Raw genomic sequence first — 115,343 nt, 5'->3', positions numbered from 1 at the left:
ACAAGGCGAGGCAACAACCATAACTTCTGCAAAGTTAACAGGATTGCCAGAGTGAATCCAGGCAGCAATTCCGATTACCAAGGAAATAATAGTAAAAGGCACAGCGTAACGGTCAGCCATTTTAACAAATTTTGCTGGTTGTGCTTGTGAAGATTCAACTAGTGAAACAATTGTTTGATATTCTGAATCACTGGCTTTTTTAGTAACGGTCATTTCTACGGCAACACTACCATTAATTGAGCCGGACATTAGCTCATCACCAATTTTTTTATTAACAGGTACTGATTCTCCTGTTAATGATGACTGGTCAAAACTTGATTCTCCGCTAACTACTTTACCATCAACTGGAACTTGTTCACCCGGCTTAATCAGAACGTGATCACCAATTGTTAACTGGTCAACATCAACAGAAACCAATTCTTTATTAACTATTTTATTGGCAATTGTTGGAGAATTGCTTAAAAGGGAGCGCAATTCTTTATCTGCTTGACCAGTGGCATAATCTTCCAGTGTTTGACCACCCGTCATCATGACCAAGATCATCCATTCGGCCCAAATATCTCCAATTAGTATTGTAGAAACGACAGCAATCACGGCTAAAATGTCAACACCATAACGCCCTGACTTAAAGTCGCTAGCAATTTCACATAATAAAGAAATTGCCATCATAATACCGATAATATCAATCAAAATTGCTTGAATGGGGAACTGTAAACTGCCTAACTGAAACAGGCTTTTTGCTTTCAAACCAAATTGGCAAAACAAACCAATAATTCCAACGACTAACACCAGGATAAATTTCCATTGACGTTTTAAACTCATTAATTGCTTCCTCCTAAAATAGTATAATTTTTATTTTAACACTAATTTAGAATAAGTCTAAATTAGAATATAATTTTTAGCATAAAAAAAAGAAGGTGGAGAACTAAACACCTTCATTAATTTAATAATCTTTAAGTTTAATAATCTTATTGAATTGCTTACTTTGTTTATTTTGTTTTGAGTTAGTTTCAAGATGAAGATTTTTTGAAGATTTCTTATCGTCATCATTTATTGGGGTGATTTGAAAGATTTTCGTTCTGCCGATAGAATCAATTATGTCAGAAGAAGACATGGTAATAAAGTTGTCATTATCACCGTAATCATCAGTTTCAGCAAAGTAGTGGTTAATTTTCTCTATTCCTTTTTCCGAAAAGTGTTCTTCACGTGCCAAGTCTAGCAAAAGGGCATGCAACCGGGTAGCTGATACTAATTCATGTTGCAAGATCATAAAGATCCAAGAAAAGTTTGAATCCACTGATTTGAATCTTTTACTTACCTTATCTCTATAAAAAGCCTCAGTAATTTTTGTTACTTCATCCATATTTTTTGAATTTGCGGTCAGTTCTTTTAGCTGAGCAACCAATTCAGACCGCTCTTTTAACGATAATTCTTGACCATTAGGATAAGTCCAGTTTTTAATAATTGCGCTTACCAAAAAAGTTAGTTGCTCAGAAATCATTTTACTTGCCATATTAGTGTTCTTCTTTTCCAAATACTTTAGGATTACCAATAAAACCTATTAACTAATTTAGCAAAGTGTTATTTATTTCCTAATTAAAATTCAGAATATCTGTAACTGTGTATATATTTAAAAATACATACTAAAAATGATTGAAATTTTAATATCATATCAACCAAATAGCCATATAAGGAAATAACAACACGTTGTTCCCTACTACTTTTTATTATAGCCTAGTTTAGAATAAAGTACACTAAAAAGTAATAAATAATCATAAATTAACAGTATATTTCATAATTGTTTGCTTTTATTAATAGGAGTAACTTGATACTTGCTTTCAAAATTGTGGGCAATGTAATTAAAAGCCTTAATCCATTCTCTTCGAGTTAGCAGCCCCTGAAAAACGCCATAATCATCAACAACGGGTAGAAAGGCGTTGTTAACAAGTAAGTGCAATTGTGTTTCTAAAGTCGTTTGCACGAAGTTAATTTTGTCAAATTTTGTCTGCATGACATCGCGCACTTGCAATTTATTTAGTGGTTCAAGTGAGATGCTGTCTGTTTCCATCATTTTATCTGTAATCATTGCCAAACTTAAAAGTCCAACAACACGGCTTTGACGGTCAAGAACCGGAATTTTTGAATATTTGACACGCGTCAGAATCATAAATGCGTGATATAAGGGATTGTCGTCTTCAACAAAAGCGATGCGAGAGGCAGGGATAATGAAAGAACCTGATTTTTCTTCCAATAAGTGTTTGATTGTGGGTGAAAACATTAAATATAAACCTTTCATCATGAAAAATAATAATTGTTCAAATTTAATCCTATAACAAAGAAAAAAGGCCCGCAAGATCTGCGAGCCTGTTAGTTTTCATCTACTTTGAAGGAGTAAGAATGAATGAAATAAAAAAGTGGGAGTATGTAGTAAGTTTTGCTTTCGCTTACTACATAAAAAATAATATCTCTAAAATATGAAGTTAAGTTAGAAAATCTCTTATAAAAGAGTAAAGAATTTCTTTAGAACTGTTTAAGACCATAGAAAAACTCACGTAACGCACGTGAGTCGAAAGGGATAGATATGAAAATGACCTGTAAAGTCATTTCGGTTTTTTCATTATTATACTTGGAGGAGTATGAATGAAAAACAAAAAGTTGAGTGTGATATAAGAAAAAAGCAAATGTTTCCTATATCACATTTTCAGTATAACTATAAAATGTGAAAAAAGTATGACGAAAGTAGGAAAAATGCAAATTTTAGATTACTGCAAAATTGTTTGTTACAAGTCTCATTGCTATAATTGGACTTACTTTATTTCAAATAATAGAATTAAAGCCTAAGGAGAAATATGAAAAAGCAAGATTACCGTAAAAAAATTACTTTCTGGTTACGTTTTTCAGGTTGGTTTTGTTTACTACCAGCATCCAACTTGTTATTGTTCTACCAGCGAATTGGTCAAAGTCCCTTGAGATATCTCTTTTTAGCGGAACTGGTTTTCACAATTTTGTTTGCGGTCTATATTCTGACTACTGCGTTAAGTGAGCGCTGGCTCAAAGAAAAAAATATTTTTATTCTGATAATTATCGCATTGTTATTTGGACCGGTTATTGTGGCAATTCCGCTAGGTTTTGCATATCACGCTTGCCGTAAACTGAATAGCGAATAGTATTAGGAAAATATTTAAATTTGGTAAAAGTTGATGACGATTTTTTTAGTTGGAAATCTTTAGTAGTACTATATTCGATAGTACATTTTATTGATATTTGAAAGAGATCTGAAATTATGGCTAAAAAAGAAAAAACTGATTCACGTGGTAAACGTGTGGGTAAGTTTATTTTGACGACAATTATCTATTGCGTCATTTTACTGGTACTAATTTATTTGTATCAATACAGCGGCCTTACTTCCGTTCACTTTATTTATAATGAATTTTAAGATGGTACGTTAATATGATTAAAAATGTAATTGCAAAAATTGATGAAGTTGCCCAAAAAGAACCTGAGCGTATAGCCTATGATTATTTGGGTAAAACCAATACCTATGGTGATTTAAAAAAGCGTTCAGATGAGTGGGCACATAAAATTGCCAATTTAGGTCTTTCGCCTCAAAGCCCAGTTATGATCTGGGGCGGCCAAGACTTCGAAATTGTTGCCAGTTTTTTGGGTTGTGTCAAGTCGGGGCATGCTTATATTCCCATTGCCAGTTACTCTAATGCTGAACGGATAGTTATGATCCAAGATGTTTCCCGCGCTGAAGCGCTTCTAGCGATTGACGATCTGCCTGAAATTGATTTACCACCTATTAAAGTAGTGCATCCTGCTGATGTAGAAAAAGGAGACTTTGAATCTGCCCCTGCGAACTTTGTTCAAGGTGATGACAACTTCTATATCATTTTTACTTCAGGCACCAGTGGCAAGCCTAAAGGGGTGCAAATTAGTCATAATAATCTGCTTAGCTTTATCAATTGGGAAATGACGGATTTTGATCTGCCCGAGCATCCAGCATTTTTATCCCAAGCGCCATATTCATTTGATCTTTCAGTGATGAGTCTTTATCCCGCTTTAGTTGGAGCAGGAAAGTTAGTGGCTCTGCCACATGAAGTCACGCAAAATTTTGCCCAGCTGTTTCAGACGCTGCCCAATTTGCAATTTAACGTCTGGGTTTCGACACCTTCATTTGCGCAAATGTGTTTTCTGGATAAAACTTTTGACGAAAAGCACCATCCAAACCTGACTCATTTCATGTTTTGCGGTGAAGAATTGCCACATAACGAAGTGGTAATGTTAAAAAAGAAATTTCCCCAGACGCGTATTTTTAACACTTACGGGCCAACTGAAACTACGGTCGCAGTCACTCAAGTAGAAATTACTGATGCTGTTTTAAAAAAATATGACCGTCTGCCTATAGGCAAAGTTAAAGCTGATACCAAAATTACTATTGATAAAACTAAGGGCGATCAACCGGATGAAGGCGAGATTATCATTACCGGGCCGAGTACTTCGAAGGGTTATATGAATAATCCTGCAAAAACTGCTAAGGCTTTCTTTAAAAAACCGGGTGATCAATATCTGAGTCACCGTTCAGGTGATGAAGGCTTCTTTGACCACGGCATGCTCTTTTATCGGGGCAGGATTGATTTTCAGATCAAGTTTAACGGCTACCGTATTGAACTGGAAGAAATTAACCATTATATCGGGATGAATGAGTTGGTTGATCACGGGGTAGCCGCACCTAAATACAACCAAGATCATACGGTTAAGCAAATTGTTGCCGAAATTAAACTCAAAGATGGTGTGAAAGACCGCTATTCTGAAGCAGAAATCACTAAGATGATTAGAGCAGATTTAGCTAAAGAACTGATGCCATATATGATTCCGCAGCGCTATGTTTACCGTGAAACATTACCTTTCTCCCAAAATGGTAAGGTTGATATTAAAGCGGTTATCAAGGAGGTTAACGAGTAGTGAATTTTAATTTCATTAACTTGCAGCCATACTCTAATCCGCATTACTTTGTGTATTTGTTGATTGGTTTAATTCCAATCATTATTGGGCTGTATTGGGGACGCCGCTTAAAAATCTATGAAGTTGTGTTCTCATTAGTTTTTCTTTTTCTTATTTTTGATGCGGAAAAGTGGCAACAGGGTGTTAGTTTGATTATCTACGTTCTGTTTCAGTTGCTAGTCACCTACGGCTACCTTTATTATCGGAGGCGCAAAAATAGTCAAAATAAAACCTGGGTTTTCTATCTGGCCGTCATTTTAGCAATTGTGCCTCTGATTTTAGTTAAAGTGCAAACTGCTTTTCTGCAAGCTAAGATACCCGGCGTTTTGGCATTTTTGGGCATCTCTTACCTAACTTTTAAGACTGTGCAAGTTGTAATGGAGGTCCGCGATGGTGCCATTAAAGAGCTTAATCTCGGAACGTATCTACGCTTTCTCTTGTTCTTTCCCACTATTTCATCGGGCCCAATTGATCGCTACCGTAGGTTTGCTAAGGAATGTGATACGGCCCCTAAACGCAGCGAATATCTGACTGATTTAGAACTAGCGACACGTTATTTGTTTCAAGGCTTCTTATATAAATTTGTCTTGGGCTGGTTCTTTGGTACCCACTGGCTACCTAGAATTACGCGAGCAGCAATGATAACAGGTACGGCTAATGGCGGCTTGAAACTGTCGTGGTGGGTAGTCGCCTACATGTACTGCTACAGCATGTATTTATTCTTTGACTTTGCGGGCTATTCCTTGTTTGCAGTGTCGATTTCCTATTTTATGGGCATTCACACTCCAATGAACTTTAATAAGCCGTTTATTGCGCAAAACATCAAAGAATTCTGGAATCGTTGGCACATGACCTTATCCTTCTGGTTCCGCGACTACATCTATATGCGGTTTACCTTCTTTGCAATGAAGAAGAAGCTGTTCAAGAATCCCGTTAGACTATCTCAAGCAGCTTATCTGTTATTATTCTTAGTAATGGGCTTCTGGCATGGATTAACCTGGTACTACATTGTTTACGGCTTATTCCATGCTTTCGCTATCATCATCAATGATTGTTGGTTGCGGTTTAAAAAGAAGCACAAAGATAAATTGCCATCGAACAAATATACGAAATGGCTGGCAATTTTTGTTACTTTTAATGTTGTTTGCTTCAGTTTCCTGATTTTTTCAGGGTTCCTCAGCCAATTATGGTTTGGCTGGAAATAAGCAGTGAATTATTAAGGAGTTTTTATCATGGATACCAAAAAAGAAGTTTTAGCAATTTTACAAGATTTAACTGGTGAAGATTTAACAGACAGAATGGATGAAAATATTTTTGCCAACGGTTTAATGGATTCAATGGCCAGTGTGCAAATGTTGTTAAATTTGCAGGAAAAATTCCAAATTGATGTACCTGTTTCTGAATTTGACAGAAATGAATGGGACACGCCTAATAAAATTGTGGCAAAGGTGGAAAATTTAGAAAATGAGTAACAAACGCCGGCTGTGGCAGATTTTTGGCCCGGTACTTTGCGCTGCAGTCCTGTTACTGGTCATCTTTTTATTGCCGTGGGAGCGGACTTTTTCGCAAGGTGCGATCTATCAAGCTGCGAATTCGCAAACAACTACCATTTTTAAGGGCTCCTTAATGAAACAAGATGCTTATAAAGAGGGTTATGTGCCTTTTTATGGTTCAAGTGAATTGTCACGGCTTGATCCGTTGCATCCGAGTGTAATCGCGCAAAAATATCACCGCGATTACCGGCCATTTTTGTTAGGTGGGCCAGGTAGCCAATCCTTAGCGCACTTTTTGGAAATGCAGAGCACGCCCGAGCAGCTTAAGGGCAAAAAGGCCGTGGTCATTGTTTCACCGCAATGGTTTACCAAGATGGGGCAAAATCCCGATGCCTTCGCGCTGTATTATTCACCACTACAAGCCTGTAATTTTCTGTTAGAGATTAAAAAAGATACACCGACAAACCGCTATGCAGCTAAGCGTTTCTTGCAAATGCCAGAAGTGAATAGTTTTGTCAGGCAGGGGATGAAAAGAGTTGCTCACGGGCAAAAGCTAACCGGTTTTCAACGTTTTTATCTCGAAAACCAGCGGCGCATACTTAACAATGAAGATAAGTTTTTCAGTACCTTTCAGTTGCGTGACCGTATCAAAAAAATTAACGATCGGGCCAAGCTGCTACCAGCTACCTATTCAGTTAAAGCTTTAAATGAAGTGGCAAGTGAGCAGGCTGCTATAAACACCAATTCTAATAACTTTGGTATTAATAATCGTTTTTATAAGAAGCGCTTAAATAAGAGAGTACTAGCTAAATTAAAAAATAGTCAGCGTCATTTTAATTACACCAAATCGGTGGAATACAGCGATTTCGAGTTGATGTTGCACCAGTTTGCCAAGCAGCATACCAATGTGTTGTTCATTATCCCGCCGATTAATGAAAAATGGTCTAATTATACGGGCTTATCCCAGAAGATGTACCAAAAGGCCGTTTCTAAAATTAAATACCAGCTGGCGAGCCAAGGTTTTGATAACGTCACTGACTTATCCAAACGTGGTGGTGAACAGTATTTCATGGAGGATACTATTCATATAGGTTGGCGCGGCTGGGTAGCTGTTGACCAGGCAGTAAAGCCGTTTATGGCGCAAGCCGATATTCCACGTAATTATAATATTCATAATTATTTTTACAGTCGCAAATGGCAAAAGAAGCCATATCAGATTAGTTTAACTAATGAAAATCCATTAAAAAGCAATTCAAAAGAATCTTTAAAAGGCAAGTAGTGCGCCAGCAAGTTGATGCCCTGGGAATTAAAGGCTCAATTCTAGTCATTAAAAATGGCAAAATTATGCTTAACTATGCTTTAGGCAATAATACTGACACTAGTTATTTAATCAATTCTGTGCAGAAGTCTATGACTGCTGCAATCGTTATGCGTTTGGTACAAGAAGGCAAGTTAAGCTTGCAGGATAAGCTTAGTCAATTTTATCCGCAAATTCCGGGCGCGAATAAGGTTAAAATAAAAAACCTGCTGGCAATGACAGCAGGACTGGATCTTAAGCCGGGAACAAAGTTAGGGCGTAAGCATTTTATCTCAGATAGCGATAATATTCGTTGTGATGCGGCTAAAACTATTTTTGAGCCACGTCTATTGAATAAATGGCACTATAGTTCACTCAACTATGTGTATCTCTGCGGAATTGCCAGTCAGATTACTAAAAAAAGTTATGAACGGCTATTTCGTCAAACTTATGTTAGGCCTTTAAGGCTGAGACAGACTGAGTTTTTATGGTCTAAACCGGGGAAAATAATTGCCAGTCACCTAGTACCGGGAATGATTTACCGCAAGGGTCGTTATGATGTGGTTAAGCATAAGGCTGCTTTAAAAGACGCCCATAATGAATTGGGTGCAGGATCGGTAGTGATGTCTAATCATGATTTGGCCAAAGTAATTCATTATCTCCTGGTGGGCAAATTACTGACTAAAAAGAGTCGTATGCTGCTATATCGGGCCGGACCACCTGCTTATTATAATGGCGGTTTTTATAATAATAATAAGCTGCAAACTAAAACAGCTAACGGTGCTGGGCAGGGATATTATACTTTTATGCGCAGCACCAATAATGCTCAAACAATATTAATTATTCAGTCAAATAAAACCCGTGAAGGCGAGTTTGACCAGCTAAAAGGGCAAATCAATCAAATTATGCTAGAACTGCTTGGCCGTAAGGCTAGAAGTGCAAATATGTTTGGTTAAAACTTGTTTTTTATATAATTGCATGCTAAAATTCTGTTGTGTCGCCATAGGAAGTAATCATTTTCTCCGGTAGCGAAAATGTAAATTTCTTTAATGTGGTCAGTAATGACGGCACAAACACTGTGTGAGCTTAGTTCCGATGTTGGTGGAACTAGGCTTTTTGTATGCCTCAAAATATTGATAAAAATTCATAATAGTTTTTTAAAGTAAAGATGCAGTTTTAGCAGCATTCTGTGACGTGAAGTGTGCAGCTATACCAGCCGTAAATACTGGGAGCTGTGAAGATTGGCTCCCAAGCCAAAACAAACTGCAGATATTAATCATGCAGGTAAAAAACTCGTTAGCTTAAAGCAACCAGCATAAAAAGCATATAGATAAAGATAATGAATAAAAATCAGTTTTTATAATGTGGGTATTAAATCAATACAGGCATAGTATTAGCATAGATTAAATACTGATAAATCTATGCTTTTTGGTATATTTTTTGCTAAATATTACTAATGAAGTGTAAAATAAAATTAATATATATTAGGTAAGGAGATAGGTTATGACTAGAGCAGAATTAAAAGCAGAAGCCAAAAACCAGTTACGGCATAATTGGGGCTGGGCAATTTCTGTTGGTATAGTAATGACTGTGTTCGTTGGTATCTTTTTTGGTAAACCCGTGTTTGATACCACTGTAAGAACTATGAATAATATGAATGACGCTATGGGTAGCGGTTCGCTTGATTCAGTATTTAAGCCCGGAGTTTGGGCTGGACAATTAGGTATTAACACAGGAGTAAACTTTCTCGGCAGCTTTTTCCTATTGAGTTTAGTGGTGACGTTCTTGCACTTTACCCGTGGGGAAAGGATGGGCTTTTTCAAGAGCATTTTTTCTGTTTTTATGGATAGTCGTTTTGTGCCCGAGTTTCTGAACTTTCTGTTAAGCTATATTTTTCAATTTTTATGGTCCTTGTTGCTGGTAATTCCTGGTCTGATAAAATCTTATTCCTACGCCATGACACCGTATATAGTTAATGATTTAGTGGAAAGTGGACAAAAAGTGCATGCAACCACTGCCATAACAGCAAGTCGGCAATTGATGGATGGGCATAAATGGGAATTATTTGTGTTGAACTTAAGCTTTATTGGCTGGTACATTCTTTCCGTTATTACTTTCGGCATTGGTTATATCTGGCTATTGCCATATGAACAGACGACAAAAGCCAACTTTTACCGTAATTTAGCTGGTGATCAGTTTTTGAAAAAGTAATCAGCAATAATAAATAAAAAGAGTGAGATTATTAAAAAAATCTCACTCTTTTTATTTGCATAGTAGTATTTATTCAAAGCGATTTAAGTCGTCAATACGCTCTCTAAATAATCTGCCGGTATATTCAGAACTTGTATCATCAGACTTTTTAAGTGCATCTTTAATCTGGCTGGAATTCAAGCGATCAAAAAGATACATTTTAAGTGCCTCGTTAATCAGATCATTAAAATCAGTATCGGTGACTTCCATATACTTTGCCGTCAATTTTGCTACTTTTTCATTTAGTTCGATTTTTTTTCTGCTCATTTTATCGCCTTCTAGAATTCAATTTCATTATAACATTTTTACAACATTAAATATTTAAAAACGAAAAAGGACTGTATAAAAATAGCTAGTACTAAAAAATTAGAGTATTATTTTCTTTTAAATAAAATAATCAAGATAAGGTTCTGCAAAATGAAAGAATTTACTTTTAATATCTTAGTGCGCATACAAGAATACTCTTTTTTCCGTGCGGCACGACACACGATGGCGATGCTAATGCCAATTGCTGTGGTTGGTTCATACTTTAAAGTCCTCAATGATCTAGTCTTTACACCTAATGGGTTAATTTATAACATTTTTAGCTTAGATAAAATATTGTCAGACCATATATGGTATGCTGGTTCTTTTGTTTGTCGGGGCATGGTCGAGATTACCTTTGGTGTTTTTGGCGTTTACGCCAGCTATTTTATGGCACGATATACTGCCCGCCTTTATCATAAAGACTCTACAATGGCTGGTTTAACTGCTGTATCAATTATGCTTTTTTGTTCCTATGCTTCTAGTAGCGGTCGTGACGCCCGCATGCCGTTTACAGCAAGTTTATTACAAGTTAATGCGCTATTTATTGCATTAATTGTGGGTTACTGTGTGGGGCAAGTTTTTCATTTGTTAGGCAAAAATTATTCTTATGTAAAAGATGAGGGCACAAAAGTTTTACAAAAAAGGGCGGGGGCTGCAGCTCTACCGAGTTTTGTTTCACTTTTGGCGGGCATTTTATTAGGTATTATTATTTATGAATTACAATTGAAATTACTTAATTCTGCCAGCTTTAACGAAATTGTCAGTCGCATGCAAACTACTAATAATTTTGCTGAAGTTTTAGTCCTTTCGGTTGCAATTACATTCTTAGATTGGCTGGGTATAGGCTTCCCGTTGCATTCTTTGTCAGGAACAGTCAATAATGCTTATACTGCTGAAAACCTGACTTACACGTTAAGGCATGGTAATTCTTGGAATGTTCCTTACAAATTTTTGGGCAGTTCTCTTATTAATACTTACGGCACTATGGGTGGAGCCAGCGTAGTTTTAGCCATCATAGTACTAATGCTGCTAATAAGGAGTAATAGAGAAAATGAAGTCAATGCCAAAGTTAATTTGTTGCCTGCAACTTTTGGTTCTACTTTAGGCTTTAATATTGGTTTACCACTGATTTTAAATCCTGTGTTCCTGATTCCTAGCATAGTGATTCCGCTTATTAACATGACGCTAGCTGCAGCAGCAATTAGCTTACATGTTATTCCAGTATGCGTTTACCAGATTTTAAAGGGAACTCCAGGATTATTAGTTTCATTTTTCGGTACAAACGGCAATTGGGCAGCGCTAATTTTTACAATACTATTATTTTTGCTGGATATAGTTTTATTGTTACCTGTGGTTATTTTTAATGAAAAAATGGTAACAAGGATAAATAACCAAAAGAAAGGGTAGGCAAAATGAACAAAAAGACCAATTATAAATGGCTGGTATTGGTAGTAATTATGTTAACTGTGTTGTCTATTCCCAGTTTCTTTTGGATGAGAAAAGATAATAATGCAAGAGCAGAACGTAGTAAATCCCTTCTTTCGCCAGTAATCATGGTACCGGGTTCCAGTGCTACAACTGAGCGCTTTAACCAGTTAATTGATGAGCTGAATAAAACCACTTTTAAAAGACACAGCGTAATCAAAATTACAGTTTCACGTGAAGCAAAATTGACATATAGCGGTGCTATTGGTAAAAATGACTTGGAGCCATTAATTATTATCGGATTTGACAATAATAGGGATGGTTATACTAATATTAAGAAGCAGGCGAAATGGTTAAATGCAGCATTTAAGTCACTAGCGCAAAATTATAAATTTAACAATTTCAAGGCATTTGGCCATTCTAATGGCGGATTAATTTGGACATATTGGCTGGAACACTATTATGCTGAATATTCCGGCGATATCAAAATAAAAAAATTAATGACGCTTGGTACGCCGTATAATTTTAACGAAAGTAATATTAATAACCGTACCCAAATGCTGGCAGATTTTATTAAAAACCGGTCTAAATTGCCTACGTATTTGAAAGTCTATTCTCTTTCAGGAGGAAAAAATTATGAATCAGACGGCATTGTCCCTGAAACGAGTGTGGCAGCAGGAAAATTCATTTTTCAAAATCAAGTTAAGAATTATACAGCCATAACAGTAACTGGTGAAAAAGCAGATCACTCAGATCTGCCTCAAAACAAACAAGTTATTCAGGCTATTCGCCAGTATCTATTAAAGAAACCAGAAAGACCTTTAAAACCAAATAAAAGAAAGGAAAATCATTGATGAAGTATCACAAACAGCCCACACATATTGAAGTAATTGGTGGCAGAGTTAATAATCTGAAAAATATTAACGTTGATATTCCCTTACATAAATTTGTAGCTATATCGGGCTTAAGTGGTTCTGGTAAATCAAGCTTAGCGATGGGCATTTTGTATTCTGAAGGAGCAAGACGCTACCTTGATTCTTTAGCAGCATACACTAAGAGACGTATCAGTCAAGTTGGACGTGCACAAGTTGATGAAGTAAAACACATTCCCTCGGCTTTGGCTTTGCGCCAACGCCCGGCCATTCCAGGTGTACGTTCAACGGTAGGTACTGTCACCGAAGTCTTTAATATTTTACGTCTAATTTTTTCGCGTTTAGGTTCACCGGTTTGTCCCAACGGCCACAGGGTTCCACCGACTATTAAAATTGCTGAGGCAATGGATTTAACCGGAGATGCAATGGGCCGGCTGACTTGCCCAACATGTGGCGTGCAATTTTATGCTTATAGTGCAGAGGATTTCGCCTTTAATTCGGATGGTGCCTGTCAAAAGTGTCAGGGACTGGGAACTGTTGAGCAAATTGACGACAGTAAAATTATTGCTGATGAAAATTTGTCTCTTGAAAAAGGGGCAGTTGCTACTTGGCAAATACCAGGTCGTAATTGGATGTGGCGGATTGCGCGGGAATTGGGAGTGCGCACAGATATACCGTATAAAAAATTGAACGCCCAAGAAAAAGAAATTGTGCTGCATGGAAAAGAGCGCAAGGTACCGATTGACCTGCCGACTTCAACGGGTAGGGTCTATCACTTAGATGCACTATACGAAAATGCTTATAATGCTGTAGCAAACTCACGCAAAACCACCAAGTCGGAGCGAGGATTGCAAAGAATAAACTCTTTTTATAAATTTAGCACTTGTCCACGTTGTCATGGCTATCGTATTGATCCTAACAGGTGGCAACAACTGGTTGCCGGTAAAAATATTGTAGCAGCTGAACAATTGACTCTGGGTCAATTAGGTCATTATATGAAAGAAATTTTAGCAGCGCTGCCGCAAAATATGTATGATCTAGCTAAAAATTTAATTGACGAGTTAATGCACCAAGTGAGGCCGCTATTAAAATTAGGACTGGACTACTTGAGTTTAGATCGTCAAGCCAGCAGTTTGTCCACAGGTGAGCTTCAAAGAATCCAGCTGGGGCGAACTTTGCGCACAGAAACAACAGGTGTGTTGTATGTTTTAGATGAACCATCGGTGGGACTACATCCTGACAATGTGGCGGGACTAATTGAAGTTTTTCATGAATTGGTTAATCAAGGAAATTCTCTGGTTGTGGTTGACCATGAAACTGCCATTATCAATGCAGCTGACTGGGTAATTGAAATTGGTCCAGGGTCTGGAAGTCAAGGTGGAGAAATTATTACCCAGGGAATACCTCAAGATATAAAGCATAATGATAAATCACTAATTGGTCCATATTTAACAGGAAAAGCAGCCCTACTTGTTCGTCAAAGAGCGGATGCAGATCATATTTTTGATCAGGGTAAAGTAGAATTTACTGTAACGGATCGATTTAATTTACAAAATATTCATGCTCAGATTCCTATTAACCGCTTAACGTCAGTAACCGGTTTTTCTGGTGCTGGTAAAACAACTTTGATACTTGATTCTCTTATCCCTGCCCTTAAGGCACAAAATAATCATGGACCAGAATGGGTAAAAAATTTAGTAAATCCTGGTATTAAAAATATTGTTAGTGTTGATTCTTCACCTGTGGGCAAAAATCAACGATCAACTGTTGCAACTTATACTGACATTATGGATAATTTGCGCAGACTGTTTGCTAAACAACCATTAGCAAAAAAATTAAGATATACTGCTGCTCATTTTTCCTACAATAATAAAGAAGGTGCATGTCCGGCATGTAATGGTACGGGAGTGATTTCACTTGATATACAATATTTGCCAGATATGGTTGAAACTTGTTCAGTATGTGGAGGGCATCGTTTTAACAAAGAAGTTTTAAAAGTAAAATGGCATAATCTAAATATTGCGGATGTATTGGATTATTCAGTTGATGATGCATTAAAAGAAGGACTTTTTGAAGAAGAACCTAAAATTAACAAAACTATTCGTACCTTGCATGACATGGGCTTGGGCTATCTTCATTTAGGAGAATCAACTCCAGCTTTATCGGGTGGAGAGGCGCAGCGCTTGAAATTAACTAGTCATATTCATCAAAGACAAAAGGGCACTCTGTTTGTTTTTGATGAGCCTACAGTTGGGTTACATCCACAGGATGTCAGAACGCTGTTAAAAGTATTTCAGAAATTACTTGATCAAAAAGGAACGATTATCACTATTACCCACGATTTAGATATTATGGCTAACAGTGATTATATGATTGATATGGGACCAAGAGGTGGACTTCAAGGAGGAAAAATTGTAGCAAGCGGTACTCCTGTGGATATCTCACAAAAATCTGCTAGTTTAACCGGTAAATATCTAAGAAAACAATTTAAATTATATCAAAAATAATCTTAACCAGAGCCTGATAGTACAAATTAAGTGCTGCTATATCAGGCTTTTTTGGTTGCTGTGGAAAAATAAGCAATAATTGTGGAAAAAACGAGTAAAAAAGTTGCTTTCTGTGGATAACCTGCTATAATATAATATGTAAGCAGTTAGCAGTCGAACTTACCGAGTGCTAATTACAAATTTATAACCTATCAAAGGGGTGTTTACATATGGCATATTTTGATAACGATTTTGACGATTTATTTAATGAATTAAACAATTCTTTCTTTAACAATACTAATGATAACGGCGGGGCTATTCCTATTCACTATTCTAGTAGCATGAACATTTCTCCCCAGGATTTTCAACAAAATGCACAAGGCGGACAAAAGCAAGGTCAAAAACCAATTGGCGTTGACCTAGTTGAACAGGCTAAAAAGAATAAATACGATCCTGTTATTGGTCGTGACGAACAGATTCAGGAAGTAATTGAAATTTTGAGTCGGCGTAAAAAGAACAACCCGGTCTTAGTGGGACCGGCTGGTGTTGGTAAAACTGCTATAGTTGAAGGCTTGGCACAAAAAATTGCTGCAGGCGATGTGCCAGATAAAATGAAGGATAAGCATATTATTGCAATCAACATTAATGATATGGTTGCCGGATCTAGTCTCCGTGGTAGTTTTGAGGAACGTCTTAAAAAAGTAATTGATGAAGCTAAGAAGAACCCCAATATTATCTTATTCATTGATGAATTGCACAATATAGTTGGGGCAGGTTCTACGGATTCTGAAAACAATAACGGTGATGCCGCTAATATTTTGAAGCCGGCTTTAGCTAGTGGTGATTTGAACTTAATAGGCGCAACGACCACGAGTGAATACCGGAGAATTGAAAATGATGCGGCACTGGCACGTAGATTCCAACCAGTGCAAGTTCCTGAGCCATCTGCTGCAGTGACTGTCAAAATTTTGGAGGGTTTAAAAGATAAGTATGAAGCTTTCCATCATGTAAAATACAATGACAGTGCTTTAAAGCTGGCGGTTGAATTATCACAGCGCTACATTCAGGGACGTTATTTACCTGATAAAGCCATTGATTTAATGGATGAAGCAGGTGCCAAAAAGGGTCTCGACACTATTCCTGATGATGAAGCAACTTTAAAGAAGCGGATTAAAAAGCTGGAAAGTGAAAAAGAAGCTGCTGCCAAAAAAGAAGATTACAGTAGAGCAAGCGAGCTGAAGAAGCAGATTGAAGACTTACGCGACAAAGCTAATCATGTAGATGAGAAAGCAACGCCGCATGTCACCGATGAGGATATCTATGCTTTGATTGAAGCCAAGACCAAAATTCCAATGAGTGAACTGCACGCAAGTGAAGGACAAAAGAACCTTGATTTGGCTCAGAAATTAAAGAAAGTGGTTATTGATCAGGATAATGCGGTTGATGTCATTACTGATGCAATTGCCCGTAAACAAGTTTTCAAAGACAATGATCGTCCTACTGGCACATTCTTATTAACTGGTCCTACCGGTGTAGGTAAGACAGAATTAGCTAAACAATTGGCCATCCAACTATTTGGTGGTGAAAATCATCTTATTAGACTTGATATGTCTGAATATCAAGATCAGATGGCTGTTAATAAACTGATTGGCTCTGCCCCAGGTTACGTTGGCTATGGTGAGGGCGGTCAATTGACTGAAAAAGTTCGTCACCAACCATACAGCTTAATTTTGTTCGATGAAATTGAAAAAGCCAATCCACAAGTATTTAATGCCTTGCTTCAGATTATGGACGATGGTCGTTTGACTGATGCTCAAGGTAGGACTGTTTCCTTTAAGGATACAATTTTAATCATGACTTCTAATGCTGGTTATTCTGACCAATTATTAAAAGACGGCAAAGTTGATCATGATAAGCTGATTAAAGCTCTGGAAGCATACTTCAGACCTGAATTTTTGAATAGGCTTGATGCGATCGTGCCGTTTAATTCATTAACTAAAGATGATATGAATAAGATCATTGATATTTACTTAAAGAAGATGGCACATGTTTTAGCTAAAAAGAATGTGAAAGTTGAAGTATCTGATGAGGCTAAAGCTTATCTGGCTGAAAAAGGTTATGATAAGAAATTTGGTGCAAGACCTTTACGCAGAGTAGTTGAGCAAGACTTGGAGACACCGATTGCTAAATTATTAATGAAGGAGCCTGACACTAAAGAAGTTAAGTTTACAGCTGATAACAAGCATGTTTACTTAAATGATGCTGCTATTTTGGATATTGCCGAAAAACCAGAACCAAAAACTGAAACTAAAGCTAAAGTAAAACAAGACTAATTTTAAAAAGGGATCATCTCGTAAAGGGATGACCCTTTTTTTTGGTTGATATTATTTCACGTGAAACAGCAGTTAATCAATATAAAAATAGAATAATGGTAATATAAAAAAAGAACGGGTAAAGCTATTGACAGCAGTGAAAATTTGGTTTAAATTAGTTAGCAATTAAATTAATATTAAAAAGCTGAAAGATTTTCAGCTTTGTGTTTTTTGTATATAGGGGACAATTCAAATGAAACAACGATTAGAAGACCTGGATTGGAAGAATCTGGGATTTAAATATCGTGATCTGCCTTATCGTTATGAGGCTAAGTATCAAAATGGTGAATGGCAGGAAGGTAAACTGACTGAAGATTCAACCATGACTTTTTCTGAGGGTGCGGAAATACTGCACTATGGTCAAGAAATTTTTGAAGGATTAAAAGCGTATCGGCGAAAAGACGGTAAGATTAATCTTTTCAGACCTGATGAAAATGCCCATCGTTTTGCTCTTTCAGCAAAGCGTTTAGCCATGCCGCCATTTCCAGAAGATAGGTTTGTTGACGCAGTGAAACAAGTGGTTTTAGCAAATAAAGAATTTGTGCCGCCTTATGATAGCGGCGCAACTCTGTATGTAAGACCACTTATGGTGGGAACTTCTAAAGTTTTGGGCGTTGAAAAAGCCGATGAATATACTTTCCGCATTTTTGCGGTTCCCGTTGGTGCATATATTAAAGGATTGAACCCTGCAGATTACATTGTTAGTGATTATGATCGTGCCGCTTATGCCGGTACGGGTCGAGCAAAGACATCAGGTAACTACGCCAGCAGCCTGCTTCCAGCTGTTGATGCGCATCAAAATGGTTATGCCGATTGCTTGTACCTTGATCCACGTGAACATAAATATGTTGATGAATTTGGTGGTGCCAATTTTTATGGTATTACCCAAGAAGGTCAATTTGTCACACCGAAGTCAAAATCAATTTTGGTTTCGATTACTAAGCGCTCACTTTTGGAAGTCGCTAAGTGGCAAGGACTAGACCCGGTTGAACGGCAAATTACTTTAGAAGAAGCCTTTAACATGAAAGAAGCTGGTGCGATGGGGACAGCTGCGGTAATTTCTCCTGTGGGCTCAATTACTTATAAAGGTAAAAAGCACGTTATTTACAGTGAAACAGAAACGGGTCCGATTACTACTAAGCTTTATAATGAACTAGTTGATATTCAATATGGTAATAAGAAAGGGCCAGATGGCTGGGTCCAAACATTAGAATAAGTTGGAAATTCGGGAACAAAAAACGAGGCTGAGGTCTCGTTTTTTTCTGTTAAAAACCTAATTGCGAGTTAGGTTGAATAGTGAGAAAATGATAAAAAGTTGATTAATAATTTTAACCATTGCTATTAGGAGATAACTATGGAATTAGGATTAACCACGTATAAACAACATGAACAAGTTGATGATAATGTAACTTTAGGACGTATATCGCTGAATTCCGCAGGGATGTATAAAGTTATGCATTTAAACGGCGCTGAAATAAATGCTATTCCTAAAAATAGAACCGAACAATTTTTAGTAGGCGACTGGGTAGCCTTAGAACCCCAAGCTGATTTTGACTTAATTAATCAGCGTTTGCCACGATACAGTACATTAGGCAGGTTAACGGGTGAAGGGTATCATGTTCAGGAAAAAGATGCTGCCAGCAATATAGACCAATTATTTATTTGTATTTCCATGAATAAGAATTTTAAAAGTAGCCGTATTAAGCGTTATTTGTATGCTTTTCAAAAAGATGATGAGTATCAAACTTCCCTAGTTTTAACAAAATCAGATCTCAACCCGGAAAGCGCAGAGATAGCTGCACAACTTGCAGATGAGTTTGATATTGCTGTCTTTGCTACTTCGAGTGTGACAACAGAGGGAATCGAAGGATTGAGAGCCAGTATTTTACCAGGACAAACAGTTTCTTTTTATGGCAATTCTGGAGTGGGCAAATCAACCCTAGTAAATGCTGTTGCTCAAAAAGAGGTAATGGCAACTAGTCATATTAGTGGCAAAACAGATAAGGGACGTCATACCACATCTAGTTCGCGGCTAATTTTGATTGAACAGGGTGACTTTGTTTTGATTGATACCCCGGGGATAAAAAGTGTTGGTGTGGGCGCTAGTGATTTGGCGCAGGTCTTCCCTGAGATTGTACAATTGGCCCAAAATTGTCATTTTCGTAATTGTAAGCACATTGACGAACCGGGTTGTGCAGTTAAAGCTGCCGTCAAAAATGGTACGCTAGAGCGCAAGTCTTATGACCAATTTCTTCAGCTGCAGGAAGAAAGTCAATCTACGCAGAGTTATCTTGATGCCAAAACCGCCAAAAAATTGAGCCGCAAAGCAGAAGGCAAGAGAGAAGCAATGAGTAAGCGTAATTACCGCAAGCCGCCAATGTAGTTTTTTACAGGGCAAAAATATAAATAAAAATACGTGTTTTTAAACTGGTGTTAAAAACGCGTATTTAGTTGTTATTACTTTAAATTATTTCTAAATCCTAATCTATTTTGGAAAAGAATTTAAGTACAATTGCGCTGCGTGTTGGGGAGTGAAATCAATCATCTTAATAATGTCAGAAGCTGGAGCTGATTCACCGAAATGATCGTAACCCATGCGAACGCCGTTCAGACCAACATATTGTTGCCAGCCCAATGTAGCTCCCAATTCAATAGACATCCTATTTTTAATATTAACGGGCAAAATCTTAGTTTGATATTCTGGAGTTTGCTCGCTAAATAATTCCCATGATGGCATTGAAATAACTCTCACATAAACCCCTTGATCTGCCAAAATAGTTTGGGCGGCAATTGCTAAACTTACTTCTGAACCTGTTGCAATGATAATCCCAGTAGGATTGTTATTAGCAGCTTCGGAAATAATATAGGCACCTTTTTCAGCTTTAATACTGTCACTTCCAGCAAGTTGTGGTACCGGCTGACGGTTTAAAATAATTGCAGTTGGGGTTGTGGTAGACTTTAGGGCTAATTGCCAAGCAGTTTTAACCTCATTATTATCTGCAGGTCGAAAAACTGTAATATTAGGCATGGCTCTTAGCGACATTAATTGTTCAACTGGTTGATGAGTAGGTCCATCTTGCCCTACATAAAGGCTATCATGTGTAAAAACAAAAATTGTAGGTGTATTCATAATTGCTGCTTGCCTGATAGCACTTCTCATATAATCTGAAAAGACTAAGAATGTTCCAGTATAGCCCCGTAACCCACCATGCAGTGTTATTCCGTTAGCAATTGCAGCCATAGAAAATTCCCTAATGCCAAAGTAAATGTTTGGACCTTGATAACGATGCTTAGACATAAAAAACTTATTGTTAATTGTGGTTTTATTTGATGTGCCTAAATCACCACTTCCACCTACTAGAATAGGGTATTGCTGATAAATGTCATTAAGAACTTTACCAGAAGCAGCTCTCGTAGCTAATTCTCCTGTGATTTTAATATTAGTAAAATCAGGTAGGGCAAGCTCATTAGTCATAATTTGTTCTAATTGTTGACCCAGTTGCGGAAACTGCTCTAAATAATTTTGTTTTAAACTAAGCCAATTTTGTTCGGCTTTAGCTCCTCTTTCTTTAACAGCGGAAAACCACTGTTTTATTTCTTCGGGCACATAAAAATCTTCTTTATCAGTAAAGCCAAATTGCTCTTTCATATGTTCTGCTTCTTGCTCTGAAACAGGATCGCTATGGATAGCATTAGTACCTTGAAGGGTCGAACCATAACCAATGATTGTATTAACCTTGATCAAAGTTGGTTTGTCTGAACAGCGCTTAGCTGTGCTAAGAGCATTATAAATTTCACGGCAATTATTGCCGTCAGCAACTTCCAGTGTATTCCAGCCCATAGCAGCAAATTTTTGTAATTCATTTTCGGTATTCGAAGCTGTTAAATCGGCGTCCGATGTTACTTTATTAGCATCCCATAAGACTATTAGTTTATTTAAACCTAAATTACCGGCAAGAGATGCTGCCTCTTGGCAAACGCCTTCTTCAAAATCACCATCGCCTGAAATTACATACGTATAGTGATTAATAACAGGGAAATTAGGTCTGTTAAATCTGTCCGCCAGATGAGCTTCCGCAATCGCCATTCCCACTCCCATAGCAAATCCTTGTCCTAGTGGACCAGTGCTGGCATCGACTCCTGCTGTTTTGCCATATTCAGGATGGCCTGGGGTCAGGCTGTGTAATTGACGAAACTGCTTAATATCTGCTATAGAAAGCGGGAAGCCTGCTAAATGCAGTAGTGAATATAAAAGCATTGATCCGTGACCAGCGCTCAAGACAAAGCGGTCACGATCAAACCACTCTGTGTTTGCCGGATTAATCTTAAGAAAATACCGCCATAAAGTATAGCCTAAGGGAGCTGCTCCTAAAGGCATTCCTAAATGACCATGATGAGCTTTTTGAACCGCATCAAGAGTTAGATTTCTAATTGTATCAACTGATAATTGGTCTAATTCTGAATTCATTTATATTGACTCCTTTAATAATGCTAAAAAATACTGTGTACTATTTGACCAATAAATTTAATAATTAAGGCAACGACGTTGAAATCTGTTTCCGGAAAAGCAGTTCCTTTTAAGCCAATTGACGATAATACTGGATATACTAGGGATGGACCTACTGCGATTAAAATTCCTACGATAAAAGAACCAATAACGCAGCCTTTCCAGCCGCCCGTGGCATTGCCAAAAACGCCGGCTGTAGCACCAATGAAAAAGTAAGGCACTGCAACGGGAATGATTACGGGCATATGTAGAGCCGCAAATACCAGCATCATCAACAATCCCGCTGCATAAGCAGATACGAAGCCAATAACTGTTGCTGTTGGGGCATAAGGGAAAACAACGGGAACATCTAAAGCTGGTTTTGCATTAGGAATCAGTTTTTCCGAGATACCAACGAAGGCATTAACAATTTCGCCTAAAAGTAATCTCACCCCAGTAATAATTACGTATAAAGCCGCAGCAAATTGTAGTCCTTGTAATAAAGGATAAATTAGCCAATTAACTCCTTTTGATAATTGCTCAACTTGTGCCTTGCCGGCGAATAAAGCAGCAATGTAATAGAAAATGACCATCGTAATTGAAACTCCAATGACATAATCTTTGAAAATACTAAGCCATCCTGGTAACTTCAATTTTTCTGTACTTTCTTTCGGACTGCCCACTTTCCCCCCGATCCAACTGGAAAGGGCATAACCAATTGATACATAGTGAGCTAATGCAATATCATCACCGCCAGTAACTTTACGCATTCCTGGCTGGGCGATTGCAGGCATTGCTGCGGACATAAAGCCGACTATTATTCCTCCAATTACTACTATATAGGGATTACTCAAACCTACTGATTTAAGCATGATGGTAGATAGTGCTGCCAAATACAAATTGTGTTGTCCGGTAAGGAAGATATATTTCATTGGCGTTAATCTAGCAACAATTAAGTTGACTACAAAGCCTAAAGTCATCACCAATGCAACCACAGTGCCAAAACGCTGTTGAGCTAGAGCGGTAACGGCTTCTGCTAATGGTAAAACCCCTTGAAGGTGAAATCCTTTAGCAAATAGTGCCTGAAAATCGTTTAAAGCAACTGTTGCAGCAGAACTACCAATAGTAAAAACTAGAAAACCAACAATAGTTTTCAAAGTACCATTGATAATTTTAGTGGGACTTTCTTTTTGTAAGACCAGACCAATAAAAGATATCAGTCCAATCATAATTGAAGCTGTACTTAATAAATCTACCAATAGAGATAGAATGGCATTCATTATTATTCACTCTCCTTTTTAAGATGCAGGATTTTGTTGATCGAGAAAATTTTGCAACTTCGTTTTTATTTCATTCTTGTCCATTATGTCTTTTATCCCAATAATATTTCTGACGTCATCTTTAACATCAGGTACTAAATCCTCCATCGTTACCAATAGGTCAGGATCAAGCCCCTTTGCTGCGTCGATTACGTCATGAGAGACTTCGAAGGGAAATTTATTCTCTCGTACAACCTGATTAATTTTGATTTTGAGCATCATTGAGGATCCCATTCCTGTTCGACAAGCTACCAAAATAGAATATTTTTTACTCATTTTCGCTATACCTCGATTCAAACTTCTTTATTAATGTATAGACATTAGCAGGCCTAGTTTCTTTAACTAGGCTTTTTAAAAAGTTTTGATCACTAATAAAATTTACTAACTCAGACATCGCTTTTAAATGTGACTTATTATCAACTGCGCACAGAGCAAAGATGAACTGAACGGGATCATTGCTTTTATTGCCAAATTTAATTGGCGTCTTTAAAGTAGTAACCGTTATCCCAATTTTTTTAGCACCTAATTCGGGACGGGCATGTGGCAATGCCACACCTTTACTGATAACGATATATGGTCCTGATTCTTCTGTGGTTTTGATCATACCGTTAACGTAATTCTCAGTCGCATAACCATTTTTTACTAATGGATTAGCACTCTTTCTAATTGCATCTTTCCAATTTACAGCTTCAATATTGAGCCTAATTAACGATTCATTAGTAACTTCACTTAACATCTTTTCACTTCCCTGAAAATGATAATTTCGCTTAATACTGTCTTCTATTCTTTTTTTATCTTGATTGGTTAATAATGCCCCTACGACAACTACTGGAATTTCAAACGTATTATTGAGTGGAATCGTTGAAATAATTAATTCAATGGGAGCGTATTTGTGAATTTGCTGTTGAACATTGCTGCTGGCAGCATCAGCAACAACAATGATATTGTTAAAGTAACTTTGAATTTTAACCTTTATCAGTTGTGCAGTAGCTACGCCAGTTGTACAAACAACAAGAGCTCTAATATATTGACGATTTTGTTCTAAATAACGAGCAAAATAAATCGTAATGAATCCACTTTCGTCTGCAGAAATGGGAGGCAACCCCAATTCTTTAGTTAATTTATCCGAAGTATGTTCAATCACTTTAAACAATTTTAAATACACACGTTTTATTTCGGGCAGCAGTGCATTATTCAAACTTATTTTGTTATATAAGCGATTTATCATTGGTCGAATATGATTTGCTAGGTCAGCTTTAAAATCATTATTAATTGTTCCTAAATTTAACTTGGCAACCACATTAGAGATATAAAAATTAGTCACTTTTTGGACGAGATTAGACTGAAAAGCAGAATTTTCAATTTTATCCATTACATCTAGACGTGAAGAAATTAAATATTGTAATAAAAAATAAATTTCATTAGGTTCTAAAGTCATGTCCAAGTAATTTTCAATATGCTTAATTACTTCTGCCGCTATGGAGTATAGTTGCTTATTCTCTTTAATAATCATTTGATCATAGCTATTTAATTTGGTTAAGACACTTTTGGCCACTGCATGTGTTTGGTATCTGGTAATCAAAATATAAATGTGAGAAATAATGTTTACGTTGTATGGATAAGTAATTTCACTGTCTAGTTTTTCATTAATAAAATTTAGTTGCTTAATGCAGAACTGCAGCGAATAGAAATTTAAACCGCCTTTTTTGGATAAAGAAGTATTGGAGACATTTTGCTTAATCAATATATCCTGTAACGCATGACGAATATTCGTTTCACTTCCAGTTATTTTTAATTGATGATTTTTTCTTACTAAATTTAGAGAATATGATGCTAATTGGGATCTAATTGATTTCAAGTCTTCATTGATATTGGTTTCACTTAAATAATATTGGCTGAATAATGAAGATAATTTTAGTGATCTGGGTGCAATCATCAACAATTTAGTCAAAGTAGCTTGTTGACGATCTTTTGCTGTAAAAGTGTTGGAATCTTGTTGATAGTTCATTTCCTTTAAATAGTTATCGTAGTTAATTTTGAACCCCCTTCCTTTTTTACTGTTAATCAATTCGCCTGAGGGGGTCAGGGAATTAAGATGTTTAATTGTGCGGTAAACGGTTTTAGTTGACATCAAAAACTGGTTTGCAATTTCTTTAGCTGTCACAAAAGAGTTGCTGTTTAATAAAAAATTGATAATGTTGTCTTCATTGTCTGTTAGCATTTGCTTACTACCCCCTAGAACTGATTATAATTTTGAACTTGAGAAAGCCTTTCCAAGAATGTGTCCGTTGTACTAGACATTTTTAAGAATAACCCTGCTAGTTTTTTCTGCTTAGAGTTAAAAGGATGCCAATCCCATAAAAGGCATATTTGAAAAGCAAATACATTGATGTGCAAAAAAAGGGTGTCCGTTGACATCCTCATGTGCAAGTAATATTTTGTATATAAATTTTATTAATCACTTTGAAGAAAAGTATTTTAAAATTATTAATGAATACTAAAACTGGTATAACTATTTGTAATTAAAAGACCTAATAAAATAGTATTTTAAGTTGCAGTCAATTCAGTGGATAATTGATAGAAAAAGAAGCTTTAATTTTAATAGTTGACCGCTATTAGCAAAAAACAGTGTTTGGTTTAAAAGAAAAGAGATCAGAATGAAAATTATCAAAGATCATTTTTTTGAAGGCGAAAGAATTCTTTTTGGACTAAAAGATTCGCAGCTGGTAGGGATTACTTTTGGCGAAGGTGAATCGCCACTTAAGGAAGCCAGTAAAATCAATATTAAAGACTCTGTTTTCAAATGGAAATATCCATTATGGTATGACAATGACGTTACTGTAGAGAGTACTGTTTTTGAAACTATGGCTCGTAGCGGTATTTGGTATACCAAAAACATTGCTATCAAAAATTCGGCTCTGCAGGCACCGAAGCTATTTAGAAGATCAGAAAAGATAAGCTTGGATCATGTTCACTTTGCTAACGCTGCAGAAACAATGTGGAGCTGTAAAGATATTAGAATTACGAACAGTCAAGTTAATGGTGATTATTTTGGTAAAGATAGCCAGAATATCTACCTTGATCATGTTAGCGTGGTTGGTAATTACGTCTTTGATGGCGCTAAAAATGTTGAAGTTCATCATTCTACTTTTATTTCTAAAGATGCCTTTTGGAACTGTCAAAATGTTACTGTGTATGATTCGCTAATAGATGGTGAATATTTGGCCTGGAACGGGCAAAATATCAAGTTTATCAACTGTAAAATTGAAAGCAATCAGGGACTTAATTATATTGATCATCTGGAACTGAAAAATACCAGTTTAATTCACACCGATTTAGCGTTTGAATATGTTTCTAATATTGATGCTACTGTTTCAACTAAAATTGACAGTGTAAAAAATCCAATTTCCGGTAAGATTTCTGCTCCAGCAATTGGCAAGTTGATTTTAGATCCGCAAAAAATTACCCCCGCTAAAACTGAAATTATCTGTGCTAAAATTGACAAGAAAGTTAATAGTTCAGATCAAAATCAGAAAGCGAAGGATTAAAGATAATGGCTAAATATGATTTTGTTAATGCACCAGATAGAAGCGGCACGGACTCAGTCAAATGGCACGTTAAAAAAGGCGAATTGCCAATGTCAATCGCTGATATGGATTTTAAAACAGCCCCGGAAATAATTACGGCAATGAAGGAAAAGGTTAATTTAGGTGTTTTTGGTTACGAATGGCCTGAAGACGATTATTTTAAAGCCGTGGCTGATTGGTTTGAAAAGGAACATGGTCATCGGCCGCAGCAAGAATGGGAGATTTTCACCACAGGTGTGGTACCAGCAATTTCTGCAATTGTGCGGCGAATTTCGCATATTGGTGACAATGTTTTAGTGCAAGCGCCGGTTTATAATGTCTTTTACAATTCAATTGAAAATAATGGTCGGCATGTTTTGTCCAACGACTTGCAATTTAATGGTTCAAATTATACAGTCGACTGGGAAGATCTTGAACAGAAATTAGCTCTGCCGTTAACAACACTCATGATTTTTTGCAATCCGCATAATCCTATCGGCAAAGTATGGACTCAAGAAGAAGTTCAAAGGATTGCTGATTTGTGTTATCAACATCATGTAATACTTTTGTCTGATGAAATTCATGGTGACTTAGTGCGGCAGGGCCCAAGTTATACTCCAAGCTTTTCGGTTAGCGGTTCTGCACGTGAAAATATCATTTCGTTAGTTTCACCAAGTAAAACTTTTAACGTTGCTGCTTTACATGCAGCGACTGCGATTGTGCCAAATTGTAATTTGCGTGCTATGGTTAATCGTGGTCTTAATAGTGATGAGGTGGCTGAACCAAATTTGCTCGCCATTCCGGGAACAATTGCTGCTTATGAACATGGTCATGACTGGCTGCAAGCATTGATTAAACAGTTAAATGTTAATTTTGCTTATGCTCAAGAATTTATCAGTAAAAATCTACCGCAAGTTAAAGTGGTTGCAGGGAATGCCACATACTTAATTTGGCTTGATGTGGAACGGATTAGTACAGATTCACAAAGATTAGCAGAGTTTTTAGAAAAGGAAACAGGTCTGGTTTTATCACCGGGAAGTATTTATCGCGGCAATGGTAATAAGTTCTTGCGGATGAATCTTGCCTGTCCGTTAACAACTGTTAAAGATGGTTTAGAACGGTTAAGAGCAGGACTAACAAAATATTCTGCTTAAGCATAATAAAAAATTGTATTGTTTCATGTGAAAATGGAAAAGTAATGAGCCAAATAGTTAGAGTAGAAGATTATATGATATTTCCCGGGAAATAATAACGTATAGACTGATACGTGAATTAAAGCTATTAAAAGTATTTGCTTTTTTGGCAATAAATTTATCCTATTTATAACATGCAATACAAAAAAGCCGCTTAAACTAATTAAAGTTAGCGCGACTTTTAGCTCTTTAAAACTACTTTTAATGAAGATTGAGAGCAATTTGTGAGATTAAGGTATCCATAAAGTACATACCAAAGAAAACAAAAATTGCTACTATTAAAATCTTCCAAGATATTTTAGTCAGTTCTTTCAAACGGTGGGTAACTGATATTCCAGCAAATGCTAGAACTGAGGTTGTTAGTGAGAGAAAGTCTACAGCATTAATAACACGAACACAGTAGGGACTAAGCAAACAAAAAATTAGAGAAACAATTGAAACCCAGCCTAGAATAGGGAAGCCCTGAATGATTTTCCAAGGTACTTTTTTCATCAGCATACTAATAACTATGCCTAGTAGTGAAAAAAGCCATAACATACCTAAACCAATGAATGTGTCAATAGTAATTGGTGTGCTTTTGGGATTTCTAATTAATTTAACCCACTGAACAAATAATACTAAGCTGATACTGAGTAGAAGAATGACAGCATCTTTAAATAATTCATATAAATTGTTTTCTTTAGTCATGATCTGGATAAACTTCTTTCTTTTTGTCTAGCAGGCTGGTAATGTGTGTGTACATGAATCTTTGCAGAGGCACTGCCAAGAAGTACATGATATAAGTACCAATAAAACTAGTTAGTAACTGACTGGCCGCGGCAAAGGACAAAATAGTGTCACTGTGTTTTGGTACCAAAGCTGCTAAAGACGATGAAGCTGCAGTCATCATTGAACTAGAACCAACACCAGCACTCATTGCAACAGCTTTATAGTTAAAGCCCATCCCTAGAAGAAGTGGAGCAAGGATTGAAAAGATAATTGAACCAAAAATGGTACCAATTAAATAAATTCCGAGTACGCCACGACCCTCAGGGGAATTTAGCGTGTATTTTTCACTAATATATGCTAGTTCACCTTCACGGCCTAAGCCTAACGTTGAACCTATAGCTTCTTCTCTTAAACCAAGTAATAGTGCCACAGGTAAACCGAAGATAATCGTGCCTAAATTACCTAATTCGTGGACTAGAAAAACCCAACCAACAGAAATAATTTCATTGATTTTAGGGGCCACATTCGCTCCATAACTTGCCATTAAAGGCAACATGATAAGAATCATATATTTACCGGCAAATTTTACCCGTTTATCATTGTAAAGTTTTTTAATAGGCTTTGCTGGGATTAAATAAACTAAAATAGCAATAATTACCGCAAACACTAGAGGTAAGATAGAGATTTCAATTTTGCCTATTTTAAATACTTGGGTACTAATCATTTCAGAAACTGTATCTATTAACAACACTAAGATGATTAGCGGGCCGTATGCTTTTAAATATTTCATTTTATTTTGCCATCTTTTCTAATTCAGTTAAATATTCTTCTTTTGTCTTCTTATAGGTTTTTACCTGATCCAAGTTATTTGAAATCTTAAGAATACTGTTAAAGACAAATTCAGGAAAAATTGCTAGAACAAACTCAGGATCAACTAGGGTAAAGTCATCACCATGAATAGTTCCGTTCCAACCACCATAACCGATTTGGATGGTTGGTATTAAAAAACTGACATCCCCAATATCACCTGCCGCCATTGTATAACCCCGATTTTCGATTAAACCGGTAATTTTTTCATCTGCAGAGAAGACATCTTTTACAAGAGCGCTCATACTTTTACTGGAGATCAAAGGTAGGTAGCCAACTTGCCTTTCGGACCTAACTGAGCCACCAAGTGCTGCTGCACAGCCTTCTGCTGCCTGTTTAAAACGGTTCATTAATTTTTGAGCATTGTCTATGTCGAAAAATCTTAAATCTGTCCCCATTTTGATGTGATCAGGAATTACGTTAATTGATTCATGATTTTCACCAACAATTACCGGATTAAATCTTATACGATTGGGATCCTTAATTTGCTGACGCTGCAGGGCTAAAGCGGTATTAAATAATGTTGCTATGCTTTGAGCATTAATACCTGCATCTGGGGCGAAAGCCGCATGACTGGCCTTGCCATAAAAATCAAAATATTCAAAATTAAAGCCTGCAAGATCACAATTAATTTCGATAGTTCGTTCATCAAAGTCTTCACCTATTGCATGAACTGAAACACAATAGTCAATATCGTCAAAAATGCCGAGTTTAATAGCCTCTTGTTTGCCACCAAAGTAATCTATTTTTCCTACTTCTTTTTGCTGTTTTCTCCAAGCAAGATCAACAAATTCTTCGGATGGAGTGAAAATAAATGCTAGATTAGCACCAAAATCTTTAAGTCGGTGATTGGTAATTATTTCGTTCATAATTGCTAGTGCGGTAGTGACTTGTGTGTAATGGCCACAAGCTTGAGCGGCACCAGTATTCGTATCTGCAAATTTGTGATTAGGCTGATAGAGTGAATCCATTTCGGCAATAATTCCAATGGTTTTTTGGCTACCATTAGTTAACGTTACTTTTAAACCTGTATTGAGATAATGTTCGACTTTTAACTCGGGACTAATTTTGTTAATTTCAGCTTCAATCTTGCTAGATGTTTTAAATTCTTTATAACCAAGTTCTGGATTATGAAGTAAAAAATCAGCAATTTCAGATAGTTTAGCGTAATATTTTTGAAAACTTGACATTAGATCCTCACTTTTTGCTTTCTTATTATCGAATGTGACAATAATAAGAATAAAATAAAATTAAGAACTATGCAAGAACAAGAAGATTGGGTTGTATTATTAAAGTTCGTATTTTATATTTTTTCTAGCAAAATATGTTACTAGAAGGCAAATAGCGATGTTTAAACGAAAAGATGAAGCAACTACAAAATGATGTGATCTCCAAATTTAAGACAAATTTGGGGGGTATTTTATCGTTAAATAAGATAAAATTGAAATCTATCAGCTTTAGCATGATTATTAAATTGGTTCTGGTGAATTAGGTCCGCGTTAACAGGTTGGGTTACCTAATACTAATTACATCCTAGCCTTGCTTACACCTCATTATTTGGTTTGGCTTTTAAAAATTTCGACAAGAGATAGTTGAATTTATTGAATACGTGATAAACTACATTTTTTGTAATTTTGAAAAAGTAGATCAATGAAATCACAAAAAAAGCAGATAAATCACAATTTAATGACTTATCTGCACCCGAAATTATAGTTTAATTATTGTTTTTAGAATAGAAATAGTCGAGAGGTTTATCTGCACTCGTAATTATAGTTTAGTTATTATTTTTAGAACAGAAATAGTCAAGGATTTTATCCGTAAAAGTAAAAAATATAAAATATAAAATATATTGCAAGACTAATTAAAAACATCAGAAGATTTCTGCTACTAGACCAAAATGGCCAACAGTTTGGGAAAAACTTTTCAGTCAAAATGCTGCTTATCATTATGGAGAAAAAGTATGCAAAAAACTGATAAAGTTTAAAGTGTTTGGGCTTACTTCTAGATCTTTTTTGACTTACCGTTAATTTTTGTTTATTTGTTTCCATAATAACACTCTATTTTTTAAAAGATAAAAGTTGCAATTGGACTTAAAGCTAAATTAGTCACTCCTGAACTTGCTAGTTTTGAATTTTAAATTAATCATCCCTTTGCTGTTAAATTTTTAGTACCGGTACATTTTTAAATTATATGAAAATTTTAATCATAGGGAAGTGATTAATTTCATACAAATATCATTAACTCTGTGACAATTATATCAATATTTTATATACATTTAAAAAATTGTATATTATAAGTATTGCTAATGCTGCTACTACATCAAGCTAATATCCAATTTAAAGCAAATAATTAAAACACTTTTATAATGAAAACTGTTACTAAATTAACTAGTATCATTCAACTAATTTTTTCAGTAGATATTGGTAAAAGTTTGGTTTATAAATGCAGTTTTTAGTTGATAATTTAGCCATAAAAATATCCCCAAATTTAGGTTAAATTTGGGGATCATATCACTTTTATGCTTATTTAAAAGGCTATAATCATTCATTTTGATTGAGGTCTTTAGACGTTTTCATCTGTTTAGTTAGAAGCTTGAACGCAGCGTCACGACTAGGTAAGTTTTGAATTTTTATTAAACTAGAAATTTGCTTTACATCGGCATTTTCCTGGGCAGCAATCATTTCCTCATTCTTGCGTGGATAATCAATTACTTGCCCATGATTAGCTGTATAAGCAAGTAAAAATACCTTGCAACTTCGACCATTCCCTTCTCTAAATGGGTGCATAAAATTTATTTCATCCAGTAATTTAGCATAGTCTGTTGCCGCTAAGCCTGCTTGTTTGGGTTGTCCATGAATAATATCGTTGATATTTTTCTCAGCGTAACCAAAGCGTGAATGATCAAAAAATTCATAGCCATTTTTTTGAAAATTACCCGGACGATATTTACCTGCCCAATCATATAATTTGCCAATCATAATTTTGTGTATTTTTTTAAGTCGCGAATATCAGAAATTTTTAGGTTTATAACTCAAAAAAACAAAAGCCCTTCTTGAAGACTGGAGGTATTCTAAATCTTCTAGCTTTTGTTGATTTTTGATGTTTTGCTTATTTTTCATTACACCATTGTCATATAGTGTATCTTTAATCCAGTCACTCATCGCTGCCTTCCCAAATTTCCATAATTTCTTTAACTTCTTCTGGGTCTGGATTAAGAACTCCATCTAATACGCTCTCAACATCTTTTTTAGTTGGGTTCCAACCTTCTAAATGACTAGCTTCAATAACTCCTCTTAGCTCAAGATACATAGCTTTATCAGACACATAAACGCCCTGAATAGTTTGATTTTTATCGTTAATATCAAGTTTATATTCTTTGGGTTGTAACATATTTAGTAAATCGCCTGCTCTTTCATTTAAACCAGTTGCAAAAGCATTAAGCACTCTTACCGACCAGCTTTCAAGTGGCTTAGCTGCTGCTTTTCTCAAAGTACTAGCAGAAACTGCACTTTTTTCTGCAACTTCCACAATACTAATATTTTTACTCTTTAATAGTCTGTTAATCGTTGTCGCCATAGTGTTTTCACTTCTAAAACTCTCAGATCTATTTTATCATTAAAGGACATGATGTTTACCGAATATGGTAAAAACTGACGTTTTTTGAATTAAAGTCCTAAACTTTCATCTGACTTTTCCGTATTTTGTTTTGCAATCATGCTAGCAAATTTTGGTTGACGATTTACTGGAGCAGAAACACTAAGGTTCTTTTCTACTTTAAAACCTATTTTCTCAGCAGATTCTTCCAGTTTCTGGTCTAGTTTTTTATGGTTACTGAGTTTAATTATATTAAAATCTATGTGGCGATTGACTATAATTCAGGATTGCGTATGATTTTTAAAATTGCATCTGCATTGCTTTTGCGTGAACTTTAAACGCCAATATAACGTTCATTATGAGTAGTAATAGAATATTTGATTTCATTACGATCATTGAGCCGAGGGTAAACATAAAGTAGTATAATGCAAGCCGTATCCAATCTTGCTGAAGTTGCTAGCGAAAATATTGGCTACGAAAGAAAAAGTGCAATAATTGCACTAAAAGTACATTATTGCACGTGATTTATATTAGAAAAGGAATTACATTTTAATCGTAATTATTTGCCCTGGATGGTAACAGCATTAAAATGACAAACCAAATGTCGCCAATGATTGGGATTATCATAATCAGTATCCACCAAGCAGAGTGATTACTATCATGTAAGCGGCGAAAACGCAAAGATAACATTGCAATCCAGACAACGAAGGAAATAATAAGAGAACTTGTCTTGATGCTCCAGTCGCCCCAATTATAAATATCATTAATTGAATGGCCTAAAAGGCTCTCAACTAAATGTATTAAGATAAAAGCCAGAACCCAATTAATAATCACCGGCCACCAGTATTCTGAACGACTAGCAGTACCTGAAAAATTAAAGATATTCTGCCAGAATTTTTTGTATGATTTAAACATTAAGTACATCCTCCTATTACACCTAATAAATTCATCATATAGCATCGTATTTAATTGGGCAAAGATAATGACTTTTTGTTAATTAATAAGCAATATTTTTGTTTTATTATTATAAAAGCGGTATCTTGAAATTGAATTTATTGAAGGGAGAAAGTAGAAATGGACAATAATTTATCAGACCCGTTAAAACGTTATCATCATGATGATTTTCCTAAGCAATCACAGGAATATCCAGGCGTGCAAAGTAAAATGGATCCAGTACCTACTGGCGATATGGCCGACTATGAAGGACATGGATTGTTAAAGGGACGCAATGCCCTTGTCACAGGTGGTGATTCTGGTATTGGTCGTGCTGTCGCAATTGGCTTTGCCAAAGAAGGAGCCGATGTCGCCATTCAATATCTACCGGAAGAAGAATCCGATGCTAAAGATACAGCTGAACTCATTAAAAAGGCTGGACGTAAGGCAGTTTTGTTGCCAGCTGATTTCCGTAAACGCGGCGAAGCAGCAAAAGTTGTTGAAAAAGCTGTCAAAGAATTGGGCAGCTTAGAATTACTGGTCATGAACGCAGCTATCCAACAAAATGCTGATGGTTTAGAGAATTTGTCAATGGACCAAGTTCACGATACCTTTGAAGTTAACATCATCTCCATGTTTGAAATGGCTAAAGCGGCTGTACCGCATATGAAACCAGGTAGTGTAATTTTGACCTCGACTTCTTTAGAAGGATTTAGTCCATCACCAATATTGCTTGATTATGCCGCAACTAAAGCGGCAATCGTCAGCTTCTCTATTAATTTGGCTCAAAGCCTTGCTCCAAAGGGTATTAGGGTTAATAGTGTTGCTCCTGGCCCAGTTTGGACACCTTTACAAGTTTGCGGCGGTCAACCAACTGAGGCTCTTTCTACTTTCGGTCAAGAAGTTCTTTTGAAACGTGCAGGACAACCAGATGAAATAGCTCATGTTTATATTTTCTTAGCTTCAAACTTAGCAAGTTATGTCACAGGTCAAGTCTATGGTGCTACAGGTGGACCAGCTATTAATTAAAGGATAACAAATAAAATTTAGTTTCCGTTTTTACTTAGTGTAATAAGTAAAAGCGGTTTTTTTGTTGTAAATTTGCTTTTTGAATGGGGTTTCAGTATATTAAATAATTAATTAGTCTTTAATATTTAAAAGAATAGAGATGAAGAAATGAGTAAAAGTATTTTTCAAAAAATAGCAATGCTGTCGCAAAAAAATGCCCTGATTATTGCGGATAAGTGGCATTACAACGGACAATACGCTTTTTATGATATGAAAAATGATCAAGAAGATTACGATGAAATAATTTCTCCCCAGTTACGTAAAAATAATTACTTTCAGGTTTTGGATGAAGATGACAACTTAGTCGCTTTCTTTTGTCTTGACCCAGATAAGAAGAAAAAAGAACAAGTTGAAGTTGGTTTGGGACTGGCTCCTAATCTAACTGGTCATGGTCGGGGCAGAGAATTTATGACGGTTATTGAAAACTACATTAAAAATAACTACGATTATCAAGTAATTGTTTTAGCGGTAGCTGAATTCAACGTGCGTGCAATTAAAGTCTACCAAAAGGCAGGTTATGTCATCACTGGGACAGAAATGGTTCATTCAAATGGTGGCATCTATAAATTTAATATTATGACTAAAAAACTTTGAACGTAATCTATAGACAATTTATGAAAAATGAGGGGAAAAAGATGGATAAAAAATGGCAAAAAATGTATGAAGCAGCTAAAAAAGTACAAGAATTCACCGCGATTGGTCCTCATATGGAAGCTGGTGGCAGTTATGACAGAGTCAGGAAATATTTATACGGGAGTTTGTGTTGACACTGCTTGCGGATTAGGTGTTTGCGCGGAACGAAATGCTCTTTTTAATATGATTACTAACGGTGAAACAAGGATTAGCAGAGTTTTAGCATTAATGGCAGATGGCAAAAATGGTGCGCCGTGTGGAGCCTGTCGCGAATTTATTGTTCAACTAATGGAAAAAGATTATCGCCATGTTGAAGTGATGCTGGATTATGAAAGTGGTAAGGTCGCTACAATGGGTGAACTGACTCCAGAATGGTGGTTATAATGGACAAAAAAGTAAAACAATTCTGGTATAACTTTTGTCTTAAACACAATTTGGCTATTGATACTAAAGTTGATGCCTGGGCTTTTGGTTCTAATAAAGATGATGCAGATGAATTGGCTGAACTAGTTGACAAGGGAATCAAAACTGCAACAACTTCGGAATATGTACCTGGCTATGAAGACATGCCAGATATTGGTGGTTGGAACATAATTCTTGATGGCCAGGGTGAACCTGTCTGCGTTGTTCAAGATAAAGTTGTAGAGATTATCCCTTATAATCAAATTTCTGCAGAACATGCTTATCATGAAGGTGAAGGTGACCGTAGTTATCAGTACTGGCGCAAAATTCATGATCAATTCTTTGAAGAAGAATTTAAAGCCAATGGTCAAAAATTTTATCCGCAGGCACCAATGGTATGTGAAATTTTTGAAAAAGTTGAGTAATTAGGCTGTTGAAAAATTAAATAAATATGATATAGTTGAAACAATTCAGGAAAAGAAGGTATTGCAAAAAATGGAGAATTAATTTCTGGTTTTATTAGTAAGCAAAAAAGTTTGATAACCAATGCTTTTTATCATGCATTTTTGCCGATAATCAGAAATTAGTACTGTTCTCTATGCAAGGTGGCACTTTAATTTCACCGCTTTTTGTGCACTGCTAATCAAATTATGGGCAATTTGGTTATCAGTGCTTTTTATTTAGCAAAAAGCAGGTGCTAGTATGGAATATATTAGAATAACTAACCTCACCGTTGAGAATCGAGACGGAACTTTGTTTTATGCCCCACATTTGAATATTCAGGACCATCAAATAATTGGTTTAATAGGTGATAATGGTGTAGGTAAGACCACATTGGTTAATATTATTGCCCAAGTGTCTACAATTTTCAGAGTAACGGGACAAATTCAGTGCCACTGCCGCATTGTTTTGGTGCCACAACTTTTAAATAATGATGAGCAAAGTGGTGGGGAAAAAGAAAAAGAAGCCATTACTCAGGCAATAATCAGATTGGGTCAAGCCAGAAATTCTTTGCTAATTCTGGATGAACCTACTTCTAATTTGGATATTGCACAACAAAAATGGTTAATTAAAACCCTAAGCACTTTAAGCCAGCCAATTTTGATAATTAGTCATGATCAGTCTTTTTTAAAGAAACTTGTTACTGTTATTTGGCACATTAAAGATCATCAAGTTCATGAATTTAAGGGTTCATATAGTGAATATTGTCGATTTCTCACAGCTGAAGAAAAAAGAACAAACATAGAATACCATGAAAAACTAACTAAAATTAAAAAACTAAAGAAAGATCAAAGAGACGCTGAAATAAAGTCTCAAAAGGCTACCAAGAAAAAGAAAGGCATGTCTTGGTCGGATTGGAAAATAAAAGATAGCAGCAAGATAGAGAAAAGGCTTAGCCGAATTAGTATTCAATTAAAAAAACGTATAACTAGCGAAGAAGCTGCGCTGGAAAAACCACAAGTCCATCATACAATTACATTAAGTAACGTTAAGACCACAAACTTAGATCTATCACAAAAAAGTAGTTTAGTCAGATTAGGCATTCAAGAAGTTGTCTTACACGGAAATAATTTGTTTAGTATAACAAAAGAATTGCAAATAAAAGGAAGAGAAAAAATTGCATTAACTGGCAAAAATGGTGTCGGAAAATCAATTTTTTTGGCAAAGTTATTTCATCAGGAACTTAACGCTTGGTTTAATCCGCGTTTAAAAATCGGTTATGTTAAACAGAATATTGCTCAAGAAGCTGCAGAAAAAGAGACAGTGATAGAAACAATTTCTAAAATTAGTGTTTTTGATAAAACAACTAACATGCAACTTTTAGGTGATTTACATTTAAGAAGATTTCTGAATAACCAAGTCTGTGATTTAAGTGGAGGCCAGCTAGTTTGTTATAAATTGGCAAAGGTGCTATTAGGTGAGCATAACTTATTGATACTTGATGAGCCAGATAATTTTTTAGATATTTCAGCTATTAATGCTCTTGAGACATTTCTAAAAAATTATCCGTTTGCTATCATCCTGGTATCTCATGATCAGAACCTGCTGAAAAATTTGAATTTTGCAATCTGGGAAATAAAAAATCATAAATTAATTACGGCTAGTGATTTTTCCAGTCATAAGAATACCAATATTGATAATCAGATTAATTTACTTCAATTTAAATTAGATAAACTAATTACCGACCCCAATGCTTCATTTAAAGAGATAGAAAATATTTCCCGGGAAATAAATAATCTCAAACATAAAATCTCTAAAGAGAACTAAGTTTTATTAATTGTGGTAGCAGTAGCATAACTATCCCGCCCAGCAGGATTAATAAAATAAAATTGATTGCCAAAAAGCCTAATAATACTCGCCCGCTGTGAACATGCGCTTGCTTTAAAGCTAATAAATTGGCAAATGAAGCTAACGGAGTCCCTAGTCCACCGACATTTACGCCCAGAAATATTGCGATTATATCTGTACTGAAACGAGTCATGAGAAAAGTAGCTGGAACATTACTAATTATTTGGCTCAGTAAAATACCTGTCAGATAAGTAATTAGAGAGCTTTGTTGCAACAACTGCGTAACTAAATTAATGACGAATTTTTGCCTTCCTAAAATTCCCACTATTAAGAAAAAGCCTATGAAAGTCACTAAAGTACCATAATCAACTTTTGTAAATAAAAGGTGGTTGATAAGCAAAACGGCTAGAGCGATTGCTATTGTAGCATAAATTAACGGTATAAAATGAAGCACGCCGGCAAGTGTCACTATGAGTAGGGCAAAAGCAGTGATTAAAGATAGCGGCTTAATATTATAGTTTGTTTGCTTTAAGGTAGGTAGTGGAGTTGCAGGGATGGTAAAAGTGGTTAACAAAAGTAAAGCAAAGCTGATTAGAAATAAAGGGAATGAAATTTTAAAAAAATTAGGAGTGGAAAGTTGATAATGATTATAAATATAGAGATTTTGCGGGTTACCAAAAGGTGTTAACGCACTTCCAAGATTTGCTGCAATTGTGATTAACGATAAAGGAAAAACGAAAGGGCCATGAACTTGCTTGTGAATAACTAGAAATAGCGGAATAAGGCTCAGGATAGCGACATCATTAGTTAAAAACATCGCTAAAAATCCCGCTAATAAAACTAACAATTGGGCAACCTGTCGATGAGTACGTGCCAAATTAATGATTTTTTGACTCAAATAGTCTAAAGCCTTAATGTGAATAAAATACTGTGTAACAAGCATTAAACTGAATAATGATAAGATTGTTTGCCAATTAACATCGGAGATTTTAGGCAAAGAATGGCAAAGTAAGCTTGCTAAAAGCAAAATTAGCAAAGTAATCCACATTATTTTCTGTTGTTTAATAGTTCTGCTTAAGTTTTTCATGAAATTTACTCTTTGTAAGATGACCAATAATAATTTTTAACTCAAATATTTTACTACACCAATAGTTTGGTAGCTAATCCTTAAGCCTAATGCAAGCTAAACATTTAAAGTGTTAATGCCTAACTGCAGTAAATTGCAATAAAGCTGACATTAAGCAAAAGGCACACATAAATCGCTCATAACTATTATAATATTAATAAATAATAATATAAGCTTAAATGAGGAGGAAAAATGACAAAACCAATTATTGGTATTGCGGGATCGGAAATGATTGATTCTGGCGGAATGTTTCCCGGTTATCGGCGTAGTTATGTGAATGAAGACTATGTGGATTCTGTTGTTAAAAACGGCGGCGTTCCCTTTATTATCCCTTTTACTGCTGATGATGAAGTTATAAAAAGCCAAATGGCTCATGTTCAAGGACTGATTTTATCTGGTGGTCATGATGTTGATCCCCATTTATATGGTGAGGAACTAATGCCTAAAATTGGTCCAATTTGGCCCGAGCGGGATCATTTTGACATGCTTTTATTAAAAATTGCAGAAGAAACTAATAAACCAGTTTTGGGAGTTTGCCGAGGAGCGCAAATTATTAATGTGGCGCACGGCGGCAGTCTTTACCAAGATGTTAGCTATCGCACTCAGCAGACATTAAAGCATGAGCAGGGGCATACACCAGATTTACCTACGCATAAAATAACTATCAAAGAAAATAGTTTATTAGCTAAAACATTGGGTGTAACCGAATGTATGGTTAATACTTTTCACCATCAGTTAATTAAGAAGGTTGCTCCTGATTTACTTGAAGTTGCAGATGCCAGTGATGGTGTGCCGGAAGGACTTGAAAATAAGCAAGGTAATGTTTTGGCAGTGCAATGGCATCCAGAAATGCTGCATAATAATCCCAATACAGCAAATATGAATAATTTATTCAAATTTGTGATTGAAAGAGCAAAGTAGGGAGTAATAATGGATCAGAGTAAAAATACAGGAGATAAACTAGGTTTTTGGTCGATTGTTTTTTTGGCAATCAACTCAATTATTGGTTCCGGTATCTTTTTAACGCCGGGTAGTGTAGTCAGTCAAGCAGGTAGTAAGGCACTAATTGTTTATTTCATTGCTGCACTTTTTGCTTCAGTTTTAGCCATTTCATTTTCTGCAGCGGCTAAATATGTCACTAAATCTGGGGCTTCTTATGCTTATTCTAAGGCTGCCTTTGGCAATAATATGGGTTTTTACGTCGGCATTTTGCGCTATTTTTCCGCTAGTGTTGCTTGGGGTGTGATGGCTGTCGGTGTTATCAAATCAACTATTTCTATTTTCGGCGGCAATCCAGATAATTTTTTAAATGTTACTATCGGCTTCTTAATACTAATGCTGCTCGTTACAGTAATTAATTTATTCGGGCAAAAATTTGTGAAATTTGTGATGAATATGGCAACAGTAGGGAAATTAGCAGCCTTAATTTTGATTATTGTAGCTGGCGTTGTTTTATTAATTACAACGGGAGCTACACACAGCCTATCATCTGTTGATCAAATTACACAAAACGGCCACAAAATCGTACCCGCGTTAACTACTACAGGCTTTGTGATGGCTGTTGTTTCTGCCTTTTATGCGTTTACGGGCTTTGAATCAGTTGCTTCCGGTTCAGAAGATATGCAAGAGCCAGAAAAAAACTTACCAAAGGCTATTCCACTAGCAATTTTAGTTATTGCCGCAATTTATATTGGAGTAGTAGCCGTGGCAATGGTTTTAGATCCCAAGTCCCTCATGACAACTAAACAAGTAGTAGCCATTAGTGCAATTTTTAAAAATGAAGTCTTGCGGGATATAATTTTAGTGGGTGCGCTTATTTCTATGTTGGGAATAAATGTCGCTTCTAGCTTTAATGCACCGCGCATTCTGGAAGCAATGGCGCGTGAGCACCAGCTACCGGCAACTTTAACAAAAAGAACTAAAAATAATTTTCCCATTAAGACATTTTTTATCTCTGAAGCGCTGGCAGTCTTAGTACCCTTATCATTTCAATTTAATATGACAAACCTGATTACTCTGAGTGCCATGGTCAGATTTTTAGGGTTCATTGTTGTTCCTTTAGCAGTAATTTGCTTTTATTATGGTAAAAATAAGCAGCCAATTTTACCAGCCCCTAAAAATGTTGTAACCGACATCTTTGTACCAATATTGTCGATTGTCTTAGTAATCTTTTTGCTGGTTAAATATAATTGGCAGGCGCAATTCGGCATTATTGAGAATGGTCAAGTCGTTGGTGTAAACTGGTATGCAATCATTATGATGATTTTCGGCTTCGTCATTTTGCCGTTATTCATGTTTTGGTTCTCCAGAAAAGAAAGAAATGAGCAACAATAATTTGCAACAATAAATATGCAATTAAAAAAGAGTTGAACGTGCAAGAGCGCGTCAACTCTTTTTTAATCTAGCTATTTCTTAGTGCTTTTTGACTTTAAAGTAGTGGATTAAGCTATAGCAAAATAGAATAGCCATACCGGCACCCGCCATTGTCATATCGGCACGAGGTGAACCATTGCCTAAACTGCTGCCCAGCCAATCAATAATTGTTGGTGAAGCAGCGCAGCCAACATTTACAAGAACTAAAGTAATAGTAGTAGCAAAGTTGACTGAATTTTGTGGTGCTGTTTCATCTAGCCAATTAAAAATATACGGTACGGATAGACCAAACCCAGTGCCTAAAACAATAACAGCAATCACCAATACTGGCAGGTTAGAAGCATAAGCAAGAGCCAATAGACCAACAACTTGTAGTAATAAGCCAATTGGTAAGATCAAATCTTGCAGTTTCTTTTTTAAATAGCCATAGCACATACCAACAGGAATACCAACAAGAGTTGCCACACTCGAAACAAAAGCAATTTGGCTCACATTAGCAATTTTTTGTGTAGTAGCCAATTGCGGCAACTTAAAAGTCATTGGCATAAAGAAGACGTACATAAAGAACATGATTAAAGAGATCTCCACTACGCTACCGTTAATCTTATTTTCTTCTTTAGCTGCCGGGGCTCCAGTATTTGTTTCACTACTTTTTTCGTCAGGCAATGATACTACTAAACCAAACAATAGTATGATTGGTAATGATACTAGGTAGATTGCAAAAGTTGCATGCCAGCCCAATACGGCTAACAGACCAACACAAAAGGAAAATACTGCAGCACCCACACTACCCATCGAGTTTTGAAAGCCAAGCATAGTTGATAATTCATCGCCTTGATAGAATTTGGACAAAAGGCTAACTGCTAAAGAATTAAATAGCCCAATCCCGGCTCCTAAAAGAAAACGGGAAATTAAAATTGGTGTATAGCTTGTGCCATATATTGGGTAAGTACCTGCCAGCAGGGCAACTGCTAGCCCAGCCATAACTGTTGGCTTAGTGCCGATTAGTTTAATTAAAAATGGACTTATAATAAGACAAACGACAATGCCAATATTAGGAATCGTACTTAATGTTTCGACAGCTGCTCTTGAAACTTGTGGAAATGATGAGTACATCAATGGCAATACTGAAGAAATTTGTGGCGCTATCATTAGCAATAGCGATATTGATAATAAAGCGCATTTGAATAACCCAGATTTAGGATTAATTTTTTTCATATTAACTTGCCTCTTTTTTACTGAATATTAGTTTAGTAATATATTACTCTTTTTTTGCATATAAAATAGCGCTTTCAGTAGCTTGAATATGGCGCTGAGGAACTTTTTCTGATTTGCATACTAGTTTGTCCGTAATAATCAACCATTGCCCTGTTTAATGAGCGAATGCCACTAAAACCATTATTCATTGCAATTGCTGTAAGAGTATTGGCAGTGTGACGCAAGTCCTGATAGGCTTTTTGCGCCCGAAAATTCTTGAGATATTTTCCGATAGTAGTTCCCATATTTTGGTGAAAAACTCTTTGCAGATATTGTCGTGATAAATGACAACTGTTTGCAATATCTTGTGGCGTGATCGGTTCTTGATAGTGGTCTTGAATATAATCTAACGCATTACGCAAATGTCCTGTAATAATTAAGTTACGTGATATTTGGCACTTGTTATCACGTGGCTTTAAAAAGTATTTGAGCAATATCTTTAAAACCTTATAGCTAAGAATAGTTAAATCAAGATTTTTAAAAGTTGCAGCAGGTGCTAATTTTGTTGCAATAATTTTACTTAGTAAAGTTTGCAGATGATGATATTGCGTTGCTTGTTCTACGCTTAATTCTTCAACCGGCTTCACTTCAAACTGATAATGATCCATTTCAGGAAACATTTGTAATACTAAAGAATAAGGGAAAAGCAGGGTTAAAGCCAAATCATTTTTAGTGCTGTTAAGATTGCGCACGCTGTGAACAACTTGGGTATTAATAATTAAAATTTCGCCTGGTTGGGTTTGATAATCTACACCGCCGATGATAAAATGGTCAATTTTTCCCTTTAATGTAAAGCTCAGTTCAATACTTTGATGCCAGTGGGGAGGTACTTCTGAGGAGCCCGGGTATTGATGAACCTTAATAAAAACAGGCAGTTCATCTAGCTGCACCAACTCATGCTTGTCACTTGCCATGATGTTTTCTCCTTTACTAAAAATGGTCGAACTAAAAAAGCTACTAGTTCAACCAGTTTTGGTAATTATTATTTAATTGAGGTATTTACGGAAGAAGTCCACCTCATCTTCGTTACATTGCTTTGCCAACTCATCTTTTTGGTTAATGTGGAAAACATGTCCGCGAGGATTATTACTGTCCCCATAAAAATGTAGTTCGTGATAAATATTTTTGGCATGTAAGTATCCAGAAAGCATGTAGGCATTATCACGCAAAAAGTCATCGGTAGAGGTCATGATAAATAAAGGCGGCAATGCAGAAGTTAGAAATTGTTCTACATTTAGTTCTTCGTGTTTATTCATACGAATTTCGGGTCTGAAATAGGCCTCGGGTGCGCCGGCAATGGAATTAATTTCCGTTAAGAAGTAAGCGCCACAGTTTAAAGCTGCTGCTTTAATGGTCAAGTTGGGAACAGAATAGCCAAAATATTTACGGTATTCATTGTTAGTGTAAACTGCTAAAATTTGTTCACCCATTTGACCGCCTGCACTGTCACCAACTATAAAGACATTGTTTAAGTCAAACTGATATTTAGCCGCATTTTCTTTTTTGGCTACCCAATGAAATACACGGTTAACATCATCTAATTCGCCCGGATAAACAACGGCAGGTGCCAAACGATAATTGGCGTTGACGACTGCAAAGCCTGCTTTAGCTAGAGCTAAGCAATAAAACTGGTAAGTTTCCTTAGTGCCATATACCCAGCCACCACCATGGATATTGATAATAACCGGCAGTTTAGCATCAGTTCTTTTTTGGGGTAAATACACATCAAGAATCTGATATTGTTGATCTTGACCGTAAGGCACATTATCAAATCTTTCTACTTCAGGTATTTGTGTTGGCAAATCAGCGTCGCGCTGATCATCACCTTTTTTAAATTCTTTTCGCATTTCCTGCACTAATTTTAAATAATCTGGTTCTGCCATTTTACAGCACTCCTTTTTGTGAAATCGCTTTAACAAATATATTTTACTTCACTATTATGAAAAAGAAAGGCTATAAAGTCACTTCAAAATGGCTATTAAGCAGCTCAAATTTTTATTTTAGTACAATACTTTACTACCAAAATTACCCTTTACTTATTATGTGTTGCCATAAATTTCTGGTAAGCTTCATTTTCTGTAGTTGATGTAATCTTAAAGTTACTAAAGTCCAGCTGTTTTTCGTGTAATTCACCTTCTGTAACATCAATATAGTGCGTAACTGTAGCATTACCTATTAATTCTATCCAATAGCTATCTGCAGTCCGATGCACTTTAGTTTGAACAAATCCTCCGGGATTGGAGATAGTTAGTAACTGCCCAAAAAGGTGTTCCTGCGGATAAGTTAATGCGTAAACCAGACTTGCGGCTGACATGCCAGTGCCACAAGCATTGGTAAAACCCACACCCCGTTCGAAAGTGCGCACAAATAGATGATGTGCATTCAAAACTTGAGCAAAACTAACGTTTACGCCATCTGGAAAATAAGGGTTTTTCTGATTTAACCTTGTTCCCAGTTTTTCCAATAAGTTGCTTTGTAAAATGTTATTTGGCACTAGACTAATCAAATGTGGGTTGGGAACAGCAACTGCTGAAAATTTTAAATTAGGTGCAAATTCGGGAACCTTTTGATTAATTAACTCAGTAGCGCCTAAATTGGTAAACGGGAGATCAATTGCCTGAAAACTGACAGGGCTGATTTCAACACTGACTGCCTTAACGTCTTGAGCCCAATCCGGCTTGCAGCTGACACGCAAATCACTCTGCATAGTCTCAACTTTAAATGCTTCTTTATGATATTTTTGTGCTAAATAGCGGCCGACTGTCCTTAGGCCGTTACCGCACATTGAAGCAAAAGAGCCGTCAGCATTGATGACCTGCATTTTACCTAAAACTTGAGGATGGTGTGACTTGCTGACTACAAGCAAACCGTCCGCGCCATTTAATAAACCTGTGTCGCGTCTGGTTATTTGCTGTGCCAAGTTGACTAGTTCTTCTTTAGTTAATGGTGCTTTTAATTGGGTTTGATCAAGCAGAAAAAATTGGTTTTGCGAGCCATGAACTTTTTGTAGTTGTACCATAAAGTTTCTCCTTTAAATATTTACTTAAAAAATTGCTGATAAATTTCTTTAACTGCCGCTGCTGCGTCAGCTCTTTTAGTGCCCAGCATGATAGAAATACGTGAGGCACCCTGATTAATCATGTGGATTGCGACGTGTTTCTGCGCCAACGGCATTGTAATATTCTTCATTACGCCAATCTTGTTGCGCATTCCTTCTCCTACTACCATGATGATGGCATAATCATCAAACCATTCTAGTTGGTCAGGTTGCAATGCTTGTTGAATTTCAAAACACATTTGCTGGCGGATTTGCTCATTAAATTGTCTTTTGTCAAAAATAACAGTCAGATCATCAATTCCTGATGGCATGTGTTCGTATGAAATATTAAATTTATAGAAAATTTGTAATAATTTAAGTGTAAATCCAACCTCTTTATTTAGTAAATATTTATGTAAATATAATGCAGCAAAATGACTAGAACTTGCGACCCCAGTAATTATGCTTTGGGGATGAAAATCATGCTCGGGAACAATCATTGTTCCTGGTAAATCAGGGTGGTTAGTATTTTTGACATTTATGGGTACTTGACCTTCAATTGCAGGAATGATCGCTTCATCATGGAAAACCGAAAAGCCAGCGTATGACAGCTCCCGCAATTCGCGATATGTCATAACTTTAATTGCGTAGGGGTGAGTAATAATTCTGGGATCAGCGGCATATATAGCGTCGACGTCGGTAAAGTTCTCATATAAATCTGCTTTAATCCCCCGTGCCCAAATTGCGCCAGTGATATCTGATCCGCCACGGGAAAAAGTAGCAATTAAGCCGTCTTTGGTAATACCGTAAAAGCCGGGAACAACCAACACGTTATCTTTGTTAGACCACTTTTCTAAATTTTTGTAAGTTTCTGGCATCACTTGGGTGTCATTAGCGTTGTCAGTAACCATAAAGCCCGCTTCTTGGGGGTCAAGAAAGTAAGCTGGTAAATGATAATTTTGCAAAACTAAAGTCAAAAGTTGTGCGTTAAGTTTTTCACCGTGAGCTTTAAAGCCAGCCATTAAATAGTCTTGATTAGGGTAATCAGCTTTTGGCAAAGCAATTAGTTCTTGCAGTAAAGGTTGTAATAATTGTTCAGATATTTGAAAGTAAGCAGCAATATCATGATACCTAGACCAAATTGTTTTTACAGTTGAACTGCAATCCTCTTTATTAATTGTTTTATGTGCAAACTCAATTAATAAATCTGTTACTTTAATGTCATTTGAAAATCTTTTTCCTGGAGCAGAAGCTACAATTACTTTACGAGTCTGATCAGCTTTAATAATATTTACTACTTTTTCAAATTGCTCCCCGTCTGCAAGGGAACTACCACCAAATTTAACGACTTTCATGTTAATACCTTTCACAATTAAATTTAATTTTAAGTAATTAGTATTGCATTTTATCATTAAAATTTTAATCTTCAATCAAAAATAAAAAGAGAACTTTTGAAAATGAGCCATTTTGATTAACTGTTTTTAAGCTGTAAAAAGCCAAAAAACATTGCTACTAGAAGTTTTTTGGCTTGTAGTTAAAATGACATTTTTTTAAAATCATTGTCTTTATTTTAAAAACAAAAAATAATTCTGACTGAAAATGGTTGACAATGATTTTAATTAATAATAATATTTTAATAAATCGAAGAGGTTGCAACCAACAAAAGTAGCTGGTGGAGTTTCTGCAAAGGCTGAGAAACTAGTGAAAGGGGCGGTTGCCGAAGCATTAATTATTGCGGTAATTAATTAGCTGGGACGTAATCTAACAGGTTACGGACTGTCGCAATTTTATATTCGCGGAGCGCTATCGACAAAATTGATACCAGATAATAACTTGAAGGACTCTTTTGTTAGGCACGACAAAAGAGCCCTTTTTATTTTAAGAAAAAGGGAGAGACTTAAATGGCTGCTAATGATTATTATCAAACTAATGCTCAAGGTCACTTGGTAATTGGTGGGGTTGATGCACTAAAATTAGCAAAAGAGTTTGGTTCTCCATTAGTTGTTTATGACGTACAAAAAATCAAACAGCAATTTCGGGCTTTCCAAAACGCTTTTGCAAAAGAAAATGTGAATTATGCGATTAGTTATGCCAGTAAAGCATTTGCTACGATAGCAATTTACCAGGTAATTAATGAGCTGGGCGGACATGTGGATGTTGTTTCTGGGGGTGAATTATATACCGCGCTGCAAGCAGGTTTTCCTGCAGCAAAAATTAGCTTTCACGGTAATAATAAAACTGCAGCTGAGTTATTAATGGCTGTGAAAAATCATGTTGGCGTCATTATTTTAGATAATTTTACTGAAATTAAGTTGTTAGGCCAGATTTTGCAAGAAACAAATAGTCAGATGCAGGTAATGTTGCGGCTAACACCAGGAGTTTCTGCACATACTCACGAATATGATCAAACTGGTCAAGAAGATAGTAAATTTGGTTTTGATATTCGTTCGGGTCAAGCCGAGCAGGCCTTTTTACAGGTTAAAGCTAACGCGCAAATGGAACTAATTGGTCTGCACGCACATATTGGCTCACAGATTCTAGAGACAGACGGGTTTAAGCTGGAAGTTGAAAGACTTATGCAATTAGTCAAGGACTGGGAGCAAAAATATGATTACCAGCCGCGTGTTTTAAACTTAGGGGGCGGTTTTGGTATTAGATATACCGAACAGGATGATACTTTAACTGCTCAAACCTTCATCAGTCAAATAGTGCAGACAGTTAAAAAGTGTGTGCAAATAAGCCACTTAAAAATTCCGGCTATCTGGATTGAACCGGGACGTTCGATTGTCGGTGAAGCCGGTTATAGCTTATATACAATCGGTGCTCGCAAAGAAGTACCGGGACTGCTTCCTTATGTAGCAGTTGATGGGGGCATGGGTGATAATATCAGACCGGCACTTTATCAAGCACAATATGAGGCAGTACTAGCAGAAAAGCCACATGCAGAACCAGTAGAAACGGTTAGACTGGCGGGACGTTATTGTGAATCAGGCGATATTATTATTAACAAACTGAAAATCCCTAAAAGTAAACCGGGCGATGTAATAGCAGTTCTGGCTACTGGCGCTTATGGTTATAGCATGGCATCGAATTACAATCGTGTTCCAAGGCCAGCAGTCGTATTTGCAGAAAATGGTCAAGCACAGGTAGTAGTTACACGTGAAACTTATGCGGATTTAATTAATCATGATCGCTTTTATCAACCGAAAGGATAATTAAAAATATGAAAAAAATGTCGGCAACAGAAATTATTGATTTCATTGCTAATTCAACCAAAAAAACACCTGTGAAAGTATATATCAAGGCTGAGATGTCTAAGTTAAAGTGGCCTGAAAATTGCAAGATTTTTAGTGAAACTCATACCGGGGTCGTTTTTGGAGATTGGCAAGACTTGGGTCCTTTTTTAGAAAAAAACGCCGAGAAGATAACATATTATCAAGTGGAAAATGTCAGTCGGAATTCTGCTATTCCCCTGCTAGACATGAAGAACATCTCTGCCAGAATTGAACCGGGTGCCCTTATTCGTGAAAATGTTGAAATAGGCAAAAATGCGGTAATTATGATGGGGGCCGTCATTAATATTGGAGCAGAAATTGGCGAAAATGCCATGATTGATATGAATGCTGTTTTGGGCGGCCGAGCAATCGTTGGTGCGAACAGCCACATAGGAGCAGGAGCGGTAATTGCCGGAGTCGTGGAACCAGCCTCAGCACAACCTGTAAAAATAGGCAAAAATGTTTTGATAGGTGCTAATGCAGTAGTTTTAGAAGGAGTCCAAGTTGGTGACCATGCGGTAGTAGCGGCCGGGGCGGTAGTAACAAAAGATGTACCTGCAAACAGCGTCGTTGCCGGAGTACCAGCAAAAATTATTAAAATGCGTGATCAAAAAACTGCCTCTAAGACAGGAATTGAACAGGGACTAAGAAAGCTGTGAATTAATGTTAACTTCTGCGCAACTTATTAAAATTCGCCGTGACTTGCATCAAATACCGGAATTAGCGTTGCATGAATATCAAACACAAAAATATCTCTTGCAAGTCATTGGTAATTTTAACCAGAAAAATATTGAAATACGTACATGCCCTGAACTACCTACAGCTATATTAGTTCTGGTTCGGGGAAGTAAACCACAAAAAACAATTGGTTATCGAGCAGATATAGATGGTCTGCCAGTTCAAGAAAATACTGGCTTGTCGTTTGCTTCCCACAATCATGGTCAAATGCATGCCTGTGGTCATGACATCCACATGACAGTAGCGCTTGGAATTTTAGCTTATTTTTGTGACCAGCAACCGCAGGATAATTTACTTTTCTTTTTCCAGCCAGCTGAAGAAAGTGAAAGTGGTGGTAAAAAAGCTTATGAAGCTGGGGTTTTTACTGGTAAATGGCATCCAGATGAATTCTTTGCCTTGCATGTTACTCCCGACTTACCCACCGGCACAATTGGCTGCCGTTTAGGAACATTATTTGCGGGCACAACTGAAATCAATATTGACTTATATGGTAAAGATGGTCACGCCGCATATCCACAGCAAGCTAATGATATGGTAGTGGCCGCTGCTGCTTTAATAGAACAAATTCAAACAATTATATCTCGCAGTATTGATCCAATTGCAAGTGGTGTTATTACAATAGGAAAAGTTAGGGCTGGAACAGTTAGAAATGCAATTGCCGGTCATGCTCATTTAGAAGGAACTATTCGCGGGCTAACTCAAAAAATGATCGAAAGAATCGATCAGCGTCTGCGGGAGGTAACTCAAGGAATAGCACAAAGCTATAATGCTAAGGTTGATTTGCAGCTTAATCAAGGCGGCTATTGGCCAGTTGAAAATAATCCTCAAATTACAAGTGAGTTCATTAATTATATGAAGGAAAATACTCAAATTAATTACCAAGAGATGCAGCCGGCTATGACAGGAGAGGACTTTGGCTATTTGCTGGCACAAATTCCCGGTACCATGTTTTGGCTGGGCGTAAATGATAATTCCCAACTTCATTCTGCAACATTTAATCCGCACGAAGAAGCAATAGTAATAGGAATTAAAGCAATGGTGGGTTTTTTACTGAGTCACATGTAGCTCAAAAGGAGAAAAAACATGACTAATTTTGATAAGGCAGATTTAATGACCGCGATAATTACCCCTTTTAATAAGGAGGGAGAAGTTGACTATCCTGGTCTGAAACGATTAACCGAGCATTTACTCAATACAGGTAGCAATGGTTTCGTTATTGGCGGTACGACTGGTGAAACAGCAACCATGACCCATGATGAAAAAATTGCGTTGTACACTAAATTCGCTCAAATAGTTGATCACCGTGTACCTGTGATAGCCGGAACAGGCAGCAATAATACTGCCCAAACTGTTGCGTTTACGGAAGAAGTAGGACAAATTCCCGGTATTGATATGGCATTAGTAGTTGCGCCATACTATAACAAGCCGAATCAAAGAGGAATTACAGCTCATTTTCAAAAAGTAGCTGAAAATTCACCTGTACCAATCATTATTTATAATATTCCGGGACGAACAGGAATTAAGATTAGCAAGGAAACTCTGGTTGATTTATCGCGTAATCCAAAAATTGCTGGTGTTAAGCAGTGCTCAGATTTAGAAGACTTGGAATATATTGTTGAACATGCAGCCAATGACTTTTTGGTATATACAGGCGAAGACTTACAATCTTTAACGGCTAAAGTCTTGGGAGCAAAAGGAGTAATTTCGGTAGCTTCTCATATTTATGGCAAAGCTATGCGAGAAATGTATGATGACTTAGATCAGGGCAAAATTGCTGCAGCGGGTAAATTGCAAAGACAACTAATGCCGAAAATGCAAGCATTATTTATGTACCCCTCACCTTCACCGGTTAAGGCAGTTTTAAACGCTCAGGGTTTACCTGCTGGTGGCTGCCGGTTACCGATTGTAGATTTAAATGAGACAGAAAAACGGCAATTAGCTATTCATTTAGGTTTAGATGAAGCGGCTTTATTGCATGAACTGCCACTAGAATTAGGAGTAGATTAATGAAAAAAATTTTAATAGCTGGTGCCACAGGATCTATGGGCAGACAAGCAGTTCAATTAGTTGAAAAATTACCGGATTGTCAACTGGTAGCAGTTTTAGCACCCACAGCCTCTAGCAGTTCGGATTTCAAGCCTGACGTTAAGCGATTTGATAATTTAGCAATGGTTGATGTTGCAGCTGATGTTTGGATTGATTTTACTACTCCACAAGCTGTTTATAAAAATACCGAATTTGCACTCAAGCACCATATACGTCCTATTATTGGCACTAGTGGTTTAACTACTGAACAAACTGAAAAATTACAAGCAATTGCACAAAAAGAAAAGTTAGGCGGTATTATTGCTCCTAATTTTGGCTTGTCGGCCGTGTTATTAATGAAATTTGCGCAAGAAGCAGCCCGTTACTTTCCTGATGCTGAAGTCATTGAAATGCATCATGCTGACAAAAAGGATGCTCCGAGTGCTACGGCTATTACCACTGCCAAATTAATTGCTGCTAATCGTAATTCAGAAAACTGCTCTCAAACAGCAAATGATTCTCAAGCTCGCGGTGCGGATTATGATGGCATTCCCGTTCACTCTGTGCGGTTACCCGGCTATATAGCTCACGAGCAGGTGCTTTTTGGTGGTCCTGGCGAAGCTTTAACTATTAGACAAGACTCGTTTTCACGTTCTTCATTTATGCAAGGCGTGAAAGTTGCTTTAGATCAAATAATGAATTTATCGGAATTAGTGGTCGGTTTGGACCAAATTTTATAAGGAGAATAATGAATGCCACAATTAGCTGCTGATTTAACTCCAATTACCCACATACCTTTAGCACAAATTCCTGCTTCTGGTATCCGGGCTTTTGCTCAAAAAATTGAAAATGTACCTGATTTAATCAAATTGACTCTGGGAGAACCAGATTTGAATACACCTGAACATGTTAAACAAGCGGCTGCTCAAAGCATTTTAGATAATGATTCACACTACTCAGCTCAAAAGGGAACTTTAAGACTGCGGAAGGCAATCAGCAATTATTTAAAACGTAAACAAAATCTTTCGTATGATCCTGAAAGTGAAATTATTGCTACTGTCGGTGCAACTGAAGCCATAGCTGCAACTATGTTGGCATTGTTTCAACCGGGAGATCAAATCATTGTACCAACGCCATCGTATGCTCTTTATTTTCCGTTAATTGAGTACACTAAAGCCGAATTGATTGCCATTAATACTGCAGACACAAATTTTGTTTTAACTCCGCAAGTTCTGGAAAAAACTCTAACTAAGTATCCTAAAGCAAAAGCCATTTTACTGAATTACCCGACTAATCCCACTGGTAGGGAGTGCCCAGCCTCAGTTTTAGGTCAACTAGCTCCAATTATTAGGCAGCACCAGCTGTATGTGATTTCTGATGAAATTTATAGTGAATTGACGTATGATTTTGCCCATATTTCAATAGCTCAATATTTACCTGAACGCACTTTAGTAATTAACGGTCTTTCAAAATCTCATGCTATGACGGGTTATAGAATAGGTTATGTGACAGGTCCAGCTGCTTTAATTAGTTTAGTTGCCAAGATGCACGCCTTTTTGGTAACCGCACCCTCTAATCCTGCTCAAGCCGCGGCTGCAGAAGCCCTTGAAAATGGCGATCAGGATCCTGTCGAAGCACGAATAATTTATCAAAAAAGGCGTGACTATATTGTTGCTGCTTTGAATAAAATGGGTTTAAAAACGCATAAGAGTGAGGGCGCATTTTATGTTTTTGCCCAAATACCAGCAAGTTACGGTCAAGATGACGAAGCTTTTGCCTTAGATTTAGCACATGAAGCTAAAGTTGGTGGTACTCCCGGAAGTGCTTTTGGTGCTGGTGGAGAAGGATATATTCGCTTTTCATATGCTGCTGGCGATGAAGATCTGCATACAGCTATGAAGCGTATTCAAAAATTTTTAGCAGAAAAGGGCGATATTAAATGAAAGAATATGTAGTTGCAATTTTAGGTGCTACAGGCGCAGTGGGTCAACGCTTAATTAGTGAATTGGAACATGCACAAATTCCTGTTAAAGAAGTTAAATTGCTGGCTTCTAAGAATTCAGCAGGTAAAAAACTAAAATTTAAAAATCAAGAAATTAAAGTAGAAGAAGCACGGCCGGACTCGTTTAATGGTGTAGACTTGGTTTTATCATCTGCCGGCGGTGCGGTGTCTCAGAAATTGTTGCCTGAAGCGGTTAAAAGAGGAGCAGTGTGTGTAGATAATACCAGTGCTTTTCGTATGGCTAATGATGTTCCGCTAATTGTGCCAGGAGTTAACGATGACCAATTGGTTAACCATCATGGAATTATTGCTAACCCCAATTGTTCAACAATACAAATGGTGGCTGCGCTTTATCCACTGCACGTTAAGTGGGGAATTAAACAAATTATTGTTTCGACTTATCAAGCCGTTTCTGGTGCTGGTAAGGCAGCTTGGGATGAGCTGCTTCAACAAGCACAAGATAGGCTGAATAATCAAGAGACTGAAGCCAAAATATTGCCAACTGGATCTGCTAAAAAGCATTACCCGATAGCATTTAACCTATTACCGCAAATTGATGTATTTGAAGATGATGGTTATACACACGAAGAATGGAAAATGATTCATGAAACAAAAAAGATTTTGTGTAATGATCAAGATTCACAGCAGATAAAAGTTACTGCTACTTGCGTCCGGGTGCCAGTTGAAATTGGTCATGGCGAAACGGTTTATTTCGTTCTTAAAGACAAATCAGTCACTGCTGCTGCTATCCAGCAGGAAATTAAGAAGACTCCAGGACTGGTTCTACAAGATGATCCCCAAAACCAGATTTATCCACAGCCTTTGTTAGCAGCAGGAAAAAAAGAAACTTTTGTTGGGCGTATTCGCCCAGATCAAGAAAATCCCGGCGCATTCAATATGTGGGTCGTAGCCGATAACTTATTAAGAGGCGCCGCTAGCAATACTGTTGAGATTGCGGAATGCTTGGTACGTGATAACCTGGTTCAAGTTTTTAAGTAGCTATTTATATTAGCAGGCTAAAAAATGCTTTGTACTGTGCTTTTATAGTGTAAATTAGTCAGAATAAATTAACGAAAACCAATATTATATTCAATCTAAAAAAGCGTTGAGAAGATAAGTTCTCAGCGCTTTATTTTTTGAGTTAGATTTTGCCCCTTTTTAGTCTTTTTTAATAAAACTGGTTTTAACCATTGAAGTATGAGGTACGTTTTGTTTGTTTGCCAATAAATTAAGCATGATTGCACCAGCTTTTTGCCCCATTTTGTAAGGGTCTTGCAATATCATCTTAGCAGAGGGCCAAATAGACGAAATTAAGCTGGAATCCGCAAAACCAGAAATTTCTATATTTTTGTTGGGTAAAAGGTTAGCATGAATTAAATCTGGTAAAAATAACAAAAGCCACCGTTCTTCTAAAAAGAAAAGCACGGTTTTTTCTGCTTTTTCGGCCAAAATTTTTTCTAATTTAGCAAATATTTCCTTATGTTGGAGCATTTTTTCGTCAAGTTCAAAGATGGTAACTTGCGGATAAACAGCTTTAATACCTTTAAGACGCTTTTGCCTAGTCGAGGCAATTGCGATTGAGGATGAAAAAACAATTGCTTTTGTAAATCCATGTTGATAAAAATGCTGAGCAGCTTTTTTACTAGCTGCAAAATTTTCGCTTATTACTTGGGGCCACGGGGAGTCCTTTAATTGACGGTCAAGAATTACAATTGGCAAATCTCTCCGGACTTCAGATTTGATTTTAGCAACATCACTACTTAAAGGCTGTAATATTAACCCGTCATAAGTATTTAATCCCACCATATTAATTAGCTGTTTTTCTTTAGCTTGTTGAGAATCAGTGTCAAGCATTACGGTGGCGTAGCCAGCGCGTTCTAAGACAGAATTGGCTCCCTTATATAATTCGGTAGAAAACGAATCAGCTATATTAACAACAATGATCGCAATCATTTTACTTTTGTGAGTTATTAGCTGTCTGGCTGCAGCATTAGGAACATAATTCAGTTTAACAATTGCGTTTTTTACCTGATCAGCTGTTTCAGCTGACATTCGATTAAGTTGGCCATGTAAATAACGTGAAACTGTTGCAATAGAGACATTTGCCAAGCTGGCAACATCTTTAATACTTGCTGTTTTTTTCTTCATAATACCCTCGAATAATTGTACTAAGTTCATTATAGCAAATAACCAAAAACTGACGGGTCCGCGAAAAACGTCATTGAATTATTTTAGGTAAAGGTTTACCATAAGATAAAAAGAGTAATGAAAGGACTTACAATGCAAGAATCAGAAACACTTTTAGCTATCAAAAATGCGGGAATAGTTGCAGTAGTTAGAGGAAATTCTCCTGAAGAAGCTGAGAAAACTGCCAATGCCTGTATTAAGGGTGGAATTAAAGCGATTGAATTAACTTTTACTGTGCCTAATGCGTCAGAAATTATACAAAAACTAAGTACAAAATATGCTAAAGACACAGATGTTGTGATTGGTGCCGGCACAGTTTTGGATGCAGTAACTGCAAGAATTGCACTTTTGGCAGGAGCCAAATTTATTGTAGCTCCTACTTTTGACCAGAATACCGCATTTTTGTGTAATGAGTATCAGGTACCTTATATACCAGGTTGTATGACTGTGAGTGAAATTCAAACGGCTATGCGCTATGGTGCAGAGATTGTTAAAGTTTTCCCGGGAAGTACCATGGGACCTGGCTTTGTTAAGGCTGTTAAAGCACCTTTACCCCAAGCTAATATCATGCCGACTGGTGGTGTTAACTTAAGCAATATGCACGAGTGGTTCGAAGCTGGTGTCACTGTAGTTGGTGCCGGCAGCAATTTGACTGCAGCTGCTGCCAAAGGAAATTATGCGGCAGTAACTGAGCAAGCTAAGTTATATCGCAAAGAATATCTGCGAATCAAAGAAAATAGGTGATGGGTATGCAAAAGATTGTCACTTTTGGTGAAATTATGTTGCGTCTGAAGCCGCGTGAAAACGAGCGTATCATTCAAACAGATAGCTTTTCTGGTCTATATGGAGGAGCAGAAGCAAATGTAGCCGTATCACTGGCTCTATTAGGTGATAATGCTCAATTTGTTTCTAAAGTACCAGCTCATGCTATTGGTCAGGCAGCATTAGAAGCACTAAGTCGTTATGGGGTAGATACCAGTGAAATTCATCGGGGCGGACCACGCTTAGGAATTTATTTTTTCGAAAAGGGAGCCAGCATTCGCAATACCAGTGTAGTTTACGATCGCGCAGGAAGTTCTTTTGCTGTGGCGCCGGCTGAAGAATATGACTGGGACCAAATTTTGCAAGATGCAGGTTATTTTTACTTTTCAGGAATTACACCCGCGATTTCTTCTGCATTGCAAAAAGCACTTTTGGCGGCTTGTCAATATTGCGCAAAGCATGATATTAAGGTTATCTGTGACCTTAATTATAGGGGAAAAATGTGGTCGCCTAAGGATGCACAGATAGCAATGGCAAAATTAATGCCTTATGTAGATATTTGTCTTGCACATGATGAAGACTTTGAGGCGACTTTAGGGATCAAAGCTTTTGATAACGATATGAGTCATGGTATTGAGCAAAGAGAAACATTTATTCAAGGGATGAAAGAAATTTCGCGTAAATATCCTAAATGTCAGACAGTAGCCAGCATTTTAAGAGATATTCATTCGGTTGAAGATTCAAAGTGGACTGCTTTGATGGTTGATCATGGTGAGGTTTTTCAAGCACCAGTCTATCAAATGCATGTCTGGGAAGGTGTAGCTTCTGGTGATGCTTTTGGTGCCGGTTTAGTTCATGGCTTGGTGCATAATTTTTCTAAGGAAAAGATGCTTAATTATGCCTTAGCAGCCAGCGTCTTAAAATTAACTATTAGCGGTGATTTTAACTTAGTTAGTGATGCAGAAATTCAAGCGGTAATGGCTAAACAAGGTAATATGCGTGTATTAAGATAAAAAGTTTAATTAAATTCAAAATGCGTCGTATTAAGACCAAGAAATCTTAATATGACGCGTTTTTAGTTTTTTCTTTGTTAAAACTAGGCATCAAATAAATTAGAAGAAAATAAAAATCTCAGTACTGCCTACCTAACAATACTGAGATAAATCTCATTTTATCGAAAATAACGCCGTTTTACCATATAAATTGCATAATTTATCTCAAATTAGCTGAATTTATTTATCGCCATCCATAATTGTGTTTTTGACAATTACATAATCAACCAACTTAATTGAACTAAGATCTTTGCCACCGGCATACGAAATTGAAGATTGCAAGTCTTCCTGCATTTCTCTTAAAGTGTCGGCAATATGCCCCCTATAAGGAACAAGCATTTGCTTACCCTCAACATTACGATACGCCCCTTTTTGCACTTCAGAAGCTGACCCCCAATATTGCTTGTAAGTTTTGCCATTAATTTTAATCACGTTACCGGGTGATTCCTCATGCCCTGCAAGCATTGAACCGATCATGACCATGGTAGCGCCAAACCGAATGGACTTCGCTATATCACCGTTATAACGGATACCGCCGTCAGCAATTAATGGTTTGCTGGCTACTTTACTGCACATTCTTAAAGCGGCTAATTGCCAGCCACCAGTGCCAAAACCAGTTTTGAGTTTTGTAATACATGCGCGACCAGGGCCAACACCAACTTTTGTGGCATCTGCTCCTGCACCTTCTAATTCACGAACTGCTTCCGGGGTCGCAATATTGCCCGCTGTTAAAAAAGTATCTGGCAATTTTTCTTTAATGTATTTAATCATATCAATAACATAGATAGAATGACCGTGAGCTACATCAATCGTGATATATTCAGGCTTAATGTTTTCAGCAACTAATTGATCAATAAAGTCGTATTCACCTTTTTTAATACCGACAGATATTGAGGAAAATAAGCCTTTTTCGTGCATCATTTTGATAAAAGCGAGTCGCTTTTCCGGTTGGAAGCGGTGCATGACATAGTAGTAGCCGTTTTGTGCCAGCCAAACAGCTAAATCATCATTAATGACGCTTTCCATGTTTGCTGGAACAACCGGTATTTTAAATGTTCGGTTTCCAAACTTAACACTTGTATCCGCGTCATGACGGCTTTTAATTATTCCCTTGTTGGGCACAAGCTGAATATCATCATAATCAAAGGCTTCCATACTGAAATAATTGCTCATAAATAAATCGGCTCCTAAGTAAAATCTCTTTGCAAACGAAGTAACTATAATCAATAAAAGTTTTTTTGTCAACATAAAAATCGAACTATCAAAAATGTACCAGCTATAATAATTCGCATTTAAATTTGACTAAAAATCGGGAAATTGCTAGACTATTTACGTGATATTTGTAGAATTTTAATGAGGTGAATAAAAATGACAGCAGTTGCAGTTGTTGGTAGTCAATGGGGCGACGAAGGAAAGGGTAAAATTACCGATTTTTTAAGTAACGAAGCAGAGTACACTGTACGCTCAAATGGCGGTAATAATGCTGGTCATACTATTGAGATAAATGGTCAAGACTTTAAGATGCGTTTAATTCCATCAGGTATTTTTGCGTCAGATAAAGGTGCGGTAATTGGTAATGGCGTAGTTATCAACCCCGAGGTTTTATTTGGCGAATTAAAAAATCTGGAAGAAAAGGGAATTGACACTAGTAAATTGAAGATTTCCAATCGTGCTCATATCATCATGCCATATCATATTAAGCAAGATGAGTACCAAGAAGAAGCAAAAGGCGATCAGAAAATCGGTACTACTAAAAATGGTATTGGACCTGCCTACATGGATAAGGCTTCCAGAATAGGCATTCGAGTTTGTGATCTTCTTGAAAAAGATACTTTTGCAGCAAAATTACGTGCTAACTTGACTCAGAAAAATGACATTTTCACTAAAATTTATGGCAAACCGGCACTTGAATTTGATGACATTTTCACTAAGTATTATGAATATGGTCAAAAAATGAAGAAATATGTTACTGACACGTCAGTGTTAGTTAACGATGCACTAGATAATGATGAAAAAGTGTTATTTGAAGGTGCACAGGGAATTATGCTTGATATAGATGAAGGGACTTATCCTTTTGTTACCTCGTCAAATACCATTTCCGGTGGCATTGCCAGTGGCATGGGAGTAGGTGCTAATCGGTTAAAAACTGTTATTGGTGTCTGCAAAGCTTATACGACCCGTGTTGGTGCCGGACCTTTTCCAACTGAGTTATTAGATGAAACTGGTAACCGTATTCGTGAAACTGCTCATGAATATGGGACAGTTACCGGTCGTCCGCGCCGCGTAGGTTGGTTTGATTCAGTCGCTTTACGTCATGCCAAGCGCGTTTCTGGCATTAACGGGTTAAGTCTTAACCTACTTGATATTTTCAGCGGCTTTGACACTATTAAAATTGCAACTGCTTATGAACTTGATGGTCAAAAAATTGATTACTACCCAGCTAGTTTAAAAGAATTAGACCGCTGTCAACCTGTTTACGAAGAATTACCGGCTTGGAAAGAAGATATTACGAATGCCAAGACCTGGTCTGATTTGCCAGAGAATGCACAGAAGTTTTTGAATCGTGTGTCAGAACTTGTGGGGATACCTCTAGTTACTGTTTCAGTGGGTCCTGACCGTGAACAAACGATAGTTTTACAAGATCCGTGGGAAATGTAATTTATGTTAGAACGTTATACTCGCCCAGAAATGGGTAAAATATGGTCTGATGAAAATAAATATGAAGCTTGGCTTAAAGTAGAAATAGCCGCCACCAATGCCTGGAGCGAATTAGGGGAAGTGCCTCAAGAAGATGCTGCTAAAATTGCCCAAAATGCCAGCTTCACGCCTAAAAGAGTGGCTGAATTAGAGCAGATAACGCACCATGATGTAGTAGCTTTTACCAGAACAGTTTCTGAAAGTCTGGGCCCGGAGAAAAAATGGGTGCACTTTGGTTTGACTTCAACAGACGTGGTTGATACGGCGCAGGGTTATATTTTAAAACAGGCTGATGCAATTATTCGCCAAGATTTGCAAGATTTAAAACAGACGATTGCGAATAAAGCACGTAAATATAAAAATACGGTGGAAATGGGACGCACGCATGGTGTGCAAGCTGAGCCCACTACTTTCGGTCTGAAGCTCGCTCGCTGGTATGCAGAAATTACTCGGGATATTGAACGCTTTGAACATGCAGCAAAAGGTGTAGAATCAGGGAAAATTTCTGGAGCAGTGGGAACTTTTGCTAACGTCCCACCAGCTGTTGAAACTAGTGTCTTAAGACAATTGGGCCTGACCCAGCAGCCTATTACCAGCCAGGTCTTGCCGCGTGATTTACACGCTGAATATATTGCGACTTTGGCGCTAATAGCTACCAGTATTGAGAACTGGGCTACCGAAATTAGAAGTTTGCAACGCTCTGAAATTCACGAAGTGGAGGAGCACTTCCGTGCGGGACAAAAGGGCTCGTCGGCAATGCCTCATAAACGCAACCCTATTGGCTCAGAAAATCTTTGCGGAATGGCGCGGGTTCTACGGGGTCATATTATTACTGCTTATGAAGATGTATCACTTTGGCATGAGCGCGATATTTCCCATTCCAGTGCCGAAAGAGTGATTCTGCCAGACACAACAATTGGTATTGATTATATGCTTGATCGCTTTAACCGTATTTTGACAAATCTAGATGTTTTTCCAGAAACAATGCTTAAGAATATGGATAAAACTTATGGCCTGATTTATTCCCAGCGCTTATTATTAAAATTGATTGATGAGGCTGGTCTTTCCCGTGAAAATGCCTATGATATGGTCCAAAAATTAACCGCTAAATCGTGGAATGAAGGCATTTCTTTTAGAAAATTAGTTGAAGATAGTCCAATCATGGATTATCTTACAGAAGATGATGTAGCTGATGCCTTTGACTATCATTACCATTTGCGTCATGTTAACGAAATCTTTAAAAAAGTTGGTTTGGAATAAATAATTAGTAAAGCAGTCTGAAAAAATTATTGCTATTAGACTAACCAAAAATGCATTGAGCTTCATTACTCAATGCATTTTTGATTCTTGATACTGTTTAATAATTTTAATAGATTAGAGATCAATCATCACTAATCAGTGGCATACCAGTGATGAGGCAGCCATTACTTAATTTGTAATTGGCTTTCTTTTTCAGATTAATGGCCACTTTTTGGTTATATCAAAAAGCAACTTTGCAGGCATAAATACCTGTAAAATTGCTGGTTACCACATAAATTTCTTAAGATTATTCAAATCAGTTACCGTTAAGTTACCTATATCTTTTAGTCGAGTTTTATCAATTCTGAGCTGATAACGTTTATTACAGTCTATCCATGATTCCTTGTTAAGGCCAGACTTTTGCCAATCGGTAATTTTAGCATACTTTGCGCGAATGCGTTTTGACTTATTTTGATAAATTTTAAATACATAATAAAATTCATCATCCTGCTCAATGTATAAAACTGGCCGACTTTTTCCATTTGGTACATCTTCGTATTCAAGGTATGTTATAAAAATATCGCCCAAATTCATTAACTGGTCTCCTTAATCTGCGAAAAAGTCAGCTATTTCTTCGGAGGTTTCAACCTTTTGTGCAGGAATTTTACGACTAGCTGCAATAATTTCATCTTTTAGATGGTCATAGTCATCAACTGAAAATGCTACGGGTAGTTTACCTTTGTCCGCAATCTGTGTAAGCATCATTGAAATTACATCATTAGGTTTAAGACCAATTTTTCGGATAACTAGCTCTGCAGTATCCGCTATTTGTTTGTCTATATTAACAGAGTATCTTTTAGTAACAATCTTAGTTGCCATAATTTGCCTCCCAAAATTATCTTCTTACATAATAATATCATAAAATTACCTAAAATAGCATATTTTAGGTAATTTATGTATATTTTAGTCTAAAATTGTCTTAAATAAAATACTATAGTAAAACTGACTTTAAATTTTTGGCTTCTTCTAAATCAAAAAAATATGCCACTTGGTTTCTTATAATTGCCACTTAGTCAAAAGTGCTAGATTTTAAATTAAAATAAGCGTTTAATTAAATCATCAAGTGATGAAGGGCAGGTGAGAAGCGTGAAAATAAAAATAGAACTAAATCCAGATCTGGACGATGATGATACCAGTATCACAATTCATGCTAAAGCCGTGACACCAGAAGTTGAACAAATTTACCATCAACTTCAAGGTATTAATAAACATCCTGACCAGATAGAAGGCAAAAAAGAAAATGTGTCCTATTACTTGAGTATGAATGAAATTTTATTTTTTGAAACAGAAGATAAACAGGTAATTGCACATACTGCCAGGGATGCGTTTACGGTAGATTATAAGCTCTATGAATTGGAAAACTTGTTAAGTAACCAGTTCATGCGGGTATCTAAGTCAACAATTTTAAATTTAAATCAAATCTATGCGTTAACACGCTCGATTTCTAACTGTAAGATTAATTTTCGCGATTCTTATAAAACTGTCTATGTTTCACGTCACTACTATCATAATTTGAATGATAGGTTAAACGAGAGAAGGTCATCATAATGAAAAGATTTAAACTCAGAGAAATATTTTGGGGCATTGCTCTAGTTGCTGCTGCCGTGTTCTTAGTTCTTAATCAGCTGCATCTGCTTTCATTTCATCTGAAAGTCAGCATGATTATTTGGACTATCATCTTCGGAGCGGCACTGATCGAAAGCGTGGCGGATAAGAGTTTGTTTGGTACAACTTTTTCCATTGCCTTTTTGTTAATTGTTTACGCTGAACCGTTGCATATTACTCAAATTGTACCGTGGACGGTCTTAGTGGCGGCGTTATTAATTTATTTAGGTTTAACGCTGATTTTTAAGAGAAGCTGGTTTCCCAGGATAGTCTATTTTAATCAAAAAAAAGACGGGAAATGGAAGAACTTTAGCAATAATCGTTCAAGAATTGATAATAACGTATTCAGTGGCGGTACTGGAAACGTTGATGGCGAAGACATAGTAATTAATCAGCGCTTGTCATCAGTTTCGCGTTACGTTCATTCACAAAATTTACGCAGTATAACAATTAATTCTTCTTTGGGTGAAGTTGAAGTCTACCTTGATCAAGCTAAAGCTGCAGGCGATGTAGTGACTGTTGACATTAGTGGCACTATGGGTGAGATTGAAATTTACGTTCCAACTTCATGGAGAGTCAATAGTGATAACTTAGACTTAGCTCTGGGAGAATTAGATATTGATGACGGATCTACCGGTGGCGGTCCTACATTAATGTTAACAGGTCATTTCAGCATGGGTGATGTGGAAGTTAATTATGTTTAACTTTGGGAAAAATAAAATGGTTAATTTAAAACAATTACATGATTATGTCAAAGAAAATTATGAAGCCGGAAACTATAAAGAAGCTGAAAAAGCCTATAAAAAATGGCGTGATACCACTGATTATACCTATAATGCAGCAAAAACTGCTGTGAAAAAGAGTTCTCTCAGTGATTATCAAATGGGTTGTGAACAAGCCAAAAAGGACTATGCAGAGAGTCATTCTTTCAAGGATTTTCCTAAAAAAGGTGTTAACTTAGTTAATCGTGTTACCCAGAATAAAGCAATTGAAATAGAACGCTACATTGACGGCTACAATGATGCCAAGGCCAAAATTTTACGGGCGAAAAAAATAGTCCATAAAGGAGATTATTAATTATGTATGGCTCATTATTAGCCAATGTAAGTTCAGATAGAAAAATTAAGGAAACTATAGAACAATTTCCTCAACATACACAAGCCTATTATCTGGAAAATAAGCCAGTCGGATTAATGACCTGTTGGCAAAATGCTTTTCACCCTTATTCCTTAAATTTTGCAGGCTATCTTGCACCTAGATTAACCAGCGTGGAACAAATGCAGGTTTATGAGCAAATACTGACGGATTTAACGGCAAAAGCCCAAAAAAATCACCAAAACGCATTAATTACTTATGATTATGCACCGCAATTGCTCTTTAATGCCATTGGTCAAAAAAATGGTTTTAAATTAATCAGAACTACTGTAGAACCCCAGATGCCCTTGAAAAGGGCACTGAAAAATATTCTAATTGATACTGATTTACAGATGGTCACTCTACATGAAATAAAAAAAGATTCTGTAATAATGAATAGGCTGGCACAAGTGAGCTTCTCAGATTATCAAAAAAATCATTTAGCAAATCCGGTTGCAAAGATACCTCTTAGTGAGTGGAGCAAAACCATTTTCACTGATCAACTTGAACACGCTCCCTTAGCACTGATTGCTGCTGGACAAATTAAGGCTTATTGCTTTTCTTTTGAGGATACCCCTCAAGAATTGACTTTAGGATGGATGGGTGCTGTTAAGCCTAATTTATTAGACCAATTGCAACAGCAATTGCTAAATTGGGCACAAGCAAAATATCAAACTTTAAGTGGTGAATTTGACTCTACAGACCCATTAGCAACGCGAACTTACAATAAGTATGCGTTTAATCTGTGCCCAGTTTATGAAACGTATTTAAAGGAACTGAACTAGAAATTTAAAGACACCGTTATTCAAATAATGGTGTCTTTTATCATTTATAAATGATAACGGTAAAAATAATAGGGGATATTCCAACTTTGCGAATCAGCTGCAACTAAATCATCATTCATTAAGTATTTAGGCAATAATGCAATTGCCTGGCCTTTTTTGACTAACTCTAAAATCATTTCCAGTGAATCAATTTCAGTGACACTGTTTTTATTCTGCGTTAATTTGAGAGTCAAGTTGCGAAACGGACAATTTATGTCTGCATTTATAGCAACTGGGACACTTTTGTTTTCCTGCTTTTTGCCTTTTAAAAAACAAGCTTGTAAATGACTTTTCTTGATTAACGAATATTGGGGTAAAGTGATCGGGGTAAAGGCCCAAACCATGTCATAGGGATGCTTAGTTAATAATTCTTGAATTTCATTAGTACTTTTAATGATGACTTCATATTGATCAAGTGCAAACTGTTTCTTTTGGGTAATAACATAGCCAAAAAGCAACTCGGAGATTAAAACTTTTGGTTTGTTACTGGTTAAATCGTCTTTTAAGTTTTGATAGTTTTGTAGTGCCTTAGTCGCAAAATGATACATTTTTTGCCCATTTTTAGTTGGTCTAACCCCTAAATTAGAACGCACAAAAAGTGGCGCTTTCAGTTCTCGCTCCATTGTTTTGAGCCTGGCCGTAATATTGGATTGAGTGTAGCCCAATTTTAGTGCCGCTTTATTCAGTGATCTAGTTTCATAAATTGTTTGGTAAATATATAAATCGTTAAAATTCATAATACTCCATATCATTAAAAGTGATAACCCTATTACAATCTCGGATTATGCAGAGTGAATTTGTTTTAATATACTAATTTTGTAATCTAAAGGGGGAACTTATTATGACTACAAAAATTGGTATTAATGGTTTTGGTCGCATTGGTCGGCTTGCTTTACGGCGCATTTATGAAGTGGCCAGTGATGACATCGAAATTGTCGCAATCAACGACTTAACTTCACCAGCTATGTTAGCACATTTATTAAAATATGATACTGCGCATGGTCAATTTAATCATGAAGTAACTGCTACAACTAATAGTATTGTAATTGATGGTAAAAATATTCCGGTTTATGCGGAAAAAGATGCCAGTCAAATTCCGTGGGTTAAAAACGATGGAGTTAAAATAGTACTTGAATGCACTGGATTTTATACTTCAACTGCAAAATCCCAAGCTCACCTTGATGCCGGTGTTAAAAGAGTATTAATTTCTGCTCCTGCAGGCAATATGAAAACTATTGTCTATAGCGTAAATGATGATCAATTAACTGACTCTGATCAAATTATTTCCGCAGGCTCATGTACCACTAATTGTTTAGCACCATTAGCACAGGCAATGAACGATGAATTTGGCATTCAGGTGGGCATTATGTCTACAACGCATGCCTATACTGCTTCACAAATGTTACAGGATGGACCTGATCGTGGTGGCAACGTCCGTAATGCTCGTGCCGCTGTCGCTAATGTTATTCCGCATTCAACTGGAGCAGCTAAAGCGATTGGACTAGTTATACCTGAACTGGATGGCAAACTTACGGGTATTGCTCAACGAGTCCCTGTTATTTCTGGTTCTATTACTGAACTAGCCGCTATTTTGGGAGAGAAAGTTACAGCTGAAGAATTTAACGCTAGAATTAAAAAGCATACCGAAGGCAATGCTTCTTTTGGCTATAATGACGACCAAATTGTGTCATCAGATATTATTGGCACTGAATTTGGTTCGGTATTTGATCCAACTCTCACCCAAGTTGAAACTGGAGATAATGGGGTACAACTAGTTAAAGGCTACGCCTGGTATGATAATGAGTCCGGTTTTGTAGCCCAAATGATTAGAACACTGCAAAAGATTGCCCAGCTAGGTTAATTCCAAAAATTAACTGATATTTTTATCAATTTATAACTGTTTATTATCAATAAAAAATGGTTCTGCCAAGTGCAGAATCATTTTTTTGTTTTTAAAATATACTAGTCATTTTTCACCCATGGCGCTGTGAGCATTTGACTAACGGTCTGCTTAATATCATTGCTTTGAGCAATCAAAGAAATGACCGCAGCTCCAGCTGCTTTAGTTTTAGCAATTGCGCTTAAGTCGCTAGCGGTAATCCCACCAATAGCAACAATTGGCCTGGTTGTGCTTTTGACCAGTTGGCTTAAGCCGGCAATACCAATTTCGGGGTCGGCATCACTTTTAGATTGGGTGGCATAAATTGGGCCACTGCCATAATAATCAATTCCGCTAATTTTATTGGCTTGCTCAACTTGCGTTAAATTCGAGCAGGAATAGCCGATAATCATCCGACCGCCAACTTCTTTAATGACCTGTCTGATTTCTTCATCGCTTTGACCAACATGAACGCCTTCGGCATGAACTTGTTGTGCCAGCTGAACATCATCGTCAATGAAGAAGGGCACGTGATATGCATAACACAATTGGTGCAGCTTTTGCGCCATAGGGAGTCTCTCGGCTTCACTTAAAGTTGAATTAGAACCCTTGTCCCGCAATTGAAAAGCAGTAATACCTGCAGCAAGAGCTTCTTCGACTATGCCTGGTAATGTTTTACCTTCTGGCACGTCCTGACTGCCACAAATAAAGTAAGCATGTAAAAAATCAGTGTTAAAGTTTTTCATTATTTCTCCTAAATTACTGACCCCAATGATTTAAAGGGCCATGACCATGACCAACTTGAATGGTTTCCTTAATAGTTTTAGTAACGTACTTTTTAGCAATTTTAATTGCCGTAGGCAAACTTTGACCTAAAGCCAGCTGGGCTGTAATTGCTGCAGCTAAGGTATCACCGGTGCCGTGAGTGCGTTCGGTATGTATTCTGGAACTGCTGACCCAAAGATCGGAACCATCAGCAAATAAAGCATAATCTTTTACTTGATCGCTACTTGCATGACCGCCTTTAATTAGCACATTTTTAACTCCCATATCTTGTAATTTATGAGCTAATTCTGGATATTGATCTTGCATTTGTACCTTGATGCCAGTTAAAGTTTCTGCTTCTGGCAAGTTGGGTGTTATTAGATCGGCTAAAGGCAGCAATTCGTTTTTAACGGTGGCGACAGCATCTTGACTTAATAATGGAGCACCACCCTTAGCAACCATTACTGGATCTATGGTAATAGGACCAAAGTCATACTTTTGCAAATTAAGTGCAACTTGGTGAACATGAGCTGCATCACCTAACATTCCCGTTTTACAAGCACGGATGCGGAAATCTTCTGCCAGAGAGGCGAATTGGGCATCGATCATTTCTAAAGGTAGTAAAAAAGATTTTTGCACACCTAAAGTGTTTTGTGCTGTCACGGCTACCACTACAGCTGTCCCAAATACTTTTTGCATTTGAAAAGTTTTAAGGTCAGCCATTATCCCGGCACCACCACCAGAATCTGTACCGGCAATGGTTAAAACTTGGGGAAAAGAATTAATTTTTTCAGTCATCATAAAGTTCCTTAATCAAAATCAGCAATTTGTTCAATATCTACGGCTTTTACTTTATACAAATAATCCATGAGATACATGCCAAAAGTACCTGGTCCGACATTGGGATGATCTTGAACTACTAATTGACCAGCGCAACTGAAAACTAAAGCACCTATTTGAGCTGCTTCAAAAGGATCGTTAGCAACTGCAGTAAATGCTGTAACAATACTAGTCAACATGTCACCAGAGCCCACGTGGGTTTTAAAAAGGGGCGAGCCGTTATGTATATGCGCTAGTCTTTTGCCGTCGCTGATTGTATCTGTAGGACCACTGGCAATAACTGTACAGTGGTATTTCTGCGCTGTTTTTGCAGTAATTTCATCAATATCACCAGAACCGGAGCCTGCATCAATGCCCTTTGAATTCCACTCAAAATCACCTAAGGCAGCGATCTCACCAATATTGCCGCGAATAATACTCGTATGAAAATCCCACAAAAGCTTATCTGCAATTTTATAGCGATATTCAACCGCACCAACGGCTACGGGATCAAACACTATCGGTTTATTATATTGTCGTGCTAAATCTTCCACCTTTTTAATGTGATTAATTTGCTCTTTGGTTAAACAGCCAATGTTAACTGTAACAGCAGAAGCCAGCCGCACTATTTCTTCAGCTTCAGCGACTTCATTGCTCATAATTGGTGAAGCACCAATAGCATTAACAGCATTTGCCACATCCTGAACTGTTACAAAATTGGCAATGTTGAAAATAACAGGATTTTGCGCTCGTAATTTGTCTAATAATTCTAACTGCATTATATTCTCCTAATTAACTGTCTTTAAAATTTTGATTAATAAAAAAAGCTTTAGCATGTGAAAATGCCAAAGCTTAACAGGTTCGACACGTTCCTACGCAAGTGTTAACTTACAGGTTCAAAGGGTCTGAAATAATTTTCATCTCAGCCAAAAAGGCACCCCTCGTGTTATCGCTTTCAATTATAACGAAATTAATGCTAGATTACAATGTCATGTTTTGCTGCTTAATATGATTCTGCTTATAATATCAAGCTTTCTTTACATAATCTAACCAAGTATTTTGTCAAGTAAAGCAAATGATTATAGCAGCTGCTTTTTTTAGATCAAAAAAATTAGCCAATTACTCGCTGCCTAAATTTTTATGCTATATTATACTAAATAAAATTAATTAATTAATTTTTAATATTAGGCGAAAGGAGCGGTCATGATGAAAAAGAAAATTACAAATACAGATCGAAATAACGCGCTTCATACACTTTTTATAGAACATAAAATTGATAAAATATTTTTACCTATTGCAGCAGTGTTTGTGGCCTTTTTATGGTTATCAATTTTGTTTAATTTTGCTGTTTTCGTTAAAGTGATTACTGTGGTTTTTGTTGTTGTGCTGCTTTATTTCGCAATATGTACATTTTTTGAAATACATGATTGGTACAAGAGAAAACATGATAAGGACAAATTTTAAAAGTAATTTTGCAAGACAATTTTAACTTAATTTTCTGAAATTTAAATACAAAAATGTCCAGTAAATTAACACTTGTTTGAATGGTGAAACAAATTCTTTAAAGAACCGGTGACTATTAACTACAAGAGGTTCTTTTCGTGGGTCATTCTTGTGCTAATCGTGACTAACATTGGTAAAAAGGGGAAAGTCAAAGCGTTAAAGACTGCTAAATTAGAATATGACACAAACAGTAGTAAGTCGGACCCGATAAACTATGCCACTATTTTATTGATACTAATATCGCCACAGGTGAAAAAGCCCCAAAAGTTGTCTAACTTTTGGGGCTCACCACCTTATTATGGTAATTTATTAGTCTTTTTATTTAAATGAAGTTCAATAAATCTTGGCTACACGCTCTACCAAGTTGGTTCCGTACTCGAATCCGTCTGCTTTAACTATCAGTTGGCTTTTTTCTGGCAGTTGTTTAAACGCCACGTTAGTGCCATTATCCAGCCAAACAATGCGCTCGATCTTTTGGGGCGGAAAATTATTAAATACTATTTCTCGCATTTTTTCTCCTCCCAGTACTACGTTTTGATTGCCAACATTACCCAGATTATCCACAAATAAATAATTACCCTTAATAAAATCATTATCATTTCCAGCAGCGGTGTAAGTTTTATGCTCAAAATTGTTGGTGTTATAGACTGCTTCTTTATTAATTGCCATCCATTGTTTAATAATTTCTAGTAACGACAGGCAATGAATATTTAAAGAGCCATCAAATTCTGGGCCCACGTTAATTAATAAATTTGCCCCCACTTTGCGAGTGTGACAAATTTGTTCAATTAAGTGCCGCGCCGAAACATAATTAAGGTCATTTTGGGCATTGCCCCAATGTCTGTTTAGAGTCAATGAGGTTTCAGCAGCAAAATAACGATTATTTTGAAAATGGTTGATTACTTGAGGGTTGCCTCTTTCAAAAGTCAGGACGTCCACTTTTCGTCCGTCACTTATTCCTTGCTTTCCTAATCCGGTGTTGTTGGTAATAATAGCTTGTGGCTGCAGTTTTCTAATTTCCTGATAAAGCTGCTCATCCTGCCAATCAGCGTTGGGTTTGTTCCAGTTACCATCAAACCAGAAACCGCCAATTTTGCCATAATTAGTGCAGAGAATTCCGATTAGCTGGCGTAATTCCTTTAAATATCCGTTAAAATCTGCCTGATATTTTTTATTATGCCAATCATAAGTAGCGTAGTAAATAAATGGTGCAATTCCTTGCTCATGGCACTCATGTGTAAATATTTTAATTACATCTTTGCCAAAGGGTGTGTGAACACTATCAAAATTGTGGATGCCCTTGGTATCAAATAAATAGAAGCCATCATGGTGCTTAGCAGTCAGTACAATATACTTAAAACCGCATTCTTTAGCCAGTTTTACTAAGTTATGAATATTATCTTCAATGGGATTAAATTCGCTAAAAGCGTTTTGATAATTGGTAATATTTAAAATATTTTGTGACCATTCTCCCTTAGCAAATCTTGAGTATAGTCCCCAATGAACAAAGAGACCGATACCCATTTTTTCAAAATTTATCAGTTTAGGTGCTATTTCCATTATTTTTCTTTCGGACCAATTGGTGGACTAACTAATAGTAAATTATTAATCCTTATTATTTCGTTTCTCTTGTTTCAACTTATTGATTTCTAAATTAGTTTTAATTAATTCAGTAGCTAAATCAAGAAAAGTTTCCGCTGTAATCATTTGGTCTTCAGCGTGCATATATAAGGGATCAATATTACTTTTACCAGTTTTGGCAAAGTCTGATATCACTTTTAAGTGCACATTTTGTGCTTTTTTCAGTTCTTCTTTTGCATCCTTAAGCAATGGCTGAGGATCCTTTACTGTATCTCTGGAATCAGCTATTGCCGCCATTATTTCTGTCTTTGCCTGTCCGGAATGGCTGATAATTTCAAAACTGCTTTCTTCTAAACCTTTCATAGTTTTTCCTTTAATAACTAGCAAGCTCAATAAATTTAAATTTGTCCCAGGGCTTGATAAAGTCGATATATTGCAAATCACTAGGGACTATCTGAGCAACAACATTTTTTAAATGATCATGATTATCCATGTTCTGTTTAACGATATTCAATTCACCCTTATATTGCTTGAAATCATTATTACCGATTGTAATCATTCCCCTTTTTAGGGTAGGTACAGGGTTATTCACAGGAATGTTTTGCTTATTGTATTTTAATTTAACAAAAGTAGAACGAATGGTATAGCTGTTAATGTCCCCACGATTAAAGTGTAGATTTTTAAGTACTATTTCTCTTTCAAGTTCAGTGGCTGTAGGAACGAAATCGATAAAAAATTGAGGAATATTCGAGCTTAACTTTGCCACCTTTTGTAATTCTTCATCGCTGGCAAATGCGTTACCAATTAAAATATCGTCGATCAGTTGAGTATTAATTAAATATTGCGCCTGCTTTTCAATTGGAATTCCGCGGTGAATTTCTAAAGTAGGGAGACCGGCATTATATGGATGTGGCCCAATTTTACCAGAATTTGAAGAAATAAAAGCTGCTGTCCTTAACCCGAGGTCATGATATTTTTTGGTTGTGTTCAAAAAGTATTCTGTGTCTAAGCCAGTGTAGCGCTGGGGATAAAAGTTGTGGCAACCAATAATTTTGTCTTTTATGGGGCTATAACTAAGGATGTTTTCCAAGTTCTTGGTGTCATTACTGATGTTGACTTCAATGGTTAGTCCTTCGGGATTGTAGGTCATAACTGATTCAGGCAGTCCGTCAAAGCTGGAATCTAGGCGTACAATATCAGCTCCTAATTCTTTAAAAAAAGAAAGGTCATTATAACTGACATGCAAACTGGCAAATAAAGCAGGATTAACGTCTAAGCTAACCCACATTTTTCTTGTTCGGGCGTGGGTTAATACCGTTTTAAATTTATTAAGAGTTTTTGACTGATCTTCTGTCAGCTCCAACAGACTGGTAAAAAGTCTGCTAAAGCCTAAATCAGCCGCTTTATCAATATAATTAATGCAATCAGCGACACTACTTTTGTTCGGATAGACTGATATCCCCTTCATTATTGCCTTCCTTTTCTAATTTTAATTGATTGTTGTCAAACATTTTGAAGAATGGATAGTATATGGTAAGCGAAATCAAGATATTGATTATGCACAAAACTATTGCGCGCCAGTCAAAGCCGGTAGACATCCAGGCACCAATAGGTCCTGGAAGCGTCCAAGCAACTACAGCTCTAGTGTATGCCACCAGGTGCAATTTCATTGCGCCATAGGTTACTGCCGCCATTGCAGTAGGGGCTAAGACAAATGGGATTGCAAAATACGGGTTCATGATAATTGGAATACCAAAAATTAACGGTTCATTAATGTTAAAAATAGCAGGAAGAATTGTTACTGTACCCATTGCTTTACTGAATTTTGATTTACTAAAGAAAAGTAGGAGTATAGATAATGACAGGGTAGCGCCTGCACCACCAATCCAGACAAACCATTGGAAGAATTGCTCGGTCATAAAGTGTACAGGAGCTTGACCGTGGGCAATTGCTGTTACATTGGCATTAAGGTTGGCATACCAGTATGGGTAAAGAATAGGGGTTGCGATAACCATACCGTGAACGCCGAACAGCCAAACAATTGTAATCAGTAAGACTGGAATAATAGCTGATAGGAAAGTGTCACGACCAAAGTACCCAATTGGGGAGAAGACCCAAGTCAAAATCTTATTGATATCTAATTTGAATATTTCTTTCAGAATAAACGAAACGACAATGATTAAAACACCTGGTATCAAGGCACTGAAAGATTTTCCGACAGCTGCCGGAACACCGTTAGGCATCTTAATAACTAAGTTGTGCTGGTTAAAGAACCGCACTATTTCAGTAGCAAAAATAGCACAAAGTATAGCAGTAAATAAACCTTGAGCGCCCATGTTGCCAATAGAAACGTAGGTCCCAGCTGCCAAACCAGCTTTAGGCTTGTTTAAAACCATAGGTTCAATAGCTAAAATGAAAAAAGACATTTCAGCTAAAACGCTGGTTGATATTGGATCAACTTTGTAATATTTTGACAAATGAGATGTGATTGAAAAAACACAGTAAATAGCCATTAGGTTAATGGAAAAATACATTGGCACCGATAGCATGGCTGCATAAGGCTTAATAAAATTATTCCATGAAGCAATTGGCAAGTTTAACAGGATAGTAAAGAAGGAGCCGATAATTGAAACAGGGATGATTACCGACATTCCGTCTCTAATAGCAGTTAGATAGCGGTTGTTGGCAATTTGTCCCATCTTTGCGGAAATGGCATCATAACTCATTTTTCAGCCTCCTGGTTAACTAATTCGTACAACTGGTTGATTTTAGCTGGCGTGTACATCGTCATGGGAATAAGAATAAATTTGGTATTTTTCTTAGCAGCTTCTTCTTCGAAGTCTTTTTTCTTAAAGGAAACTTGAGGGGCTAGAAGAATAAATTGATAATCTTCTTCATTCAAGTCGTCAGGCACCTTATCAATGCTGGTTTCATGAACTGTCCAATTTTGCCCATGTTTAGCTGCTTCATTTTGTAATGCGGTTGCTAACAGGGATGAACTCATACCACCACCACATGCTAGTAATATCTTCATAATTTTCCTCCTTATAATGAATCGTTTCAAATTTGTTAAAAACTAATAAATGTTGAACTAATAAATTAATATTTAGATCAAAATGAAACATTTCAAATTACAGATAAATTATATTACCATATTCAGCTTGCCGCAAGCGCTTCCTACATTTTGTGAAAAATATTATTGCAATAGATTGTTTGATAATTAGTTTGGTTTGACTTAGTCAATCTGTTAATTAATAGCCTGCCAGCAGTATTGCCAATTTGATCTAGAGGTTGTTCAATTGAGCTGATACCGGGATAAAAAATATCATTAATAAAAAAGTGATCGTATACTAAAAACTTAACTCTTTTATTACACCATTTTTGGTAATAAGCTTTGATCGCACCTAAAGACATATAATAATTAATAACAAATACTGCATCTAAATCTTTATTTTGATTGCTGAGATAATTAAATCCGTCATAACCAGATTTGATGGTATAATCGCCAGACCAAATGTACTTTTTACGCAGGGGTATATTATTTTGCAATAAGGCGTCTTCATAGCCTTGCTGCCTTTTTTGGGTAATATAATTATCCACCGAACCTGTAATGATGCCGATATTGCGGTAACCCTTTTTAATTAGATAATTAATGCCCGTCTTTGAAGATTCATAATTATTAACTACTACCGCATCTGATTTAAGCCCTTTAATCGGGGCGTCAATTGCGACAATGGGGATGTTCGTTTTGCTAATCTTATTGAGCATCGGCGTCACTTTATCTTGGTGAAAAACGACTAGGGCATCTATTGACCTGTTAATTAAAAAATCAATTTTTTGTTCAAGGCGTTTTTTGTCATCATGATAATCACAGACAATGATGCTGTAGCCAAATTGTTCCACATAAGTTTCAATCGCAGAAACGATTGACATGGAAAAATAATCGGTTAATTGATTAATGACAATTCCGATTGACATGGTTTTGTTTTTCTTTAAACCGCTGGCTATAATATTTTGATGGTAATCTAATTCTTTCATAGCCTGTTTTATGCGTTGAGCTGTGACTTTCTTTTGCTGTTTACCGTTGAGATAATTTGAAACCGAGCCTATTGATACACCAGCTAATGTTGCCACATCTTTAACTGTTGCCACTTTTATGACCTCTTTTAAAACTGTTAGAATAATAAAATTGTTATTACATTCATGATTTAAATATAAAAATTAAGTTAGTTAAAAAATAATCCGCATTTCTAAATACATAATAAAAGTATTGGTCTATACAAGTCCAATACTTACATATTAAATATTTGATTTTAAATAGTTTGCGGATAGCTATTTGTTATTGGGCATTTACCCGCTCATTATGCCATTCTAAAATCATTTTGACTATGGCATTCGCAACATTTAAGTTTTTTAATATTGGGCCATGAGAATATGTTCCAATAAAATTGCGGTAACGCAAACCTTCAACGTGGTCTTGGGGATTGTTGCCATAGCCTTCAATCATTTCGCCAAGAGGATGCAGCTTGTCTTTGTCATCAAAATAGGTTTGTCCTGAATGATTTTCAAAGGCTTTGACTTCACCCCATTCACTCATATAGCGTGTATCGCCAATCATGCGTTTGTCTGCTTTAAAGACAGTATGAAATGGTAGAATATCTAACCCTTTAATTGTGACGCCAGCATTAGTTTTGTAATAAGTTCCTACGAGCTGATAGCCGCCACAGACACCTAACATAGGTTTGCCTTCATTAATATACTTGGTTAATGTTTCCTTATGACGCGGTAAATCTTTGGCAACAACTGTCTGTTCAAAATCTTGTCCGCCGCCAAAAAAGATAAAGTCATAGTCAAAAGCATTAAACTTGGCGCCAAGAGAAATGTTATCAACTTGCGTGTGATAGTTTTGCTTTTTAAGTAAAAAACTAATAATTTTAACATCGCCTGAATCACCATAAGTATTCATCAGGTCTTCGTATAAGTATGCAACTTTGATTGTTTTATTCGTCATCATGCACCAACCTCTATTATCTTGTTTAAAGTATATCTTAATAGCTAGAAGTGGGCAAAGAATAGTTATTTAAGATTTTGCTGCGCTGCAAAATGATTGATTGGTCCATATTTTGAGCCAACTTCAATGGGATGGGCGATAGCTTCGTACGTGAAGTCCTTAGCAGTTTGCACACTGTCAATAATGGTCTGCCCCTTGGCTAATTCAGCAGCAATCACGGCAGAAAGGGTATCACCAGTGCCGTTAATTCTGTCTGTATTGATAAAAGGCTTGGAAAATTCATGGAATTTGCCGTCTGCCGTAAGTAATATGTCAGTTACTTGCGTCTGGCTGGAGTTGTCGTGGCGGCCTTTCATCAATACATTTTTGGCACCCATATTGTGCAGCTTTTTAGCGCCTGCATAAATTTCATCTTTGCTATTCAAATTTAAACCAGTCAGTTTTTGCTGCTCGTAAAAGTTAGGTGTGATAATGTCGGCAAGCGGCATTAACTGCTCGAGAAAGGCATTATAGGCATCGTCATCAAGCAGAGTGTCACCATGTTTGGTCATTATCACCGGATCAAGCACGATTTTACCCATATCATATTTGCGCAGATTAGCAGCAACACAGGCAATGACTTCCTTGTTAGCCAGCATACCGGTTTTAAGCGCACTAATTTTAAAATCATCATTTAAAACGTCAAATTGCTTTTGAATAAAAGAAATAGGCATGACTTCTTGAGCATAAATTCCAGTAGTGTTTCCAGCTACAGCAGCTGTTAAAAGGCCCATACCGTATACTTGGCGGGCATAAAATGAATGCAGGTCAGCAGTCATACCAGCGCTGCCATCGCTATCGTTGCCGGCAATTGTTAAAGCAATAATTTCTTTTCTCATTATTATGTATCCTCATTTTAATAAAAGCTCTATGTAACCAGTATAACTTAAAATAACTATAATGTTATAATTATTTCTTGTAAAAGCACTGCTGGGTAGTAAAATTAACTTAAATCGCTTTCTTTTGGAGAGGATACGTATGGTAAAAAAATATATTATGGCAATTGATGAAGGGACTACTTCAACCAGAGCAATGATCATTGATCATCAAGGTCAAAAAATAGCGTCTTCACAAAAAGAATTCCCCCAGTATTTTCCCCAGCCCGGTTGGGTAGAGCACAACGCCGAAGAAATTTGGCATGCAGTACAAAGCACTATTGCTAATGCCATGATTAATTCTGGTGTGCGACCAGAGCAGATAGCGGCAATTGGTATTACTAACCAGCGTGAAACCACAGTTATTTGGGATAAAAAAACCGGTAAGCCTATTTATAACGCAATTGTTTGGCAGTCGCGTCAAACTACCGCGTTGGCTGAAAAATTAAAAAATGACGGTTTTAGTGACCTGATCCATCAGAAAACAGGGCTGATTATTGATCCGTACTTTAGTGCAACCAAAATTCGCTGGCTTTTAGATCATGTTGCAGGAGCACAAGAAAGGGCTGAAAAAGGTGAATTGCTTTTTGGCACCATTGATAGTTGGCTCTTATGGAATTTGACCAATGGCGAAGTCCATGTGACCGATTATACTAATGCTTCCAGAACCATGCTTTTTAATATTCATGATCTAAAATGGGATGATGACATCTTAAAGCTGCTCAATATCCCTCAAGCAATGTTACCGGAAGTAAAGTCTAATTCTGAAGTATACGGTTATACTAAGTCCTATACTTTTTTCGGGGGCAAAGTGCCGATAGCTGGCATTGCCGGAGATCAGCAGGCAGCCTTATTTGGTCAGCTGGCCTTGAAGAAGGGTATGGTAAAGAATACTTATGGCACTGGTTCATTTATTGTGATGAACACGGGAAATGAACCGACAGAATCGGATAATAATCTGTTGACAACTATTGCTTATGGTCTAAATGGTGAAATTTCTTATGCTTTAGAGGGCTCTATTTTTGTTTCCGGCAGTGCGATCCAGTGGCTGCGTGACTCCATGAAAATGATCAAGACAGCTGCAGATTCAGAAAAAGCGGCCAAGCAGTCAAAGTCTGAAAACGAGGTTTATGTTGTTCCGGCATTTACCGGCTTGGGCGCGCCATACTGGGATTCGGAAGCACGTGGCGCCGTTTTTGGCATCACACGGGGAACAAACAACTACGATTTTATCAAGGCAACGTTGCAATCGCTGGCCTATCAAACACGTGATGTAGTTGACACAATGCAAGAAGATTCGGGCATTACAATTCCTGCTTTACGCGTTGACGGTGGCGCATCAAATAACGATTATCTGTTGCAATTTCAATCTGATATTTTAGGAATCAAAATAGAACGTGCTCAAGTATTGGAAACAACCTCAATGGGTGCAGCTTTCTTAGCTGGACTAGCTGTTGGTTATTGGCAAAACGTTGAGGAATTAAAGGATATTTTTGTTGTAGGTAAAACCTTTGCTCCGCAAATGTCACAGAGTGAAAGAGAAAATCTCTATCATGGCTGGAAGAAAGCAGTTAAAGCTACTCAACTATTTGCGCATGACAAATAAAAACATAGGGAGGTAAGAAGATTGGCACACGATCGCATAGTTGCATTAGACGGCCCAATGAATTTTCGGGATGTTGGCGGCTATCAAAATGCGGCTGGCAAAACAGTTAAATGGAATAAAATTTATCGTTCGGATTCGCTTAGTTCGCTAACGGCAAAAGATCAGGTTAAATTAGCCAAGTTGCGGGTCACTGTCGATTGTGATTTGCGCTCTGAATATGAAAAATCTTCCTCGCCTGATAATCCCTGGCCTGAGGTGGAATACGTTGATTTACCAATATATTCTGACGGCATCAGTGACAGACAGGATAATCGGGTCTACCGCTTTTTGCATCATATTCCCAATATGCAAAATAACTTTATTGGGCGTATATACCAGCAAACTTTATTAAGTTCACATAGTCAGGAAATGTTTGCACGCGTTTTTGCGGAACTACTGGAATTGCCGGCAGATGAGGCTTTAGTTTATCACTGTAGTGCCGGAAAGGATAGAACCGGTATGGTTTCGGCATTGATTTTAATGGCTCTGGGTATTGATGATGATACGATTGCCCGCGATTATTTATTAACTAACGAACTTTATGATTTTGCTGTTTCAAGACAACTGCCAAGTAATGATGAAATTACCCAAATGGTTTCTAAGATGAATGTCACTAAAGGAGAAGGTATTGCCATTCGCGGTATTACAGAAACTGTTCGCGGCGGTTGGGGCGGGTTCCCCACCTTTTTTACCAAAGTTCTGGGTTTTAGTGCTGAAGACCTAGCCCAACTGCAGCGCATGTATTTGGAATAGCAAAAATAGCCAGTAAAGTTTTAGACCAAGCAAAAAAGCCGCACATTATGTGCGACTTTTTTATTTGAAGCTTAAATTGGACAAATAATTTTTACATGTAATGATATTTCGTACGTGCCTTAAATAAGAAGAAGACGGATATAATTGCAGTAAATGCTTCAGCAACTGTTAAAGCGATCCAAATACCATTACCGCCAAAGATCATTGGTAAGACAATTAAACAAAGAATTGGCATTACTAATGACCGGCTAATTGAGATAACTAAAGGCATCATTGTATCATTGAATGCTGTTAACATGTCCTGAATACAAATATTTATACCCACAAAAACAAAGCATGTCGCAAAGAGCAGCCATTTTTGCTTACCCAAGATAAATTCTGGTGAGTTAGGTGATACGTAAATGCGCAGCACCGGATAAGCCATAAACCATGAGCCAACTCCGAATACGATTAATAAAACGAGGCAGGCTTTGACGTACTTTTTGAAAATATCTTTAATTTTGACGTAATTCTTTTCACCAATCAGATAACTGAAAATAGGACCAACGCCTTTGCCATAACCTAAGAATGGTGCTAAGAATAAGAACTGTGCGTAGAGGTAAATGGCGGCAACAGCTACGCCTTTTTCGCCGTAAAATTTCATTGCCTGAATATTGTAGACGGCAGTCATAACAGCGGTAGCGGCACTGTAGACAAAGTCAGCCAAACCTAATTTGAAACATTCCCAAATTTCACCGGGAGTTGCCTTTGGCGCTGCGTAGTGCAATGAATTTTTGTGAGAAATAACGGCAACCAATGACAAGATGGCTGAGAAAGCTACACCAGTGTTAAAGCCAAGTGCTGCACCGGCTGTGCCCATGTGCCAAACAGCCTGGTAAAGAAAGTCGGCTGCTAAAGTGACCAAACCACCGGCAATTGTGATAACCATACAATAAGTCGGTTTACCAGCTACCAATAGCCACATCTGGAAGTCGAGCTGAATACAATAAACAATCATAAAGTACTTATGTACTGACCAATAAGTTGCGCATACAGGAGCCAGTTTGGCATCAGCTCCAAGCATGAGCCAGACATTATTGCCCATTAAAGTAACGATAATTACCCAAACCAAAGTAATTAAAACTGAGCTAATAAGCATAAAAGTAAATAGCTGGTTGGCTTCTTTATCACGTTTTTCACCCATCATTTTGCCTAATACGGCAGTAGAACCGCCGGAAATCAAAAATGATATGGCTTCAATTACCGCCTGCACGGGGTAAATAATATTGATGGCAGATAGAGTAGCCGTACTATTGAAATTTGTCGCGATGGCCGTATCAAAGATTTGATAAATACCTGTCCATAATTGCAGCAAAATGGAGGGTACACCAAACATGAAAAGGGCGAAAAAGGTAAAATCGCGTGCTAATCGGTTAGTTTTTTCTTCTGCCATGCTACTTCTTACCTCTCGAGTAAACCATTTTACCGTCAATCATCGTGAAGATTGGCTTAGTATTGTGGATGTCATGTGGATTAATTGTAAATAAGTCTTGATCAAGTAGGACCATATCAGCGGCTTTACCAACTTCGATTGAACCAGTTTCTTTTTCACGGAAGTTTTGGAAAGCACCATTAATCGTGTAACTGGTGAGCATTTGTTCGACACTGACTCTTTCAGTTGGGTCCAAGACAGTCTTTTCACTCTTATCGCCGGGAGCACATCTGGTAACGCCAACTTCGATTGTTTCCATTGGATCAGGATTGGTCACTGGAAAATCAGTTGCGGCAGATACCAAAACGCCTTGATCCCAAAATGACTTTAACTTGTATTCACGTGAGGCTCTTTCTAAGCCCAAATACTTAACTTCCAAAGCGTCAAAGTAAATTGGGTCCTTGAAGAACCAAGCTGGATCACAGGCAGCAATGACTTTGTCTTTAGCCATTCTGGCAATGTCACTTTCACGAATGACCTGCAGGTGAGTTAAAGTTGGGCGCCAATCTTTTTTAGGCTTTTTGGCTTGTGCATACTCAATTCCAGTCAAAGCTGCATCAATTGCGGCATCTCCAATAACGTGGCAGTGAACTTGGAAGCCTTTCTCTTTAGCCCGCCGCATCATGTTGTTTAATTGCTCTTGTGTGCAGTTGAAGTTACCCCGGTATCCCGGTTTATGAACATAGTCGTCAAAGAAGTAAGCTGTGGCTGATTCAACCACGCCATCAACGACAAACTTCAGGTTGTTGCATTTATAATGTTTACCATGGTAAGCATCGCGAATAGCAGCAAAATCGTCTAATTTGTCGGGACTATCATGCTCAGGTCTAATGTGGAAGCCTGATACGACCTTTAACTTTAATTTTCCTTCGATATCCAATTCTTCCAGAGCCTGTTGTGCCCTTGTTTCATCACGCAAAATTGGCTCGTAGATTGAAGTCAACCCCATTGATAATAAGCGATCTTGCAGCCATAAAACGGCTTTTTTAATTTCTTCAACCGTATAATCCGGAACTGTCTTTAAAATATCGCCCATTGCCCATTCGCGAACTAAGCCTGTGGGCTCTTTGGTCTTAGGATCAAGAACGAACTCACCTTTTTCTTTGGAAACATAGCCTTTGCCGATACCGGCATTTTCAAGGGCTTTACTATTAACAATGTAAGAGTGTCCGTCAACTGATTGCAATAATACCGGCTTATCGCTGCATGCAGCATCAATCCATGATTTGTCGGGTCTTTCGGCAATAATAGCATTTTCCCAGCCAGTACCCATGTAATAATCACGATCTGGATGTTCAGCAACGTATTTTTTGATAATCTTCGTGTAATCATCTACACTTTTACCACCAGCTAACTGAATCTTATACATTCCTTCAGTTGCACCAGATGAAAAGTGCATATGGCTATCTGTCATTCCCGGGATAAATAGTCCGTTGTTATTAACAATATATTCGGTCTTAGGACCAATATAAGATTTCGCTCCGTCTTTAGAGCCTACATAAACAAATTTACCGTCTTTAACAGCAACTGCCTCAACATATTTATGCTTTTGAGCAGCAGTAAAAATTTTTCCTGTTAAAACATAATCTGCTTCCATAATTCCCATCTCTTTCACTAAATTTACCCATGTGACTAATAACACATGCGCTACAATTCATTATCCGCAAAAACACCATTTTCACATTAACCTAAAGATATATTTCTCTATATCTTTAGGCTACAAGGACTATGAGCTTAAGCTTAACGGGCATTAAAAAATCCAGGCTCATATTTCAAAATGAACCTGGATTTAGCCGCTATAGCGGCGTTACAAAGCAAAATGATTATCTAATGGTAATTCAAAAATTTATTAATCAGTTGGCTTCTGCGGGAAACTTCCATTTTATTTAAGATATTATGGACGTGAGCCTTAACAGTTCCAACGGTAATATAAAGTTTATCTGCGATTGCTTGGTTGCTTTCACCTTGCAAAACTAACAGTAAGACATCAACTTCTCTTTTGGTCAAGCCATAATGATCACAGAATTCGTGAACTTCTGCTTTTTGAAAAGATAAATCTTTGTTTTCATATTTTTGCACAGTATATTCACTAAGCCGTTGTTGCACCAAATTTTCCACTTGCCTGTGGGTGTATTCTTCATGTTCGTGTTTTGTAATAAATAAAATAACAATAGCTAAAATAAAGTAATAACCGTCTTCAATTAAGTTGACGTGATTTTCGTAAAACGGAAATTTAACATCGATAAGTCTTTGCCATTTTGAAAAGGCACCAATTTCAATTAAAGACAATCCCAGCGCGATAAACGAACAAATATAAAATATTTGCTGGTTCTGGAGCAGTTTTTTCCAGGGCAGACAAAAAAGCAGCAAAATAATGAACTGACAGATTTGATTAGTGCTTTTACCTGCAATATACCAATCGGCTGGATTGAGGGTAGTAAGAAAAATTACTTCTAGGATTAAAGAAGTTAGCGCCAAAATATTGGCTATTGGGATCACAGGTAACTTTTTATTCATATTAGTTAGTTCGTTAAGACAGAAGATAGTAATAATATTTTCACCAAAAGTAATGGTAAATTCCACCAGCAAGTACCAGTAGTTTAAGATTATTTTTCGACTGCCAACAGCAATAATGCTGCGGGTAACAAACTCATAGCCTGTTTCAAAAGTACTTTCAAAAATAAAAGAGATAAATAGCCATTTCAACAGTAAAAAGAGCTTCTTTTTTGATAAGTTATAAACAACGGCGCAGTTACAAACTACGCTCATAAAAAGAAGTATAAAAATAACGTCATAGACATAAATAAAGATATCATTGCGCATCGTTAAAATAACTCCGAGTAAGAATATTGATTCAGAATTACTAATTAAACTAATGATTTACTGAACCTATCTCTTTTTAGTATACGACAATTGCATTGCATGTGTGCCAACTATCTTAACGTTTTCATAATAAGATTTGTAATTGTCTTAATTAAATTAGCAAAAATGCACTCTTTTTATAATACGCTTTGCTTTGTTGAAAGAATATTAAGCCAATTTTCCCAGTCTTTGCGGTATAGTTGTGCTTGTGAAAACTTCATTTTAGGTGAATAAACCTTAACTGCCGCTATTTTATTATTATGGTTCATGGCATTCATAGCTGTTCCTATGGCACTCAATTCTGAAACAGCAGCAAGTTTAACTTGCATTTGGGTAATATCGCTTAAATATTGCATTAAATATTGATTTTGAATCATCCCGCCATCAACGTTAAGTTCCCGGTTAATTTGCGGAAATAATTTTTTCAGTTCACTAATAGTGTCGCTAATTTGGTAAACTAATGAATCTAACGTCGCTTTTACCAGTTCGTTTTTACCAGTGATAGTCGTCATTCCGACAAAAGCCGCTTTCATATCCGGCTGCCAGTAGGGTGCGCCTAGTCCAGCAAAGGCTGGGATTAAACAGGTGTGATCGTTGCGATTAGCTGCCAATGCTAAATTACTGGTTTCTTTAGGCGAACTAATCAGCTTTAAGTTATCCTTTAGCCAAGTAATGCAGGCGCCAGCGTAGTTAATATTACCTTCAAGCACATAGGAAATTTGCCCATTTAAAGACCAGGCAATCGAAGTATTAAGCTTATTTTGAATACTTCGCGGCAGATTGCTGCCAATATTGAGCATCACGGAAGAACCTGTCCCAAAGGTAACTTTGAAATCTCCTGCATTAAAACAGCCATGAGCATATAACGCAGCTTGTGAGTCACCCAGAACACTCATGATCGGGATAGAGTGGTTAAGCAATCCGAATAAATTCGTATTACCAAAGTGGGAATTAGAGTCAACGATTTCAGGCAGGCTTTCAATTGCGATACCAAAAATAGCTCCTAACTCTTGATCCCATTTTCCTGTATGGATGTTCATTAACTGGGTCCGGCAGGCATTTGAAGGTTCTGTTTTAAAACTCTTTTTATTAGTCAGTTGGTAAATTAACCAACTGTCCATAGTCCCTAAGCAGAGATCGCCTTTTTCCTGGGCTTGAATTACTTTGGCCTCATGAAGCAGCATCCAGCCCCATTTAGCTCCGGTAAAGTAGGGCGAGAGCGCCAGGCCAGTTTTTGTTTTGACTGTTTCTGCTAATTTTGGATAAGAGATAGATTTGATCAGTTTTTCAGCACGATTGTCCTGCCAAACTATGGTGTTACAAAGGGGCGTACCTGTTTTTTTCGACCAGGCAGCTGCAGATTCACGTTGATTTGTGATTGCTAAGGCTGTCAGTTGGTCAGGTTTGACCTGCATAAGGGCAGCTTCAAAGAGCTTTTTCAAATTGGCCTTGATTTCACTTAAATCGTGGCTAATCCATCCGTTCCTGCTGACTATTTGTTTATGAGGCAAGCTGGTTTTCCAAAAAATCTGGTTATTTTGATCAATAAGAAGAACTTTTGTACTCTGCGTACTCTGATCAATTGTTAAAATATATTCTTCAGGCATAAATTACCGGCTTCTATTTAGACAAAAAACTTTTGACAGACTTCTTGATGCCGGCGGTGTCAAGTCCATAATAATGAAAGACTTCGTCTTGTGTTCCTTGAATTGCCGGTTCGTCTGGAAAGCCTAAAATTTTAAGTTTGGCATGACCGTACTGTGCCACTTCACATGCTATGGCGGCACCGATGCCGTTAATAACGTCATGTTCTTCTATAGTTACTAAATAATTAAATTTTTGTGCTAAGGCGGCAATCATTTTGGTATCAAGCGGCTTGATTGAAGCAAGATCAACCACTGCAGCTTGTATGCCGTCCTTAGCCAGTTCTTTAGCGGCTTGAAGGGCAAAGTATAATGTCTCGCCAGTAGAGATTAAGCAAACGTCTTTACCGGGAAGGATTACTTTGGCCTTGCCGGGAGTGAAATGAAAGTCTTCGTGGTAAACATTGTCCAGTTTACGTTTACCAATGCGCACATAAGCAGGCTTATCTGACTTAAGCAGATATTTGAATAGTGCTTTGATTTGGTATTTATCACATGGTTGGTAGACTTCTAGGTCAGGAATTGCCCGCGTAATTGCCACATCGTTAAGTGAATGGTGCGTATTGCCCAGCCAAGTGTATGAATTACCGCCAGAAATACCAATGAGTTTAACGTTATTGTGGTTAAATGCTACATCGACTTTGACTTGTTCAATTGCTCGCATGGCCAGAAATGAAGCTGGAGAAAAGACATAGGGATGCTTACCTTCATGAGCCATACCTGCGGCTACAGTTACGGCGTTTTGTTCAGCTATGCCCATTTCTATGGTTCTGTCGGGATGTGCGTTAGTGAAAGGAACTAGTCCTGCCGATCCCCGAGAATCGCATGTGACCACTATTAAATCTGGATCGCTAGTAGTTGCCTCGTCTAGCGTTTTTGCAATGACTGCATTTGCAGTTAATTTTTCATCCAACTTATTCATTATTTAACGCCTCCATTTGTGCATCTAATTCCTGTAGTCCTGCTTGGTATTCAGTTGCAGTAGGAATTTTATGGTGCCAATCCGCTCTGTTTTCGGCTGCTGAAATACCTTTGCCCTTGACCGTATTAGCAATAATCAGGCGTGGCTTGTTGGTGTCATTTGGCTTAGTTAAAATATTAACCACATCGCCCATATTATTGCCATTAACTTCCAAAACATCCCAGTTGAATGCACGGTATTTGGTGCTTAGCGGGTTTGAGCGCATCACTGAATCGGTAGTGCCGGAAATTTGCAGGTCATTGTGGTCAATAATGGCCGTGAGATTGTCTAAGTTATAATTGCCAGCTGCCATTGCGGCTTCCCAAATTGATCCTTCAGCTTGTTCACCGTCACCCATTAAAACGTAAATGTGTTTGCGTGACTGCTTCATCTTAGCTGCAAGAGCGACGCCAACGCCTAAACCTAGCCCATGACCCAGTGAGCCCGTATGAAATTCCATGCCTTTGACTTCAGTAGTTGGATGGCCAATATAGGGGCTGTTAAAAGTAGAGTACCTTTTTTCAAGGTCAACGCGATCTATATAACCTTTATCAGCTAAAATTTCGTACCAGATTTCAACAGCATGACCCTTACTTTGAATATACGTGTCAACATCTTTTTGACCAATATTTTCTGCGTTTTGGTTCATAACCGCATAGTATAAAGCAACTAAGATATCAGCACAGGATAAGTCAGAACCGGTGTGACCGTTTTGGTGATTATAGATTAGCTGCCATGTTCTTTTTCTTAGTGCAACAGCCTTCTTTTTTAATTCAAGAATATTCATGAAAACACCTCATTATCAAAAATAATTACTTGTAATTGCTTACACTGATAGAGTATCATGCTTATAACTAGTTTAGTTATATTGATTAGTTAGTTTAGCTTATATTAGTAAACAATATTATTAAAGAGATGATTTTTTGAACCTAAAAATGAGTGATATTGCAAAGATAGCGGGCGTTTCTAAAGCCGCTGTTTCTTTTGCTCTAAATGGCAAGCCGGGTGTAAGCGAAAAAACCAGAAAAAAGATTTTTAAGGTTATTAAAGATCAAGGTTATGAGCCGCTACGCAAACATAAAAAAGGCGGGGTTCGCAAATTGGCCAGTATCAGTCTGATCATCATTCGCGATCGAGCTGGAATGATGAATCGGAGCTATGCCAGTCTGCCCTTTTTTGACACCTTAATATCTAACTTAACGCAAAATATTGGCGGTTTTGGCGGACAAGTCCAAATTGTGCAACTGGATATCAATCACTTGCAAGATAATCTGAATGAAAATACAGCACTGCTGCAGTCTAAGGCTTCAATTGTGCTGGCAACCGATCTGAATAAAAAGCAAGTTAAGTTAATAAATCAAAAACTAAAAAATGTGATCTTTATTGATACGTATTTTAAAGATGTAAATGCCGATTTTATCTCAATTGATAATTTTCAGGGGGCATATTTAGCAGGTAAATATATTTTGGCTAAAGGCTATCGGAAAATAGGCTATGTTGCTTCTAACCATAGTATTCCCAATTTTGCGCAAAGACGGGCAGGCTTTACCCAGGCCCTAAAAGAGAAAAACATTGAAATTCCGCCGGAATTTATTTTTAGCTTAAATCCTACTGAACTTAGAGGAGCCTTGCCGCAATTTATCCATTTGAGCAAAGTTTTTCCTGAAGTACTTTTTTGTGAAAATGATTATATGGCCCTACGTTTGGTCAAAGAATTTACAAAAGAAAAAATTAGAGTGCCCCAAGATATAGCAATCATGGGCTTTGATGATATTTTTGAAGACACGATGGTTACGCCTGAATTAACAACGATTCACGTCCCGATAACGCAGATTGTCAGCCAAGCAATTAATCAATTACAAAACAAAGCTGCTGACCACAATTGGCTGCCCCAAAAGTGCTTTATCTCAACCAAATTGGTTAAGAGGGAATCATTATAAAAATAGTTTAGTCTAATTAAGTAAAAACAGTATTGAATGGTCTTCTAGTTTAGTTTATATTTTGCTTTGGAAGCGAATACAAATATAAAAAATTAGGAGGCTCTTTTTTTAATGGTTAATAATAAAAGTTTACAAAAAATAAAAATTGGCTTTGTACCAACTAGAAGAAACATTTTCTCAGCAACAGCAGCGATTGAATTTGCAGATAAAACCCGTAAAAAATTAGATGAATTGGGAATTAACTACGTTGATATTAAAGAAGTTAATGATGATGGACTTCTTTATGATGATGACGGACTCGAAAAAATAACCCAGAAATTTAAAGCGGCGGCTATTGATGGTTTGTTTATTGCAAACGAAAATTTTGGTACCGAGTATGAAGTTGCACGTCTAGCAGCTAAATTCAACGTACCTGTTCTTTTGTGGGGACCAAAAGACGAGGCACCGGCTCCCGACGGTTCAAGGAGGCGCGATACGCAATGTGGTCTATTTGCTATTGGTAAAGTTCTGCGTCACTTTAATGTTCCTTTTACCTATATTAGAAATAGCGATATTGCTGATCCGTCATTCAGCCGCGGAGTAATTGATTTTGTGAAGGTATGCAATGTTGTGAAAACTTTTAGGAATACCCGTGTTTTGCAGATAGGTCCTCGTCCCTTTGATTTCTGGTCAGTTATTGTCAATGAAGGCGAATTATTGGAAAAATTCGGTATTCAACTTTCACCAATCCCTTTAGGTGAGCTTACTTCATATATGAATGATTTAATTAAGAAAAACGATCCGCGCATTTCAGAGACTAAAGATACTTTTAGAAAATGGGCAGATATTAAAATTAAGGAAGATGATTTTACTAAAGTCGCTGCCTTGAAATTGGCTATGCAAGATAAAATGAAGCAATATGGTTGCAACTGTGGCACTATTCAATGCTGGACGGAGCTGCAGCGTGAAATCGGAATTTTGCCGTATGCTTCTGAGGCTTTGCTCCAAACAGAAGGACTGCCGGTAACCTGCGAGACCGATATTAACGGGGCAATTTCAGAAGTCTTGGCAGAATCTGCTACGCTTGGGGATGAAAGAGCGTTATTTGCTGATGTCAACTGCCGCCACCCTGAAAACGAAAACGGCGAATTGTTGCAGCATCTGGGTACATTTGCCTTCCAAACGGCTAAAAACCGTCCGGTTTTGCCACCATCGCACTTTGTATTTGATTATCCCGGTTCTGCTGCTTTTCAGGCTAAAGACGGCACTTATACTTTAGTTCGTTTTGACGGTGACCACGGCAAGTATTCTATGCTGCTGGGCAATGCTAAAACTTGTGCGGGTCCGTATGAACAAGGAACTTATGTTTGGTTTGAATTTAAGGATCTAAACCGTTTTGAAGCAAAATATGTCTATGGTCCTTATATTCACCACATGGCTGGCGTCCGTGCCGACGTTGTGCCAATTCTTGCTGAAGCAGGAAAGTACATTAACGTTGAACCAGATTATTTTGACCCGATTAAAGATAAAGTTGCAGCATATTGGTACGGCGACTATGAATCAATTTTAACTGATAAATAAAAATTACTTTTTAAAGTTAGTAATTGTTAAGGCAAGAATATTCCCATATTCTTGCTTTTTTTGTGCTCTAACGGCAACTAAACCAAAACTAAAATAAAATTTTATTATCAACTGCTATTGAAAGCGATTGCATTAACTGGGATAATGAAATTTGTGTAAGGCTCTGTATATTAAAGCCTTAAGTCAGATAAAGCTTAATACTTGTTTTTAGTGAGAGGGGGAAAACATGAGTATTAATATCTCGGTTCTTGGCAGTATCAATTTAGATACTACTTATCACATTACTCATATCCCGTTACCTGGTGAAACGCTCCAAGTAAATAAGAAAACGTATGCTGGTGGCGGAAAAGGAGCTAATCAAGCAGTGGCTGCACAGCGTAGCGGTGCTACTGTTCATTTTATCGGCGCAGTAGGCAACGATACTGCAGGGAAATTCATGTTAGAAACAATGGGCAAGGAAAACATTGATTTAGTTAACGTCGAAGTTAAAGAAAACGAGCAAACAGGTGCGGCTACAATTTTGCTTGATAAGAATGGGCAAAACAGTATTTTGGTTTATGCCGGAGCTAACAGTTTAATTAGTCATAAGCAGATAGTTAAAGCAGAAGATGTGATTGCAAAGTCTCAGTACATTATTGCGCAGTTTGAAACGCCAATTAAAGCAACTCTTGAGGCTTTTAAGATTGCTAAAAAACATGACGTGATAACTATCTTAAATCCTGCTCCAGCCGCAAAAATTAGTGATGAACTACTGGAATTAACGGACATTATTACTCCTAACGAAACAGAAAGTGCCTTTATTACAGGCATCAAAGTCAAGGACCAAAATGCAATGCACGAAACAGATATGTATTTTAAGAAAAAGGGAGTAAAAGTAACATTAATTACTTTAGGTTCGCGCGGAGTACACTGTTCAATTGGTTCCATCAGCCAATTAGTTCCTGCACACAAAGTCCATGTAGTAGATACTACGGGAGCCGGAGATACTTTCGTTGGTGCAATGGCATCCATATTAAAACCAGATTTTTCAAATATTTTTGAAGCGATTGATTATGGTCAAAAAGCTTCATCAATCACCATTGAAGTTATGGGTGCGCAACCTTCAATTCCTACCAAAGAAAAGGTTGAGCAGGTGTACGGAAAGGAAGATTAATATGAAGAAAACAGGTATTTTAAATTCTAATATCTCTCGTGTCGTGGCTGACATGGGGCACATGGATTGGCTAGGAATTGGTGATGCGGGGACGCCCGTACCGCCAGAAACAGAAAAAATTGATTTGGCAGTTTCTGCCAACCTCCCCTCATTTACGCAAGTTTTAAAAGAAGTTCTTAAAGAATTGGCTGTGCAAAAAGTTTATGTTGCTGAGGAAATTAAGAAACAGAACCCACAGCAGTTAGAAAACATTAAAGCAATTTTGCCAAACGTTAAAATTGAGTTTATTCCTCACAGTGAATTAAAGCAGGATTTACGCAGGGCAAAAGCTTTTATTCGAACAGGAGAAGAGACGCCTTTCTCAAACGTAATTCTCGAAAGTGGTGTGATTTTTTAGGAGGTGAGCCTTTTCATGCAAATTGAAATGAAAGGGATTGAAAAATCTTTTGGAACCAATAAAGTTTTACGGGGCGTGGATTTTGACGTTCATTCTGGCGAAGTCCATGCGTTAATGGGCGAAAACGGCGCCGGCAAGTCTACTTTAATGAATATTTTAACTGGCTTACTAAAAAAAGACGCGGGCTCAATTAAAGTTGACGACCACGACACTACCTACGCCAGCGCATTAGACGCGGAACATCATGGCATTAGTTTTATTCACCAAGAAATGAACAACTTTGCCGAAATGAGCGTTGTCGATAATATGTTTTTGAATAAAGAAATTAAAACTAAGCTGGGCCTAGTTGATCAAAAGAAAATGAGAAAAGAAGCTCAGCAGTATTTGGTGAATTTAGGTTCAGACATTGATGTTGACAGTAAAATGGGCGACTTGACTGTAGGTCAGCAGCAAATGGTGGAAATAGCTAAGTCTCTGATGATTAACGCCAAAATAATTATTATGGACGAGCCTACTGCCGCACTGACTGAGAATGAAACTGCTATTTTATTCAAAACAATTAGAGAATTAAAGTCTAATAACGTCGGTTTTATTTACATCTCGCACAGAATGGAAGAACTTTGGCAAATATGTGACCGGGTAACAGTTATGCGTGATGGCTTATCAGTCAACACTTATCAGACCAAAGACGTTGCCGAAAATCAAATCGTTCACGACATGGTAGGCCGTGACATTGGCGACTATTATCCTGGCCGCCACCCGCATTTGGGAGAAGTGGCATTAAAAGCTGAACATTTATCAGGCAAGAAGTTTCACGATATCAGTTTTGAAGTCCACGAAGGAGAAATTTTAGGATTTTCCGGCTTGATGGGAGCTGGCAGAACGGAAACCATGAGGGCCTTATTTGGAATTGACAAATTAAGCTCCGGTAAAATCTATGTCGCAGGCAAGGAAACAAAATTAACCAGTCCCAGCGTCTCCATTAAAAAGGGCATTGGCTTTTTAACTGAAGATAGAAAAAATGAGGGTCTGATCACTGAACAATCTTTAGAAGATAATATTGCCCTGCCAAGTATTGATACTTTCCGTAAGCATGGCATTATTGACAAAAAAGCAGAAGATAAATTTGCTGACATGCTGATTAAGCGGTTAACAGTGAAGGCTAATAATGCGCAAGTAACGGCCGGCAGCTTGTCAGGCGGTAACCAGCAAAAGGTTGTTTTAGCTAAATGGGTTGGCAGCGGCTCCAAGATTTTAATTTTGGATGAACCAACTCGTGGAGTTGACGTAGGTGCCAAGAAAGAAATTTATGAACTGATGAATCAGTTAACCGACAGACACGTAGCCATCATAATGATTTCTAGTGACCTGCCTGAAGTTCTTAGTATGAGTGATCGTATTGAAGTGCTGTATGAAGGTAAACAAATGGGCGTCATTAATGCCCAAGGTGCAACTCAAGAACAAGTGATGAAATTAGCTACAGGAGGAAAGTAGAATGGACAAGGCAAAAACAACAAAAAAGAAATTTGATTTTACGAAATACATGGCGCTCGTGGCCTTAATAATTTTAGTAATTATTATTACAGTTTTAAACCCACAATTTATTGCGCCAAATAACTTATTAAATTTGCTTCGTCAAGCATCGGTCAACGCTCTAATCGCCTTTGGAATGACATTTGTTATTCTTACTTCCGGTATTGATTTATCTGTCGGTTCTATTTTGGCTTTCACAGGAGCTATCAGTGCCAGCTTGATTCTAGGAGGCACACCTGCTTGGCTTGCCGCATTAATTGGTCTTGCAATCGGAGCTTTATTGGGAGCTCTCAATGGTGTATTCATCACCTGGGGCAAAGTTACCCCCTTTATTGCCACCTTGGCTACTATGACTATTTGGCGCGGTGCCACATATGTCTTCACAGGTGGCAATCCTATTACTGGCGGTAAAATGAATACCAGCTTTTTCTTCCAATTTGTAGGGCAAGGCTATTTATTTGGTATTCCATTTCCAGTAATTATTACTCTGATTGCATTTATTATTTGCTACGTTCTACTTCATAAAACTGCTTTTGGTCGTAAGACCTTCGCGTTAGGCGGCAATGAAAAAGCTGCGTTTGTGGCTGGTGTTAAAACTAAGAAATTATTGATTATTATCTACACGATTTCTGGTTTATTTGCGGCTTTGGCTGGCTTTATACTAACTTCAAGATTAGGTTCAGCCCAGCCCGATGCAGGTATGTCTTATGAAATGGACGCTATTGCTTCCACTGTTATTGGTGGTGCCAGCCTGATGGGCGGTAAAGGAAGAATGGCAGGGACTCTCGTGGGTGCTTTGTTAATTGCTTCTTTAAGCAATGGTATGAATTTACTCGGGATTAATAGTTTCTATCAACAAATTGTTAAAGGTGTCGTAATTTTAATTGCGGTTATGATTGATTCCCAAACACAAAAGAACAGGGAATAAAATTATTTTTAGAGGAGAAATAATGATGAATATTAAAAATTTTTCCAAACGATTGATGAAAATTGCTACTGCAGCTTCTGTCTTGCTTTTAGCAGGGGGAATACTTGCGGGCTGTGGTTCCACAGGCTTAAGCAACAGTTCGGGTTCGTCTTCTAAAGTAGAAAAGAAGGCACCAAAAGATTTGAAAATTGGTGTGTCTATCTCAACATTGACTAACCCTGCTTTTGTTAATTTAAAGAATGTTATTAGTGACTATGCTAAAAAGCATGGTTCAAAGGTCATCATCGATGACGCAAATAATGATACTTCAAAGCAAAATAACGACGTTGAAGATTTAATCACACAAAAGGTAGATGCCTTAATTATCAACCCTTGTGATTCTTCAGCTATTTCTACAGTAGTTAAAAAAGCTAATGATGCTAAAATTCCTGTAATCTGTGTTGACCGTAGTGCTGACTCCGGTAAAGTAGTTTCAACAGTTGCTTCTGACAATATTGCCGGAGGTAAAAAAGCTGCTAATTGGTTAATTGAAAAATTAGGCGAAAATGCTAAAATTGCTGAAATTCAAGGAATTCCTGGAGCTTCTGCCACACGTGAACGTGGTAAAGGTTTTGATAGTATTGGTGATAAGAAATTAAATATTGTGACTAAGCAGACCGCTCAGTTTGACCGTGCCAAGGCCCTGACCGTTACCGAAAACATTTTACAAGCTCATAGCGATATTAAAGGTATTTTTGCCCAAAACGACGAAGAAGCAGTTGGTGCAGCTCGAGCTGTTAAAGCAGCTAACAAGAAAATAACTATCATTGGTTTTGATGGTACTCTTGCCAGCTTGAATTTAATTCAAAAGGGTCAAATTACGGCTACTGTTGGTCAGCAATGGAATAAGATAGGTCAAGAATCTGTCCAAAAGGTTTACGATCACTACCAGAATAAGAAGGTTCCTAAGAACGACAAGGTAGCAGTCAAGATTATTACTAAGAATAATGTAGCTTCATTTAAGAAGCAAGTTTACAACAAATAATAATACCAATTGTTGATAGATTATTAATAAAAACGAATAGGAGCTTAAAGTTAGACTTTAAGCTCCTGTTTTATTTAATATGTTGAATTTCTCTTAATAGGAATGACGTTAATAATACTATTTTGACTAGATTTTTTTCCATTGATTAAATCTAATAATCGCCTTGCTGCAGTTTGGCCAATCAATTTTGGCTGTTGATCAATTGTAGAAATTGTAGGCGTAGTATATTCGCATAGCACGTTATTATCATAGCCTATAAGTTGAAAATCAGCTGGGATTTTAAGATTACGCCGTTGAGCTTCCTTAATAATTTCCGCAGCATAGATGTCGTTAACTGCAATTACCGCGTCAAACCGATTGCTTTTCTTTAAAACTTCTTGCGCAGCTTTCTCAGGATCGGTTTCGGAAACCTTTTTAAGTATATAAGGAATATTAAGCTTGTTTAGCTCGTTAACTAGTGACTCTACTCTTTCTCGTACAGTTGGCAATTTCAGGGGCCAATGCTGAATCATTACCCTAGTTGCCTGATTTTGCAATAGAGAAATACAGTCTTTGCCACCTTTGATGTTGTCTGAAACTATGCGGGCAACATTATCATCAATATTAGCGCTATCATACATTACAAGAGGTGTTGCCAAGTTCAAAGCAGCTGGCATATCAAAAGCGGCAGTGATAATGCCGTCAATATTATTTTTTTGGAACTCGTTAATAAAATTCAAATAGTTTTTTTTATTTGAATTGGCACTAAAAGAAATTAGCGCAGAATAGCCTTTTTTTTGGAGAATAGATTGAATACCGTCAATAATTTGGGCATAAAAACGGTTGTTTAGGTCGGGGATGATGATGCCAATCATCCGCGATTTTTTTTGGTATAAAGTTCGTGCTACTTGATTAGGCTGATAATTTATTTCTTTGATAACTCGTGCGACTTTTTTTCTAGTAGCAGGGCTGACGTTAGGCGAATCATTAATAATTCGAGAAACAGTGGCTACAGACACTCCAGCTAATTTAGCTACATCTTTAATAGTAGACATGATTGATCCTTTTTTAATTACTGTAATGGGTTACATTTTTATTATAACTCATAAATTAATTTATTCTATTTTAGTCATAGTTAAGTAAATCGCTATTGCGTTGTAACCGGTTACAAGATAATATAAAAATGTAAATCAACGTTAAACCTAATACTTTAGAAAGGAGTTTAATTATGAACGTTGAAAATTTGCGGGAGAAAAATAAGGGTAACTGGAAACTCAAAGTAGGAATTTTGGGCATCTCACTTTTTTTGCAGGTTGCTGGTTCTAACCTGGCGGCGATACCTCTAATTGCCAAATCTTTTCCCCATGAATCTGTGACTTCGGTGCAGGCATTATTTACTATTCCATCATTCACAATCATGTTGTTCATCTTGTTCAGCAATGCTGTCATTAAGTGGTTTGGTAAAAGAAATACCGTAATCATAGGCATGATTGTAGCTTTAATTGGTGGTATTATTCCGTTTTTTGTTAATAATTTTACTATTATTGTGATTAGCCGTTTGCTGGTTGGAGCAGGTATAGGGCTGTTTACATCCCTTGCCGTTTCTTTAATTGGCGACTGCTTTAGCGGTGAAGAACAAAAGACATTAATTGGTATTCAAGGAGCTATGGGGACTCTGGGTAACAGCTCAATGACCTTTGTTTCCGGCTTGCTTTTGGGGATCAAATGGCAAGCAACCTTTTTGTACTTTTTAATTATAATTCCGTTCTTAGCTCTCTTTATGATGGGCTACACACCAAAAATGGAGCAGGAAACGACTGTTGAAGGGCAAAGTGTTGCAGCGAATAATACCCAAACAAAAAAGCGCGTTAAAATACCCGGTTTAATATATGTTGCCTTTTTGAAGCTGTTTCTATTCTTTTCAGCTTTTATGGTTGAAGCTACAGCTTCGGCTTTAGTTATTGAACAGAATCATCTTGCCAATCAGGGTGCACTTTCTACAGAAATCGCAATCGCGGGCCTAATTGGCGCAGTGATTTCTATGGCATATTCGAAAATCTTTAAGATGTTAAAGCACTTTACCCCGGCAGTAGCAGTTGCCTGCGGTGCGGTTGGCTTTATTGTTTGCTCAAAAGCAGGCAACATGGCTATTTTCTTTATCGGTTTACTATTAATGATGATTGCCAACTTAATTATCCCTTATGTGTATGACACAATCTTGGGAGAAGTTGACGGCTCAATCAGTAATATGATTATTTCAATTGCGCAAGTCTGCAATAATTTAGGTGCATTTGCTTCTCCTTATGTTATTTCGATCTTATGCAAAATAACGGGCTTAAGTACGGCAGTTGATCAAATGAAGATTAGTGCAGGTATATTGGGCCTAATAGCAGTTGTCTTTGTAATAATGGCAATTCTTAGAAGTAAAGGCAGTAATAAAGCTAGAAATGTGGCGTAGCTTAAAGAGGGGAGTTATTTAAAATGACGACAATTGAAAAATGGCACAGATATGAATTAGCCCTAGATGGACCAAAAAATGGTAATCCGTTTAGAGATGTCAACTTGACTGGAACGATCAACCATAACAATCATTTAGTCACCGTTGACGGTTTTTATGATGGCAATGGTATTTACAAGATTAGGTATATGCCGGAACAAGTGGGCGAATATACCTTGACTACAGCTTCTAATATACCTGCTCTTGATAAAAAAGAGGTTCATTTTACAGTTGCAAACGCTGAAGGCAATAATCATGGTCCGGTTCGGGTTGCTGGTAAATCTCATTTCGCCTATGCGGACGGCACAGGTTTTATTCCGTTTGGCACTACAGCTTATGCTTGGACTGTTCAACCAGCAAATATCCAAAAGCAGACTATTCAAACTTTGAAAGAGAATAGTTTCAATAAAATTAGAATGCTGGTTTTTCCGAAAAGCTATGACTATAACAATAATGAACCTGAAATCTATCCTTTCGCAGGTCAGCCTAATGTTAAGCGCGGAGGAACTGATTGGGTCTTTGATGGTGCCAATACTGGCTTTGATTTTACCCGTCCAGTGCCCCAGTACTTCCAAAACTTGGAGAATAATATTGACAAGCTGGATGAGCTGGGAATAGAAGCTGATCTGATTTTATTCAGCCCCTATGACCGCTGGGGCTTTGCCCGTATGGGGCTGAAGAATAACTTAGAATATGTAAAATATATAGTTGCCCGTTTGGCATCGTATAAGAATGTTTGGTGGTCTTTAGCCAATGAGTACGATTTAATGGATATGTGTGGACAAATTCCACTAAAAGACTGGGATGTTATTGGACAGTATGTGCATGAAAAGGATCCGTCTAACCACTTGGAATCAATCCATAACTTTTATGATCCCCCTCAGCATAAAGACACAATTAAAAATTGGTATGATCATACTAAGCCGTGGATCACGCACTTAAGTATCCAAACTGATAATTTATTCATGGTGCCTAAATGGATTGCTGAATACCAAAAGCCGGTAGTGGTTGATGAATGCCGCTATGAAGGCAATATTGAATTTGGCTGGGGTGATAATACGGCTCAAGGAATGATGGACAGCTTCTGGCGGGTCATCTTGCGTGGTGGAGGTTGTACACACGGCGAAACTTACATTGACAAGCCTAATACTGACCGACCGATCTGGTGGGCACATGGAGGTAAATTATACGGAGAAAGTCAAAAGAAAATTAATTTCTTAAATGACTTGCTCCAAGATAACGGTTTTAGCTGGATAAAGCCTCAAGCTACATCCGGTCCCCACTGGGACTACGCGGTTGGTTCAAACCCTGAAGAAGATAAATGGCTGGTTTATTTTGGCGACAATGGGTCTGAATTTGTTATCTTGGACTTTTTACCTGAAAACAAGAAATATACTGCCAAACTAATTAATGCTTGGACAGAAACAACACAAGACTTTGCGGCTGAAATTACTAACAAAGACAAATTTCATCTTCCAAGAAAACCATACCAAGTCTTACTTTTAACTGAAAAACGTTAAAGAAAATGAAGTTGAATGCATAAAATGCGACCACAATGTGATCGCATTTTTGTTTGGGCAAAAATAGCTTTAGGTTTAGAATAGAATAAAAAGAGGCTAAATTCATGGAAAATCTCAAAATCGTTCAGGGTGACATTACCAAATTAACAATCGATGCAATTGTCAATGCCGCAAATAAGTCGCTTCTTGGCGGCTTAGGCGTTGATGGTGCAATTCACCGTGCGGCAGGACCCAAATTATTAGCTGAATGTCGTCAATTGCATGGTTGCGAGACAGGACAAGCTAAAATTACTAATGGTTATCAATTACCGGCAAAGTATGTCATTCATACTGTGGGCCCCATTTATTCAGGTTCTAACCAAGACGATGAGTTACTAAGAAACTGCTATTTAAATTCTTTAGCTTTAGCTAAAAGTCGCGGGTTACACAGTATTGCTTTTCCCGCCATTTCTACGGGAGCTTATGGTTTTCCTGCATCACGGGCAGCTCACATTGCTTTTGCGGCTGTCAAAAATTGGCTGGAACAGAACGCCGACTATCAAATGAAGATTATTATGTGTGCGTTTGATTCTAAAACTGCTCAGCTTTATCGTCAAGAGCTGGCAGAATAGTCAATTTAATGTTGCTGTAAATATACTAAGAGGACCAGTTTTACTCAAAATGATGAAAACTGGTCCTCTTAATTATTAGCAAAAGTAATAAAATAATTTATTTATCCTTTTTAGTGAGCAATGGCTTTATTGGCTGTTTTTCGTTTTGCGGTACTATTTGCACGTAAACATTTACGCCTTTATTTAGTAAACGCTCGAAGCATTCGTCTTCTGCTGGGCTGGTAGAGATGTATTGGTATAGGGTGCTGCGACCATCTTTTGCTCCCATACCTCCCAAGTCAACGTCTGTAATGTCAATACCATGATCAACCATATATTCGATAGTTTCAGGAACCTTAACCAAGATAATGGTCGGGGCTTCCAGTGGTTGTGAAAAGAATGTGACGCCGTCTTCTTTATTAAATATACCAATACCAATATCTTCGGGTACTGCCTGCTCAAAAACGTTGATCATAAAGTCATTATTTGATGTTGCGTCATCCACAATAACAACGTTTTGTGCTCCGGTTTCTTTGAGCCACTTGGTCATGACTTGACCATGAATTAAACGGTCATCAATTCTAGTTAAGACTAAGTTTTGCATGATGTGTTCCTCCTAATTTACTATTTTGAATACCCCAGTTTTCATTATTTAAACAGATATTGAGCAAATCGCTAATCGAACTTTTTGCTGTTCTACTAGTAATAATGCTTAAAAGCATAGGCACATTAACCCCAGTAACTATTTCTAAATTATATTTTTGTTTTAAATACATTGCCGTATTAAAAGGCGTACCACCCTTTAAATCTACTAGTACTAATGTAGATTGGTCATTTTGCGATTTTAGTACTTGTTCAAAATTATCCCTATAATTATCAGGATCTTGACCGGGTTTAAAAGAAATTGTTTCTAAGTAGTCTGTTTTTCCGGCAATCATTTCCACGGTCTGTTTCAACCCTAAACAAAATTGACCATGACTAGCTAAAATAATTTGTATCAAATTAATTCTCCTTTAAATAGTTGCCAAGATGCCCAAGTAGGAACATAAAATACCTATTACAAAAATGCCGACAACAATAATACTTGCGTTAACTTTCTTTCTTAAAAGCCACCATACTAACAGAGTAATTAATAGTGGAATTAAACTGGGTGCTAACTGATTAAATAAAGACTGCACCTTAATTACGCTTTGACCTACATGCCAAATTAATGGTGTTTTAATAGTTACCCTCGTGGCTGCCATAGTGCCGACAACCATTAAGCCTACAATTGAGAACGCATTTGTGACTTTATCAAGCAAGCCACTCTTTAAAATGGATACAACTGAAGCCTTACCTTTTTTATAACCATACATAAACATCAAATAACCAATAGAATAGATGATCAATTCGAATACGACAGTGAACATAATTGGACCAAAGTAATTACGCTCCAGTGCCATAGTGGCTCCAATACTTGCCAAAATTGGGAAGATTATACCCTGCTGTACTGTGTCACCAATACCTGCTGCGGGTCCCATTAATCCTGTACGAACACCGTTAATATCCTCAGCGCTCACATTCGCACCGTTTGCACGTGCTTCTTCCATCGAAAGTGCAATACCGTGAATAACAGGTCCAACCATGTGTGGTTCAGTGTTAAAGAATACCATGTACTTTTTAAGTTCGTCTGCCTGTTTGTTTTGCGGATATAATTTTCGGATAGGGTAGATCATCATGTTGGTTAAACCCAAAGCCTGCAGCCTTTCATAGTTATAGCAGGCCTCGTCTGATTGCTCCCATAGCCAAGTTTTAACTAAGTCGCTATGGGTCAATTTAATTTTATAGTTTAATGGGGAAATGTCTTGAGCAATACTAGTACTATCAGCTGCAGCAGGAGTTACAGTTTGTGGTGCTCCTGTTCTATTTTGCAAAGTTAGTCTATTAACCTTTTTCTTTGCCGGTGCAGCATTAGTAGCGGTAGTTCTGAACTTTTCATTGATGTAAAGTAGGTAGGCTAATAAACCTGCGAAAATAGCAACAGCCATAATTTGCAGTTTAAGATAGGCAGTCAAGAAGAAACCAATAAAGAAGTATGGTACTAGTGATTTCTTACCTAAGTAATTAAGTAACATTGCGATACCTAGAGCAGGCATGATTGCACCAACGACTTCAAGTGCAGTGGTTAAGCTCTTAGGAATCATGCGTAACATGCTTTGTGCCCAACCTTTGCCAAAATATACTAGACAAAAGGCAGGAATACCGTAGACAATCAGTGACACAATGAATGAAGGTACATAATTTAAGAACCTGATAGCTTTAACATTGCCCTTAGCCAATTCGGCATCAGCTCTGTGAACCCAAAATGAGTTAACGCTTTGGTAGATTTCTACCATTAAAAGCCCGATTAATGAGAAAGGTACAGCAAAGGTAACTGCTAATTTAGGATTTGCTCCGGAAAGGATGGTTAATGCGGTACCGAAAATACCGGCAACCATAGTGTTACTCGGCATTACACCACCAGTATTGATCCAGCCCAGATAAACCAGCTGGATAGTGGCACCTGATAGCATTCCCAGCATTGGATTGCCCATAAAAATACCTACTAACAGGCCGGTGGTCAATGGATAAGTTAAACACCTTGTTATCGGGGCAAAAAACCACCATTGGGAAATGATAGCGAGTAAAGCTACTAACAACGCAGATAAAAACATTTTAACGCCTCAACTTTCTTATTTTCAGTAGCTTATAAAATGGAGAATCCTAGCGCTTTAACATCCTTGTTAAAGTCTTGGACTGTCTGTAAGGAACGCTCTTTAGGAGAAGTTCCAATTAGTGGGAATTTGGCAATAACGGGTGCGGTGCACGTAATAATGTCACAGCCGCATTCTTCGGCTTGAAAAATATTAAGTACTTCGCGGCAGCTTGCCCACAACAGCCAGCCATTACCATTTTCATGACAAAGTTTTGCCGCTTCTTTCATTAACGGCATTGGGTCAATGCCAGTATCTGCCAAACGACCGGCAAAAATTGAGAGAATATTTTGCGAGTCAGGTTTTAATGCCGCTAATACATCCTTGGTTTGCTCTAATGTAAACATTGCGGTAACGTTTAACTTGATTCCTTCTGCAGATAATTTCTTAATTAAAGGTACAGAAGATTCACCTTTGGTATTGGTAATTGGTATTTTTACAAAAACGTTCTCGCCTAAAGCTGAAATTTTTCGAGCTTCCTTGGCCATTGTGTCAAAATCATCGCTGAAAACCTCAAATGAAATTGGCAGACCAGTTACTTTTGCTAATACTTCTTTAGCAAAACTAAGATAGTCGGTAACGCCGGCTTTTTTCATTAATGAGGGGTTGGTAGTAAAACCTTTAACTACACCACTTTCTTTGGCCTTGACCATGTCACTGATTACAGCGCCGTCAGCATAAATTTGCACATTTAAATCGTTAATTTTCACGCTTTTTCTCCTCCTGCTTTTATAACAAAAATGCGGTAACGTTTGCGCAAACAGTAAAAATTATAGGCCTAAGTTAAAGGCCTCAAAGTCAATCAATGCAAGCGTTTCCGCTAACTACATTTTTATTGTATAATGTTGTTGACAAGATGTAAAGTAAAATTAGAAAAATAAAAATAGAATTTAAATTAGGATAAATTGCAGAATGGCAGTAAAATCAATTAAAGATATTGCTCGTTTAAGTGGCTTTTCAGTTTCAACAGTTTCGCGAGTGTTAAATAATACGGGTAGGTTTTCTGATCAAACCAGGGATAAAATTTTAAAAATAGCTAAGGAAAATCATTATTCACAGAATATAATTGCTAAAGGGATGCGTAAGGGCAGCCTTGCAATAATTGGTATTTTGGTACCCGATATTACTAACGCTTATTATGCTGCTATAGTTAAAAAATGTGAGCAATATTTTTTTGAAAAAGATTATTTAACTATTGTGTGCAATACAGAAAGAAATGCGGAAATAGAAGAAAAATATATCGCGAAGTTGAGTAATCATATAGTTGATGGGCTAGTGGTTATCTCTACTCAAAGAGCAATAAGCAAAAACCGGGCAGATTTACCTACGGTATTTATAGATCGGTCACCCAAACTAAGTAACAACACAATTACAGCTTCTTCTGACAATTACGCAGGTGCAGTGATAGCCGCTAACCATTTGGTTGATAGAGGTTGTTATCCTATTATGCTTACAAATAAAAATAATGAATTTTCCAGCAATAAAAGCCGTATTCTGGGTTTCACGCAAACGGTCAAAAGTCGCGGCATAAATAAACCAATAATTATTAATTCTAAAACTAATTCAGACGAGATTTATCTAGTCAAAGATAAAATATTTAAGCAGATAAAAAAGCTACTGAAAGAACATCAAAAACTGGGTATTTTTGCCATCAATGATAACGTGGCAAGTTATATTTATCAGGCCGCAATAGGTGAGGGGATTAGAGTACCGGAACAATTGAGTATAGTTGGTTTTGACGATACCCCAGTGGCCAGCAAGCTGCAATTAACCACAATTAGGCAGAATACTTCAGAGATTGCCCGGGTTTCATCTACCAATTTATTAAAAATACTGAAAAGAGAAGATATTTTAGAACATAAATTTACTATTCCGGTTTCATTAGTGAAAAGAAAAACGACCTAGTATAAATTTAACTAAAAAGGTTCCCAGAAAATATTTTCTGAGAACCTTTTATTAATTATTGAAAACAATTTTTAAGGCGTTGTTTATGATACAAGATGATATTAATACTTTTTTGAGTATTAATTTTATTTTGATACTTGAAAAAGTTGTCGTAATGCTCTTGGGTGATTTTACCATTTTTAAGTGCTTCTTTTTGCTCGGTGATTCAGCTGCAGGTAAATCAACGCTGCTTAATATTATTAGTGGCCTGTTAAAAAATTATACCGGTACGATCAAATTGGGTGGCATAGACTATGCTAAAATTTCTGATACTCAGCTGCATCAAATAATTTCTTATGTCGAACAAACACCATATATTTTTACGGCTAGTTTAAAGTGGAATTTAACTTTGGGGCAAAAGGTTACTCCTGCAAAGCTAAAACAGGTCATTACGGCGTGTGGCATTGATCAAATAATTGCTCATTTACCCGCTGGTATCAACACGATACTGGCAAACCAGGGGACTAATCTATCTGGTGGGCAGAAGCAGAGGATTGCGCTTGCACGAGCGCTTTTGCGTGATACGCCCGTATATCTTTTTGATGAGGCGACCTCGTCATTAGACAAGGTGGCCAGCATTTCGTTGGAAAAACTGATTTTAACGCAGAAGAATAAAACCATTGTTTTAGTAACACATCATTTACAAAAAGAAACAGCCGACTTATTCGACGAAAATATTGTATTGGATAAATAAAAAAGTCGTATTTGAGTTTGAATTCAAATACGGCTTTTATTTGTTTGTGTCATGAACTACATCATTAGCAAATAATTTTAATACCTAATAGCTGGTATTATTTTACAAGGTGTAGAACTTTGCGGTGTAATTTTTTTGGCTTAATTTAAAGACCTAAGTCTGCAATTAATTGCATTGCCTCTTTATCATCACCAAGCTGCATGAGGGCGTCTTTTAGGCATAACATTGGCTTACCGTCACGGTCGGGCGTTGTTTGTGCATGAGCCAAAGAACTGAGAATGGCTTCGTGCACAATATCTACCGTAATTCTGAAGTAGCGGTCAATTTTGTCATCAGTAATTGCCTGGATTGTACTCAACTCGTGTTCAGGAAAATGACTTACCCGGTTAGCAGTAGAGAAAGCTAGAGTAATCTCGCCACTACCGTTGCCGCTAAATGAGCCACTGCGAGTGATACCGATACCGGAACGTTTGGCAATGCGTTTTAATTGTCTCGAGTTAAACGGGATATCGGTAGCAATTATTGTGATGATACTGCCTTTTTCCTTACTGTCCTTGTTATCCACAAAATTTTTACCAATAGCATGACCATAAATGTTCAAATCAGCACTAAGACCAAAATTGGACATGACTAGCGCACCCATTGTGAAGGTTTTGCCGTCAATTTCTACTTGTCTTGAAGCAGAACCAATGCCGCCCTTAAGTTCGTAGCAGCGCATGCCCGTGCCGCCGCCAACTCCGCCTTCAGCAAAATCTGTACTAGCAGCTGCAAAAGCATCATTCACATCGTCTTCGGTGACGCCTAAATCGCGAATATGGTTAATCGAACTGTCATTGCACTCCATGATGATCGGATTGACGCTGCCAGTCGACAGACCAATTTCAGGATTTTCAGCCAGCATTCTTTTGACTAAAGCCATTGATGCGGTACCCACGCTGAGAGTATTGGTTAAAACCAGTGGCGTTTCAATTGTACCCAGCTCGTTAACTTGAATGAGTCCTGTGCTTTTCCCAAAGCCGTTGATAACGTGTGCAGCGGCTGGCATTTTTTCCCGGAAGATATTATCTGGACAGGGGTTGACCACAGTAACACCAGTTCTGAGTCTATCAGTAACAACTGTTTTATGCCCGACAGTAACACCGGCAACATCTGTAATTAAATTTTTTGGTCCTGGCTTAGTATCGCTAAGCGCAAATAAAAGTGGCTTATTAAGTCCCATTTTTACTCCTTTTGCTTAAAAAATATTCTTCTTTAATTAAAACGGTTCAGTTATTTTTATGCAAGACAAAAAATTCCAGCGTAAATTGACGGAGCTTTTTCATACTATTGTAATCAATCTTTTTTCTTTTTGCTAAAACAGTTGCTAAATAGACTGCCAATTACTGCCATGAAGCCCAATAAAAGCATTGTTATCTGGGAATGCTTATTGGCACCAGTTTGTGGCAATTTTTCATGGCGACCATTGTCAGTGAACAGCACTGACTTGGTGGAGTCAGGATCACTTTCAGCTGGTTTAAAAATGGTATAGTTCTCAGTAATACCGTTTGAAGTAGAGTTATTTTTATTTTGATGAGGATTTTTAGCCTTGCTTTGAGTTTGACTAGCCGAGTTGGTCGAACTATTTTGACCGCTATGTTCAGGGCTGGTATTAGCTTGAGGTTCATCTTTAACATAGATATAGGTTACGTTTTGCGGTGCAGTGCCAAAAAAGTTGGTGGCATTTTTAGGCCTGACTTTTAAGGTATAACCCGGTATCGCCTTAGCACCAGTGGTGTAACCATCACCCACATTACCCTGTATTATCGTTTCAGGTGCAATTTGATTGCCGTTTTCATCTTGATAAGAGACGGTAACATCTGCAGCTTTAATTGGTGTGGTGGTAGAGGTAGATTCGGGGTCAACAGAATAAATAAACTTGACATTCTGCTGTTGATCAGTGAAAACCCCAGTGGCATTATCTGGGACTTCCTTTAAGATATATCCCGGAATTGTTTTAGGTGTCACCTTATAATCATCGCCAATTTTACCCTTCAAACTAATATCAGGTGTAAGTGATCTTTTACTAGTATCCAAGTAAGAAACAGTAATGGGACTACCTGGTCGAATATAAGTGTCGCCAAGAATGTCGTCAGCATGGGCAATTAAGTCTTCAGACAGATATTTATTGTTTGCCTGTGGTGCATCTTCTTTTCCATTGCCGATATTGACCCAAGTTCCTGAAGTGTTAAGATGTGTATCATTAATATATGTATTTTTACCTAGTTTAAGGGTGTTTAATTTAGCAAGTCCGTCTAACATATAACCTTTATCAATATTAGGGTCTATGATAAAACTCCTGAGATCAAGTTCTTTTAAGTTACTACAATTATTAAACATTCCCATCATATCGTTCACTTTAGAAGTGTCAAACGATGATAAGTCTAACTTGGTTAAACTGGAACAATCTTCAAAAACTCTTATCATGTTGGTAACATTACTAGTATTAAACTTACTAAGATCTAAAGCAGTTAAACTAGAGCACCCACTAAACATGAATTTCATACTGCTTGCATTGGCTATTGTGAAATCAGGTGAAAACTTAATGTTCTGTAAATTTTCACAATCCTGAAACATGCTCTCTACATAACTAGTATTAGCAGTATTAAAACTTGATAGATCCAGACTAGCTAATTTACTGCAGCCCGCAAACATAAAAGATATGTTAGTAACTTTGGTGGTCTGCAAATTATCAATGCCATCTATGCTGGTTAAATTTTCACAATCCGCAAACATGTACCGCATATCACTGGTAGCAGATGTGTCAAGGTTTTCCAAACCAGTGATTTTAGTTAGATTAGCTAGCCCTTTGAACATTTCAGAAGCCGAGTTAACTTTTAATGAGCCGGCAAATCGAACTTCTTGCACGTCGCCACTGTTAATGCCGTTAATAAGAGCTAAAGACCCCGGTTGATCCACACTGCCACTTGGGATGGTAATTACATGATTATTGTAGCTAACATCGAGATTGCCCCACTTGAAACTAGTGGCACTTTGAGTATGCAGTTCTGAATCTTTAGGTGGCAAGTTTTTTGGAGAAATAACTTCCTGCTTGGTATCGGTTTTAGCGTTAACATGATTAACTTTGTTATTGTTTTGACCTGTTGTGGTTGGAGATTTTGTTACAGAAGTCGATGAAGGCACTATTTCGTCTGCTTTAGTTGTTTGGGGGGATATAGCTAATAAACTTAAGGCTGCAGCAGCAACACTAAAGTATATTATTGAAGCTTCTGTTCGATTAGAATCTTTTTTCTTACTCATATTACTATTCTTTCTTAAATGATAAAATAAACATATACATGATTAACATTTAGCTTATACCTTGTTTAACTTATTATACAATTCATTTTACTTAATAGCACCATTTATACATTTCAACTTATTTTAAAAGAATTAATAATTAGCCTTAGCTAAGAGGTAATTTTTAATTTTTAAATTCAATTTGGTTATTTGCTGGAAGATATGACACTAGGTAGTAATATAGACACATAATTTAGAAGTAATTTATTAATTTTTGAGCATAGAAAAAGAACTCAATTAGCATTTTTAACTGCTAGTTGAGTTCTTTTCAATTATAAAGTAAATCTCTTAATTGTTAAAAGTTAGCTTTCTTGACAAATTGGTTCTTGCCTACGATGTAATATAACTTATTGTGCATCTTAACAGCACCACCGTAAGTTCTAACTGACTTGTTCTTCTTCAGAACATCATGACCATAACGTTTAACTTTGTTATTGGCTTTCTTAGTGTAAATAAAGGCATTGTGCTTTAATTTACGGTTGATACCAGTAACATTATTAGCCTTAACGAAACGGTTCTTGCCTAAAGCATAGAACTTCTTGCCGTTAATGGTCTTAGTACCATAAGTAGTAATAGTTTTACCAACGAAGTATTCAGCTTTTACACGCTTGCCTTTTTGGTTAAAGATATAAGCGTTGTGGGTAACTACTCTCTTGACACCTTTCTTGGCCTTTTTAGCTGGCTTCTTGTTGTCAGTAGCAGGCTTGTTAGTTTCTGGCTTGTTAGTATCCGTCTTATTAGTGTCTTGCTTATCAGTCGTAGTATTTGTGTTGGTGTTACCTGTGTTAGTAGTATTACTTGGAGTACTTGGAGTTGAAGGGGCGCTTGGAGTGCTTGGGGTTGAAGGTGTGTTTGGTGTAGTTGGAGCAGGCTTGGTGGTAGTGTATTCACCAGCATATTTAGTAGCATCATTTTTACCGTCAAATTTTTGCATAAGTTCTACTGAACTTAATCCTTTGTCTTTACTATCATTTAAGAACCAGGTAGTCTTTCCATCCCATAGACTCTCTTCTACTGAACCACGGAGTCCTGAATTGTTAATGATATTACCTGCACCAAGTGTAATATCACTTAAGCTGTCCATGCCTGATAACATATCTTGATCAATGGTATATGTTTGATGAGATGGGTTTGCAGTACCTTTATTATCGTCGGTATTGTTAGTGTCAGAAACGTCATCTTTAATGGTTTCGTTATTTTCAAGCATCTTAAAACTACTAATGTCTAGGGATGTCAAAGCTTTATCACCCTTAAACATTTCCCACATCTTAGTAACTTTTTCGGTGTTGAATTTTTCCAAGCCATCAATTTTGGTTAAACTTGAATCATCACTAAACATATAAGACATGTCTTCTACTGAATCTGTCTTAAAGTTGGATACATTTAAAGTACTTAATGCTTCATCGCCAAAGAACATACCCATCATGTCAGTTACGTTAGAAGTGTTAAAGTTTGACAGGTCTATTGAAGTTAATTTAGGATCATTGGCAAACATTTCTTTCATGCTAGTAACTTCTTTTGTATTAAGGTTGTTTAATCCCTTAATTTTCTTCAAGTTTGGTAAATTAGCAAATAATAAACTGGCATCTCCTTCGAAAATAACAGGACCGTCAATGTTAATGGTTTCAATTTCATCTGTGTTAACATCATCAATATTCCAAGCTATTCGGGCGGGATTGATAGGTGGTTCTTGATCACCTGCATAATGATTGTTAAATTTATTTTCTTTACCTAGTCTAATAGTAAAAGTCTTAGTCTTTTTGTCATAACTATAAATGCCCTTAGTCCAACTTGAAGCCCATAGACTGTGTGAATCATTTTCGCCAGCGTTATCACCAGAATTAACTGGTGGTACTGTCGGCTTTGTGTTAGCCGACTTAACAGGTTGCTCTTTCTGTGCTTCGGCAGTCTTAGCTGCAACAGGATTAACTGCAATTACGCTTAACGCAGCAACTGCCATACTAGAGAATAGTACCTTTTTACCTTTATGATAAAAATTGTTATGCTTACTCATATTTTTCCTCCATTTATACCATCTAAATTTCATTATACCATCATTAAGTATATACATATATCCTGTCTAATTCAATACTATGATTGGTATTTTCATATAGATTTAATACTTTTGCATATTACTAGTAAACAAAATTTTGCCAATTATTCATAAAATAAGCTTATTCAAATAAAAAATGGACTTAATTAAGAATAGGCTAATTTTATTTATGCCAAAATCAAGCATTAACTGAAATAATAAATAAGGCCAAAAAACAAGTTAAAAATACTAGAATAATGCTATTTAACTCGGCTGATTCCATTACTAATAGCCCTTAATATTTTACTTATGGTTAGCGTTTCCAGGTTTAACGTTGTTTTAATTGTGAAAAAAATTTACTTTGGCAGTTGAATAATAGGGAGACTATTCGAATAAAAAATACTCCGCAAAAGCTAATCGCATCTTACGGAGTACTTTTTAATTGGTATTAAATTTAGTTAGATTAAACCAGCACCTACTGTACTGATGATATTTGCTACAAAGCAGTAAATTTAGCTTGTTAGTTTAGAGCCGGTTAGGGAATAGTTTAATTTTTGAGTGGAGAAAAAGTGCTTTTAATTGTTAAAAGTTAGCTTTCTTAACAAATTGATTCTTACCTACGATGTAATACAACTTATTGTGTATTTTAATAGTACCACCATAAGTTTTAACTTTTTTGTTCTTCTTTAGAACAATACGACCATAACGTTTGACTTTCTTATTAGCTTTCTTAGTGTAAATAAAGGCATTATGTCTTAATCTACGATTGATGCCAGTAATATTGTTAGCCTTAACAAATTGGTTCTTGCCTAAGTCATAGAACTTCTTACCTTTAATGAACTTAGTACCATAGGTAGTAATGGTATTGCCAATAAAGTATTCGCCTTTTAGACGTTGACCCTTTTCATTAAAGATGTAAGCATTGTGGGCAACTATTCTCTTAACACCATTCTTCGTTGGAGTTTTTTCGGTATTATTGTCAGTTGAAGTGTTAGATGAATTACTATTTTGTCCAGTGCCGGTTACGCCAGAATTATTTGAACTTCCATTATTGACACTACCAGGATTGTTCGTATTGTTCCCAGCATTGGAACCAGATGAACTGCCGCTGCCTGGAGTAGAACCGGAGGAACTACCGCTGGAATTGTTACTACCTGGGTTAGAACCAGAGGAACTGCCGTTGGAATTGTTACTACCTGGGTTAGAACCAGATGAACTGCCGTTGGAACTGTTGCTGCCAGGATTAGAACCAGAAGAACTGCCGCTGGAACTGTTACTGCCAGGATTAGAACCAGAAGAACTGCCGCTGGAACTGTTACTTCCTGGGTTAGAACCGGAGGAACTGCCGTTGGAACTATTACTATCTGAACCTGTTCCATTAGAACTATTACCCTTACCAGCATTACTCTTTTCGTATCCAAAGGTAATAGTTTGAGGATCATTAGTAAACTTTAGTTTACTCAACGCATCTTCATATTTATCTGTGGCGTATTTGTTGCCATTAATTTCAACGTAAGCAAGTTTATAGGTAGGCAACTTTCTGGCTGTGATTGGGATAACTACGTCTTTACCAGCGGTACCGAATTGATAATCGTTTGGCGAAAGTTTGGCGGTTTTATCGTCCTCAAATTGATAATTAATGGTAATGTTGCAAGGATTTGGAATTTTATTGATATTAACATACACATCATAATCCTTACTGCCATCATAATTTTTCATTAAATCAGCACCAGTCCAAGAATGAACTCTAGGCTGAAGACCACCGTTGTCTTTATTAACTCCCATGTTAACCCAGACATCTTCTTCTTTGCCATCATGATTGTTGCCTAAACCACCGTCCCAATAATTATCGACTATTGTCAAATCATTTCTTCTGCCTAGTATAAGCACTTCAAGAGATGGAAGATCGCTAAGCATATCACCAATAGTTGATGCTGAAATTTGCATATCAAAACTACTAAGGTCAAGTTTTGCTAGTTTATCACAGCCTTGAAACATGTCAGTATAGTCAGAAACTGTTCTGGTATTAAAGTTGTATAGGTCCAAACTGATTAAATTTGAACATTGCCAGAACATTTTTAACATATCAGTAACAGCTGCCGTGTTGAAATTAGTGACATCTAAACTTGGTAAAGATTCACAATAAGCAAACATATTCGTCATATCTTTTACTTTGGCAGTATTAAAATGACTAACATCTATTGCAGTTAATTTAATACATTCATCAAACATGTAACTCATATCACGTACGTTTGAAGTATCAAAATGACTGACATCAACACTAGTTAATGAATGACAATCTTCAAACATGTGATTCATGTCAATAACGTTAGAGGTATTGAAAAGTGAAGGATTTAGGTTTATACTTGCTAAATTTTTATCGTTATTAAACATCCAGCTCATATCACGGACATTTTTAGTATCAAAATTGCTTAAGTCTAAAGTAGTTAAGTTACCACAGCCACTAAACATTCTTTCCATACCAGCACGAGATAGTTCTTCAGAAACATTTCCGACATTTGCAGTATCAAATTTAGACAAATCAAGTGAAGTTACTTGTGAGCAGCCGTCAAACATTTCTGTCATATCTGTGACTTTGCTAGTATCAAATTTAGATATTAATTTGTTTATACTATCAGTAGTAATTGGGATACCAGAAAACATGTCACTCATGTCAGTAACATTTGCGGTAGTAAAATTATCAGAGGCAATAATGTCTGTCAATTTGCTACAACCTCGGAACATATTGGCCATATTAGTTACTTTAGCAGTATTAAACTTTGATAAGTCTAACTCAGTTATGTTCTCACAACCGCTAAACATTCCCTTCATATTTTGAACACTATCGGTAACAAAGGTAGTTGGCAGATTTAATTTAAGCAAATTACGACAAGCACCAAACATATATGACATATCCGTCACTTTTGATGTGTTAAAGCTTGAAACGTCTAACTTCATTAAACTTTGACAATTATAAAACATATATGCCATGTTTTCAACATTAGAAGTGTTGAATTTGGTTACGTCAATTGACCAAACTTGACTACAGTTATCAAACATGTATGACATGTCTGTTACTTTATCCGTGTTAAAAGTAGCTGGGAATGTAAAACTATTAAGTCCGCTGCAGCTTTCAAACATATGCGCCATGTTTGTGACATTTGACGTATCAAAGTGAGATAAATCTAACTTAGTTAAAGACTCGTCACTAGCAAACATGTATGACATGTCTGTCACTTTTGTGGTTATGAAAGAAGTTGAACTAGATAAATCAATATTCTTTAGTTTTTTATTTTTACTAAACATGTTTTCCATGCTGGTAACTTCAGAAGTATCAAGGTTATCTAGACCCTTGATGGTTTCTAAATTCTCAAGGCTGGTAAACAAATCCGCTGCAGAGCCAATAATTTTGAGTTTGCCAGTGATATCAATTTCTTTAATATCAGCAGCTAACGTTTGATTTTGACTATTTAGGTTGTAGTACAAGCTGATAGTATGATTATCACTGTTATCAATTGTACCACCACTAATTTTTAATATATCACCTTCATCGTCGAAACTGATGTCTAATCCTTGCCATTTACTTGGAAAGCTTGCTCGAGTAGCTTTAGCAGGGTCAAATTGTGTAGAGCCCGTTTCTTGCTTATCAGCTTTTGCATTATCCGTAGTGCTTGGAGCGCTGGTATTGCCTGTGATTGCATCTTGATTACTGCCACTTGCT

At 37.1% G+C, this 115,343-nt stretch carries 105 protein-coding genes, 1 pseudogene and 2 riboswitches (1 of these 108 running past the window's edge); of the genes and pseudogenes, 54 read left to right on the top strand and 52 right to left on the bottom strand.

Translation table 11 applies throughout. From position 1 onward, the window contains the following. The 3 genes from H3T47_RS01830 to cbpB all read right to left on the bottom strand — a co-directional run. A protein-coding gene (locus H3T47_RS01830) for a heavy metal translocating P-type ATPase (RefSeq protein ID WP_199282355.1) crosses the window boundary here: on the bottom strand, positions 1-822 show its 5' end (the start). It extends 1,050 nt beyond the left edge of the window; only the first 822 of its 1,872 coding nucleotides appear in the window; its start codon is at positions 820-822; its stop codon lies beyond the left edge, outside the window. Between the two features lie 121 nt (positions 823-943). Next, complete coding sequence (locus H3T47_RS01825; protein WP_187159521.1) at positions 944-1,513, bottom strand: hypothetical protein; 570 nt, start codon at positions 1,511-1,513, stop codon at positions 944-946. 279 nt (positions 1,514-1,792) lie between these two features. Further along, complete coding sequence (gene cbpB, locus H3T47_RS01820) at positions 1,793-2,278, bottom strand: cyclic-di-AMP-binding protein CbpB (protein ID WP_109918958.1); 486 nt, start codon at positions 2,276-2,278, stop codon at positions 1,793-1,795. 571 nt (positions 2,279-2,849) lie between these two features. Here cbpB and H3T47_RS01815 point away from each other — a divergent pair. From H3T47_RS01815 to H3T47_RS01780, 8 genes are all read left to right on the top strand, one after another. After that, positions 2,850-3,167 carry a hypothetical protein gene (locus tag H3T47_RS01815; RefSeq protein ID WP_199282354.1) on the top strand — a complete coding sequence of 106 codons (318 nt, stop codon included), beginning with the start codon at positions 2,850-2,852 and terminating at the stop codon, positions 3,165-3,167. A 116-nt stretch (positions 3,168-3,283) separates the two neighbouring features. Further along, positions 3,284-3,436 (top strand): teichoic acid D-Ala incorporation-associated protein DltX, encoded by a 153-nt coding sequence (locus tag H3T47_RS01810; protein WP_038524754.1) that lies wholly within the window; start codon positions 3,284-3,286, stop codon positions 3,434-3,436. A gap of 14 nt (positions 3,437-3,450) precedes the next feature. Beyond that, positions 3,451-4,965, top strand: a complete 1,515-nt coding sequence (gene dltA / locus H3T47_RS01805) for a D-alanine--poly(phosphoribitol) ligase subunit DltA (RefSeq protein WP_199282353.1) — start codon at positions 3,451-3,453, stop codon at positions 4,963-4,965. Then, the gene (gene dltB / locus H3T47_RS01800; RefSeq protein ID WP_199282352.1) at positions 4,965-6,209 is read left to right on the top strand and encodes a D-alanyl-lipoteichoic acid biosynthesis protein DltB; all 1,245 of its coding nucleotides are present in this window, start codon (positions 4,965-4,967) and stop codon (positions 6,207-6,209) included. Before dltA ends, dltB begins: the two co-directional genes overlap by 1 nt. Positions 6,210-6,236: 27 nt before the next feature. After that, the gene (gene dltC / locus H3T47_RS01795) at positions 6,237-6,476 is read left to right on the top strand and encodes a D-alanine--poly(phosphoribitol) ligase subunit DltC (protein ID WP_038524744.1); all 240 of its coding nucleotides are present in this window, start codon (positions 6,237-6,239) and stop codon (positions 6,474-6,476) included. After that, entirely contained in the window at positions 6,469-7,776 is a 1,308-nt protein-coding gene (gene dltD, locus H3T47_RS01790; protein ID WP_199282351.1) for a D-alanyl-lipoteichoic acid biosynthesis protein DltD, read from the top strand. The genes dltC and dltD overlap by 8 nt, the downstream gene beginning before the upstream one ends. Further along, positions 7,776-8,750 (top strand): serine hydrolase, encoded by a 975-nt coding sequence (locus H3T47_RS01785; RefSeq protein WP_199282350.1) that lies wholly within the window; start codon positions 7,776-7,778, stop codon positions 8,748-8,750. The genes dltD and H3T47_RS01785 overlap by 1 nt, the downstream gene beginning before the upstream one ends. A 547-nt stretch (positions 8,751-9,297) precedes the next feature. After that, positions 9,298-10,005: a DUF975 family protein gene (locus tag H3T47_RS01780; protein WP_199282349.1), complete on the top strand. Its 708-nt coding sequence runs from the start codon at positions 9,298-9,300 to the stop codon at positions 10,003-10,005. Between the two features lie 69 nt (positions 10,006-10,074). On the opposite strand, the gene H3T47_RS01775 is transcribed toward H3T47_RS01780, so the two are convergent. Further along, on the bottom strand, positions 10,075-10,311 hold the full coding sequence (locus H3T47_RS01775) for a hypothetical protein (RefSeq protein WP_046327815.1): 237 nt from the start codon (positions 10,309-10,311) through the stop codon (positions 10,075-10,077). A 150-nt stretch (positions 10,312-10,461) separates the two neighbouring features. Between H3T47_RS01775 and H3T47_RS01770 the strand changes: the two genes are divergently transcribed. The 6 genes from H3T47_RS01770 to rsgA all read left to right on the top strand — a co-directional run bounded on the left by H3T47_RS01770 (position 10,462) and on the right by rsgA (position 19,888). Beyond that, positions 10,462-11,757: a PTS sugar transporter subunit IIC gene (locus H3T47_RS01770; RefSeq protein ID WP_199282348.1), complete on the top strand. Its 1,296-nt coding sequence runs from the start codon at positions 10,462-10,464 to the stop codon at positions 11,755-11,757. A 5-nt stretch (positions 11,758-11,762) separates the two neighbouring features. Next, positions 11,763-12,629 (top strand): alpha/beta hydrolase, encoded by an 867-nt coding sequence (locus H3T47_RS01765; protein WP_199282347.1) that lies wholly within the window; start codon positions 11,763-11,765, stop codon positions 12,627-12,629. Next, on the top strand, positions 12,629-15,154 hold the full coding sequence (locus H3T47_RS01760) for an AAA family ATPase (protein WP_199282346.1): 2,526 nt from the start codon (positions 12,629-12,631) through the stop codon (positions 15,152-15,154). Before H3T47_RS01765 ends, H3T47_RS01760 begins: the two co-directional genes overlap by 1 nt. 209 nt (positions 15,155-15,363) lie before the next feature. Next, a complete protein-coding gene (locus tag H3T47_RS01755; protein ID WP_199282345.1) occupies positions 15,364-17,466 on the top strand; it encodes an ATP-dependent Clp protease ATP-binding subunit in 2,103 nt (700 codons plus the stop codon). Between the two features lie 232 nt (positions 17,467-17,698). After that, positions 17,699-18,721, top strand: a complete 1,023-nt coding sequence (locus H3T47_RS01750) for a branched-chain amino acid aminotransferase (RefSeq protein WP_199282344.1) — start codon at positions 17,699-17,701, stop codon at positions 18,719-18,721. Positions 18,722-18,859: 138 nt separating this feature from the next. Next, positions 18,860-19,888, top strand: coding sequence for a ribosome small subunit-dependent GTPase A (gene rsgA / locus H3T47_RS01745; RefSeq protein ID WP_199282343.1), 1,029 nt, complete (start codon positions 18,860-18,862; stop codon positions 19,886-19,888). A gap of 102 nt (positions 19,889-19,990) precedes the next feature. On the opposite strand, the gene tkt is transcribed toward rsgA, so the two are convergent. The 4 genes from tkt to H3T47_RS01725 are packed head-to-tail and all read right to left on the bottom strand — an operon-like array spanning position 19,991 to position 25,531. Continuing rightward, positions 19,991-21,973: a transketolase gene (gene tkt, locus H3T47_RS01740; protein WP_199282342.1), complete on the bottom strand. Its 1,983-nt coding sequence runs from the start codon at positions 21,971-21,973 to the stop codon at positions 19,991-19,993. Between the two features lie 23 nt (positions 21,974-21,996). Beyond that, positions 21,997-23,271 (bottom strand): PTS ascorbate transporter subunit IIC, encoded by a 1,275-nt coding sequence (locus H3T47_RS01735; RefSeq protein WP_038524712.1) that lies wholly within the window; start codon positions 23,269-23,271, stop codon positions 21,997-21,999. Positions 23,272-23,289: 18 nt separating this feature from the next. After that, positions 23,290-23,586, bottom strand: a complete 297-nt coding sequence (locus H3T47_RS01730; protein ID WP_038524710.1) for a PTS sugar transporter subunit IIB — start codon at positions 23,584-23,586, stop codon at positions 23,290-23,292. Next, positions 23,579-25,531, bottom strand: coding sequence for a BglG family transcription antiterminator (locus H3T47_RS01725; protein WP_199282341.1), 1,953 nt, complete (start codon positions 25,529-25,531; stop codon positions 23,579-23,581). The genes H3T47_RS01730 and H3T47_RS01725 overlap by 8 nt, the downstream gene beginning before the upstream one ends. Before the next feature lie 436 nt (positions 25,532-25,967). Here H3T47_RS01725 and H3T47_RS01720 point away from each other — a divergent pair, with 436 nt between their 5' ends. Beyond that, on the top strand, positions 25,968-26,858 hold the full coding sequence (locus H3T47_RS01720; protein WP_199282340.1) for a DUF3737 family protein: 891 nt from the start codon (positions 25,968-25,970) through the stop codon (positions 26,856-26,858). Positions 26,859-26,863: 5 nt separating this feature from the next. Then, the gene (locus tag H3T47_RS01715) at positions 26,864-28,030 is read left to right on the top strand and encodes a MalY/PatB family protein (protein ID WP_199282339.1); all 1,167 of its coding nucleotides are present in this window, start codon (positions 26,864-26,866) and stop codon (positions 28,028-28,030) included. A gap of 240 nt (positions 28,031-28,270) precedes the next feature. Here the strand turns inward: H3T47_RS01715 and H3T47_RS01710 are convergent, their stop codons facing one another. The 7 genes from H3T47_RS01710 to H3T47_RS01685 form a co-directional block, all read right to left on the bottom strand. Then, positions 28,271-28,756 (bottom strand): hypothetical protein, encoded by a 486-nt coding sequence (locus H3T47_RS01710; RefSeq protein ID WP_038524699.1) that lies wholly within the window; start codon positions 28,754-28,756, stop codon positions 28,271-28,273. Next, positions 28,749-29,567 (bottom strand): DUF3100 domain-containing protein, encoded by an 819-nt coding sequence (locus H3T47_RS01705; RefSeq protein WP_199282338.1) that lies wholly within the window; start codon positions 29,565-29,567, stop codon positions 28,749-28,751. Before H3T47_RS01705 ends, H3T47_RS01710 begins: the two co-directional genes overlap by 8 nt. A 1-nt stretch (position 29,568) precedes the next feature. Beyond that, positions 29,569-30,834: a M20/M25/M40 family metallo-hydrolase gene (locus H3T47_RS01700; protein WP_199282337.1), complete on the bottom strand. Its 1,266-nt coding sequence runs from the start codon at positions 30,832-30,834 to the stop codon at positions 29,569-29,571. Positions 30,835-32,184: 1,350 nt separating this feature from the next. Further along, entirely contained in the window at positions 32,185-32,634 is a 450-nt protein-coding gene (locus H3T47_RS01695) for a Fic family protein (RefSeq protein ID WP_370567559.1), read from the bottom strand. 18 nt (positions 32,635-32,652) lie between these two features. After that, entirely contained in the window at positions 32,653-32,805 is a 153-nt protein-coding gene (locus tag H3T47_RS09250) for a hypothetical protein (protein WP_233335810.1), read from the bottom strand. Next, positions 32,798-33,220 carry a helix-turn-helix domain-containing protein gene (locus tag H3T47_RS01690; RefSeq protein ID WP_187159538.1) on the bottom strand — a complete coding sequence of 141 codons (423 nt, stop codon included), beginning with the start codon at positions 33,218-33,220 and terminating at the stop codon, positions 32,798-32,800. Before H3T47_RS01690 ends, H3T47_RS09250 begins: the two co-directional genes overlap by 8 nt. 567 nt (positions 33,221-33,787) lie before the next feature. Then, positions 33,788-34,153 carry a DUF805 domain-containing protein gene (locus tag H3T47_RS01685; RefSeq protein WP_187159539.1) on the bottom strand — a complete coding sequence of 122 codons (366 nt, stop codon included), beginning with the start codon at positions 34,151-34,153 and terminating at the stop codon, positions 33,788-33,790. Positions 34,154-34,312: 159 nt separating this feature from the next. Here H3T47_RS01685 and H3T47_RS01680 point away from each other — a divergent pair, with 159 nt between their 5' ends. The 5 genes and pseudogenes from H3T47_RS01680 to H3T47_RS01660 all read left to right on the top strand — a co-directional run bounded on the left by H3T47_RS01680 (position 34,313) and on the right by H3T47_RS01660 (position 38,542). Then, on the top strand, positions 34,313-35,200 hold the full coding sequence (locus tag H3T47_RS01680) for an SDR family oxidoreductase (RefSeq protein ID WP_199282336.1): 888 nt from the start codon (positions 34,313-34,315) through the stop codon (positions 35,198-35,200). 147 nt (positions 35,201-35,347) lie between these two features. Further along, entirely contained in the window at positions 35,348-35,833 is a 486-nt protein-coding gene (locus tag H3T47_RS01675) for a GNAT family N-acetyltransferase (protein ID WP_199282335.1), read from the top strand. Between the two features lie 41 nt (positions 35,834-35,874). Beyond that, positions 35,875-36,256: pseudogene (locus H3T47_RS01670) on the top strand (cytidine deaminase). After that, positions 36,256-36,699: an ASCH domain-containing protein gene (locus H3T47_RS01665; protein WP_199282334.1), complete on the top strand. Its 444-nt coding sequence runs from the start codon at positions 36,256-36,258 to the stop codon at positions 36,697-36,699. Before H3T47_RS01670 ends, H3T47_RS01665 begins: the two are co-directional and overlap by 1 nt. Before the next feature lie 277 nt (positions 36,700-36,976). Beyond that, a complete protein-coding gene (locus H3T47_RS01660) occupies positions 36,977-38,542 on the top strand; it encodes an ATP-binding cassette domain-containing protein (RefSeq protein ID WP_199282333.1) in 1,566 nt (521 codons plus the stop codon). On the opposite strand, the gene H3T47_RS01655 is transcribed toward H3T47_RS01660, so the two are convergent. After that, positions 38,529-39,650, bottom strand: a complete 1,122-nt coding sequence (locus H3T47_RS01655; RefSeq protein ID WP_199282332.1) for an SLC13 family permease — start codon at positions 39,648-39,650, stop codon at positions 38,529-38,531. The genes H3T47_RS01660 and H3T47_RS01655 overlap by 14 nt on opposite strands. A 231-nt stretch (positions 39,651-39,881) precedes the next feature. Between H3T47_RS01655 and H3T47_RS01650 the strand changes: the two genes are divergently transcribed. Further along, the gene (locus tag H3T47_RS01650; protein ID WP_038524673.1) at positions 39,882-40,610 is read left to right on the top strand and encodes a gamma-glutamyl-gamma-aminobutyrate hydrolase family protein; all 729 of its coding nucleotides are present in this window, start codon (positions 39,882-39,884) and stop codon (positions 40,608-40,610) included. A 9-nt stretch (positions 40,611-40,619) separates the two neighbouring features. After that, entirely contained in the window at positions 40,620-42,023 is a 1,404-nt protein-coding gene (locus H3T47_RS01645; protein ID WP_199282331.1) for an APC family permease, read from the top strand. A gap of 78 nt (positions 42,024-42,101) precedes the next feature. On the opposite strand, the gene H3T47_RS01640 is transcribed toward H3T47_RS01645, so the two are convergent. The 5 genes from H3T47_RS01640 to H3T47_RS01620 all read right to left on the bottom strand — a co-directional run bounded on the left by H3T47_RS01640 (position 42,102) and on the right by H3T47_RS01620 (position 47,711). Beyond that, entirely contained in the window at positions 42,102-43,280 is a 1,179-nt protein-coding gene (locus H3T47_RS01640) for an MFS transporter (protein ID WP_199282330.1), read from the bottom strand. 74 nt (positions 43,281-43,354) lie between these two features. Next, positions 43,355-44,233 (bottom strand): AraC family transcriptional regulator, encoded by an 879-nt coding sequence (locus tag H3T47_RS01635; RefSeq protein WP_038524665.1) that lies wholly within the window; start codon positions 44,231-44,233, stop codon positions 43,355-43,357. A 72-nt stretch (positions 44,234-44,305) separates the two neighbouring features. Beyond that, on the bottom strand, positions 44,306-45,202 hold the full coding sequence (locus H3T47_RS01630) for an alpha/beta hydrolase (RefSeq protein WP_199282329.1): 897 nt from the start codon (positions 45,200-45,202) through the stop codon (positions 44,306-44,308). 149 nt (positions 45,203-45,351) lie between these two features. Beyond that, on the bottom strand, positions 45,352-46,338 hold the full coding sequence (dapF, locus tag H3T47_RS01625) for a diaminopimelate epimerase (RefSeq protein WP_199282328.1): 987 nt from the start codon (positions 46,336-46,338) through the stop codon (positions 45,352-45,354). Between the two features lie 20 nt (positions 46,339-46,358). After that, a complete protein-coding gene (locus H3T47_RS01620; protein ID WP_199282442.1) occupies positions 46,359-47,711 on the bottom strand; it encodes an aspartate kinase in 1,353 nt (450 codons plus the stop codon). Positions 47,712-47,992: 281 nt separating this feature from the next. Then, positions 47,993-48,171: riboswitch (Lysine riboswitch) on the top strand. Between the two features lie 86 nt (positions 48,172-48,257). On the opposite strand from H3T47_RS01620, the gene lysA reads away from it, so the two are divergent. Genes lysA through H3T47_RS01585 form a run of 7 tightly spaced genes read left to right on the top strand, consistent with a single transcriptional unit; the run spans position 48,258 to position 55,395 of the window. Beyond that, positions 48,258-49,571: a diaminopimelate decarboxylase gene (gene lysA / locus H3T47_RS01615; protein ID WP_199282327.1), complete on the top strand. Its 1,314-nt coding sequence runs from the start codon at positions 48,258-48,260 to the stop codon at positions 49,569-49,571. Positions 49,572-49,579: 8 nt separating this feature from the next. Next, entirely contained in the window at positions 49,580-50,290 is a 711-nt protein-coding gene (gene dapD / locus H3T47_RS01610; RefSeq protein ID WP_199282326.1) for a 2,3,4,5-tetrahydropyridine-2,6-dicarboxylate N-acetyltransferase, read from the top strand. A 4-nt stretch (positions 50,291-50,294) separates the two neighbouring features. Then, entirely contained in the window at positions 50,295-51,434 is a 1,140-nt protein-coding gene (locus H3T47_RS01605; protein WP_199282325.1) for an N-acetyldiaminopimelate deacetylase, read from the top strand. Between the two features lie 18 nt (positions 51,435-51,452). Continuing rightward, a complete protein-coding gene (gene dapA / locus H3T47_RS01600; protein WP_199282324.1) occupies positions 51,453-52,376 on the top strand; it encodes a 4-hydroxy-tetrahydrodipicolinate synthase in 924 nt (307 codons plus the stop codon). Next, positions 52,376-53,134, top strand: a complete 759-nt coding sequence (gene dapB / locus H3T47_RS01595) for a 4-hydroxy-tetrahydrodipicolinate reductase (RefSeq protein WP_199282323.1) — start codon at positions 52,376-52,378, stop codon at positions 53,132-53,134. The genes dapA and dapB overlap by 1 nt, the downstream gene beginning before the upstream one ends. A gap of 12 nt (positions 53,135-53,146) precedes the next feature. Beyond that, complete coding sequence (locus H3T47_RS01590; RefSeq protein WP_199282322.1) at positions 53,147-54,337, top strand: aminotransferase class I/II-fold pyridoxal phosphate-dependent enzyme; 1,191 nt, start codon at positions 53,147-53,149, stop codon at positions 54,335-54,337. Then, positions 54,334-55,395, top strand: a complete 1,062-nt coding sequence (locus H3T47_RS01585; protein ID WP_199282321.1) for an aspartate-semialdehyde dehydrogenase — start codon at positions 54,334-54,336, stop codon at positions 55,393-55,395. Before H3T47_RS01590 ends, H3T47_RS01585 begins: the two co-directional genes overlap by 4 nt. A 159-nt stretch (positions 55,396-55,554) precedes the next feature. Here the strand turns inward: H3T47_RS01585 and H3T47_RS01580 are convergent, their stop codons facing one another. Continuing rightward, positions 55,555-56,544, bottom strand: a complete 990-nt coding sequence (locus H3T47_RS01580) for a LacI family DNA-binding transcriptional regulator (RefSeq protein WP_199282320.1) — start codon at positions 56,542-56,544, stop codon at positions 55,555-55,557. Between the two features lie 132 nt (positions 56,545-56,676). On the opposite strand from H3T47_RS01580, the gene H3T47_RS01575 reads away from it, so the two are divergent. Continuing rightward, positions 56,677-57,327, top strand: a complete 651-nt coding sequence (locus tag H3T47_RS01575; RefSeq protein WP_109918920.1) for a bifunctional 4-hydroxy-2-oxoglutarate aldolase/2-dehydro-3-deoxy-phosphogluconate aldolase — start codon at positions 56,677-56,679, stop codon at positions 57,325-57,327. A gap of 5 nt (positions 57,328-57,332) precedes the next feature. After that, positions 57,333-58,358: a sugar kinase gene (locus H3T47_RS01570; protein ID WP_199282319.1), complete on the top strand. Its 1,026-nt coding sequence runs from the start codon at positions 57,333-57,335 to the stop codon at positions 58,356-58,358. A 219-nt stretch (positions 58,359-58,577) separates the two neighbouring features. Here H3T47_RS01570 and H3T47_RS01565 read toward each other — a convergent pair whose 3' ends face one another. Beyond that, positions 58,578-59,570 carry a GMP reductase gene (locus tag H3T47_RS01565; protein WP_199282318.1) on the bottom strand — a complete coding sequence of 331 codons (993 nt, stop codon included), beginning with the start codon at positions 59,568-59,570 and terminating at the stop codon, positions 58,578-58,580. Positions 59,571-59,765: 195 nt separating this feature from the next. Here H3T47_RS01565 and H3T47_RS01560 point away from each other — a divergent pair, with 195 nt between their 5' ends. Beyond that, entirely contained in the window at positions 59,766-61,055 is a 1,290-nt protein-coding gene (locus H3T47_RS01560) for an adenylosuccinate synthase (RefSeq protein WP_038524629.1), read from the top strand. 3 nt (positions 61,056-61,058) lie between these two features. Then, positions 61,059-62,354 (top strand): adenylosuccinate lyase, encoded by a 1,296-nt coding sequence (gene purB, locus H3T47_RS01555; protein WP_199282317.1) that lies wholly within the window; start codon positions 61,059-61,061, stop codon positions 62,352-62,354. Between the two features lie 264 nt (positions 62,355-62,618). Here the strand turns inward: purB and H3T47_RS01550 are convergent, their stop codons facing one another. Both H3T47_RS01550 and H3T47_RS01545 read right to left on the bottom strand, forming a co-directional pair. Further along, positions 62,619-62,927 (bottom strand): hypothetical protein, encoded by a 309-nt coding sequence (locus H3T47_RS01550; RefSeq protein ID WP_199282316.1) that lies wholly within the window; start codon positions 62,925-62,927, stop codon positions 62,619-62,621. Positions 62,928-62,939: 12 nt separating this feature from the next. Beyond that, complete coding sequence (locus H3T47_RS01545; protein ID WP_038524621.1) at positions 62,940-63,212, bottom strand: type II toxin-antitoxin system RelB/DinJ family antitoxin; 273 nt, start codon at positions 63,210-63,212, stop codon at positions 62,940-62,942. Between the two features lie 267 nt (positions 63,213-63,479). Here H3T47_RS01545 and H3T47_RS01540 point away from each other — a divergent pair, with 267 nt between their 5' ends. From H3T47_RS01540 to H3T47_RS01525, 4 genes are read left to right on the top strand one after another with little or no spacing between them, the layout of a single operon-like run. Then, positions 63,480-63,941, top strand: coding sequence for a LytTR family DNA-binding domain-containing protein (locus H3T47_RS01540; protein WP_109918913.1), 462 nt, complete (start codon positions 63,480-63,482; stop codon positions 63,939-63,941). Continuing rightward, complete coding sequence (locus H3T47_RS01535) at positions 63,941-64,702, top strand: LiaF domain-containing protein (protein WP_046327769.1); 762 nt, start codon at positions 63,941-63,943, stop codon at positions 64,700-64,702. The genes H3T47_RS01540 and H3T47_RS01535 overlap by 1 nt, the downstream gene beginning before the upstream one ends. A gap of 16 nt (positions 64,703-64,718) precedes the next feature. Continuing rightward, positions 64,719-65,075, top strand: a complete 357-nt coding sequence (locus H3T47_RS01530; RefSeq protein WP_199282315.1) for a hypothetical protein — start codon at positions 64,719-64,721, stop codon at positions 65,073-65,075. A gap of 2 nt (positions 65,076-65,077) precedes the next feature. After that, positions 65,078-65,917: a hypothetical protein gene (locus H3T47_RS01525; RefSeq protein ID WP_199282314.1), complete on the top strand. Its 840-nt coding sequence runs from the start codon at positions 65,078-65,080 to the stop codon at positions 65,915-65,917. A gap of 44 nt (positions 65,918-65,961) precedes the next feature. On the opposite strand, the gene H3T47_RS01520 is transcribed toward H3T47_RS01525, so the two are convergent. Beyond that, positions 65,962-66,693, bottom strand: coding sequence for a LysR family transcriptional regulator (locus tag H3T47_RS01520; protein ID WP_199282313.1), 732 nt, complete (start codon positions 66,691-66,693; stop codon positions 65,962-65,964). 104 nt (positions 66,694-66,797) lie between these two features. Here H3T47_RS01520 and gap point away from each other — a divergent pair, with 104 nt between their 5' ends. Beyond that, entirely contained in the window at positions 66,798-67,817 is a 1,020-nt protein-coding gene (gene gap / locus H3T47_RS01515; RefSeq protein WP_199282312.1) for a type I glyceraldehyde-3-phosphate dehydrogenase, read from the top strand. 101 nt (positions 67,818-67,918) lie between these two features. Here gap and thiE read toward each other — a convergent pair whose 3' ends face one another. The 3 genes from thiE to thiM are packed head-to-tail and all read right to left on the bottom strand — an operon-like array spanning position 67,919 to position 70,198. After that, complete coding sequence (gene thiE, locus H3T47_RS01510) at positions 67,919-68,584, bottom strand: thiamine phosphate synthase (RefSeq protein ID WP_370567558.1); 666 nt, start codon at positions 68,582-68,584, stop codon at positions 67,919-67,921. Positions 68,585-68,594: 10 nt separating this feature from the next. Next, positions 68,595-69,398: a bifunctional hydroxymethylpyrimidine kinase/phosphomethylpyrimidine kinase gene (gene thiD, locus H3T47_RS01505; protein ID WP_199282310.1), complete on the bottom strand. Its 804-nt coding sequence runs from the start codon at positions 69,396-69,398 to the stop codon at positions 68,595-68,597. A gap of 11 nt (positions 69,399-69,409) precedes the next feature. Then, on the bottom strand, positions 69,410-70,198 hold the full coding sequence (gene thiM / locus H3T47_RS01500) for a hydroxyethylthiazole kinase (protein WP_199282309.1): 789 nt from the start codon (positions 70,196-70,198) through the stop codon (positions 69,410-69,412). A 73-nt stretch (positions 70,199-70,271) separates the two neighbouring features. Continuing rightward, positions 70,272-70,371, bottom strand: a riboswitch (TPP riboswitch). A gap of 254 nt (positions 70,372-70,625) precedes the next feature. Between thiM and H3T47_RS01495 the strand changes: the two genes are divergently transcribed. Further along, a complete protein-coding gene (locus H3T47_RS01495; RefSeq protein WP_046327762.1) occupies positions 70,626-70,883 on the top strand; it encodes a hypothetical protein in 258 nt (85 codons plus the stop codon). A gap of 372 nt (positions 70,884-71,255) precedes the next feature. On the opposite strand, the gene H3T47_RS01490 is transcribed toward H3T47_RS01495, so the two are convergent. From H3T47_RS01490 to thiD (H3T47_RS01455), 8 genes are all read right to left on the bottom strand, one after another. After that, entirely contained in the window at positions 71,256-72,482 is a 1,227-nt protein-coding gene (locus H3T47_RS01490; RefSeq protein ID WP_109918902.1) for an alpha-L-fucosidase, read from the bottom strand. Positions 72,483-72,527: 45 nt separating this feature from the next. Then, complete coding sequence (locus H3T47_RS01485; RefSeq protein ID WP_109918901.1) at positions 72,528-72,866, bottom strand: PTS lactose/cellobiose transporter subunit IIA; 339 nt, start codon at positions 72,864-72,866, stop codon at positions 72,528-72,530. Positions 72,867-72,876: 10 nt separating this feature from the next. After that, positions 72,877-73,971, bottom strand: a complete 1,095-nt coding sequence (locus H3T47_RS01480) for a DUF871 domain-containing protein (RefSeq protein WP_199282308.1) — start codon at positions 73,969-73,971, stop codon at positions 72,877-72,879. Beyond that, the gene (locus H3T47_RS01475) at positions 73,937-75,229 is read right to left on the bottom strand and encodes a PTS sugar transporter subunit IIC (RefSeq protein WP_199282307.1); all 1,293 of its coding nucleotides are present in this window, start codon (positions 75,227-75,229) and stop codon (positions 73,937-73,939) included. The genes H3T47_RS01480 and H3T47_RS01475 overlap by 35 nt, the downstream gene beginning before the upstream one ends. After that, positions 75,226-75,537 carry a PTS sugar transporter subunit IIB gene (locus H3T47_RS01470; protein WP_046327757.1) on the bottom strand — a complete coding sequence of 104 codons (312 nt, stop codon included), beginning with the start codon at positions 75,535-75,537 and terminating at the stop codon, positions 75,226-75,228. The genes H3T47_RS01475 and H3T47_RS01470 overlap by 4 nt, the downstream gene beginning before the upstream one ends. Before the next feature lie 143 nt (positions 75,538-75,680). Beyond that, positions 75,681-76,655: a LacI family DNA-binding transcriptional regulator gene (locus H3T47_RS01465; protein WP_199282306.1), complete on the bottom strand. Its 975-nt coding sequence runs from the start codon at positions 76,653-76,655 to the stop codon at positions 75,681-75,683. A 187-nt stretch (positions 76,656-76,842) separates the two neighbouring features. Continuing rightward, entirely contained in the window at positions 76,843-77,514 is a 672-nt protein-coding gene (locus H3T47_RS01460; protein WP_187159677.1) for a type 1 glutamine amidotransferase, read from the bottom strand. Positions 77,515-77,579: 65 nt separating this feature from the next. Beyond that, complete coding sequence (gene thiD / locus H3T47_RS01455; protein ID WP_233335807.1) at positions 77,580-78,392, bottom strand: bifunctional hydroxymethylpyrimidine kinase/phosphomethylpyrimidine kinase; 813 nt, start codon at positions 78,390-78,392, stop codon at positions 77,580-77,582. Positions 78,393-78,531: 139 nt separating this feature from the next. Here thiD (H3T47_RS01455) and glpK point away from each other — a divergent pair, with 139 nt between their 5' ends. Further along, positions 78,532-80,034, top strand: a complete 1,503-nt coding sequence (gene glpK, locus H3T47_RS01450) for a glycerol kinase GlpK (protein WP_199282305.1) — start codon at positions 78,532-78,534, stop codon at positions 80,032-80,034. Positions 80,035-80,055: 21 nt separating this feature from the next. After that, the gene (locus H3T47_RS01445; protein ID WP_038524568.1) at positions 80,056-80,826 is read left to right on the top strand and encodes a tyrosine-protein phosphatase; all 771 of its coding nucleotides are present in this window, start codon (positions 80,056-80,058) and stop codon (positions 80,824-80,826) included. A gap of 91 nt (positions 80,827-80,917) precedes the next feature. Here the strand turns inward: H3T47_RS01445 and H3T47_RS01440 are convergent, their stop codons facing one another. From H3T47_RS01440 to H3T47_RS01415, 6 genes are all read right to left on the bottom strand, one after another. Beyond that, entirely contained in the window at positions 80,918-82,258 is a 1,341-nt protein-coding gene (locus tag H3T47_RS01440) for an MATE family efflux transporter (protein WP_187159579.1), read from the bottom strand. A gap of 1 nt (position 82,259) precedes the next feature. Beyond that, positions 82,260-83,894 carry an amidohydrolase gene (locus H3T47_RS01435; protein ID WP_052727790.1) on the bottom strand — a complete coding sequence of 545 codons (1,635 nt, stop codon included), beginning with the start codon at positions 83,892-83,894 and terminating at the stop codon, positions 82,260-82,262. A gap of 230 nt (positions 83,895-84,124) precedes the next feature. Further along, a complete protein-coding gene (locus H3T47_RS01430; RefSeq protein ID WP_199282304.1) occupies positions 84,125-85,120 on the bottom strand; it encodes a response regulator transcription factor in 996 nt (331 codons plus the stop codon). Positions 85,121-85,296: 176 nt separating this feature from the next. Beyond that, positions 85,297-86,766 carry a glycerol kinase gene (locus H3T47_RS01425; protein WP_199282303.1) on the bottom strand — a complete coding sequence of 490 codons (1,470 nt, stop codon included), beginning with the start codon at positions 86,764-86,766 and terminating at the stop codon, positions 85,297-85,299. 13 nt (positions 86,767-86,779) lie between these two features. Beyond that, the gene (locus tag H3T47_RS01420) at positions 86,780-87,724 is read right to left on the bottom strand and encodes a transketolase family protein (protein WP_199282302.1); all 945 of its coding nucleotides are present in this window, start codon (positions 87,722-87,724) and stop codon (positions 86,780-86,782) included. After that, positions 87,717-88,550: a transketolase gene (locus H3T47_RS01415; RefSeq protein ID WP_199282301.1), complete on the bottom strand. Its 834-nt coding sequence runs from the start codon at positions 88,548-88,550 to the stop codon at positions 87,717-87,719. The genes H3T47_RS01420 and H3T47_RS01415 overlap by 8 nt, the downstream gene beginning before the upstream one ends. Before the next feature lie 136 nt (positions 88,551-88,686). Between H3T47_RS01415 and H3T47_RS01410 the strand changes: the two genes are divergently transcribed. The 7 genes from H3T47_RS01410 (at position 88,687) to H3T47_RS01380 (ending at position 96,298) form a co-directional block, all read left to right on the top strand. Continuing rightward, complete coding sequence (locus H3T47_RS01410) at positions 88,687-89,703, top strand: LacI family DNA-binding transcriptional regulator (protein ID WP_038524550.1); 1,017 nt, start codon at positions 88,687-88,689, stop codon at positions 89,701-89,703. Positions 89,704-89,814: 111 nt separating this feature from the next. Beyond that, positions 89,815-91,263: an L-fucose/L-arabinose isomerase family protein gene (locus tag H3T47_RS01405; protein WP_199282300.1), complete on the top strand. Its 1,449-nt coding sequence runs from the start codon at positions 89,815-89,817 to the stop codon at positions 91,261-91,263. A 226-nt stretch (positions 91,264-91,489) separates the two neighbouring features. Then, on the top strand, positions 91,490-92,416 hold the full coding sequence (rbsK, locus tag H3T47_RS01400; RefSeq protein ID WP_199282299.1) for a ribokinase: 927 nt from the start codon (positions 91,490-91,492) through the stop codon (positions 92,414-92,416). Between the two features lies 1 nt (position 92,417). Further along, the gene (gene rbsD / locus H3T47_RS01395) at positions 92,418-92,813 is read left to right on the top strand and encodes a D-ribose pyranase (RefSeq protein ID WP_187159586.1); all 396 of its coding nucleotides are present in this window, start codon (positions 92,418-92,420) and stop codon (positions 92,811-92,813) included. Between the two features lie 15 nt (positions 92,814-92,828). Beyond that, on the top strand, positions 92,829-94,307 hold the full coding sequence (locus tag H3T47_RS01390; protein WP_199282298.1) for a sugar ABC transporter ATP-binding protein: 1,479 nt from the start codon (positions 92,829-92,831) through the stop codon (positions 94,305-94,307). A 1-nt stretch (position 94,308) separates the two neighbouring features. Then, positions 94,309-95,274 carry an ABC transporter permease gene (locus tag H3T47_RS01385; RefSeq protein WP_038524535.1) on the top strand — a complete coding sequence of 322 codons (966 nt, stop codon included), beginning with the start codon at positions 94,309-94,311 and terminating at the stop codon, positions 95,272-95,274. A gap of 31 nt (positions 95,275-95,305) precedes the next feature. Then, positions 95,306-96,298, top strand: coding sequence for an ABC transporter substrate binding protein (locus H3T47_RS01380; protein WP_370448321.1), 993 nt, complete (start codon positions 95,306-95,308; stop codon positions 96,296-96,298). A 74-nt stretch (positions 96,299-96,372) separates the two neighbouring features. On the opposite strand, the gene H3T47_RS01375 is transcribed toward H3T47_RS01380, so the two are convergent. Further along, positions 96,373-97,332: a LacI family DNA-binding transcriptional regulator gene (locus H3T47_RS01375; RefSeq protein WP_199282297.1), complete on the bottom strand. Its 960-nt coding sequence runs from the start codon at positions 97,330-97,332 to the stop codon at positions 96,373-96,375. Positions 97,333-97,505: 173 nt separating this feature from the next. On the opposite strand from H3T47_RS01375, the gene H3T47_RS01370 reads away from it, so the two are divergent. The 3 genes from H3T47_RS01370 to H3T47_RS01360 all read left to right on the top strand — a co-directional run bounded on the left by H3T47_RS01370 (position 97,506) and on the right by H3T47_RS01360 (position 100,905). After that, positions 97,506-98,735 (top strand): MFS transporter, encoded by a 1,230-nt coding sequence (locus H3T47_RS01370; protein ID WP_199282296.1) that lies wholly within the window; start codon positions 97,506-97,508, stop codon positions 98,733-98,735. Between the two features lie 23 nt (positions 98,736-98,758). Continuing rightward, positions 98,759-100,294 (top strand): DUF5060 domain-containing protein, encoded by a 1,536-nt coding sequence (locus H3T47_RS01365; RefSeq protein ID WP_199282295.1) that lies wholly within the window; start codon positions 98,759-98,761, stop codon positions 100,292-100,294. 104 nt (positions 100,295-100,398) lie between these two features. After that, positions 100,399-100,905, top strand: coding sequence for an O-acetyl-ADP-ribose deacetylase (locus tag H3T47_RS01360; RefSeq protein ID WP_199282294.1), 507 nt, complete (start codon positions 100,399-100,401; stop codon positions 100,903-100,905). A gap of 97 nt (positions 100,906-101,002) precedes the next feature. Here the strand turns inward: H3T47_RS01360 and H3T47_RS01355 are convergent, their stop codons facing one another. From H3T47_RS01355 to H3T47_RS01340, 4 genes are read right to left on the bottom strand one after another with little or no spacing between them, the layout of a single operon-like run. Then, entirely contained in the window at positions 101,003-101,488 is a 486-nt protein-coding gene (locus H3T47_RS01355) for a PTS sugar transporter subunit IIB (RefSeq protein WP_109918882.1), read from the bottom strand. Next, a complete protein-coding gene (locus H3T47_RS01350; RefSeq protein WP_199282293.1) occupies positions 101,466-101,885 on the bottom strand; it encodes a PTS sugar transporter subunit IIA in 420 nt (139 codons plus the stop codon). Before H3T47_RS01350 ends, H3T47_RS01355 begins: the two co-directional genes overlap by 23 nt. Before the next feature lie 12 nt (positions 101,886-101,897). Further along, complete coding sequence (locus tag H3T47_RS01345; RefSeq protein ID WP_199282292.1) at positions 101,898-103,577, bottom strand: PTS system mannose/fructose/sorbose family transporter subunit IID; 1,680 nt, start codon at positions 103,575-103,577, stop codon at positions 101,898-101,900. 32 nt (positions 103,578-103,609) lie between these two features. Further along, complete coding sequence (locus tag H3T47_RS01340; protein WP_199282441.1) at positions 103,610-104,320, bottom strand: transaldolase; 711 nt, start codon at positions 104,318-104,320, stop codon at positions 103,610-103,612. A 208-nt stretch (positions 104,321-104,528) separates the two neighbouring features. Here H3T47_RS01340 and H3T47_RS01335 point away from each other — a divergent pair, with 208 nt between their 5' ends. Next, positions 104,529-105,521 (top strand): LacI family DNA-binding transcriptional regulator, encoded by a 993-nt coding sequence (locus H3T47_RS01335; protein WP_046327736.1) that lies wholly within the window; start codon positions 104,529-104,531, stop codon positions 105,519-105,521. Between the two features lie 85 nt (positions 105,522-105,606). Further along, positions 105,607-106,254 carry an ATP-binding cassette domain-containing protein gene (locus H3T47_RS01330; RefSeq protein ID WP_233335806.1) on the top strand — a complete coding sequence of 216 codons (648 nt, stop codon included), beginning with the start codon at positions 105,607-105,609 and terminating at the stop codon, positions 106,252-106,254. Between the two features lie 145 nt (positions 106,255-106,399). Here the strand turns inward: H3T47_RS01330 and H3T47_RS01325 are convergent, their stop codons facing one another. The 4 genes from H3T47_RS01325 to H3T47_RS01310 all read right to left on the bottom strand — a co-directional run. Further along, positions 106,400-107,473 (bottom strand): P1 family peptidase, encoded by a 1,074-nt coding sequence (locus H3T47_RS01325; RefSeq protein ID WP_199282291.1) that lies wholly within the window; start codon positions 107,471-107,473, stop codon positions 106,400-106,402. Positions 107,474-107,586: 113 nt separating this feature from the next. Further along, positions 107,587-109,551 (bottom strand): MucBP domain-containing protein, encoded by a 1,965-nt coding sequence (locus H3T47_RS01320; RefSeq protein ID WP_199282290.1) that lies wholly within the window; start codon positions 109,549-109,551, stop codon positions 107,587-107,589. 334 nt (positions 109,552-109,885) lie between these two features. Next, positions 109,886-111,604, bottom strand: a complete 1,719-nt coding sequence (locus H3T47_RS01315) for a BspA family leucine-rich repeat surface protein (protein ID WP_199282289.1) — start codon at positions 111,602-111,604, stop codon at positions 109,886-109,888. Positions 111,605-112,204: 600 nt separating this feature from the next. After that, the coding region (locus H3T47_RS01310; RefSeq protein WP_199282288.1) for a BspA family leucine-rich repeat surface protein at positions 112,205-115,343 on the bottom strand (3,139 nt) is incomplete at its 5' end.

It is taken from the genome of Lactobacillus sp. W8093 (assembly GCF_016100925.1).
Classification (GTDB): domain Bacteria; phylum Bacillota; class Bacilli; order Lactobacillales; family Lactobacillaceae; genus Lactobacillus; species Lactobacillus helsingborgensis.
The sequence above is the reverse complement of the archived record's forward strand: the minus strand, read 5'-3'. Positions and strand labels throughout refer to the sequence as shown.

Coding starts and splice junctions, on each gene's coding strand:
- H3T47_RS01825 (WP_187159521.1), bottom strand. CDS start 1,513: ATGGCAAGTAAAATGATTTCTGAGCAACTAACTTTTTTGGTAAGCGCA.
- cbpB (WP_109918958.1), bottom strand. CDS start 2,278: ATGTTTTCACCCACAATCAAACACTTATTGGAAGAAAAATCAGGTTCT.
- H3T47_RS01815 (WP_199282354.1), top strand. CDS start 2,850: ATGAAAAAGCAAGATTACCGTAAAAAAATTACTTTCTGGTTACGTTTT.
- H3T47_RS01810 (WP_038524754.1), top strand. CDS start 3,284: ATGGCTAAAAAAGAAAAAACTGATTCACGTGGTAAACGTGTGGGTAAG.
- dltA (WP_199282353.1), top strand. CDS start 3,451: ATGATTAAAAATGTAATTGCAAAAATTGATGAAGTTGCCCAAAAAGAA.
- dltC (WP_038524744.1), top strand. CDS start 6,237: ATGGATACCAAAAAAGAAGTTTTAGCAATTTTACAAGATTTAACTGGT.
- dltD (WP_199282351.1), top strand. CDS start 6,469: ATGAGTAACAAACGCCGGCTGTGGCAGATTTTTGGCCCGGTACTTTGC.
- H3T47_RS01780 (WP_199282349.1), top strand. CDS start 9,298: ATGACTAGAGCAGAATTAAAAGCAGAAGCCAAAAACCAGTTACGGCAT.
- H3T47_RS01775 (WP_046327815.1), bottom strand. CDS start 10,311: ATGAGCAGAAAAAAAATCGAACTAAATGAAAAAGTAGCAAAATTGACG.
- H3T47_RS01770 (WP_199282348.1), top strand. CDS start 10,462: ATGAAAGAATTTACTTTTAATATCTTAGTGCGCATACAAGAATACTCT.
- H3T47_RS01765 (WP_199282347.1), top strand. CDS start 11,763: ATGAACAAAAAGACCAATTATAAATGGCTGGTATTGGTAGTAATTATG.
- H3T47_RS01760 (WP_199282346.1), top strand. CDS start 12,629: ATGAAGTATCACAAACAGCCCACACATATTGAAGTAATTGGTGGCAGA.
- H3T47_RS01755 (WP_199282345.1), top strand. CDS start 15,364: ATGGCATATTTTGATAACGATTTTGACGATTTATTTAATGAATTAAAC.
- H3T47_RS01750 (WP_199282344.1), top strand. CDS start 17,699: ATGAAACAACGATTAGAAGACCTGGATTGGAAGAATCTGGGATTTAAA.
- rsgA (WP_199282343.1), top strand. CDS start 18,860: ATGGAATTAGGATTAACCACGTATAAACAACATGAACAAGTTGATGAT.
- tkt (WP_199282342.1), bottom strand. CDS start 21,973: ATGAATTCAGAATTAGACCAATTATCAGTTGATACAATTAGAAATCTA.
- H3T47_RS01735 (WP_038524712.1), bottom strand. CDS start 23,271: ATGAATGCCATTCTATCTCTATTGGTAGATTTATTAAGTACAGCTTCA.
- H3T47_RS01730 (WP_038524710.1), bottom strand. CDS start 23,586: ATGAGTAAAAAATATTCTATTTTGGTAGCTTGTCGAACAGGAATGGGA.
- H3T47_RS01725 (WP_199282341.1), bottom strand. CDS start 25,531: ATGCTAACAGACAATGAAGACAACATTATCAATTTTTTATTAAACAGC.
- H3T47_RS01720 (WP_199282340.1), top strand. CDS start 25,968: ATGAAAATTATCAAAGATCATTTTTTTGAAGGCGAAAGAATTCTTTTT.
- H3T47_RS01715 (WP_199282339.1), top strand. CDS start 26,864: ATGGCTAAATATGATTTTGTTAATGCACCAGATAGAAGCGGCACGGAC.
- H3T47_RS01710 (WP_038524699.1), bottom strand. CDS start 28,756: ATGACTAAAGAAAACAATTTATATGAATTATTTAAAGATGCTGTCATT.
- H3T47_RS01705 (WP_199282338.1), bottom strand. CDS start 29,567: ATGAAATATTTAAAAGCATACGGCCCGCTAATCATCTTAGTGTTGTTA.
- H3T47_RS01700 (WP_199282337.1), bottom strand. CDS start 30,834: ATGTCAAGTTTTCAAAAATATTACGCTAAACTATCTGAAATTGCTGAT.
- H3T47_RS09250 (WP_233335810.1), bottom strand. CDS start 32,805: ATGAGTGACTGGATTAAAGATACACTATATGACAATGGTGTAATGAAA.
- H3T47_RS01690 (WP_187159538.1), bottom strand. CDS start 33,220: ATGGCGACAACGATTAACAGACTATTAAAGAGTAAAAATATTAGTATT.
- H3T47_RS01685 (WP_187159539.1), bottom strand. CDS start 34,153: ATGTTTAAATCATACAAAAAATTCTGGCAGAATATCTTTAATTTTTCA.
- H3T47_RS01680 (WP_199282336.1), top strand. CDS start 34,313: ATGGACAATAATTTATCAGACCCGTTAAAACGTTATCATCATGATGAT.
- H3T47_RS01675 (WP_199282335.1), top strand. CDS start 35,348: ATGAGTAAAAGTATTTTTCAAAAAATAGCAATGCTGTCGCAAAAAAAT.
- H3T47_RS01665 (WP_199282334.1), top strand. CDS start 36,256: ATGGACAAAAAAGTAAAACAATTCTGGTATAACTTTTGTCTTAAACAC.
- H3T47_RS01660 (WP_199282333.1), top strand. CDS start 36,977: ATGGAATATATTAGAATAACTAACCTCACCGTTGAGAATCGAGACGGA.
- H3T47_RS01655 (WP_199282332.1), bottom strand. CDS start 39,650: ATGAAAAACTTAAGCAGAACTATTAAACAACAGAAAATAATGTGGATT.
- H3T47_RS01650 (WP_038524673.1), top strand. CDS start 39,882: ATGACAAAACCAATTATTGGTATTGCGGGATCGGAAATGATTGATTCT.
- H3T47_RS01645 (WP_199282331.1), top strand. CDS start 40,620: ATGGATCAGAGTAAAAATACAGGAGATAAACTAGGTTTTTGGTCGATT.
- H3T47_RS01640 (WP_199282330.1), bottom strand. CDS start 43,280: ATGAAAAAAATTAATCCTAAATCTGGGTTATTCAAATGCGCTTTATTA.
- H3T47_RS01635 (WP_038524665.1), bottom strand. CDS start 44,233: ATGGCAAGTGACAAGCATGAGTTGGTGCAGCTAGATGAACTGCCTGTT.
- H3T47_RS01630 (WP_199282329.1), bottom strand. CDS start 45,202: ATGGCAGAACCAGATTATTTAAAATTAGTGCAGGAAATGCGAAAAGAA.
- dapF (WP_199282328.1), bottom strand. CDS start 46,338: ATGGTACAACTACAAAAAGTTCATGGCTCGCAAAACCAATTTTTTCTG.
- H3T47_RS01620 (WP_199282442.1), bottom strand. CDS start 47,711: ATGAAAGTCGTTAAATTTGGTGGTAGTTCCCTTGCAGACGGGGAGCAA.
- lysA (WP_199282327.1), top strand. CDS start 48,258: ATGGCTGCTAATGATTATTATCAAACTAATGCTCAAGGTCACTTGGTA.
- dapD (WP_199282326.1), top strand. CDS start 49,580: ATGAAAAAAATGTCGGCAACAGAAATTATTGATTTCATTGCTAATTCA.
- H3T47_RS01605 (WP_199282325.1), top strand. CDS start 50,295: ATGTTAACTTCTGCGCAACTTATTAAAATTCGCCGTGACTTGCATCAA.
- dapA (WP_199282324.1), top strand. CDS start 51,453: ATGACTAATTTTGATAAGGCAGATTTAATGACCGCGATAATTACCCCT.
- dapB (WP_199282323.1), top strand. CDS start 52,376: ATGAAAAAAATTTTAATAGCTGGTGCCACAGGATCTATGGGCAGACAA.
- H3T47_RS01590 (WP_199282322.1), top strand. CDS start 53,147: ATGCCACAATTAGCTGCTGATTTAACTCCAATTACCCACATACCTTTA.
- H3T47_RS01585 (WP_199282321.1), top strand. CDS start 54,334: ATGAAAGAATATGTAGTTGCAATTTTAGGTGCTACAGGCGCAGTGGGT.
- H3T47_RS01580 (WP_199282320.1), bottom strand. CDS start 56,544: ATGAAGAAAAAAACAGCAAGTATTAAAGATGTTGCCAGCTTGGCAAAT.
- H3T47_RS01575 (WP_109918920.1), top strand. CDS start 56,677: ATGCAAGAATCAGAAACACTTTTAGCTATCAAAAATGCGGGAATAGTT.
- H3T47_RS01570 (WP_199282319.1), top strand. CDS start 57,333: ATGCAAAAGATTGTCACTTTTGGTGAAATTATGTTGCGTCTGAAGCCG.
- H3T47_RS01565 (WP_199282318.1), bottom strand. CDS start 59,570: ATGAGCAATTATTTCAGTATGGAAGCCTTTGATTATGATGATATTCAG.
- H3T47_RS01560 (WP_038524629.1), top strand. CDS start 59,766: ATGACAGCAGTTGCAGTTGTTGGTAGTCAATGGGGCGACGAAGGAAAG.
- purB (WP_199282317.1), top strand. CDS start 61,059: ATGTTAGAACGTTATACTCGCCCAGAAATGGGTAAAATATGGTCTGAT.
- H3T47_RS01550 (WP_199282316.1), bottom strand. CDS start 62,927: ATGAATTTGGGCGATATTTTTATAACATACCTTGAATACGAAGATGTA.
- H3T47_RS01545 (WP_038524621.1), bottom strand. CDS start 63,212: ATGGCAACTAAGATTGTTACTAAAAGATACTCTGTTAATATAGACAAA.
- H3T47_RS01535 (WP_046327769.1), top strand. CDS start 63,941: ATGAAAAGATTTAAACTCAGAGAAATATTTTGGGGCATTGCTCTAGTT.
- H3T47_RS01530 (WP_199282315.1), top strand. CDS start 64,719: ATGGTTAATTTAAAACAATTACATGATTATGTCAAAGAAAATTATGAA.
- H3T47_RS01525 (WP_199282314.1), top strand. CDS start 65,078: ATGTATGGCTCATTATTAGCCAATGTAAGTTCAGATAGAAAAATTAAG.
- H3T47_RS01520 (WP_199282313.1), bottom strand. CDS start 66,693: ATGAATTTTAACGATTTATATATTTACCAAACAATTTATGAAACTAGA.
- gap (WP_199282312.1), top strand. CDS start 66,798: ATGACTACAAAAATTGGTATTAATGGTTTTGGTCGCATTGGTCGGCTT.
- thiD (WP_199282310.1), bottom strand. CDS start 69,398: ATGACTGAAAAAATTAATTCTTTTCCCCAAGTTTTAACCATTGCCGGT.
- thiM (WP_199282309.1), bottom strand. CDS start 70,198: ATGCAGTTAGAATTATTAGACAAATTACGAGCGCAAAATCCTGTTATT.
- H3T47_RS01495 (WP_046327762.1), top strand. CDS start 70,626: ATGAAAAAGAAAATTACAAATACAGATCGAAATAACGCGCTTCATACA.
- H3T47_RS01490 (WP_109918902.1), bottom strand. CDS start 72,482: ATGGAAATAGCACCTAAACTGATAAATTTTGAAAAAATGGGTATCGGT.
- H3T47_RS01485 (WP_109918901.1), bottom strand. CDS start 72,866: ATGAAAGGTTTAGAAGAAAGCAGTTTTGAAATTATCAGCCATTCCGGA.
- H3T47_RS01480 (WP_199282308.1), bottom strand. CDS start 73,971: ATGAAGGGGATATCAGTCTATCCGAACAAAAGTAGTGTCGCTGATTGC.
- H3T47_RS01475 (WP_199282307.1), bottom strand. CDS start 75,229: ATGAGTTATGATGCCATTTCCGCAAAGATGGGACAAATTGCCAACAAC.
- H3T47_RS01470 (WP_046327757.1), bottom strand. CDS start 75,537: ATGAAGATATTACTAGCATGTGGTGGTGGTATGAGTTCATCCCTGTTA.
- H3T47_RS01460 (WP_187159677.1), bottom strand. CDS start 77,514: ATGACGAATAAAACAATCAAAGTTGCATACTTATACGAAGACCTGATG.
- thiD (WP_233335807.1), bottom strand. CDS start 78,392: ATGAGAAAAGAAATTATTGCTTTAACAATTGCCGGCAACGATAGCGAT.
- glpK (WP_199282305.1), top strand. CDS start 78,532: ATGGTAAAAAAATATATTATGGCAATTGATGAAGGGACTACTTCAACC.
- H3T47_RS01440 (WP_187159579.1), bottom strand. CDS start 82,258: ATGGCAGAAGAAAAAACTAACCGATTAGCACGCGATTTTACCTTTTTC.
- H3T47_RS01435 (WP_052727790.1), bottom strand. CDS start 83,894: ATGGAAGCAGATTATGTTTTAACAGGAAAAATTTTTACTGCTGCTCAA.
- H3T47_RS01430 (WP_199282304.1), bottom strand. CDS start 85,120: ATGCGCAATGATATCTTTATTTATGTCTATGACGTTATTTTTATACTT.
- H3T47_RS01425 (WP_199282303.1), bottom strand. CDS start 86,766: ATGCCTGAAGAATATATTTTAACAATTGATCAGAGTACGCAGAGTACA.
- H3T47_RS01420 (WP_199282302.1), bottom strand. CDS start 87,724: ATGAATAAGTTGGATGAAAAATTAACTGCAAATGCAGTCATTGCAAAA.
- H3T47_RS01415 (WP_199282301.1), bottom strand. CDS start 88,550: ATGAATATTCTTGAATTAAAAAAGAAGGCTGTTGCACTAAGAAAAAGA.
- H3T47_RS01405 (WP_199282300.1), top strand. CDS start 89,815: ATGGTTAATAATAAAAGTTTACAAAAAATAAAAATTGGCTTTGTACCA.
- rbsK (WP_199282299.1), top strand. CDS start 91,490: ATGAGTATTAATATCTCGGTTCTTGGCAGTATCAATTTAGATACTACT.
- rbsD (WP_187159586.1), top strand. CDS start 92,418: ATGAAGAAAACAGGTATTTTAAATTCTAATATCTCTCGTGTCGTGGCT.
- H3T47_RS01390 (WP_199282298.1), top strand. CDS start 92,829: ATGCAAATTGAAATGAAAGGGATTGAAAAATCTTTTGGAACCAATAAA.
- H3T47_RS01385 (WP_038524535.1), top strand. CDS start 94,309: ATGGACAAGGCAAAAACAACAAAAAAGAAATTTGATTTTACGAAATAC.
- H3T47_RS01375 (WP_199282297.1), bottom strand. CDS start 97,332: ATGTCTACTATTAAAGATGTAGCTAAATTAGCTGGAGTGTCTGTAGCC.
- H3T47_RS01370 (WP_199282296.1), top strand. CDS start 97,506: ATGAACGTTGAAAATTTGCGGGAGAAAAATAAGGGTAACTGGAAACTC.
- H3T47_RS01365 (WP_199282295.1), top strand. CDS start 98,759: ATGACGACAATTGAAAAATGGCACAGATATGAATTAGCCCTAGATGGA.
- H3T47_RS01360 (WP_199282294.1), top strand. CDS start 100,399: ATGGAAAATCTCAAAATCGTTCAGGGTGACATTACCAAATTAACAATC.
- H3T47_RS01355 (WP_109918882.1), bottom strand. CDS start 101,488: ATGCAAAACTTAGTCTTAACTAGAATTGATGACCGTTTAATTCATGGT.
- H3T47_RS01345 (WP_199282292.1), bottom strand. CDS start 103,577: ATGTTTTTATCTGCGTTGTTAGTAGCTTTACTCGCTATCATTTCCCAA.
- H3T47_RS01335 (WP_046327736.1), top strand. CDS start 104,529: ATGGCAGTAAAATCAATTAAAGATATTGCTCGTTTAAGTGGCTTTTCA.
- H3T47_RS01330 (WP_233335806.1), top strand. CDS start 105,607: ATGATACAAGATGATATTAATACTTTTTTGAGTATTAATTTTATTTTG.
- H3T47_RS01325 (WP_199282291.1), bottom strand. CDS start 107,473: ATGGGACTTAATAAGCCACTTTTATTTGCGCTTAGCGATACTAAGCCA.
- H3T47_RS01320 (WP_199282290.1), bottom strand. CDS start 109,551: ATGAGTAAGAAAAAAGATTCTAATCGAACAGAAGCTTCAATAATATAC.
- H3T47_RS01315 (WP_199282289.1), bottom strand. CDS start 111,604: ATGAGTAAGCATAACAATTTTTATCATAAAGGTAAAAAGGTACTATTC.